Raw genomic sequence first — 113,056 nt, forward strand, 5'->3', positions numbered from 1 at the left:
GGATCCGAAGGGCTGGCTGGTCACTGTGGCCTGGCGCCGGTTCCTCGACGCGACCCGGGCGGACGCGGCCCGTCGCCGGCGTGAGGAGCGCGTCGACGAGGAGCCGGCACCGGGGCCCGCGCCCTCGGTGGACGACACGCTCCAGCTCTACTTCCTGTGCGCCCACCCGTCGCTGTCGCCGTCGTCCGCGGTCGCGCTCACGCTGCGCGCCGTCGGCGGGCTCACCACGCGCCAGATCGCCCAGGCGTATCTGGTGCCCGAGGCCACGATGGCGCAGAGGATCAGCCGGGCCAAGCGGACCGTCTCCGGCGTACCGTTCGAGCGGCCCGGCGATGTCGCCACCGTGCTGCGCGTCCTGTACCTGGTGTTCAACGAGGGGTACTCCGGCGACGTCGACCTCGCCGCCGAGGCCATCCGGCTCACCCGGCAGCTCGCGTCCGTGATCGACCACCCGGAGGTGGCGGGCCTGCTCGCCCTCATGCTGCTGCACCATGCCCGGCGCGCCGCCCGGACCGCGTCCGACGGCAGCCTGGTGCCGCTCGCCGAGCAGGACCGGGGGCGGTGGGACACGGGGGCGATCGCCGAGGGTGTCGCGGTTCTCCAGGCGGCGCTCGCCCGCGACCGGCTGGGCGAGTTCCAGGCGCAGGCCGCCGTCGCGGCGCTGCACGCCGACGCGCGTAGGGCCGAGGAGACCGACTGGGTGCAGATCGTCGAGTGGTACGACGAGCTGGCGCGGCTGACCGACAGCCCGGTCGTCCGGCTCAACCGCGCGGTGGCCGTCGGTGAGGCCGACGGGCCGCGGGCCGGTCTGGCGGCGCTCGCGGAGCTGGACGACTCCCTGCCCCGTCGTACCGCGGTGGCGGCGTACCTGCACGAGCGGGACGGCGACCTGCCGAAGGCGGCGCGGCTGTACGCGGAGGCCGCCCGGAAGGCGTCCAACCTCGCCGAACGTGATCACCTGACGCGCCAGGCCGCCCGGCTCAACGCCCTGAGGGGTGGCTGACAGGCCGCACGCGGAACAGTCCGTGCCGGAGAGCACGCCTCAGTACGCTGGCCTCGTGTTCACCCCCGAGGGACCGACGCTCCGCGAGCTGACCGTGCAGGCGCTCTCCTCCGTGGAGCGCGGCTACGACCTGCTCGCCCCGAAGTTCGATCACACGCCGTTCCGTACGCCCGACCGGATTCTCGACGCGACGGCGGAGGCGTTGCGGGGACACGGCCCGGCTGGGAACCCGGCCGGGCGCCCCTCCGAGCATCCCTCCGGTGCCCCGTTCGAGGCCGGGCTCGACCTCTGCTGCGGCACGGGTGCGGGCATGGGTGTGCTGCGGTCCCTGTGCCGGGAGCGAATCGTGGGGGCCGACTTCAGTGCGGGGATGCTCGCGGCGGCCCGCCGGACCGTGGCCGCGCCTGCGCGTACGGGGCCCGCCGTCGCGTACGTACGCGCCGACGCCCGCGCCCTCCCCTTCACCGCCGCCTTCGACCTCGCCGTCACCTTCGGTGCCCTCGGCCACTTCCTGCCCGCCGAGCGCGCGGCCGTCTTCGCCGGGGTGCACCGGGCGCTGCGGCCGGGCGGCGTCTTCGCCTTCCCGGTCGCCGCGCCGCCGTCACCCCGTTCCGCGCTGTACTGGACGCTGCTCGGATTCGACACGGTGATGCGCGTACGGAACGCGCTGTGGCGTCCGCCGTTCGTCATGTACCACCGGACCTGCGCGCTGCGCGACATACGCGCCGACCTGCGCGCGGCCGGGTTCACCGTGGAGCTCGTACCGGTACGGGGAGCCGCCCGCCGCCGCGACGGCAGTCCCGGCTGGGCCCTCGTGGTGGCCCGGCGGCCCTGATCACGCGGAAGAGACGATCAAGGGCCGTACGGGAGCGGAAAACCGGGCGCGGGCGCCCCGTACCGGTCCAGTACGATATTGACGTTCCGTAGAACAAAACCTCACTCACCGTAGCGACTTGGGAGCAGCCGGCAATGGCTCGACACCTCATCACCAGCGCCCTTCCGTACATCAACGGGATCAAGCACCTGGGCAACATGGTGGGGTCCATGCTCCCGGCCGATGTGTACGGGCGGTATATGCGCCAGCGCGGCCACGAGGTGCTCTACATCTGCGCGACGGACGAGCACGGCACGCCCGCCGAGCTGGCGGCCAAGGACGCCGGCCAGTCCGTCGACGCGTACTGCGGCGAGCAGCACGACGCGCAGAAGGCGATCTACGACGGCTTCCACCTCCGCTTCGACCACTTCGGGCGCAGCTCGTCGCAGCAGAACGTGGAGCTGACCCAGCACTTCGCGCGCAAGCTCCACGAGAACGGCTTCATCGAGGAGCGGGCCATCCGGCAGGTCTACTCGATCGCCGACGAGCGCTTCCTGCCGGACCGCTACATCGTCGGTACGTGCCCGCACTGCGGCTACGACAAGGCGCGCGGCGACCAGTGCGAGAACTGCACCCGCGTGCTGGACCCGACCGACCTGATCGACGCGCGGTCGGCGATCAGCGGCAGCAGCGACCTGGAGGTGCGCGAGACCAAGCACCTCTTCCTGCTCCAGTCCAAGCTCCAGGGCGAGGTCGAGCAGTGGATCGACGACAGCAGCGCGGAGTGGCCGACGCTGGCGTCGTCCATCGCCCGCAAGTGGCTGACCGAAGGGCTCCAGGACCGGGCGATCACCCGTGACCTGGAGTGGGGCGTGCCGGTGCCGGCCGACGTGTGGCCGGAGCTGGCCGCCGAGGGCAAGGTCTTCTACGTCTGGTTCGACGCGCCGATCGAGTACATCGCCTCGACGAAGGAGTGGGCGGACGCCGACCCGGCGAACCGCGACTGGAAGTCGTGGTGGTACGAGGCCGACGACGTGCGCTACACGGAGTTCATGGCCAAGGACAACGTCCCGTTCCACTCGGTGATGTTCCCGGCCACCGAGCTGGGCACGCGGGAGCCGTGGAAGAAGGTCGACTTCCTCAAGGCGTTCAACTGGCTGACGTACTACGGCGGCAAGTTCTCCACCTCGCAGCGGCGCGGCATCTTCACCGATGCGGCGCTGGAGCTGCTGCCCGCCGATTACTGGCGCTACTTCCTGATCGCCAACGCGCCCGAGTCCGACGACACGTCCTTCACCTGGGAGCTGTTCTCCTCCTCGGTCAACAAGGACCTGGCCGACACCCTCGGCAACTTCGTCAACCGGGTGCTGTCCTTCTCCCGCAAGCGCTTCGGCGACGAGGTGCCGGCGGGCGCGGAGGCCGGAGAGGCCGAGGCGAAGCTGGGCGAGCAGATCGCCGAGCTGCTGGCGGAGTACGAGGGCCACATGGAGGCCCTCCAGTTCCGCAAGGCGGCGGCGGCTCTGCGGGCGCTGTGGAGCGCGGGCAACTCCTACCTGGAGGAGAAGGCGCCCTGGCTGGAGATCAAGACCGACCAGGAAGCGGCGGCGCTGACGCTGCGCACGGCGATGAACCTGATCCACCTGTACGCGATCGTCTCGGAGCCGTTCATTCCGGGGGCCGCGAAGGCCATGCGCGGCGCGTTCGCGCTGGAGAACGACACGGCGGCCTGGGTCACGGCGGACGAGGCCCGCGCGCTGGCCTCGGTCCCGGCCGGTACGGCGTTCACCGTGCCGCCGGTGCTCTTCGCGAAGATCACGGAGGATGACCTGGCGGCGTACCGGGAGCGGTTCGGCGGCGGCGAGTAGGGCGCAGACGGCAAGAAGAAGGGCCCAGACCACCACTGGAACCAAAGGTCGGTCCGGGCCCCTTCCTCACGTCTCCCGCTTCGGTTCCTCACCCGGCTCCGCCAGCCAGCACGCCGGCTGACCGGTACGCCGCGAGACCGTGTCGAAGTCACGGTCGTAGTGCAGCAGCGTCATCCCGGAGAGCTCGGCGGTGGCGGCGACGATCAGGTCGACCGGGCCGGCGGAGCGGTGTTCGCCGTGGTCGGTGAGGAGTTGCTGCACCTCACGGGCTCGCTGGAAGACCCGGTCGGGTACAGGAGTCCAGACGAACGTCTGGCGCAGTTCTTCCTGTATGCCATCCCGGTCCAGGCGCGAACTCGCCGAGAACAGAACCTCGATCTCCGTGAGGTCGCACATGGCGATCAACCCGTTGCCCATAGGCTCTGCCCAATGCTCGTCATACGCTTCGCTGCTCAGCAGTCGTACGGCGGCGGAGGTGTCGATCAGATACGGAGAGTTCACCCGCGGTAGTTCCTCTTGTCGAGGAGAAGATCGAAGTCGCCGCGCGCACCCCTCTCCCTGAGCTTTGCGAGCGCTATGGCCCGACTACGCCGCTTGGCCACTTCCATCAGCGCCGTATTGACGGTGTCCTTCTTGGTCTTCGTGCCGAGGAGCTTCGCGGCTTCCGCCAGCGCCTCGTCGTCGACCTCCAGCAGAAGTTTCGACATGCGGACCGACCCCTCTATATAAGCCCAATAAAACGGTATATCGCAGACTGCTCGGCGGTCCAGTGAACCGTCGACACAACGCCCCCGGAACCACCCCTGGCTGCCTTAGTGCACCCAGCCCTTCAGCGGCTCGGTGTCCAGGTCGATGCCCACCGGATCCGGCAGGGTGACCACCTTCCCGAACGGCACCGTCAGGAGCATCTCGTAGCGTCCGCCGTCGGGCTGCGAGTGCACCTTGACCTCGCAGGCGTCCCGGTCGATCAGCAGGTACACCGGGATGCCGGTCTCGGCGTAGGCCTTCGGCTTCTCCTCGCGGTCCCGGCGATCGGTGTCGTGGTCACGGGAAGTGACCTCGACGACCATGAGGACTCCCTTGGGGTCCGCCCACTCGCCCTGGCCGACGAAGGTATCTCTCGGCGCGAGGCAGCCGGCAGGGCGAGCGTTGCCCGTCCGGTACTGCTCGACCCGCAGCCCCTGTCCCACGTGAAGCCAGCTCCTCGAACTGCTCCTGACTCAGCACACTCGCGTACTCCTCGACGACGCCCACGCCGGTCTCCTCCGGGGCCGGCGGTGCGCTGCACCGTACGTCTTACCTGTCCGCTGCGGCCGGAGCCGTTTCGGGTTTCGTCATTTCCGGAGCGTGGCACGCGAAAGAGCCCGCGACCATAGGATCGCGGGCCCTTCACACGTATGAACGAACTACTTCACCTGCGGCTTGCGGATCGACAGGTGCAGCTCCTTCAGCCGCGCCTCCTCGACCTCGGTCGGGGCGCCCATGAGCAGGTCCTGGGCGTTGCCGTTGAGGGGGAAGGCGATGGTCTCGCGGATGTTGGGCTCGTCGGCGAGGAGCATGACGATGCGGTCGACGCCGGGGGCGATGCCGCCGTGGGGCGGGGCGCCGAACTTGAAGGCGCGGAGCATGCCGCCGAACTCGGCCTCGACGGTGTCCTTGTCGTAGCCGGCGATGGCGAACGCCTTGTACATGACGTCCGGCTCGTGGTTGCGGATGGCGCCGGAGGACAGCTCGACGCCGTTGCAGACGATGTCGTACTGCCAGGCCAGGATGTCCAGCGGGTCCTTGGTCTCCAGCGCTTCCAGACCGCCCTGGGGCATGGAGAACGGGTTGTGCGAGAACTCGATCTTGCCGGTGTCCTCGTCCTTCTCGAACATCGGGAAGTCGACGATCCAGCAGAAGCGGAACTCGTCCTCGACGAAGTTGCCGGTGCGCTTGGCGGCCTCGACGCGGACCGCCCCCATGATCTTGGAGACCTCGTCGAACTCGCCCGCGCCGAAGAAGACCGCCGAGCCGGGCTTGAGGTCCAGGGCCTCGACCAGGGTCTTGACGTCGTCCTCGGTGAGGAACTTGGCGATCGGGCCGGTGAGGGCATTCGACTCGCCGACCCGGACCCAGGCCAGGCCCTTCGCGCCCTGCTGGACGGCGAAGTCACCCATCTGGTCGAAGAACTTGCGCGGCTGATCGGCGGTGTCCGGCACGGCCAGGGCGCGGACGTGCTTGTCGGCGAACGCCTTGAAGCCGGAGCCGGCGAAGACCGAGGAGACGTCGACCAGCTCCAGCTCGGCGCGGAGGTCCGGCTTGTCGGAGCCGTACTTGAGCATCGACTCGCGGAAGGGGATCCGCGGGAACGGCGAGGTGACCGTGCGGCCGCCGCCGAACTCGGTGAACAGCTCGGTCATCAGCTGCTCGATCGGGCCGAAGACGTCCTCCTGCTCGACGAAGCTCATCTCGACGTCGAGCTGGTAGAACTCACCCGGCGAGCGGTCCGCGCGGGCGTCCTCGTCGCGGAAGCAGGGCGCGATCTGGAAGTACCGGTCGAAGCCCGCGATCATCAGCAGCTGCTTGAACTGCTGCGGGGCCTGCGGCAGCGCGTAGAACTTGCCGGCGTGCAGGCGGGACGGGACGAGGAAGTCGCGGGCGCCCTCGGGGGAGGTCGCGGACAGGATCGGCGTCGCCATCTCGTTGAAGCCGAGCGCGGTCATCTTGTGCCGGATGGCGGAGATGACGGCGGTGCGCAGCATCAGGTTGCGGTGCATGCGCTCGCGGCGCAGGTCCAGGAAGCGGTATTCGAGGCGCTTCTCCTCGTTGACCCCGTCCTCCGCGTTGATCGTGAAGGGGATCTGCTCGGCGGCGCCCAGCACCTCGACGGCGGTGACCTCGACCTCGATCTCGCCGGTGGGCAGGTCGGGGTTGACGTTGTCCGCGCCGCGGGCGCTGACCTTGCCGTCGATCCGGACGACGGACTCCTTGGTCAGCGAGCCGAGCGCCTCGTTGGCGGGGGTGCCGGGGCGGGCGACGAGCTGGACCAGACCGTAGTGGTCGCGCAGATCGATGAAGAGGATGCCGCCCAGGTCACGTCGGTTGTGCAGCCAGCCGCTGAGGCGGACATCGGTGTCGACGTCCGCGGCTCGGAGCTCGCCACAGTTATGGGACCGGTACCGATGCATCGCTCATCCAAGTCGTCGCAAGTGGAGATGTGACAGTTTCCGCTCCAGGTTACCGGTCACCCCACCGCCCTTGTTTGTCATATGCACGTCAGAATGGCCATGGGATGATGGTCGTGCCCGCCGCGCTGGTCGGGTCCCCTCAAACCCACATAAAGTGATGCAATGCGCACCAAGGACCTCCTGGCCGCCACCGCGACCGGCCTGTGGCGCTGGGACAACGTCTCGGGAGAGGTGACCCTCGACGCCGAGACCGCCCGGCTGCTGGGGCTGCCCGCGGAGCCCGCCGAGCTGTCCGAGGCGGCGGTGCGCTCCCGCCTCCACCCGGCCGACTTCGCCGAGATCACCGGCATCGTCAACCTCGCCGTCACCGAGAGCAGCATCGCCGAGGCCCGGCTGCGCGTCATGGACAGCGCGGGCCGGGTGCTGCGCACCCTGCGCACCCGCTCCCGCGCCTTCCTGCGCAGCGAGACCGACCACACGGACTACGAGCTGGTCGGCACCGTCCAGGAGATCCTGGAGGCGCAGCCCGGCACCGCCTCCCCGCACGCCCCGGTCACCGGCGACTGGCGCCGCTCCCGCGAGGCGTTCCTGCTGGACGCGGGCCGCGCGCTCGCCGAGGCGCACTCCACCGCCGAGGTGCTGCGGGTCGCCGCCGGCCTGTCCATGCCCGGCTTCAGCCCGGACGGCCTGGCGGTCTTCGGCATCGAGGGCGACCGGATCTCCGTCATCGGCCACCACGGGCACAAGCAGGGCGACATCGCGCCCTTCGTCGACATGCCGCTGGACACCGACTATCCGGCCGCCGAAGTGGTACGGACCGGCCGCGCCGTCTACCTGCCCACCCCCGAGGACTACCGCCGCCGCTACCCCGCCACCTGGCCGCTGGCCGAGCCCTTCAACCGCACGTCCTGGGCCTTCCTGCCCCTGGTCAGCGCGGGCCGCACGATCGGCGCCTGGATGGCCGGCTTCGGCACACCGGTCGCCTTCACCCCCGACGAGCGCTCGGTGCTCACCACCGTCGCCCGGATGCTCGCCCAGGCACTGGCCCGCGCCGGTGACCAGGAGTCGCGCCGCGAGCTGACCGACGGCCTGCAGCGCAGCATGAAGCCGACGGTGCATCCGGACATCCCCGGGATGACGGTGGCGGCGCGGTACGTGCCGACCGGCGGCGGCCTGGAGGTCGGCGGCGACTGGTACGACATGATCACGCTGCCGTCCGGCCGGATCGCGCTGGTCATCGGCGACGTACAGGGCCACGACGTACGGGCAGCGGGACTGATGGGACAGCTGCGGATCGCCCTGCGCGCTTACGCCTCCGAGGGCCACCACCCGGACGCGGTGCTCTCCCGCGCCTCCCGCTTCCTGGCCGGCATCAACGACACCGAGTTCGGCGGCGAGGATCCGCGCTTCGCCACCTGCCTCTACATCGAGGTGGACCCGGCGACCGGCCTGCTGGACATCGCGCGGGCCGGCCACCCCGACCCGACCGTCCGGATGGCCGACGGGACCGTACTCGTCCGGCCCACCGCCGGCGGCCTGCCGCTGGGCATCGTGCCGGACACCGATTACCCCACCACCCGGCTCGTCCTGGAGCCCGGCGAGACGATGCTGGTCTGCACGGACGGGCTGATCGAGACCGGCGGGCACGACCTGGAGTCGGGCTGGGCGCGGCTGCGGCACGTCATCGAGACGTACGGGGCCGAGAACGCCGGGGAGGGGGCCGCGGAGGCCCTGGAGACGGCGGCCGCCCCGACGCTGGAGGACGCGGCGGGCCTGGAGAAGCTCGCCGACGCCCTGGTCCAGGCCGTGCACGGCCCGCCCTCGTACCACACCACCGGCCCGTTCCTGGACCGCCGCGAGGACGACATAGCACTGCTGCTGCTGTGCCGCGAGGGCGGCAGCTGCGGGATCGGTACGGGCGGCTCGGCGGCACACCGCCCTGTCCGCCGTACGGTGCTGACCGTCCGGCAGGCCGAGCCCGAGCGGATAGCGGAGGCCCGCAGCCAGGTCCGCGACGTGCTGCACGACTGGGCCGACGAGGACCAGGTCGACTCGGCCGTGCTGATGGTCTCCGAGATGGTCACCAACGTGCTGATGCACACGGACGGCGACGCGCTGCTGGTCGCGGAGATCACCGGTGAGAAGGGCAGCCGCCGTATCCGGGTCGACGTCGCGGACAGCAGCGACGAACTGCCGCACCGCCGCACCCCGGGCGAGCTGGCGTCCTCGGGGCGCGGTCTGGTGCTGATGGAGCTGCTGGCGGGCGCGTGGGGCGTGGATCCGCGCGGCGACGGCAAGTCGACGTGGTTCGAGCTCTACGAGGACGCGGCGGGCGGCGCCGAGCCCTCGCTGTCGGACCTGGCAGCGCCCGCGGTCGAACCGCCGTCCGATCCGCTGCCCGAACCCGCGGCGTAGTGCCGGCGCAGCTCCGAGAGCACGCCGAAGGCCGCCGCGGTCAGCGGCACGGACAGCAGCATCCCCATGACTCCGGCGACGCTGGCGCCCGCGGTGATCGCCAGCATCACGATCGCCGGGTGCATCTGGACCGTACGGCTCTGCACCATCGGCTGGAGGATGTGGCCCTCCAGGAAGAACACCACCAGGACGATGCCCAGCGTCCAGATCGCGATGGCCGGGCCGCGGTCGTCGGCGAAGGCGACCAGCACGGCCACCGAGCCGGACAGGAACGAGCCCAGGTACGGGATGTAGGCGCCGACGAAGACCAGCGCGCCCAGCCCGACCGCGCCGGGCACCTGGAGGATCAGCAGGCCGACGGTGATGCCGACGGCGTCGATCAGCGCGATCAGCGTCGTACCGCGCATGAAGCCCTCGATGGCCTGGAAGCCGCGGCGGGCCATCTTCTCCAGGCCCGGCGCGGAGTCGCCGGGCGCCCAGTCGTGCAGGGCGCGGACGGCCTTGTCGGAGTCGCGCAGGAAGAAGAACGTCAGGAACAGGGCGAGTACGGAGGCGGCGAGGGCGGCCGCGACGACGCCGACGCCCTCCAGGAGGCCGCTGGCCGCGGTGCCGCCGAACTTCCCTATGAAGGGCTTGGCGTTGGAGACGATGTCGTCCAGTGAGGTCCCGGCGGCGCCGAAGTGCCGGGACACCTCCTTGGCGGCGTCCTTGAGCGAGGCGATGATCTGGTCGCCGGTGTCGATCAGCGCGCTGACGACGATGTACCCGGCGCCCCCGACCACCACGACCAGCAGAGCGCAGGTCAGCCCGGCGGCCAGTGAACGGTTCAGCTTCATCGCCACCAGCCGCCGGTAGACCGGCCCGAGCAGCGCACTGCCGAGCAGGGCCAGCAGGACGGGGGTGACGGCGGCGCTCAGGGTCACGCACAGCCAGACGCCGACGGCCGCCACCGCGGCGACGAGCAGGCCCAGGCCGCACCAGGCCGCGGCGCGGCGGGCGGCGGCCGGGAGCAGTGGCTGACGGTCCGGGGATCTCAGATCGTTTCGCACTCTGCCAGTGGATCACGGGGCCGCCCGCGGGTGGCGGCATTCCGCCGCGAGCGGATGCGGCCCTGATGCGGGCCGGGGCGGGTACGGGGCGCGTCCGGCCCGTACCCGCCCTCCCGGCTCAGTGCTCTTCGGCCGGTACCGTCCCCAGCCGGCCGGCCTGGAAGTCCTCGAAGGCCTGGGCCAGTTCGGCGTGGGTGTTCATGACGAACGGGCCGTAGTGCATCATCGGCTCGCGGATCGGCTGCCCGCCGAGCAGCACGACCTCCAGATTGGGGCTGCGGGACTCCTGCGTGGCGTCCGCCCGGAGGGTCAGCGAGTCGCCGCCGGGGCCGAACACGACGGACTGCCCGGTACGGAACGGGCGCCCGAGCGGACCCGCGGTACCGCGTCCGGCCAGCCCGTACGCCAGCGCGTTGAAGTCCTGGCGCCACGGGATGGTCACCTCGGCACCCGGGTTGACCGACACGTGCATCATCGTGATCGGCGTGTGCGTGATCCCCGGCCCCTCGTGACCGTCGATGTCGCCCGCGATCAGCCGCAGCAGCGCGCCGCCGTCCGCCGACGTCAGCAGCTTGACCTGGCCACCGCCGATGTCCTGGTAGCGCGGCGCCATCATCTTGTCCTTCTTGGGCAGGTTCACCCACAGCTGGAGGCCGTGGAAGAGCCCGCCGGTCATGACCAGTTCCTCCGGCGGCGCCTCGATGTGCAGCAGGCCGGAGCCCGCCGTCATCCACTGGGTGTCGCCGTCGTTGATCACACCACCGCCGCCGTGCGAGTCGCGGTGGATGAAGCTGCCGTCGATCAGGTACGTGACGGTCTCGAAGCCGCGGTGCGGGTGCCAGGGGGTGCCCTTGGGCTCGCCCGGCGCGTACTCCACCTCGCCCATCTGATCCATCATGATGAACGGATCCAGGTACGTGTAGTCGATGCCGGCGAAGGCACGGCGTACCGGAAAGCCCTCTCCCTCGAAACCGCCGGGCGCGGTGGACACCGCGAGCACGGCCCGCGGCCGGGCGCCGGCGGGCGCCGCCACCCGCGGCAGGGTCAGCGGATTCTCTACGGTCACTGCGGGCATGACGGCCTCCTCGGTCGTTCGACTTTCAACTTAGTTGAACCCTGAACAACCTGCAAGGCGTCACTCATTCCCAAGGCCGGAGCGACGAGGAAAGCGCTGGTCACGGCGGTGCACGGAAGCGGTGTACAGCGCACCGTTTCCGGCACACGCAGACCTTTCGCGCCGGGCGGGCGGTGCGCGCACTCTGGACGCATGGGCACATCCGCTCAGGACCCAGCGGGCCGTGATCGCGCTGGTCGTCATCGTGGCGTGGCCGTCTCCGTCGGCGGCTCCGACGGGGGCAAGGACGAGAGCGGCGGCTCCGGGACGCCCTCCGCGTCCGCCGGAAAGGGCAGGATCACCAAGGAGATGTACGACCGGGTCCTCACAGGCATGACCGAGCGCGAGGTCACCGCGATCACCGGCCCGTGCGAGTCCTCGGCCGACGGGCTCGGCAACGTCTCGCTCACCATCTCCGACGGGAAGCTGGTGGCAAAGGCGCAGGCCGGACTGGACTGACGGGCGCGGAAGCGGAAAGAGCGCGGCGGCACCGTCGGGCGCCGCCGCCGGGAGACGTCAGCCGTACATCCGCCGCATCGCGAAGTCCACCATCTGCTCCACCGACTTGGCGTCGAAGACCATCCGGTGATCGCCCTCCATGTCCAGGACGAAGCCGTAGCCGGTGGGGAGCAGGTCCAGCACCTCGGCGCCGGTGATCACGAAGTACTTGGACTCCTTGCCCGCGTACCGGCGCAGTTCCTTGAGCGAGGTGAACATCGGGATGACCGGCTGCTGCGTGTTGTGCAGCGCCAGGAACCCGGGGTTGTCGCCGCGGGGGCAGTAGACCTTGGACGTGGAGAAGATGCCCTGGAAGTCCTCCGCGGACATCGAGCCGGTGGTGAAGGCCCGCACCGCGTCGGCGAGGGAGGGCGGGGACGGCTCGGGGTAGAGCGGCTGCTCGCCGTAGCCGCCGGGGGCCGGGTGCTGCGGCGGGGGCGCACCGTACTGCTGCTGCCCGGCGCCCGCGTTCTGGTCGTAGCCGTACATGCGGCACAGCGTACTGAGTCGGCGCGGCGCGTACGCCGCTACGTTGGAGGCGTTCCGAGCCCGCCGACCGACCGAGGCCCTGTACCGATGACCGACCGCGACCGACCGAAGCCGCGCATCACCCGTGGCGGCGTACTGCTCACCGTCACCGCCGTGAGCGCCTGCGGGCTGATGCTCTTCGGCGCCTTCCAGCTCCGCCAGGCGGGGGCCGCCTGGTCCTTGACGTACGAGGCCACCTCCTCCGGCGGGCCGCCGCACGCCACCGAGGTGCGCTACCAGCGCTCGGACGACGGCGATCAGCGCGAGGAGCGGACCGGTGAGCGGCGGCTGCCCTGGCGCAAGACGGTGGTCGTGGACGCCGGCGAGGAGGCGCGGGTGGAGGTGCGGCCGGCCGGGAACGGCACGGCATCCTGCCGGATCCTGCTCGACGGCCGGCGCCAGGTGGCCTCGGGGACGTCGCCGGAACCGGGGAAGCCGGCCGTGTGCCGGGTGACCACCAGTGACGCGTCACAGAAGTGGCCGGAACAGCCGGAATAGCCTGAACAGCCGGAATGGCCGGAATGGTGCCATGGGGGGCGTGAGGAAGCAGGGCAGGGCCACTCGGACCTCCGGAAACGGGCGAAAAAGGGCCTCGTGGCCCTCCGGGGCGTACGCCAGGGGCCCTGGCGCCGCTCAGGGACGCTCGTCACAGATGGGCGGTCAGGGGTTGCTTCTTATTACCGACGGGTAGCATCATCGTAGCTACTTGCTGGTATTGCGTTTGAGGTCCCGCGCTTCCAAGCGCTGGGTCTCCTCCCGAACCCTTACGGAGCCGTACCCATGGGCCACTACAAGTCGAATCTCCGCGACATCGAGTTCAACCTCTTCGAGGTGCTCGGCCGCGACAGCGTGTACGGCACCGGACCGTTCGCGGAGATGGACGTCGACACCGCCAAGAGCGTGCTGAGCGAGATCGCCCGGCTCTCCGAGAACGAGCTGGCGGACTCCTTCGCCGACACCGACCGCAACCCGCCGGTCTTCGACCCGGACACCAACACCGCTCCGGTGCCCGACACCTTCAAGAAGAGCTACCAGGCGTACATGGACGCCGAGTGGTGGCGCCTGGGCATCCCGGAGGAGATCGGCGGCACCACCGCGCCGCGCTCCCTGCTGTGGGCCTTCGCCGAGACCATCCTGGGCGCCAACCCGGCGATCTGGATGTACGCCTCCGGGCCGGCCTTCGCGGGTGTGCTGCACGAGGAGGGCACCGAGGAGCAGCACAAGATCGCCCAGCTGATGGTGGACAAGCAGTGGGGCTCCACCATGGTGCTGACCGAGCCCGACGCGGGCTCGGACGTCGGCGCCGGCCGCACCAAGGCCACCCAGCAGGCGGACGGCACCTGGCACATCGAGGGCGTCAAGCGCTTCATCACCTCCGGTGAGCACGACATGTCCGAGAACATCGTGCACTTCGTGCTGGCCCGCCCCGAGGGCGCCGGCCCGGGCACCAAGGGCCTGTCGCTGTTCATCGTGCCGAAGTACGACTTCGACTGGGAGACCGGCGAGCTGGGCGAGCGCAACGGCGTCTACGCCACCAACGTCGAGCACAAGATGGGCCTGAAGGCCTCCAACACCTGCGAGATGACCTTCGGCGCCAACCACCCGGCCAAGGGCTGGCTGCTGGGCGAGAAGCACGACGGCATCCGCCAGATGTTCAAGATCATCGAGTTCGCGCGGATGATGGTCGGCACGAAGGCCATCGCCACCCTCTCCACCGGCTACCTCAACGCCCTGGAGTACGCCAAGGAGCGCGTGCAGGGACCGGACCTGGCCGCCTTCACCGACAAGACCGCGCCGCGCGTCACCATCACCCACCACCCCGACGTGCGCCGCGCCCTGATGACCCAGAAGGCGTACGCCGAGGGCATGCGCGCCCTGGTGCTCTACACCGCGACCGTCCAGGACGAGATCATCGCCAAGGAGGCCGCGGGCGAGGACGCCTCCGCCGCGACCCGCCTGAACGACCTGCTGCTGCCGATCGTCAAGGGCTACGGCTCGGAGAAGTCCTACGAGCAGCTGGCCCAGTCGCTGCAGACCTTCGGCGGCTCCGGCTACCTCCAGGAGTACCCGGTCGAGCAGTACATCCGCGACGCCAAGATCGACACCCTCTACGAGGGCACCACCGCCATCCAGGGCCAGGACTTCTTCTTCCGGAAGATCGTCCGCGACCAGGGCCAGGCGATGACCGCGCTCTCCGAGGAGATCAAGAAGTTCCTCGCGGAGGCCGTCGGCGGCGAGGCGCTGGAGGCGGCCCGCGGCGAGCTGGCCAAGGCCGCCGCCGACCTGGAGGCGATCGTCGGCGCGATGCTGACCGACCTGGCCGCCACCGAGAAGGACGTGAAGTCCATCTACAAGGTGGGCCTGAACACCACCCGCCTGCTGATGGCCTCCGGTGACGTCGTCATCGGCTACCTGCTCCTGAAGGGCGCGGCGGTCGCGAGCGAGAAGCTGGCGGGCGCCTCCAGCAAGGACAAGCCGTTCTACGAGGGCAAGATCGCGGCGGCGAAGTTCTTCGCGCACAACGTGCTGCCGGGCGTATCCGTGCAGCGTGGCCTGGCCGAGACCGTCGACCAGTCGCTGATGGAGCTGGACGAGGCCGCGTTCTGAGGTGACCCGAGGGGCCCGGCGCGCTCTGCGGGCGTTCTAAGGACGGTTTAAGCCCCGTCCGGAAAAGCACGGCCTCCGGAACGCTCTCACAGCCTTCTCAGACAAGCGCGCCAGACTGGCGTTGCCCGCCTCCCATCCCCCGGGGAGGCGGGCATCGTCGTTCGGGGCCCGCCTCGCCCCTCGGTGAGGGGGCCGGCCCGGCGGGCGCCCGGCCCGGCTCGCCGAGCCGCTACGGCAGCCCGCCCGGGTTGTCCCGGACCAGCCCCACCAGCCCCGGGTAGCGGGCCTCGACCTCATCGCGGCGCAGCGTCGCCGCCCGGCTGTTGCCGCGGTCCACCTGGCGGATCAGCCCCGACTCGCGAAGGACGCGGAAGTGGTGGCTCAGAGTCGACTTGGAGACCGGGAACCCGAAGGACGCACACGTACGCGCGGTGCCGTCGGCCTCCCGGGCCAGGCTCCGCACGACCTCGTACCGCAGCGGGTCGGCCAGCGCGGCCAGCACCGTGCGCAGGGTCATCTCGGCGGGGGCCGGGTGGCCCTCGGCATCGGGCATCGCGGCGGCTCCGGTCGTTCCGTACGGTGCGAGGTTCGCCTTTCACCGTACCCAACTGCCTGCCCACCGGACTGCCCGAAAGGGCAGCACGGGTTCCCATACCGTGATGCATGCCGATTCGCATACCGGGGAAGGGCACCCGCCAGTCCTTATGCTGAAACCATGAGCCATTCCCCTCGCTTCGACCGCGGCCACACCGACGACCTGATGTCCTTCCTCGCCGCCGCCCCCTCGCCGTACCACGCGGTGGCCAACGCGGCCGAGCGGCTGGAGAAGGCGGGCTTCCGGCAGGTCGCCGAGACCGACGCCTGGGACGGGGAGAGCGGCGGCAAGTACGTCCTGCGCGGCGGGGCGATCATCGCCTGGTGCGTACCGGAGGGCGCCACCGCCGCCACTCCGTTCCGCATCGTCGGCGCCCACACCGACTCGCCCAACCTGCGCGTCAAACCGATCCCGGACACCGGCCACCGCGGCTGGCGGCAGGTCGCCGTCGAGGTGTACGGCGGGACGCTGCTCAACACCTGGCTCGACCGCGACCTCGGCCTGAGCGGCCGCGTCACGCTGCGCGACGGCAGCACCCGGCTGGTCAACGTAGACCGCGCGCTGATGCGGGTCCCGCAGCTCGCCGTCCACCTGGACCGCTCGGTCAACGCCGACGGCCTCAAGCTCGACAAACAGCGCCACATGACGCCGATCTGGGGCCTGGGCGAGGTGCGCGAGGGCGACCTGGTCGCCTTCGTGGAGGAGGAGATCGGGGTGCCCGCCGGCGACATACGCGGCTGGGACCTGATGCTCCACAGCATCGAGCCGCCCGCCTACCTCGGCCGCGACCGCGAGCTGGTGGCCGGGCCCCGGATGGACAACCTCCTGTCCGTGCACGCCGGTACGGCCGCGCTGGCCGCGGTCGCCACCTCCGGCGACGAACCGCCGTACATCCCGGTGCTCGCCGCCTTCGACCACGAGGAGAACGGCAGCCAGTCCGACACCGGCGCCGACGGCCCGCTGCTCGGTACGGTGCTGGAACGTTCGGTCTTCGCCCGCGGCGGCTCCTACGAGGACCGAGCCCGCGCCTTCGCCGGCACGGTCTGCCTGTCCTCCGACACCGGCCACGCCCTGCACCCCAACTACACCGAGCGGCACGACCCCGGCCACCACCCGATGCCCAACGGCGGCCCGATCCTGAAGGTCAACGTCAACCAGCGCTACGCCACCGACGGCAGCGGCCGCGCGGTCTTCGCGGACGCCTGCGAGCGGGCCGGCGTGCCGTGGCAGTCCTTCGTCTCGAACAACGCGATGCCCTGCGGCACCACCATCGGGCCCATCACCGCGGCCCGGCACGGCATCGCCACGGTCGACATCGGTGTCGCCATCCTGTCGATGCACTCGGCGCGCGAGCTGTGCGGCAGCGAGGACCCGCACCTGCTGGCAAGCGCCCTGACGGCCTTCCTGGAGAGCTGAGTTGGACTTCTCCCTGCTGGGCCCGATATCCGTCACCACCGGCACCGGTGAGCTGGCACTCGGGCCCGCCAAGCGGCGCAGCGTGCTCGCGCTGCTGCTGTTGCAGCCCAACACCACCGTTCCACTGGAGCAGTTGATCGACTCGCTCTGGGAGGAGGAACCACCCGAACACGCCCGTACGGTCGTCCAGGGCCATGTCTCACGGCTGCGCGCGACACTGGCCGGGGGCGGCGCCGAGGCGTACGGCATCGAACTGGCCACCCACGGCTCGGCGTACCTGCTGCGCCTGCCCGAGGAGCTGATCGACGCCCACCGCTTCGCCGAACTGGTCGCGCTGGCCCGCCCCGAGGCGGCCCCCGGCGACGCGGTGCCGCTGCTGCGCGAAGCGCTCGGCCTGTGGCGCGGCCCCGCGCTCACCGGCACCGTCACCAGCCCGCCGTTCGCCGCTGCCGCGCACGCCCTGGAGGAACAGCGACTGGCCGCCACCGAGGCGCTGGCCCGCGCACACGGCGCGCTCGGCGAGCACGAACAGGCCGCGGCGATCCTCTACACGGCCGCGGTCAACAACCCGCTGCGCGAGGGGATGGTCGCCGAACTGATCCGCGCGTTGTTCCGTACGGGACGGCAGTCGGACGCCATGGAGTGGTTCCACCGGACCCGGCGGCTGCTCGACGAGGAACTGGGCGTCGGCCCGGGAGCGCGGCTCAAGAGCGCGTACGAGGAGATTCTGCGCGCGGAGGAAGCGGAGGCCGGGGGCCGTGTGCGGGGTGACGCCGGGCCCGGCGCCGGCCGGGGTTCCCGAGCGGCCGACGGTGCCCGGGCGGCAGCGTCGGCGGGTGGCGATCGCACACCGGATGATCCTCGCGCGGCGTCCGGTACCGCCGCTGCCGACCCTCGCGTACCCGCCCAAAGAGGGCGCGGGCCCGCGGGCGGTGCACCCGGCCGGACCACCGGACCGCCCGCCGTACCCCGCCTGCTGCCCCGGCCACCCGCCCGCTTCCTGGGGCGCGAGCAGCAACTCGCCGCCCTGACCCACGTGGTGCAGTCCGCCGTACCCGGCGAGAGCCCGCTCGCCGTCGTCACCGGACCGGCCGGCGTCGGCAAGACCGCCTGCGCGGTCCAGTGGTCCCACACGTACGCCGGGGCCTTCCCCGACGGCCAGCTCTTCGCGGACCTGCGCGGCTTCAACGAGGGCGCTGCGGCCGAACCCGTGGAGATCCTGCGGGACTTCCTGCTCGCGCTCGGTGCGCCCCCGGAGCGCATACCGACGTCCGCGCAGTCGGCCTCCGCGCTCTTCAGGTCGCTGGTGGCCGAACGCCGGATGCTGGTCGTCCTCGACAACGCGCAGAGTTCCGCACAGGTACGCCCGCTGCTGCCCGGCGGCGCGCACTGCGCGACGGTCGTCACCAGCCGCAGCCGCCTGGACGGCCTGGTCGCCACCGACGTCGCCCGGCCGGTGCCCGTCCAGGCGCTCGGCGCGGCGGAAGGCAGCGCGCTGCTCGGGGCGATGCTCGGCGCGGAACGGGTCGCCGACGACCCGGACGCCGCCCAGGAACTCGTCGCCCTGTGCGACGGGCTGCCGCTGGCCCTGCGCGCAGCCGCCGCGCAGCTGACCGCCCGCCCCCGCTGGCGGCTGGCCCGGCTGGCCGCCGCCCTGCGCGACGAACGGCGGCGCCTGGCGCTGCTGTCCGCCGAGGACACCGGCGTCGCGGCGGCCCTGCGGATGTCCGTGGCCCGCCTCTCCGCGGACGACGCGCGCCTGCTCAGAGCGCTCGCCGCGAACGCCGACGGCCATCTGAACGCGTCTGTCGCGGCGGCCCTGGCCGGTTCCGACCCGGAGGACATCCAGGAGAGCCTGGACCGGCTCACCGAGATGCACCTGGTCGACGAGGAGTCCACCGACGTCTACACGATCAGCACCCTGACGCAGCTGTTCGCCCGCGATGAGGGGGCGGATGGAGGGGGCGCCGGAGGGAGTACCGGGGGCTGAGGGAGCGCCGGGGACTGAGGGACGGGGCACGGTCTCCAGGCCGGGCACGGGGTAGGGCGGGGTACGGGGGGAAGGCCAGGCACGGGGCAGCGGGCACGGCGGAAGGCGGAATGGGGCGGGGCCCGACGAACCCGGAGATTCCGTCGGCCCCCGGTCCCCTCGTCCGGCTCGATCTGTTCCCTTCCCGGCCGGTTCCCCCTACCGTCTGCGGATGCGCATGATCAAAAGCCGCTCCGCAGCCGCTGCCGCCGCTCTCGCCTGCACGGCGTCCCTCGTCGCCGCCCAGTCCGCCACCGCGCGGACCGCCGCTGCCGGTCCGGCGGCCGCGGTCCGCGCCCCTGCCTGGCAGCAGGTGGGGGACGGCATCACGTCCGGGGTCAGCGGCCTCGCCGTCGTACCGGGCGCCCGGGCGGGCCGTACCGATCTCCTCGTGGCCCGCGACAACAAGGAGCCCGGCGAGAACCGGCTGGCCACCGTACGCCTGCGGCCCGGCGACCGGCCCCAGGTGCAACCGCTGGCCTGGGAGGGCAGCCAGGCACCCGTCGACCTGGAGGCGCTCGACGCGGTCCCGGGCCGGCCCGGTGAGTTCGTCGCCCTGTCCAGCGACGGTACGGGCCACCACCTGCGTCTGAACGCGGACCGGACCGCGGCGCGCACGCTCGGCACCTTCACCGTTCCCGGCGCCTCGCAGGGCGACAATTACGAGGGCTTCGCGCTCACCTACCGGGCGCACCGGCTCGTCGCCGTCTGGGCCGACCGCGGCCAGGACAGCCGCCCCGGCACCCTGCGGGCCGCCCGCCTCGACCTCGCCCGCCACACCTTCTCCGCCCCGGTCGCGGCGGAGTTCCGCGCGCCGTACCCCGCCGAGCACGTACGGCACATCAGCGACCTCAAGATCGGCGCGGGCGGCGCGCTCAAGGTCTCCTCGGCCTCGGACAACGGCGACGACGGCCCCTTCGACTCGGCCCTCTACGACGCGGGTACGGTGTCCGTCGACGGCCGGGGCACGGTACGGCTGTCCGTACGGAAGGCCCCGAAGCCCATCGGCCGCTACACCGGCCACAAGATAGAGGCCCTGGCCTGCCTGCCGCACTCCCGCAACGGCGTGCTCGGCACCGACGACGAGAACGCCGGCGGCGCGCTCCGCACCGTCTCCGGCGACCCGTGCTGAGACGCTGCCCGCCCGTGCCGAGCCGCTGCCCGGCAGCAGCGCGCCGGTTCCGTTAGGGAAGCGTTAGCCAGGCGCCAGGGGCGCACGTCAAGGTGGCAGCACACCATGGACCGAACGCAGCGACCCCGGGAGACCCCATGCCGCGCCACACCGTTACGGAGGCCGCCACCGCCCACCGCGCCCGCCACCGTGCCGACGGCGGGCGCGCCCGTACCCGTACGCTGCGGACCGCTGCCGCCGGCTTCACGGCAGTGGCCGCGCTCGGCCTGCTCACCGCCTGCGGCGGGCAGGAGGCGCTCAAGACCAGCGACGCCAAGCCGTTCCATCCCTTCGGTAAGGACTCCGGCGGCTCGGACGAGCCGCTGGGCCCGGGTATGCCCAGCGGCTCCCGTACCGACCGGGCCGCGAGCAGCGGCTCCCACCCGGCCTGCGGTCCCTCGAAGGTGGTGGTCGCCGCCAAACCGCTCCCCCAGCCGCCCGGCCGCCTCCTCCTCCAGGTCACCAACACCTCCAGCGCCCCCTGCGACCTGTACGGCTTCCCGCGCCTGCGGGGCGGCAGCGACTCCCCCGCCACCGCGCCGAGCGGCAAGCGCGCGCCCCGCACACCGCTCGCCCTCTCTCCGGGCGGCACCGCGTACGCCGCCCTCACGCCGACCTCCGGCGGCCCCGCCCAGGAGGTGCGCACCCTGTCCGTCGGCTTCACGGACCACGCCGGGCACGGCATACCCGGCGGCCCCGCGCACGTACGGCTCCCCGGCGGCGTCCGCGTGGACGGCGGCGCGCAGGTCACCTACTGGCAGTACGACGTGAACCGCGCGATCCGGCCGTAGCGGCGCGGCCGCCCCGTCACGCGATTGGCGCCACCGGCCCCGGGTACCCGGTCAACGACCGGCCCGGAACATCCAATTGCGTACGGAGGCACAACCATGGGCATCGGATGGTGCATCGGTCTGCTCGCGGTGGGAGGCATTCTCACCTTCGCGGTGGACTGGCACATGGCCGGAGTCAACCTCCACCTCGTCGGCCTGATCCTGATGGCGGTCGGCATCATCGGTATCGCGGCGTACGTCAGCATCTTCAAGCGCCGCCGGATGCAGCCGCCGAGTCCCGCGGCCCCGGTGGTCGAGGAGACACACCGGATGCACTACGAGGACTGACCGGCAGGCCCCGGAAGGCAGCGGAGGGAAACCATTCAGCGCTCGCACTGCCCCTCGCGGAGCGTTACGAGACGCCCGGTGCCGGCATGTTCGCGCCGGACGTGGTGGACCCGGCCGTGGACCGGCTCGCGGAACGCGCGGACGGGGGGCCGGGACACCCGGAATTCCCGTCCGCCCGTCAATGAAGGGGCCGCCGAGGATTGACGGCCGAATCCCATTCCACCCGCATGATCATCGCAATTGGCCGACCCTCAGCAGCCTGAACATCAATTTACGCAGAAAAGCGACAACGCCGGGCACTGATGACGGAATGCCCCCGACGGCCCTGGTGTCCCGCTCCCCACTCGCTAGGGTGTCGTTGCCATGTCATCGTCACACGCACCGCCGAACGCGTTCCACCGATCGCAGTGACACCGCTGGGGGACCCCATGACCGTACGCCGATCCCGTCGCTCCGCCGCGTATGCGGCGCTGGCCGTGGCGATGGCCGGGTCGCTTGCTCTGACCGGCTGTTCCGGGAATTCGAAGAGTAAGAAGAGTACGAAGAAGTCGCCGTCGAAGTCGTCGAAGAGCAAGAAGAAAAAGATCATCGGCGGGGGCGCGGCAGCGGGCGCGGGTGCCGGGGCGGCGGCCGGGTCGCGGAGTGCGCGGGCGTGCGGTCCGGGGATGTTCCGTTTCGAGGTGTATTCACACACGCCGAACGATCACGTGGTGATCAAGGCGGTGAACACCAGCAGCACCCGTTCCTGCCTGGTCCACAACCACCCGCTGATCCGCTTCGGCGGCGCCAAGGACCCGCTGCCGCTGCTCAAGGGCAGCACTGCCATGGGCGGGGACGTGGAGACCGTCCGGCCCAAGGGGACGGTCTGGGCGAGCATTCCGACCGCCACCGCCGCCCAGAAAGGCAGCGGCAAGAAGACGTACGCGACGATCGAGTTCAGCGGCAGCGATCTGAACGGCGCCCCGAAGGGGCCGCCGCAGCGCGTCGACTTCCGTAACGCGCCGGTCGCGGTCGGCGCCTCCCAGGTCACGTACTGGCAGAGCACGCTGAACCGGGCGGAGAGCTATACGAAGCCGAAGGGGTGAGGGGTAGCGGTCCGAGCCGGCGGCCCGGACCGCACCGCGTCACTCCGCGCTCGCCTCGTCCATCCCCGCCAGCACCAGCGCCAGCCGGTCCGTGCCGCCCTCGACGACCCGTACCGGCACGCCCCAGTCCTGCTGGTGCACGTGGCAGGCCGGGTACTCGACCGCCGGGTCGTCGTCGCAGGACGCGGCCATCGCGGAGACGTGCAGCACACCCTCCGTCACGCCGTCCGCGAGGACCAGGTCACGGCTGAGGTCGGTGTCCGCGCCGTCACCGGAGGCCAGCAGCTCCGGCGGGGTCGAGCTGACCAGCAGGCGGGTGGACGGGCCGTACCGGAGGTCCAGCTTCTGGCCCGCCGGGGCCTGGAAGATGACGTCCAGCCGGAGCTTGCCGGGGCCGACCTCGGTCGCCGCGCGCTGCGTACGGTGCGCGACCGACTCGACCCGCACGGCCTCCTCGGGCAGTCGCAGCCGCGTCAGCCGGTGCCGCGCCGACTCGACCACGACGATCTCCGGGTCGCCGGAGCCCTCGTCGCCCACGAGCACCGCGTCCGACGGCTCGCGCAGGTCGGTGGCGAGCGTGGTGACCTCTCCGGTCGCCGGGTCGTAGCGGCGCAGCGCGTGGTTGTACGTGTCGGAGACGGCGACCGAGCCGTCGGGCAGCGCGGTGACGCCCAGCGGGTGCTGGAGGAGTGCCTGGGACGCGTCGCCGTCGCGGTGGCCGAAGTCGAAGAGGCCGGTGCCGACCGCCGTGTGCACGACGAGGTCGGTGTCCAGCCAGCGCACGGCGCTGGTCTCGGAGTCCGCGACCCACAGCCGGTCACCGGCCGCCGCCAGCCCGGACGGCTGCGCGAACCACGCCTCGGCGGCCGGGCCGTCCACCAGGCCCTCGTTCGTCGTGCCGGCGACCGCCTCGACGGTCTCCGTGGCCGGGTCGTACGTCCACAGCTGGTGCACGCCCGCCATAGCGATCCACAGCCGGTCCTGCCACCAGGCCACGTCCCACGGCGAGGACAGGTCCACCTCGCGCGCGGGCCCGGAGGTCGCCGAGCCCTGCCACCACTGCCTGCCGGTCCCGGCCACGGTCGCGATCGCACCGGTCTCCGGGTCGAACGTGCGGATGGCGTGGTTGACCGTGTCCGCGACAGCCACCTTGCCGTCCGGCAGCAGCGCCAGGCCCTGCGGCTCGCTGAAGGAGTCCGGGCCGAGGCCGCGCTCACCGCTGCCGATCCGGCGCAGTACGGTCTCGCCGTCCGCGGCCAGCTCCACGAGCTGGTGCCGGGTGGTGTCGGAGACCAGGAACGTGCCGCCGGGCAGGCGCAGCGCCTTGCCGGGGAAGCGCAGGTCGGTGGCGACCGGCTCCGGCGGTACGTACGGCCCGTCGCCGCGCCGCAGCGTCCCCTTCGCCTCGTGCTCCGCCTCCAGCTCCGCGACCAGCGTCTCGATGGCGTGCGCGTGTCCCTCACCGGCGTGCTGGGCGACGACGTACCCCTCGGGGTCGATGACGACGAGCGTCGGCCAGGCCCGGACCGCGTACTGCTTCCAGGTGGCCAGCTCCGGGTCGTCCAGCACCGGGTGCTCGACCTCGTACCGTTCGACGGCGTCCACGACGGCCTGGTGCTCGGCCTCGTGCACGAACTTCGGCGAGTGCACCCCGATGATCACCACGGTGTCCCGGTGCCGCTCCTCCAGCTCCCGCAGCTCGTCCAGGACGTGCAGGCAGTTCACGCAGCAGAAGGTCCAGAAGTCGAGGACGACGATGCGTCCCCGCAGGTCACTAAGGGTGTAGTCCTTACCTCCGGTGTTCAGCCAGCCGCCCTTGCCGATCAGCTCGGGGGCACGGACACGGGCACGGCGCGGGGTGTTCGGGGCGGGGGCGGCGTCGTTCATGGTTCAAGGGTGCCACTGGGGGATGAACGGGCTGTCACGGGAGTACTGCGTGTGAGACGGCCGGCATGACGGCGCGGCTCGCCCCACCTCAGGTCCACCCCGCCTCCAGCTCCGTCCCGTGTTCCGTGCTCATGTGGTGTTTGATCAGGACCCGGGCGTCCGTTTCGGCGCTGCGGTCGTGGGTGGCCGCTGCGCGGCGGCGTGCTGTGTCCAGGCGGGTGCACCGGGTGCAGCCCGGTTCAGGGGTGAACCGCCGTTTCGTCGCCGCGTCTGCCATGGGGTCATGGTCCGCGTGTGGTGGCCCGTGGTGGGGAAGGACCCGCGCACAGGGCGGGCAAGGTCACCTGGCTGCGCGGGCCGGTGGCGGCGTGTCCCGGGCGGTGCGGGCCGTTTGCCGTGGCTCGGCCGGGAACATGGCCGGCATGAAGTTTCTCGTGCACGACCGGATCTTCGGCATCGGTGACGATTACTGGATCGACGACGAGCACGGACGGCATACCTATCTCGTCGACGGCAAGGCGCTGCGGTTGCGGGAGACCTTCGAGCTGAAGGACACCGAGCGGCGGGTGCTGGTGACCATCCGCAAGAAGTGGTTCGCCCTGCGGGACACCATGACCCTCGAACGGGACGACCGGCCGCTGGCCACCGTCCGGCGCAAGCGGCTGTCGCTGCTGCGCAACCACTACCGGGTGGAGCTGGTGGACGGCACGGAGCTGGACGTCAGCGGCAAGATCCTGGACCGCGAGTTCGCCGTCGAGTACGACGGCGAACTGCTGGCGGACATCTCGCGCCGCTGGCTGTCCGTACGGGACACCTACGCGGTGCACGTGGTGCGGGAGGACGCCGACGCGGCGCTACTGATCGCCGTCGCGGTGTGTGTCATCCGGCTGGCGGAGCGGGAACGGGGGGAGGAGTGACGGCCGGGGGCCTCGCCTGCGGTTACGGGGTGCCCAAACCGAGGACGCGGTCGCGCAGGGCCGGGAAGTCGGCGCGGGTCTTGGCCACTTTGGCCGGATCCAGCTCCACGGTCAGTACTTCCTCGTACGGGCCGGCCTCCGCGAGGACCTCGCCCCACGGGTCGACGACGACACTGTGGCCCGCCTGTTCGACGCCGCCGTTGGTGCCGGCGGTGCCGCAGGCCAGTACGTAGCTCTGGTTCTCGACGGCGCGGGCGCGGGCCAGCAGGGACCAGTGCGCGCGGCGGCGGGCGGGCCAGCCGGCGGGGATGACGAGGGTCTGTGCGCCGGCGTCCACCAACTGCCGGAAGAGTTCGGGGAAGCGCAGGTCGTAGCAGGTGGCGAGGCCCAGGATCGTGTCCGGGAGGGGGACGGTGACCGCCGTGTCGCCCGCGCCCATCAGGACCGCCTCGCCCTTGTCGAAGCCGAAGCGGTGGATCTTGCGGTAGGAGGCGGCGAGCCCGCCGTCCGGGGAGAGGACGAGCGAGGTGTTGTAGAGGGTGCCGTCGGGGGCCCGCTCGACGAAGGAGCCGGCGTGCAGCCAGACGCCCGCGTCCCGGGCGGCTTCCGACATCGCCTGGTAGGTGGGGCCTTCGAAGGGTTCGGCCTCGTCGGCGAACGTCTCGAACGCGAAGGCGCCGACCGGCCACAGCTCGGGGAGGACGACGAGATCGCCGGCCGTGCGCTCGCGGACCAGTGAACCGGCCCGCTCGCGGCGCGAATTGGCCGGTTCCGCCGGGTCCACGTGCATCTGGATCAGTGAAGCGCGCACAGTACCACCGCCTAAGCATTCGAGCCGGTACGCCGTCAAAAATCGACCTACGATGGTCACCCGAAAGCGCTGCCCGGGTGCCCGTGCGCAGCGTAACTTAACTGCACAGACAGCAGCCCGCGTACGAACCGTCCGAGGGGTCCCGTGACCGTCCATCCCAGCCTGCAGCCCTCCATCGACGCCTGGACGCACTCCATCGAAGCGATATCCGAGCTGGTCAAGCCACTTGTCGAAGGGGAGTGGAACCGGGCGACGGACCTCCCGGGGTGGTCCGTGCGCGACATCGTCTCGCACATCATCGGCCTGGAGAGCGAGATGCTCGGGGACCCCCGGCCCATCCACTCGCTGCCGCGCGACCTCTACCACGTACGCACGGAATTCGCCCGCCGGATGGAGCTCCAGGTGGACGTCCGGCGGCACCACACCGGTCCGGAGATGACCGCCGAGCTGGAGTACATGGTCATCCGCCGGGCGCGGTCGCTGCGCAACGAGACCCGTGATCCCGAGACGGTGCTGCGTACCCCGCTCGGTGAGGACCGTTCGCTCGCGTACGCCCTGCGGCAGCGAGCGTTCGACGTCTGGGTGCACGAACAGGACCTGCGCCACGCGCTGAACGTGCCCGGCAACCTCGACTCCCCGGGCGCGCAGCTCACCCGCGACCTGCTGCTGCTCGCGCTGCCGAAGGTGGTCGCCAAGGACGCGGGCGCGCCCGCCGACGCGGCCGTGGTCTTCGACGTGAGCGGCGCGCTGGAGTTCATGCGGACGGTCCGGGTGGACGCGCAGGGCAACGGGACGATCGACGCGAGCGTCTCGCTGGGTCCGGCCGTGACGCTCTCCATGGACTGGGAGACGTTCTTCCGGCTGGCCTGCGGCCGGGTGCGGCCCGCCGCCGTCGCCGAGCAGGTGAAGATCGACGGCGACCGGCCGCTGGCCGAGGCGGTGCTGGCGCACTTCGCGATCACGCCGTGACGAGCGGGCCGTAGGGCACGGATACGCGTAGGGCACGAGTACGCCACAGGAGCCGGGACCGCGTTGCCGCCGCCCCCTCACGCCGGTACGTGCACCGCCTCCACCCGGCTGGTCACCAGCCGCTCCCGCTCCCGCCGGTACGCCTGGCCGCGCAGCCGCAGGATCTGGGCGGCGCCCAGCGCCTCCAGGACGAAGACGGAGGCGAACGCGATCCGGTAGTTGTCGCCGGTGGCGTCCAGCAGGACGCCGATGGCCAGCAGGGTCGTCATGGAGGCGGTGAAGCCGCCCATGTTGACGATGCCGGAGGCGGTGCCCTGGCGCTCCGGCGGGTTGGCCGGGCGGGCGAAGTCGAAGCCGATCATCGAGGCGGGCCCGCAGGCGCCGAGCACCGTGCACAGGACGATCAGCAGCCATACGGGCGCGTGGTCGGCCGGCCAGGCCAGTGTGAGGGCCCACAGCAGTGCGGTGGCGGCGACGGTGCCGAGCGCCAGCGGCGTACGGGCGCTGTGGTGGCGGGCGATGACCTGGCCGTAGACCAGGCCGACGACCATGTTGGACAGCACGACGAGGGTGAGCAGTTCGCCCGCTTCGCCGCGCGTCAGGCCCTGCGCCTCGACGAGGAACGGCAGGCCCCACAGCAGCAGGAAGACCATGGCGGGGAACTGGGTGGTGAAGTGCACCCACATGCCCAGCCGGGTGCCGGGCTCGCGCCAGGCGTCGGCTATCTGGCGGCGGACGAAGGCGGCGCCGGTGTGTGTGGCGGGCGCGGGGGCGGGCTCGTAGCCCTTGGGGTGGTCCTTGAGGAAAGCCAGCACCAGGACGAGGACGGTGACGCCGCCGAGCGCGCTGGACGCGAAGGTCGGCGTCCAGCCGAAGGTGTGCAGCAGGCGGGCCAGGACCAGGGTGGAGACGAGGTTGCCCGCCATGCCGATGAGGGCGGCGATCTGGGCTATCAGCGGGCCCCGGCGGGCCGGGAACCAGCGCGCGCCCAGCCGCAGCACGCTGATGAACGTCAGCGCGTCACCGCACCCGAGCATCGCCCGCGAGCCCAGCGCCATGGCGTACGACTGCGACAGCGCGAAGCCGAACTGGCCGACGGTGTACAGCACGACGCCCAGGATCAGCACCTTCTTGGTGCCGAGCCGGTCGACCATCAGGCCGACGGGTATCTGCATGCCCGCGTAGACGAGCAGTTGGAGGATGGAGAAGGTGGAGAGCGCGGAGGCGTTGATGTGGAAACGTTCCGCCGCGTCCAGTCCGGCGACGCCCAGGCTCGTACGGTAGGTGATCGCGACGAAGTAGACGGCGACGCCGATGCCCCAGACGGCCATGGCTCTGCGGCCGCCGGGCGGGTCGCCGGGCAGCAGGGTGCCCTGGCCCGTGGTGGTGCTGCTCATCGGACGTCCCCTTGGGCCAGGTTCCGCACCCAGCTGACGTGGCGGTGCACGGCGTTCACGGCCGCCGCCGCGTCCCCGGCGCGCAGCGCCTGGAGGATCTCCCCGTGCTCCGCGATGTTCTTCGCGATCCGGTCCGGGTTGGCGTGCATCACGGCGACGCCCATCCGCAGCTGCCGGTCCCGCAGCTGCTCGTACAGCCGGTCCAGGATCTGGTTGCCGGCGCTGCGCACGATCGCGGCGTGGAAGCAGCGGTCGGCGACGGAGACGGCGGCGAGGTCGCCGGAGGCGGCCAGCTCGATCATCTTCGCGAGCTGGTCCTCCAGCTCGGCGATGAGTGCGGGTGAGGCAGGCACGGCCTTGCGCGCGGCGTGCTCCTCGACCAGCAGCCGGGTCTCCACCACGTCCGCGATCTCCTGCGCGGAGACCGGCAGGACCATGGCGCCCTTCTTCGGGTAGAGCTTCAGCAGCCCTTCGACCTCCAGGCGCAGCAGCGCTTCCCGTACGGGCGTACGGGAGACGCCGACGGCCTCGGCCAGCTCCCCTTCGGTGAGCAGCATGCCGCCTTCGTAGTGCCGCTCCAGTACGGCCTGCTTGACGTACGCGTAGACGCGCTCGGCGGCGGGCGGGGCTTTGGCGGGGGCGGGAGCGTTCGCGGTGCGTGAGGTGTCCGGGGCAGAGGTGACCGGAGCGGCGGCTGAGGACATGCGCACAGCATAGATACAACACGTATGCGTCCGGGAGGGCGGTCCGGGATGCGGACGGGAGCGGTGGCCGGGCGCAGGGGGCGCTCAGTGCTGGTGGGCCGACACCTCCTCGGCGCGGTCCAGGGCGTACGCCCAGATCAGGTGGCGTACGCGGGGAGCGCTGCCGGGCCGGGTCAGGCTGCGGGCCCGCATCTCCAGCTCCTGGTCCTCCTTGGTACCGCGTTCCAGGTGCTGGCGCAGGTGCTCCCGCTCGGAGACGACGGTGAACGTCTCCAGGAACAGCGTCGGATCGTCCATGTCCTCGTACAGGCCCCACATGGTGGCGCCGGTCCGCCGCCGGGCCTGGCCGACCGGCCGCATGGCCCGGATGAACGCCTCCGCGTCGGGCCGGTCCACCCGCCACTCCACGATGACCAGGACGGGCCCGATGTTGCGGCCCGGCGTCTGCATGCTCTCCGGTTCGGGCCAGTGCTGGACGTGTTCCATGTCGATGTGGCCGGTGGGCATCGGCATCGTCCGCATGCCCACGACCGTCGTCAGCGCCAGCCCGATGCCCGCGATCACGAACGCGCTCTGGACGCCGAACCAGTCGGCCACCAGGCCCCAGCCCACCCCGCCCAGCGCCTGGCCGCCCATGAAGACCAGCTGGTAGTAGGCGAGCGCGCGGGTGCGTGCCCAGACGGGGAGCAGGATCTGCGCGGAGGCGGAGAGGGTGGACAGCACCGCCACCCAGGCCAGGCCGGAGACGATCAGCGCGACCGCGGCAACGACCGACGACGCCACCAGTCCGATCACGGCCATGGTGGCCGCGTACAGGATCATGGCGACGGTGACCAGGCCGTTCGTCGTCGTACGGGGCCGTACCGCGGGCAGCGCCAGCGCGCCGCCCACCGCGCCCACCCCGACGCAGCCCAGCAGCAGCCCGTAGCCGCCCGCGCTCATGCCCAGCGGGCCGCGGGCGATCGCCGGGAGCAGCGCCCACAGCCCGCCCGCGAAGAGCATGAACAGCCCGGAGCGACCGAGTACGGCACCGAACATCGGTGCCCTGCGCACGTAGCGGGCGCCCGCGCGGATCGCGCCGCGTACGTGCTCCGAGCCCAGCGGCCGGTGGGTGGCGGGCCGCCGCCAGGCGTAGAGGACCACCATGACGCCCAGGAAGGACAGGGCGTTGATCCCGAAGGTGGCCGCCGGGCCCGCCGCGGAGATGAGCAGGCCGCCGAGGGCGGGGCCCGCGGCGCGGGCGACGTTGCCGTTGGCGCTGTTGAGGAGGGCCGCCTGGGGGATCTCGTCCCGGCTGACCAGTTCCGGCTGGATGGACTGGAAGGAGGAGATGCAGAACGCCTCGCCCACCCCCATCAGGGCGGTGAGCAGGAGCAGCAGCGTCGGGGTCGCCCGGTCGCCGGCGGTGACGGCGGCCAGCCCGGCCGCGCCGAGGAACATCAGCAGCTGCCCGCCGAGGAGCAGCCGCCGCTGGTCGAGGATGTCGCCGAGCGCCCCGGCGGGCACCACCAGCGCGAAGACCGGCAGGGTGGTGGCCGTCTGGACGAGGGCCACCTCCAGCGGCCCGCCGCCGAGGTCGCCCATCAGCCACTGGGCGCCGACGGTCTGCATCCAGGTGCCCATGTTGGCGGCGAGCTGGGCGATCCACAGCGCCCGGAACATCCGGCGGCGCATCGGGGCCCACGCCGACGGTTCCGGGCGGGCCGCCTCCGGGGGTGCTTCGTCCGGAGGCGGCTCGTCCAGCGTGGGTGGCTGATTCACCGGAAACGCTCTCCTCGCCGTGGGCACCGACCGCTGTGTCTCTGTGTCCGTACCCGCGACGGCCTCCCACCGTCCCTTACGTCCCGAGATTCACCGGTCTGGGAGAGGGGGCGGGGGCGGAGGCGAGGGCGGGGGCTCCGGAGGGAGACTGCGGACAGCCGCTTCCGGCGGGACAGCCGTTTCCGGGGACGGCGCCGCGCCGCCCCGGGTCCGGGCCCCGGCCACCGGACCGGCCCGGCCCCCGGCGACGGCCGAGGCGGGCAGCCGGGTGCCGATGCTGCGGTAGCGCACGGGCAGGTCCGCCATCTGCTCGGGGCTCAGGCAGTTCTTGCCGTCGATGACCAGCCGCGGCTCGTTCAGCAGGGCGGCCAGCGCCCGCCAGTCCGCCTCGATCGCCTGCGGCCACTCGGTCAGCACCACGGCGGCGTGAGCACCCTCGACCGCCTCCGCCAGGCCGGACGCCGGGCGGGCGCCGGGGAAGAGCCCGGCGATGGCGGCGATGTCGGTGCCCGGGTCCCACACCCGTACCCGCGCGCCCTGGCCGAGCAGCGCCGGGACGACCGTACGGCTGGGCGCTGCGCGCAGGTCGTCGCTCCAGGGCTCGTACCGTACGCCGAGCACCGCGATCTCCGCGTCCGCCAGGCCGTCGGCGGGCCCGTCGCCGAGTTCGGTGCGCAGCATCTGGACGGCCAGCCCGAACTGGGCGTCGTTGACGGCGATGGTGGCGCGCAGCAGCGGGGTCGCCAGGCCCGCGGTGCTCGCCCAGTGGGCCAGCGCGTTGGTGTCCTTGGGCAGGCAGGAGTCGCCGTACCCGAGGCCGGGCTGGAGGAAGGCGTGGCCGATCCGGGGGTCGAAGCCGACGCCCTGCATCACGTGGTCGATGTCGATGTCCGGGCCGCAGCACATGCCGGCCACCTCGTTCGCGAAGCTGATCTTCGTGGCGAGGAAGGCGTTGCTCGCGTACTTGATCATCTCCGCGCCGGACGGGGTGGTCTCCACCCACGGCGCGGCGATCCCCTCGTACAGCTCGCGCAGCGCCCGCAGCCCGTCCGCGCCCCAGGTACCGGCCACGATCCGGGCGGGTACGGCCCAGTCGTCCAGCGCACTGCCCTGGTTGAGGAACTCGGGGTTGTACGCGAACCGTTCACGCAGCCCCGGGTACGTCTCGGCCAGCACGGCGCTCGTACCGGGCGGCACGGTCGACTTCAGCACCACACAGGGCGCGGGCAGCAGTTGCAGGACCTCGTCCAGTACGGCCGTGACCTGCGACAGATCGGCTGAGCCGTCGGACGCTGGCGGCGTGCCGACGGTCACGAGAACGATGTCGAACGGTGTCCGCCGGTGGATTTCGGTGACGGAACCGCAGAAGTGCAGCCGCCCGGTGGCCTGCGCGGCCGCCAGTTGCTCCGGCAGACCGGGTTCGAAGACCGGCGCCCGGCCCGCGTCCAGGACGCGCAGCCGGTCCGGGTCCTGTTCGACGCCGGTGACGTGATGCCCTTGATGGGCGAGGGCGACCGCTCCGGTCAAGCCCACATATCCCTGTCCTACGACCGCTACTCGCATCACAAATCAGCCCCTTCGGTCCTGCTGATTTGATTCGCTCCGCCGCGAGAACCACGGGAACGTGCCACGCAACGAGGCAATTGTTCCCAGTGTGCGGGGAGCGGCGCGAAGGCGCAGCCGGAGCCGGCCTCCCGTAACGGGAAAGGCGCTCGGGGGCGGTATTCCGGCCGCCTCCGAGCGCCTTTCCGTCAACGATTACCGGTCAGCAATGACGCGTCACCGTACGTACGCGTTTCCCGCGGTTCAGCGCTTCCAGCTCGTACCGACCGACACCAGACGGTCCTTGCCGCAGTTCCCGCCGAACGACCACGAGCCGCGGCCGACCCAGGCACCGTGCTTCGCGTACGTCTTCCGCTTCGCGTTCCAGCACTCGGTCTCGGCGCGCGCCTTGCCGCTCCACACGATGCAGGACGCGGTCCACTTGTGCTTGTTGCTCTTCCAGTTGCCGCACGCGTAATCGTCGGATTTGGCGCTGGCGGGCGAAGCCGTACCGAGCAGCATGCCGCCGACGAACACCGCGGTGGCCGCGATTCCGGCCACCCGGCCACGCTTTCCCGAAATCCGCATTGCTTGACATCCCCGTTTCCGCCCGGCCTAGCCTGGGCGCATGCAAATGAAGGGGCACGCAACGGAATTGCGTGCCCTTGCGCCCGGCGCGATGTCGCGCGGACGCGGCGCCATTGTTCCACAACGAGCGTCTGGGGCCCCCGGCTCATACCCGTCAGGCTGTGCCGTCCACCGCCGCGCTCTGCCCCGCAAGCCAGGCCCGGTACCAGTCCACGGTCGCGCCGATTCCGCCCCGCAGGGGCGTGGGTGCCATGCCGAAGCGCTGCTCGAACGCGTCCGACGCCATCTCCTGTGCCTCGGTGTGCTGGTAGAAGAGTTCGGCGTACTCCGCCATGAAGGCCTCGTCGAAGCCTCCCCAGGGGCGCGGCTCCGTCAGCACCTCCGTCGCGAACGGGACTCCGGTGCGCTCGCGGATCAGCTCCAGCACCTCGCACACGGTGGGGGCGGGGGCCGTCGGCAGGTGCCAGACCCTCCCGTAGGCATCCGGTTCCTGCCCGAGCCGGGCCAGACCGCGGGCGACGTCCCCGATGTACGTGAAGCTGTGCGGCAGGTCCAGGCTGCCGAGGGCCATGACCGTGCCGCCGGTCAGGGCCGCCGGGAAGGTCGCCGCGCCCAGCGAGGAGTTGAGGACGCGCGGCCCGTAGAAGTCGGCGGCGCGGGCCAGCACGACCGGCAGCCGGCCTTCGTCGTGGGCCGCCAGGTACGCCTCGTCCAGCTGGGCCCGCATCCGTCCCTTGCGGGAGGTGGCCCGCCACGGGGTGTCCTCGGTCAGCGGCTCGCCGCCGGACGGGCCGTACGGGTAGAGGGTGTCCATCACCACCAGCCGGGCGCCGACCGCCGCCACGGCGTCCACGATCACCTTCTGGAGGGCGGGCATCACCTCCACCTGGAGTTCGTAGGCCACGTTGACGCAGTGGTAGACCACCGCGGCCCCGGCCACCGCCTCCCGCGCGGCGGCCGGCGAGCCCAGGTCGGCGGCGACGGCCTGGGCCCCGGGCAGTTCGCCGCGGCCGGAGCGGTCGACGGTCCGTACGCGCAAGCCCTGCCGCAGCAGTTCCTCGGCGAGCGTGGTCCCGGCCGGGCCGGTACCCAGTACGACGTGCAGCGGAGCGGACGACGTGACGGTGGACGCGCCGGGCGACGTGTCGGACATGAGTGACCCCTGACCTCGTAGGACGCGAGACGCCGCCGCGTCGCGACGCCATCCGCTTACGCCACTCACTATAGCTACAACCTCTAACCAAATCTACAGCCGATATTCTGCGCCCACGAGACCACCGCCGCCCGCCACCCCGCCGCAAGCTGGAGCCGCCCCATGCCGCCGACCGCATCCTCCGCGACGCCCGCCCCCCAGACCCCCCGCCAGCGCTACCGGGCCCAGCTCCAGCAGGAGATCAAGCAGGCCGCCCTGGCACAGATCGCGGCCGGCGGCATCGAGGCGCTGAGCATCAACGCCATCGCCAAGACCCTCGGCATGTCGGGCCCCGCCCTCTACAAGTACTTCCGCAACCGCGACGACCTGCTCACCGCGCTCATCAGCGACGGGTACGAGGACGCCGCCGAGGCCATCCGTACGGCCGCGCACCGGGCCGCCGGCGCGTCACCCCGCGACCGGCTGCTGACCCTCGCCCACGCGTACCGGGACTGGGCCCTGGCCCAGCCCCACCGCTACCTGCTCCTCGCGGGCACCCCCGCCGCGGCGTACGAGGCTCCCGCCCACACCGCGGAGAGCGCCCGCAGGGTCCTCGGCCCGTTCCTGACCGTCCTGGGCGAGGGCAGGCCGTGGCCGGCCGCCGAACCGCTCTACGGCGAAGTACGCACCTGGGTCGAAGCCTCCCCCGAGGTCGCCGATTGGGTCGCCGCGTACACCTCTGCCGCCGACCCGGTCCCCGCCCTCGCCGCCACCGTCCTGGCCTGGACCCGCACCCACGGCATCGTCAGCCTCGAAGTGCAGGGAATGTACGACAACATGGGCCACGACCCCGCCACGCTCCTCACCCTCGAAATGAGCACGCTGGCGGACGCGGTGGAACTCGGGGGCACGGCCACACGTCGAACGCATTGATCACGAACGTCCCGGCACGCCGTACACCCGGGCCCACGCGGCGACCGCCCCGGCAGTCTTCGCGCACAGGTCGGGGGCGACAGGCGACCCCACCGCGGACCAGGTCATCGGCGGTATCGACGACTTGGCGCTCATCGCAAGGATCGAGGAGACAGTCGACGAACTGGTGCGGGCAGCGGCAGCTCAGTACCTCGACGGCACGCTCTGTCAAGGCGCTTCCCCGAAAATCGGGGAAGAGGTCATCGCCGGTGGCATGTTCATCCACCAGGTCGTACCGCGACACCCATGCGTGTACATCCTTCAGGCCACCGTGTCTCCCTACTGAAGTCGCCCTGCCGGGCAAGGCCCGTCACGCAGGGAGCGCCGCCGCGCGTATCTGCCCGTCGATCACGGCGGACCGGAAGGCCAGCCACTCGCGGTCGCCGAAGAGCAAGGTGCGCCCCGACGGGTTCCTGGAGTCGCGGACGGTCACGACGGCGGGGACGTTGGTGGCGACCTCGACGCACTCGCCGCCGGCGGGGCTGCTGTGGCTCGACTTGACGAAGCGGAAGCGTGTCATACCGTCTCCCGAGGTGAGACTACGGTTTCACCGCCACGTCATATCTTCCCGTCGACTACAGCGGACCGGAAGGCCAGCCACTCGCGGTCGCCGAAGAGCAAGACAGGCCCCAAGGGCCGCTTGGTATCCCGCACCGCCACGACCGCGGGTACGTTGATCGCCACCTCGACGCATTCCGCGTGCGGCTCCCCGCCACTGTGGCTGGACTTCACGTACGCGAACGGGCCCACGGTCCTACGTCTCCTTGAGAATGCTCTGGATCAACCGCGTTGAGTTGGTTTGTGCCAGCCCCATGTGCGTGATGCGGTCGAAAATCGCCAGGTGCTGTGCAGCGTCAGTCTCGCTCTCCAACCACAGCGACGTCGAGACGGTATCTGCCCGCACCACGTCCAGCGCTCCTGCTTCGGCGAACGAGACCACGCTGAAGGCGCTGGTCATGCCAGGATGAGCGCCCGCCGAGTACGGCAGGACTTGGATCTCCACGTGGGGCAGCCGGGCCATGTCCAGCAGGTGCTCCAGTTGGCCGCGCATGACAGCGCGCCCACCGACCAACTGCCGTAGCACGTTCTCCTGGACGACAGCCCACACGTGCAGAGGCGCATCCCCGCCCAGCCGGGCCTGCCGTGCCATCCTCGCTTCCACGAAAGCCTCGACCTCCGCCAGGCTGCGCCAGGACCCATTTCCCACAACCAGTGCCCGTGCATAGTCCGGTGTCTGGAGCAGGCCCGGAACGGTCGTCAGCTGCCAGGTCCTCATGGAGGTCGCGATGTCCTCCAGCGCGAAGTATTCGGCCTGCGAACGCAAGACCGGGTACTGGTTCCACCAACCCTTCGCTTTGCGGCGCTCTCGGTCCAGACGCGCCAGGCTCAGGAGGGGGCCCACCACTTCACGGTCGTCCCGTCCGTAGAACGCGCACAGCGCGCGAATGTCCGGAGTCTCGACGTCGGGGCACGGGCTCGTGCTCGTCAACGGCCTCGCCGGCCGGTGGGGGACCGAGCCCCGTACGGTCGGCAAGACGGTGTGGGCGGAGGTGGAGTTGCGGGAACGTGCCGCTACGCGGCCATCCGCCCCTGGGCGATCAGGCGGTTGACGACGCGCATGTGCGCGGGAGCGCACCGGGCGGCGGCCTCCTGGCGGTCGAACCAGGCGTACTCGGCGATTTCGCGGCCGGGGGTGGGGTTGATGTCCTGGGGGCCGCCGGTGAAGCACGTCATGTGCAGGCGGCGGCCGGCGTTCACGCCATGAGCCGTGGCATGGACGACGAAGGCTTCCCGCAGATCGCCCGCCGGGACCGTCAGGCCGAGTTCTTCCGCGAGTTCGCGGGAGAGGGCCTCGGCGGCGGTCTCCCCCGGTTCGTACTTGCCACCGGGCAGGTAGAACGTGTCGTTGCCGCGCGTACGGACGCTGAGCAGGCGGCCGTCCCGTACGTGCAGCCAGCCGACGGAGCGCAGCGGGGCGGGGCGGTCGAGGGCGACCAGTGTCTCGCCTGTGGTCTCGTCGGTGCGGCGGGCGCGTTCGGTGAAGCCGAGGTGGGTGTAGAAGGCGCGGGCCGCGGTGTTGCGTTCGAAGGCTTCGAGGGTGAGGGCGCCACGGAGGGACGCGGCGTGTTCGAGGAGTTGGGCGCCGATGCCGCGCCCCTGCGCCTCGGGGGCGACGAAGAGGCCGCCGATCTCGGAGCCGAGCAGCCCGAGGAGGGCGAGGACCGTGCCGTCACGCTCGTCCTCGGCGACCCAGTTGTCGGCCTGGGCCAGGTAGACCTCACGGACCGCGCGGGCGCGTTCTCCTCTGCCTTCGCCCTCGATGAAGGGATGGGCCCGGCGCACGGCACGGGACCACAGGTCCATGACGGCGGGTTCGTCCGCCGGGCGGTAGGGGCGGATGATCGTCGCGCTGCTCATCCGGCCGACGGTAGGCGGGGAGGATGGGACCGGCAACTCTGTTTTTCCGGGGAGCGGGCGGCATCCGGAAGGCCGGGCTCTGCCGAAGGATGTATTCGGCGTCCGACTTAAGACTGACGTGAGTCTGTACCTGGCGCGTACGAAATCAGCGGTTTCCCGTGACGTAATGGAAGGGAGGGGCCGGAGGACAGGCTCCGAACCGTACGCAAGGGGAGACCACCATGCAGTCCAGGACGCATGCCGGCCGGCGTGCTCGCACCACCGTCATGGTCGCGCTGCTCGTGGCCGCGCTGTGGGGCGGTATCGCGCTGACGAAGGGCGCGGCACAGGCCGACCACTCGGCGACGGGCGGGCCCGTGGGGCACCTCAGCCGCGCCGTCGAGATCATCCGGGGCTGAGGGCAGGGACGTAAGGGACGTAAGGCCGTAGGACGCCACGGGGCGGGCCCGGAGGAGAACCGTTTCGGTCACCTCCGGGCCCGCCCTCGTGTGGCGCCGGGACCGGTCAGGCCCAGGTGATCAGCCGCTTGGGGTGTTCCAGGATCGCCGCGGTGTCGGCGAGGACCTTGGAGCCCAGTTCGCCGTCGACCAGGCGGTGGTCGAAGGAGAGCGCCAGGGTGGTGACCTGGCGGGGCTTGACCTTGCCCTTGTGGACCCACGGCTGGAGCTTGACCGCGCCGAAGGCGAGGATCGCCGACTCCCCGGGGTTGAGGATGGGGGTGCCGGTGTCGACGCCGAAGACGCCGACGTTGGTGATGGTGACCGTGCCGCCGGCCATGTCGCCGGGAGCCGTCTTGCCCTCGCGGGCCGTGGCGACCAGCTCGCCGAGCGCGGCGGCCAGCTGCGGCAGGGTCTTGGCGTCCGCGTCCTTGATGTTCGGCACGATGAGGCCGCGGGGGGTGGCCGCCGCGATACCCAGGTTCACGTAGTCCTTGCGGACGATCTCCTGGTTCTCCTCGTCCCAGGCCGCGTTGACCTCGGGGTTGCGCTTGATGGCGACCAGCAGCGCCTTGGCGACGAGCAGGAGCGGGTTGACGCGCAGGCCCGCCATGTCGGGGTCCTGCTTCAGCTCCTGTACGAGCTTCATCGTGCGGGTGACGTCGACGGTGATGAACTCCGTGACGTGCGGCGCGGTGAAGGCGCTGTTGACCATCGCCTGCGCGGTGGCCTTGCGGACGCCCTTGATCGGGATACGGGTCTCCCGGGCGCGGACCGCCTCGGAGCCCGCGGGGGCCGAGACGGTGGCCGGCTGCGGGGCCGGGGCCTCGGCGGCGGGCGTGGGAGCCGCGGCGGCGTGCACGTCCTCGCGGGTGATCACGCCGTCCGGTCCGGTCGGGGTGATCGAGGCCAGGTCGATGCCGAGGTCCTTGGCAAGCTTGCGGACCGGCGGCTTGGCCAGCGGCCGCCCGGCCGCGGGGACGGCAGCCGGGGCGGAGGGAGCGGGGGCGGCCGGGGCCTCGGGGGCCGGGGCGTGGCCGTTCAGCTCCGCCTGAACCGCCGCGGCGGCCGGTTCCTGCGCCGGTACGCCCGGCTGCGGCTTGCGCGCCCGCCGCTTGGTGGACGACGGGGCCGCGCCGTAGCCGACGAGGACGGCCTGCCGGCCCTGCGGCTCGGCGTCCTCCTCCGCCGCCGGAGAGGCGCCGGCGTCGGCGTCGGCGGCCGGGGCCTGGGCGGGGCCCGCGCCCGGGTCGGTGTCCACCGCGATGATCGAGGTGCCCACGTCGACGGTGGCGCCCTCGGCGAAGTGCACCGCGTGCACCACACCCTCGTACGGGCAGGGCAGTTCCACGGCGGCCTTGGCGGTCTCCACCTCGCAGATGACCTGCCCGTCGGTGACGGTGTCACCGGGCTGCACGTACCACTTGAGGATCTCGGCCTCGGTCAGCCCCTCGCCCACGTCGGGCATCTTGAACTCACGGAAGCGCTGCTCGGTTGCAGTCATGGTCACTACTCCTCAAGCCCTTCAGTACGCCAGCGCGCGGTCGACCGCGTCGAGCACCCGGTCGAGACCCGGCAGGTATTCGTCCTCCAGCCTGGACGGCGGGTACGGCGCGTGGAAACCGCCCACCCGCAGCACCGGCGCCTCCAGGTGGTAGAAACACCGCTCCGTGATGCGGGCGGCGATCTCCGAGCCCGAACCGAGAAAGACCGGTGCCTCGTGGACGACGACCAGCCGCCGGGTCTTCTCGACCGAGGCCTGTACCGCGTCGAAGTCCATGGGCGAGATGCTGCGCAGGTCCAGCACCTCGACCGACTTGCCCTCCTCGGCCGCGACCTTGGCGGCGTCCAGGCACACCTTGACCATCGGGCCGTACGCGGCGAGCGTCACGTCCGTACCCGCCTGCGCGACGCGCGCCTTGTGCAGCGGGTCGGGAATCGCCTCGGTGTCCAGGCGGCCCTTGTCGTGGTAGCGGCGCTTGGGCTCGAAGTAGATGACCGGGTCGTCGCTCTCGATGGCCTGGCGCATCATCCAGTACGCGTCCGAGGCGTTCGAGGGCGAGACGCACTTCAGGCCCGCGACATGCGCGAACAGCGCCTCGGGGGACTCGCTGTGGTGCTCGACCGCGCCGATGCCGCCGCCGTAGGGGATGCGGATGACGACCGGCACCTTGACCTTGCCGAGCGCGCGGGCGTGCATCTTGGCGAGCTGGGTGACGATCTGGTCGTAGGCGGGGAAGACGAACCCGTCGAACTGGATCTCCACCACGGGGCGGTAGCCGCGCAGCGCCATGCCGATGGCGGTGCCGACGATGCCGGACTCCGCCAGCGGGGTGTCGATCACCCGCTCCTCGCCGAAGTCCTTCTGCAGGCCGTCGGTGACGCGGAAGACACCGCCGAGCTTGCCCACGTCCTCGCCCATGACCAGGACCTTGGGGTCGGCCTCCATGGAGGCGCGCAGCGATTCGTTGATCGCCTTGGACAGCGTGATCTTCTCGAAGACGGCCATGTCAGTTCTCCTCCGCGTCCGCGAACGACGCCTGGTACGCGGCGAACTGCACGCGCTCCTCGTCGACGAGCGCGTGCCCGTCGGCGTAGACGTTCTCGAAGATCGCCATCATGTCGGGGTCCGGCATCGCCCGCACCACCTCACGTACCCGCCGGCCCAGCGCCTCGCTCTCCTCCTCGACGGAGTCCAGGTACGCCTGGTCGGCGATGCCCTCGGTCTCCAGGTAGGTGCGCAGCCGCAGGATCGGGTCCTTGGCCTCCCACGCCTCGCGCTCCTCGTCCGCGCGGTAGCGCGTCGGGTCGTCGGAGGTGGTGTGGGCCCCCATCCGGTACGTGAACGCCTCGACCAGCGTCGGGCCCTCGCCCGCACGGGCCCGCTCCAGGGCCGCCTTGGTCACCGCCAGGCAGGCCAGTACGTCGTTGCCGTCGACCCGGACACCGGGGAATCCGTAGCCGCGGGCGCGCTGGTAGAGCGGGACGCGGGTCTGGCGCTCGGTCGGCTCGGAGATCGCCCACTGGTTGTTCTGGCAGAAGAACACCACGGGCGCGTTGTAGACCGCGGAGAAGGTGAACGACTCGGCCACATCGCCCTGGCTGGAGGCGCCGTCACCGAAGTACGCGATGACCGCCGAGTCGGCGCCGTCCTTCTGGACGCCCATCGCGTAGCCGGTCGCGTGCAGCGTCTGCGAGCCGATGACGATCGTGTACAGGTGGAAGTTGTTGCTGTTGGGGTCCCAGCCGCCGTTGTTCACGCCGCGGAACATGCCCAGCAGGTTCGTCGGGTCGACGCCCCGGCACCAGGCGACCCCGTGCTCCCGGTAGGTCGGGAAGACGTAATCGTCGTCGCGCAGCGCGCGCCCGGAGCCGATCTGCGCGGCCTCCTGGCCCAGCAGCGAGGCCCACAGGCCCAGCTCGCCCTGGCGCTGGAGGGTGGTCGCCTCGGCGTCGAAGCGCCGCGTGAGGACCATGTCCCGGTAGAGCCCGCGCAGTTCCTCGTCCGAGAGGTCGATCGCGTACTCGGGGTGCTCGACGCGCTTGCCTTCGGGGGTCAGCAGCTGTACGAGCTGGTCCTGCTCCGCCTCGGCCGGGGCCGGGGCGGCCGCCGCCTTCGCCTTGGCGGGTGACGCCTTTTTTGCGGTGGTGCGCTTGCCGCCACCGCGGGTGTTCTTCCGCGCGGCAGTGCTCTCCACGGTCACGTGCTGCTCCTCCGTCTGTCCGGCCCCCGGGGTCCGCCGGTGGCCGTATTGCGGCTCACCCGGTATCCGATACGGCGCACGGGGTGTGTGCGGCACGGCGCGGCCCGGGTGGAACAAGGTGCCCCGGCCACGGCCTGCCGGAAGGGGTGTTGTGCCCTACTTCCGGAGCCTAGGCGAAAGGGGCCCTGACCTGCGACTTTGCTTGGGGTTCCAAGTATTTTGCTTGGATTTCCGAGCATTGCGCCGACCAGTCGGCAATCCCCTGTTCACAGCGTTGCAGTCCGCCGGGACAACGGCACGTTATATCGGTGACCTGGAGCACGGGAAGAGTTCGTGTGTGAGACTGAGCGGGTGCGCGAAGAAGGAAAAATCACGGTATTCCTGCTCGACGACCACGAGGTCGTGCGGCGCGGCGTCCACGAGATGCTCTCCGTGGAGGCGGACATCGAGGTGGTCGGCGAGGCCGGCACCGCCGCAGATGCCCTGGTCAGGATCCCTGCGACGCGTCCGGACGTGGCCGTGCTGGACGTCCGGCTGCCGGACGGCAGCGGTGTGGAGGTCTGCCGGGAGATCCGTTCCCAGGACGAGGACATCAAATGCCTGATGCTCACCTCCTTCTCGGACGACGAAGCCCTGTTCGATGCCATCATGGCGGGCGCCTCGGGGTACGTGCTCAAGGCCATCCGGGGCAACGAGCTGCTGACCGCCGTACGGGACGTGGCGGCCGGCAAGTCGCTGCTGGACCCGGTGGCCACCGCCCGGGTACTGGAGCGGCTGCGGGACGGCAACAACCCGCGCGGCGACGACCGGCTGGCCGGCCTGACCGTCCAGGAGCGCAAGATCCTCGACCTGATCGGCGAAGGGCTGACCAACCGGGCGATCGGCGAGCGGCTGCACCTCGCCGAAAAGACGATCAAGAACTATGTCTCCAGCCTGCTCTCGAAGCTGGGCATGGAGCGCCGGTCGCAGGCGGCCGCGTACGTGGCGCGGATGAAGGCGGAGCGGCAGTAACGCGCCGAGGCGTGCGCGGGCCGGGTGAAAAACTTGAGTGAAAGCCGTGAAGGAATGTTTTCGGTGAAGGTTCAAGAGTAGGAAAAATTCGGCGCCCATCCCCGCTCCGACCTCCTGAAACGCGCCCGAAGCGGGGTATCCCCGCACGATTCAGGACCAACGTCCCGTTTTCACCAGGGCGGGTGCCCCTACTGTCCCGCACACCGGCACGGCAGGGTGTATCCATGCCCACCGACGACCTCCACGCCATCGAGCTGCTGAACCGCCTCCCCTACGGACGGGTGTCGGCCAGTCAGCGGGCGCTGCCCTTCACCGCCGTCACGCGGCACATCGTGTCCGACGGCCGGCTCCTGCTGCGGCTGCACCGCGGGCACGGCTACCACGGCGCCCTGGACGGCAACGTCGTCGCCTACGAGGCCGACAACGTCAACTCCGGCGCCAACGACACCTGGTCCGTGCAGTTCACCGGCACCGCCCGCGCCATCGTGCCGACACCGGCCGAGTACGAACTGTTCGGTCCCACCCCGCGGCTGGCCGACGGAGAGCCCTTCGACCCGGTTTTCCTCCGCATAGAACCGGAGTTTGTCAAGGTCCACTACCTCTGTGATGTCCCTGTGTTCCGTTACGCCCACTCAGCGTGACGCAGTGAATTAACATCTGGCGCGTGCTGCGCTCATCCGATGTCCGGACGGTGACCACGCCCGACGGACACACCCTCGGCTCCCTGCTGCGCCGTTACGGCGCCGGGGAGCCGTTGGCGTGCGAGCCGGTCGCCGAAGGGCTGCTCAACCGCGGCTACCGCCTCGCCACCACCCACGGCCGCTACTTCCTCAAACACCACCTCGACGGCGACCAGGCCGCCATCGCCCGCCAGCACCGCGCCACGCGCCGGCTGGGCGCGCTCGGCCTGCCGGTCGCCCCGCCGCTCGCCGACGCGGACGGCCGCACCGTCACCGTCCTGGGCGGCCGCTGCTACGCGCTGCACCCGTGGGTCGAGGGCCGCCACCGCGACGGTGCCGCCCTCACCCGCCACCAGTCACGCCGCCTGGGCGCCCTGCTGGGGCGTGTGCACACCGCGCTGGAGCAGGTCATAACGCATGACACGGCCGGGCCCCGCACCCCGTACGAGCACACGGGCGCCGACCCCGCGCGGACCTTCGAAATGATCGACGAACTGCTCGCGCTCGCCCGCCGCTCCCGGCCGCGCAGCAGCTTCGACGAACTGGCCGAACACCGGCTGCTGGAACGCCGCACGCTGCTGGAACGGGAGGCCCACCGGCGGCCGGAGGCGGCACAGGTGCCCGCCGCCGGGTGGGTGCACGGCGACTTCCACCCGCTCAACCTGCTCTACCGGGGCGCCGAACCGGCCGCCATCGTCGACTGGGACCGGCTGGGCGTGCAGCCCCGCGCGGAGGAGGCCGTACGGGCCGCCGCGATCTTCTTCGTACAGCCCGCGGGCACCCTGGACCTGCCGAAGGTACGGGCCTACGCGGGCGCCTACCGCCGCGCCTCGGGCGCCGGCACGGCCGAACTGGCCGCCGCCGTGCACCGGGTGTGGTGGGAGCGCCTCAACGACTTCTGGATGCTCGACTGGCGCTACCGGCTGGGCGACCGGCGGGCCGACCCGCAGTTCCCGGCAGCGGCCGCGCTGGCGGTGTGGTGGACGCGGGAGTACACGGCGGTACGGGCGGCGTTCACGGAGTGAGAGCCGCGGGCGCTGATGTCGCGGAGCGGGAGCCGCGGCGCGGGAGTCGCGGACGCTGTTGTCACGGGGTGAAGGCGGGGCGGCACGGCTGCCTCGGCCGTACGGCCCCACGAACGCCGCGACGGGCGGCCGGTGTCCGGCCGCCCGTCGGTCCAGGCGCTGCGAGGTGGTGGGGCGTCAGGTCACGCGCGGTCAGTCGTTCAAGTCGCCCACGCCGGTACCGGCCGGGCCGCTGCCGGCGCTGGTCCCCTCGTTCGTGTTGCCGCTGCTCGTGTTGCCGTTGGTGGTGTTGCCGCCGTTGGAGTCACCGTTGCCGCCGTCGGCACCGCTGCTCGTGTTGCCGTTGGTCGTACCGCCGTTGGACGGCTTGGTGGGCGGCGGCGTCGTCGGGGGCTTGCTGGACGGCGGCGGCGTGGTGGGCGCCTGCGAGGTGCGCGGCGTGCTCGGGTAGCGCGTCGTCGGCGGGTTGTACGTGTTCGAGTGGCCGCCCGAGCTGCCCGGCTGCGTGTACGTGTCGGACGGCTCGTCGGACGGCGACTCGGACGTCCGGTCCGGGGAGCTCTGCGAGGCAGACGGGCTCTTGGTCGGCGGCGGGCTCTTCTTGCCGTCACCGCCCGCGTTCTGCAGCGCGATGGCCACACCGACCGCGATGGCGATCACCGCGAGCGCCGCGATCAGCCAGATCTTGCCGCGGCCGCCCTTGGCGGGCCGGTGCCCGCCCTCATAGCCGCCGTCCCCGTCCCGCAGGCCGGGAGGCAGGATCGGCTGCGCCGTGGTCTGCCCGTGGTCCGGGTGCGGCAGGGCGGTGGTGGCGGCGGCCGAGCCCATGGCCGGGGTGTGCCCGCCCTCGTGCACGGCGACCGGGCCGGTGTTCCACGTACCGGTGTGGCCGCCCTGCTCGTGCAGCATCTGCAAGGCGTACTGGACCAGCCCGCGCATCTCCTCCGCGGTCTGGAAGCGGTCGTCCGGGTCCTTGGCCAGCGAACGCATCACCAGGCCGTCCAGCTCCGGCGGCACCGCCCCGGCGACCTCGGAGGGCGGCACCGGCATGTCCTGGACGTGCTGGTAGACGACCGACAGCGGGGTCTCACCGGTGAACGGGGGGCGCAGGGCCAGCAGTTCGTACAGCAGACAGCCGGTCGCGTACAGGTCGGAGCGGGTGTCGACGGTCTTGCCGAGCGCCTGCTCGGGCGACAGGTACTGCGGCGTGCCCATGACCATGCCGGTCTGCGTCATGGTCGACTGCGCGCCGTGCAGCGCGCGGGCGATGCCGAAGTCCATCACCTTGACCGCGCCGCCGTGCGTGATGATGACGTTCGCGGGCTTGATGTCGCGGTGCACGATGCCGTGCTGGTGGCTGTACGCCAGCGCCTCCAGCACCCCGGAGACGATGATCAGCGCCTGGTCCGGCGGCGGGGCGTCCGCGTTCAGCAGCAGGTCACGGATGGTGCGGCCCTCGACCAGCTCCATGACGATGTACGGCACGGTGTTGCCGCCGACGTAGTCCTCGCCGGAGTCGTACACCGCCACCACCGCGTGGTGGTTCAGCCCCGCGACGGACTGCGCCTCACGGGTGAAACGGGCCTTGGAGACCGGGTCCTCCGCGAGGTCGGCCCGCAGCAGCTTGACCGCGACGGTGCGGCCGAGGCGCACGTCCTCGGCGGCGAACACCTCCGCCATGCCGCCACGTCCGAGCCGGCGCGTGAGCCGGTAGCGTCCGTCACCCACCAAACCGCCATTGCCCCACATCTCCGGCGCATCGGAAAGATTCGCGTCAGAAGAGTGGGAGCCGGTGGCATCAGGATCGGACGGGCCCTGGGGGCTCTGCGTCGGTGCCATCGGTCCTCGCCGTCGTATCGATCCGCATCACAGCGGTAAGGTCTCGGTCTTCGCTAGAGCACGCTACAGGCTCCGCGGCACACGCCGGTCCCGTGATGGACCGGTCATCACACCGTCTACGGCCCCATTGTCGCAAGTTAACCCCGGGTGATCAGCCGCCGAACGGCGCTCCGCAGGTCGCAGGACCGTAATGGGATCTTGCGCATCTGGTCACGGAACGGGCACACAGCTTGACGTGTCCGGGCCCTGGGGCACACTGGGCTGGGATTCGGACGGGACCCAGCACAACCCATACTGATCTCGGCACGTCCGCAGCCGCACGTGCCACGGGCCCGGCACCTGCCGCAGGTGCCGCGGGCCCACGACGTTGAGTAACGTCTGTGCACGTCAACACGGCACACGTCGCCACACGGACGGGTACAGCACCAGCCACGGGGCGCGGCGCGCCGCAACACGTGCGCAGGAACAGCGCGCCAAGGGGGAAGCGGAACGATGAGCCAGGACGGCGCTCAGGACCGGTACGAGGGCCGTTCGGTCGGCGGTGGACGCTACCAGCTCCGCGATCTTCTGGGCGCCGGCGGCATGGCGTCCGTACACCTCGCGTACGACAGCGTCCTGGACCGCGAGGTCGCCATCAAGACCCTGCACACCGAGCTGGGCCGCGAGCAGGCGTTCCGCGAACGCTTCCGCCGCGAGGCCCAGTCCGTGGCCAAACTCACGCACACCAACATCGTCTCGGTGTTCGACTCCGGCGAGGACGAACTCGACGGCGGCATGGTGCCGTACATCGTCATGGAGTACGTGGCGGGCCAGCCGCTCCGCTCCGACCTGGACGGCGACATCGCCCGGCACGGCGCGATGCCCACCGAGAAGGCGCTGAAGATCACCGCCGATGTGCTGGCCGCCCTGGAGGCCAGCCACGAGATGGGCCTGGTCCACCGCGACATCAAGCCCGGCAACGTCATGCTGAACAAGCGCGGCGTCGTCAAGGTCATGGACTTCGGCATCGCCCGCGCCATGCAGTCCGGCGTCACCTCGATGACGCAGACCGGCATGGTCGTCGGCACCCCGCAGTACCTCTCGCCCGAGCAGGCCCTGGGCCGCGGCGTGGACGCCCGCTCCGACCTGTACTCGGTCGGCATCATGCTCTTCGAACTGCTGACCGGCCAGCTGCCCTTCGACGCGGACTCCCCGCTCGCCATCGCGTACGCGCACGTCCAGGAGGAACCGCCGGTCCCCTCCGGCATCAACCGGTCACTGCCGCCCGCCGTTGACGCGCTGATCGCCCGCGCGCTGAAGAAGAACCCCAACGAGCGGTTCCCCACCGCCGAAGCGATGCGCGACGAGTGCCTGCGCGTCGCCGGGTCGGGCCAGTCCGGCGCGACGCCGCTGATCATCAGCGAGGGCCCGCGCGCCCGTACCAGCGGCTCCTCGGTGTCCTCCGCGGTCTTCCCGGCCGCGTCCGCGAACGCCGCGGGGCCGCACACCCCGGCGCCGCCGAGCGTCCGGACGCCGTACCAGCCGACACAGCACGCGCCCCAGGCAGGCCCGCAGATGGGCCCCGGCCCGGCGGCGGCCGGCGGCCCGGGCTTCGGGCCCACGGCGTCGTCCACACCGCCGCCGGTCAACGCCTACCAGCCGCCGGCGCCGCTCCCCAACCAGGGCCCGGCCCCGTTCAACAACAGCTTCCGGACCCCGCCGCCGTACGCGGGCCCGTCGACCCCCGCGCCCACGCCCGCGCCGGTCGGCCCCGGCCCCGGCGGCAACCGCTCCGGCGGCCGCGGCAACACCCCGGTGATCGTCGTCTCCGCCATCGTCGGCGTCGTCGTGATCACCGCGATCGCCATCGGCATCGGCCTGAGCGGCGGCAGCGACAACACGCACACGCGCCGCACCAGCCCGTACACCTACTCGCCGTCGCCCTCGGTCAAGAGCGAGGACCCCACGGCCACGATCGCCACCACCCGCTGCACCGACCCGGCCAAGAGCTACGCCCAGAAGGGCAAGATCTTCCTGCCGTCCTTCTACGGCAAGAACCTCGACTCGGTGAAGAAGTGCATGGACGCGGCCGGCTGGTCGTACGAGATCTCCGAGCGCAACAGCTCCATCTACGGCAAGAACACCGTCGTCAGCCAGTCACCGATCTCCCTGTGGGACCCGAAGGGCGGCGAGAAGATTCACCTGACCGTGTCTACGGGGCGGAGCTCGTAGGACCGGGACACCGGGGCGGCCCCGGGGGAACGACGACGTGACAGGGGAGGGGCCCGGCGCGCAGGTGCGCGGCGGGCCCTCTTCCTGTTCCTGCGGCGCTTCGCGGAGGCGCTGCGCGACCTACAGGTACGGACCGGACTACAGGTACGGACCGGAGCGGGCGCCGCCCTGTCCCGGCGTGGACTGGTCCAGGTCCTCGGCCGGCATCGCACCGGGCGGCAGCGCGCGGCGCATCTGCTCCAACTGCGCACGGGCCGCCATCTGCTGGGCGAACAGCGCGGTCTGGATACCGTGGAACAGCCCTTCCAGCCAGCCGACCAACTGGGCCTGCGCGATCCGCAGTTCCGCGTCCGTGGGCACCGAGTCGTCGGTGAACGGCAGGGACAGCCGCTCCAGCTCCTCGACCAGCTCGGGCGCCAGGCCGTCCTCCAGCTCCTTGACCGAACTGGAGTGGATCTCCTTCAGGCGCACCCGGCTCGCCTCGTCCAGCGGCGCCGCCTTCACCTCTTCGAGAAGCTGCTTGATCATGCTGCCGATGCGCATGACCTTCGCGGGCTGTTCGACCATGTCCGTCACGGGAACCTCGCGGGACTCGTCGTCGCCGTCCCCGCCACCGGAGCCGGCGCTGCCGAGAGCCATTCCGTCCGGGCCGACAACCAGGACGTGCGGGCTCTCCTGCGACCGTTCGTTCATCGGCATATCCATGCCGCCATTCTCTCGTACAGCTGACTAGGAACGGTTGTGCCCTGGGAGAAAGGTGATCCAACCTCCGGGTGCGGACGACCTTCCGGCCGGGTCCGGGGACGCCGGGGCCGGAAGTCCGGTCACGAGCGTCTCAGGCGCAGCGCGACGAAGGCGAGCCCCAGGCCGGTCAGGGCCATGCCCGCGCCCAGCGGGAGGACCCGGTGGACGCCACTGCCCGGTTCCGTCCCGGCGTACGGAGCCGGTGAAGCGGCGGAGGCGGCCCCGGGCACCGCGCCGGGTGCGTAGCGGGACGGACCGTGCGACCGCGCGGCGGACGCCGTCGGCGCGGGGGCCTGGAGGGGCGGCAGGGGCACGTAGGGGCGATGGGCGAGCCGCCCGGCCAGATCGCCCCGGCGGGTGGCCGTGGGGGCGGGAGAGGCCGTTCCAGGGCGTTCAGAGGTGGCTGCGGGGGACGGGGAACGGGCTGCGTGACCGTTCGGGGCGCCCGCGCCGGGCGAGGGGGCGGGTGGGGCGGACGGGTGCGATCCCGGTGGGAGGGCGGGGCGCGTGGCTCCCGGGTCGGCGCCGAGCAAGGGGCCGAGAGGGGCGGGGAGGAGGGGAGTGAAGGGAGTGAGGGGGTTGGGGTGGGTGAGGGTGGTCAGGGGGTCGGCGGGGGGCTGGGTGTGGGGGTGGGGGTGGCTGGGAGTGGGAGTGGGGTTGCGGGTGGGAGCAGGGGCGTTCGAGCCTGATTCGGGGACGGTTCCGGCGCCGGGGCCCATGTCGGTGGCCGCTCCGGGGGCCCGGATACGGCCGGAGGTGTCACGGCCGTCGGGGACGGCCTCCGCCACCATGGCCGCTGCCGAGGCTGCCGGCCCTGTAACGAGGGGAGACAGCAGTGCGCCGGCGAGCAGAAGGCCGGATGCGAGGCGGTGGGGGCGGAAGCGGTGGAGGCGGTGGAGGCGGTGGAGGCTGGGTCGACGCAGGCGGAACGGGCGGGGCCGGCTCGGACGACGGCGCCGGTGGCCCGGTGTGGCGGCCGCCGGCTCCGGGGGCACGTGTTCAGGGATCGTGCGTTCCGGGATCACGAGTTCCGAAGTCACGCCCATGACCTCCCGGGCCTGCGGATCCGTCGCCTGATCTCCTCAGCGTCACACGGTGGGTGATCAGCGGCATCTCGGGCGTACCGGGCGTACGGCCAAGGGGGGACGCGGCGATGCCGGGCAGCGGCACCACCGCGTCGCGCCTTCGGGCGGCCCGGTTCAGACCGTCAGGACGACCTTGCCCACATGACCGCTCGCGTCCACGATCCGGTGCGCCTCGGCGGCCTCCGTGATCGGCAGCGCACGGTCCACGATCGGCCGGACCCGGCCGTTCTCGATCAGCGGCCAGACGTGTTCCCTTACCGCCGCGACGATCGCCGCCTTCTCGGCCAGCGGGCGGCCGCGCAGCGAGGTTGCGGTGACGGCACCGCGCTTGGTGAGCAGCGCGCCAAGGTTCAACTCGCCCTTCGCGCCGCCCTGGAGGCCGATGATCGCGAGACGGCCGTTGGTGGCCAGCGCCTTGATGTTCGGGTCCAGGTACTTGGCGCCCATGATGTCCAGGATGACGTCCGCGCCCTCGCCGTCGGTGGCCCCGCGCACCTCCTCGACGAAGTCCTGGTCCCGGTAATTGACGAGGATGTCGGCGCCCAGTTCGGCGCAGCGGGCCAGCTTGTCGGCGCTGCCCGCGGTCACCGCGACCCGGGCGCCGACGGCCTTGGCGAGCTGGATCGCCATCGTGCCGATGCCGCTGGAGCCGCCGTGCACGAGCAGCGTCTCACCGGGCCGCAGGTGCGCGATCATGAAGACGTTGGACCAGACGGTGCACGTCACCTCGGGCAGCGCCGCGGCGGCCGCCATGTCGAGACCCTTCGGTACGGGCATCAGCTGGCCCGCCGGGACGACGACCTGCTCCGCGTACCCGCCGCCCGCCAGCAGCGCGCACACCTCGTCACCGACCGACCAGCCGCTGACTCCCGGGCCGAGGGCCTTGACGCGGCCGGCGCACTCCAGGCCGGGGTACGGGGGCGCGCCGGGCGGCGGGTCGTAGAAGCCCTGGCGCTGGAGGAGGTCGGCGCGGTTGACGGCCGTGGCCGCCACCTCGACCAGGACCTCCCCCTCGGACGGTTGCGGGTCGGGCACCTCCGCCCATACGAGGGCGTCGGGACCGCCGGGTTCGGGAATGGTGATCGCACGCATGGCCGCGAGGCTACTCCGCCGTCCGGGACGGCGTACGGAGGCGGCGGGGGTGGTGCGGCCAGGGACGGGTGCGGCCAGGGGCGGCGCCGGGCGGGTGCGGGTCCCGTGGGAACCCCTGGCCTTCGCAGCCGTCCGCCGGGGCTCCTAGTCGTCGCGGCGCACGGGGGCCATCGGGGACACCCCCGTACCGGGAATCATCGGCTTCACGCCGGGTTTGGTCGGTCCCTCCGGCTGTTCCGCCTGAGCGGCCCGGACGATGGTGATCACCCGGTCGGCGGCCTGCAACGGGCTGGCCGCCGGGTCGTCGTACCCGAGCAGCCGGTGGCCGCGCAGGACGGAGACGATCAGATCGTCGGTCTCCCGTACCGACTTGCCGACCTCGGCCTTCACCACCGGGCGCTCGATCAGGTCCAGTCCGCTGCCCTGCTGGATCAGGTCCTCCAGGACCGTGCCCGCGCTGGGACTGTGCACCGACAGGCCCAGGAGGCGGCCTGCGGCGCTGGCCGAGGTGATGACCATGTCGGCGCCGGACTGGCGCAGCAGCGGCGCGTTCTCCTCCTCCCGTACGGCCGCGACGATGTTGGCCTTCTTGTTGAGCTGGCGGGCGGTGAGCGAGACGAGGACGGCCGTGTCGTCGCGCTGGGTGGCGATGACCACCTGGCGCGCCCGCTGGATCTCGGCCCGTACGAGGACGTCGCTGCGGGTCGCGTCGCCGACCACACCCGCGAAGCCCTCGGCCACCGCCGAGTCGATGACCTTGGGGCTCGGGTCGACGATGACGATGCGGTCGCGGGTCAGGCCCGTCGCGCGCAGGGTCTGGGCCGCGGACCGGCCCTTGGTGCCGAAGCCGACGATGACGGTGTGGTCGCGCAAGGCGTTTCTCCAGCGGTTCAGTTGCCACTGCTCGCGGGTGCGCTCGGTGAGGACTTCGAGCGTGGTGCCGACCAGGATGATCAGGAAGAGGACCCGGAGGGGCGTGATGAGCAGGATGTTCAGCAGCCGCGCGCCGTCCCCGTACGGGACGATGTCGCCGTAACCCGTGGTGGAGAGCGTGACGGTGGCGTAGTAGACGCAGTCGAGGAAGTCGACGGAGCCGTTGGCGTTGTCGTGGTACTCGTCGCGGTCGATCCAGACGATGGCCACCGTCGCGACGAGCACGAGCAGGGCCATCAGAAGCCGGCGCGCGACCTGGCGCAGCGGCGCGACCGGGGTGCGGCGGGGCAGCACGATGCGGTGGCTGGACTCCTCGGGAATCTCGCGCGCCGCGGCGTCGTGGGTGGGGAGTTTCACGCGGCGCCTCCGCCGGTCGGGCCGGTGGGGCCGGTGGGGCCGGTGGGGCCGGTGGGGCCGGTGGGGCCGAACGCTCCGGAGGTACCGGAAGTGGCGAACGCTCCGGACGCGTCCGAAGCCCACCCCGTCACCGCGTCCGCCGTTCCGTCGGCCGTCCAGGGCAGGTCGAGGAGTTCGACTTCGGCACCGCGTACCGCGCCGCCCGGCGGTACGACGGCCATCGCGTCGGCCGCCGCGATGCCGCGCAGCATGGCGGGCCCGCTGAAGCGCAGCGGTACGACCGCGCCGCCGTCGTTGTCGCCACCACCGTCCGCCTCGTCGGCCGCGCCGTCCCGGAAGGCGACCGGGACCAGCCGCGTGTCGTGCGGGTGGCCGGATACGTCGGCGGTCAGCGGCGCCCGGTAGGAGGGCAGCCGGCGGCGCGCGGCGAGCGTACGCAGTGCCGGTTCCGCCAGGGTGAGCAGACCCGAGACGGCGGCCAGCGGGTTACCGGGCAGTCCGACGAGCAGGCGGGCGGGCGCGCCGGCGCGCGGGGTGTCCGAGGGGCGCTCGGAGCTGGGGGCTGCGTGGTGCGGGAGGCGGGCGAGGAGCATGGGGTGCCCGGGGCGTACCGCGACGCCGTCCACCAGGACCTCCGCCCCCAGCCTGCGCAGCGTGGGACGCACATGGTCGACGGGCCCGGACGCCGTACCCCCGGTGGTGATCACCAGATCGGCGTCCGAGGACGCGAGCGCTTCGTACAACACCTCGGCGTCGTCCCCGAGATGGCGGGGCGGCCCGGCGTCCGCGCCCAGCGCCCGCAGCCACGGCGTGAGCATCGGGCCGAGCGCGTCCCGGATCCGCCCCTCGGCGGGCAGCCCGGCGCTCAGCAACTCGTCTCCCAGCACCAGCACTTCGACGCGCGGCCGGGCGTACGCGGTCAGCGCGTCGTACCCCGCGGCGGCGGCCAGGCCCAGCACGGCCGGGGTCACCAGGGCGCCGGCGGGCAGGAGTTGCTCGCCACGGCGGCACTCCTGTCCGCGCGGCCGGATGTCCTGCCCGGGCGGCACGGGAGCGGGCGCGTACAACTGCGTGTGGCCGTCGGACCGTCCGCGTACCTCGCCGTGTTCGCTGCGCAGTACGGCCGTGGCGCCCGGCGGGATGCGCGCGCCCGTCGCGATCGGCACCGCGTCCCCGTCGGCAACGGCTTCGGACGGCTGGTGACCGGCCAGGATGCCGTGTTCGTGCTCGTCCGGACGGCTCCGGGCGGCGAGGTGCCAGGGGCCGGGACCGGCGACCGCCCAGCCGTCCATCGCCGAGGTGTCGAAGGACGGCAGGTCGGTGAGCGCGGTCAGCGGCCCGGCGAGGGTACGCCCGAGCGCCGCGCTGCCGAGCGGGCAGACGACCGGGGGCAGCGGACCGTACGGTGCGCGGGCGGCCAGCCTGCGCGCCGTACGCCACGGGGTCGGCGCGGGGTGGTCGTGCCGGGTGCGGGGACCGTGGTGGTCGGAGGTGCCGCTGTCGGCGGCCGGTGTGGCCGCGACGGGTGAGGCGGGATGTGCCGGGGGAGGAGTACGGGGCTCGGGAGCGGATGGGAGATCGGACGCGGACGGGGGATCGGACGCGGACGGGGGATCGGACGCGGACGGGGGATCGGTTGGGCTGCCGGGTGCGCGCGGCGGCTCATGCGCCCCCGAGGCCGAGGCGGCGTCCCAGGGGGTGTAAGGGCCCCGGCGCGTGTCGTCGTCCAGGCCCGTACCGGCCGTCGGCGCCTTCCGGCCCCGGTCGGGCTCCCGGGTCGGCTCCTGGTCCTCGAAGATCCACGCATAGCCGTCGTCGAAGACCGGCGCGTAACGGTCACCGGCGGGCGCGGGGGCGCCTCCGGGGGCGGGCATCGGCATACGGCCGCCACCGGGGGCCGGTGCGGGGGCACCATCAGATGCCGTCCCGTCCGTATCCCTGTACTCGTACCCATACTCGTACCCGTCACCGGGCTCCGGCGTCCGGTCGGCACCGCGGTACGGCGGACGGCCGTCGTCGTACCGTTCCCGGTCCCGCCCACCGTCCTCGTACCGGCCCGGCGCACGGTGAGCCTCGGCACCGCGGCCCGACGGCCGGTGGACGTCGCGGCGCGGCATCGGGGCGGAGCCGCCGTTGGCCAGCGCCAGTGCGTCGTCGAACTCCCCGTCCGTCATTCCGCCGGCTTCGCTTTCGGCTTGGCCTCGGGCGCGGCCTCCGGCGTGGCGTCGGCGTTCTCGGCGGACTCGGCGGCCCAGCGGTCGGCCAGCGCGGCCACCTTCGCCGCCAGTGCCGAAACGTCCCGGCCCTGCTGAGCGGCGGCGTAACCGACCAGGAACGTCGTCAGCGGCGCCGCCGGCCGGGCCACACCGTGCGCGGCGTCGCGCGCGAGGTCGAGGAGGGCCGCCGTGTCGACATCAAGTTCGATGCCCAGTTCGGCCTTGGCTGCGGTGATCCATTCGTCCAACACGGTTCCATGCTCCCTGATGCGGGCGCGTGCCGCTTCGATGTCCTCCCAGGTGTCGCAGTCGAAGGACGCGGTGGCCGTCGGATCGGGCACCGGCCGCAGCGACAGATGCTCCGACAGCGCACGCAACGGCTGACCGGCGAGCGCTCCGTGCCCGGCCCGTACGGCGTCCAGCGCGCGGCGCAGCGGCTCCGCCCGGTACGCGGCGACCAGCGGCTGGTCCCGCCCCTCCGCGTCCCGGAGCAGCGCGCCGTCGGCCCCGCCCTCCGCGGCCGCCGCCAGCAGGGCCCGTACGGTCACGCCGGTCAGGAACGGCAGGTCGGCGGAGAGTACGAGCACCACCGGCGCCGTGGTGTGCCGCAGCCCGGCATCCAGCGCGGCGAGCGGCCCGCCTCCGGGCGGGTCCTCGCGGGCGTGCACGACCGGCCGCGCGGTGGGCCGCCGCGGCCCGACGACGACAGCGGTCGCCGCATCCGCACAGGCGTCGAGCACCCGGTCCAGCAACGACCGCCCGCCGACGGACACCGCGGGCTTGTCCACCCCACCGAGCCGCCGGGCAGCGCCTCCGGCGGGGACGATGACGTCGTATGGGTGCTGGTCGTGCGCGGTCGGGTCGTGAGCGGTCCGCTCGTACGCGGTCTGATCGCGAGCGGTCTGGTGATCGGTCACGCCTTGAGTATCGCCGGGGTCGTCCCGATCACCGACCGGGCCCGCTCACAACGTGCGCAACAACACCGCCGGCCGCTCCACACAGTCCGCGACGTACCGCAGGAACCCCCCGGCGGTCCCCCCGTCGCACACCCGGTGGTCGAAGGTGAGCGACAGCTGCACGACCTGGCGTACGGCCAACTCCCCCTCATGCACCCACGGCTTCGCCGTTATCCGGCCCACGCCCAGCATCGCCGCCTCGGGGTGGTTGATGATCGGCGTGGAGCCGTCGACGCCGAAGACTCCGTAGTTGTTGAGGGTGAAGGTGCCGTGGGTCAGGTCGTCGAGACCGAGCGCACCGGTCCGGGCGGCCTCGGTCAGCCGGGCCATCTCGGCGGTCAGCCCCTCGGCGCTACGGCGGTGCGCATCCCGTACGACCGGGACCACCAGCCCGCGATCGGTCTGCGCCGCGAAGCCCAGGTGGACCGCGGGCAGCCGCACGATCTCGTTGGCCTCTACGTCGACGGTCGCGTTGAGCTGCGGATACCGCGCGAGTGCCGCCGTACAGACACGGGCCAGCAGCGCGAGCAGCGACACCTTGGGCCCACCGGCGGCGTTCATCTCGCGGCGCGCGGCGAGCAGTTCCGTGGCGTCGGCGTCCACCCAGCACGTCGCGTCGGGGATCTCCTGGCGGCTGCGCCGGAACTTCTCCGCCGCGGCGCCCCGCATCCCCCGCAGCGGTATGCGCTCGGCCTCCAACGGAAGCCCAGCGGACGCCACCACTCCGCCTTCCGCACCGGCCGTACTCCCCGGCACGGCCACCGTCGCACCCGCACCGCCGGCCTTGGTCCCGGCCCCGGCCCGGGCCCTGGCATCAGCACCAGCACCAGCACCAGCACCAACCTCGGCCGCGGCCCGGGTTTCAGCTCCGCTCCCGGCCTCCGCCTTCACCGGCCGCGCCGCGTCCCGGGCACGCACCGCCCGCTCGACATCCGTACGCAGGATCAGCCCCTCCGGGCCCGACCCCCGTATCTCCCGCAGGTCCAGCCCGTGCTCCCGCGCGAGCCGTCGGACCAGCGGCGATATGACCGGCACCGGCCCGCCCGCCCCGCGACTTCGACCCACGTCCTCCCGTTCCGGGGCCTCAGCCGCTTCCCGCACCGCGCCTGCCACCGGACGGACCCGCCGCCGTCGCCCCGCCGCGGCACTCGTCCCGTACCCGACCAGCACATTCCCCGACCCTTCGGCCGAACCGCCACCGGTCTCCGCGCCCCTCCCGGTCTCCGCACCCCCACCGGACTCGCTTGCCTCACCCGTCTCATCCGTCGCGCCCGTCCCCGCCCCGGGCGCGCCGTCCCCTTGCCTTTCCCTTCCGGCTGCCGCCGCCGACCCGACCGCCACCGTCAGCAGCGGCGACCCCACCGGCAGCTCCGCCCCCTCGTCACCGAACCGCGCGGTGACCACGCCCCCGTACGGACACGGCACGTCCACCAGCGCCTTCGCGGTTTCCACCTCGACCACCGGCTGGTCGACGGTGACGACCTCGCCGACCTCGACCAGCCACCGCACCACCGTCGCCTCGGTCAGGCCCTCACCGAGGTCGGGCAGTGCGAACTCACGGACCACGGCCATCAGTCACCGCTCCCCTCGGTCCAGTCCGACTCCCACTGGAGGCGGCCTACGGTGTCCAGGATCCGGTCGACACCCGGCAGATGGTGGCGCTCCAGCATCGGCGGCGGATACGGGATGTCGAAGCCCGCGACCCGCAGCACCGGCGCCTCCAGGTGGTGGAAACAGCGCTCCGTGACGCGCGCGGCTATCTCCCCGCCGGGGCCGCCGAAGCCGCTGGACTCGTGCACGACGACCGCGCGGCCCGTACGCCGTACCGAGGCGCAGACCGTCTCGTCGTCGAAGGGCAGCAGCGAGCGCAGGTCGAGGACTTCCAGGTCCCAGCCTTCCGCCGTGGCCGCTTCGGCCGCCTCCAGGCAGACCGGCAGCGACGGCCCGTACGTGATCAGCGTGGCGCTGTGGCCGGGCCGCCGGACCGCCGCGCGGCCCAGCTCGGCCACCGGCTCCGGGGCGTCGGGGGACCAGTCGGCGCGCGACCAGTACAGCCGCTTCGGTTCGAGGAAGACCACCGGGTCGTCGGACGCGATGGCCGCCCGCAGCAGCCCGTACGCGTCGGCGACCGTCGCCGGCGTGACGACCTGGAGCCCGGGTGTGGCGAGGTAGTACGCCTCGGAGGAGTCGCTGTGGTGCTCCACGCCGCCGATCCCGCCGCCGTACGGGACGCGGATGGTCAGCGGCAGCGGCATCGCGCCCCGGGTGCGGTTGCGCATCCGGGAGACATGGCTGATGAGCTGTTCGAAGCCGGGGTAGGCGAAGGCGTCGAACTGCATCTCCACGACCGGCCGCAGCCCGTACATGGCCATGCCGACCGCCGTACCGAGGATGCCCGCCTCGGCGAGCGGGGTGTCGCCGCAGCGCTCCTCGCCGAACTCCTCCGCCAGGCCGTCGGTGACCCGGAAGACGCCGCCCAGCTCTCCCACGTCCTCGCCCATCACATGGACGGCCGGGTCCGCGGCCATCGCGTCGCGCAGCGCGCGGTTCAGCGCCTGCGCCATGCTGGCGGGCTTGCGTCCGGCTTCCGCCGCTGTCGCCGTCATGGCCGCTCCTCCCCTGCCGTGCCGTTCGCCGCCGCCCGGCCGGTGCCTTCTTCGGTGTCCGCCGCCTCGGCCTCCAGCTCGGCCCGCAGCTGCGCCGCCTGCTCGCGCAACTGGCCGGTCTGCTCGGCGTAGACGTGCGCGAACAGGTCCATCGGGTCCAGGGCCGGGTCCTGGTTCATACGGTCCCTGAGGCCGGCGGCCAGTTCCTCGGCGCCGTCCCGGGTCCGCCGCACGAAGTCGTCGGAGAGCAGGCCGCGCTCCGTCAACTCGCGCTCCAGCAGGGTTATCGGGTCGTGCTCCCGCCACTCCTCGACCTCGGCGTCGGTGCGGTAGCGGCTGGCGTCGTCGGCGTTGGTGTGTGCCTCGACGCGGTACGTGAGCGCCTCGACGAGCGTCGGTCCCCCGCCCCGGCGCGCCCGCTCCACCGCCTCGCCCAGCACCTCGTGCAGCGCGGGCGCGTCGTTGCCGTCCACCAGGCGGCCCGGCATGCCGTACCCGACCGCCTTGTGGGCGAGGGACGGCGCGGCGGACTGCTTGGCGAGCGGTACGGAGATCGCGAACCCGTTGTTCTGGACGAGGAAGACCACCGGGGCCTGCCACACCGCGGCGAAGTTCAGCGCCTCGTGGAAGTCGCCCTCGCTGGTGCCGCCGTCGCCCACCATGGCGAGCGCCACCACGTCGTCACCCTTCAGGCGCGCGGCGTGCGCGAGGCCCACCGCGTGCGGGAGTTGGGTGGCGAGCGGTGTGCACAGGGGGGCGATGCGGTGCTCGTGCGGGTCGTATCCCGTGTGCCAGTCGCCCCGCAGGAGGGTGAGGGCCTGTACGGGATCGAGGCCGCGGGCCACGGCGGCGAGGGTGTCGCGGTAGCTGGGGAAGAGCCAGTCCTGCTCCTTCAGCACCCGCGCGGCGGCGACCTGGCACGCCTCCTGGCCGGTGGAGGACGGATACACCGCCAGCCTGCCCTGCCGCGTCAGCGCCGTGGCCTGGGCGTTGTACCGGCGGCCGCGCACCAGCTGCTCGTACAGGTCCGTCAGCAGTCCGGCCTCGATCCGGCCGGCGGCGTCCGTGCCCAGCAGGCGGTAGGGCTCCGCGTCGGGCAGGAGGGGCGCGGGGTCCACGCGGGGTCGCCACGCGGGCGGCGGCGCGGGCCAGTGGCTCCCGCTCCTCCTGCTGCCGCGCTGCTCAAGAACCGTCATGACGAGCACCTCCTTGGTCTTCGGAACGAGTGGCGCGGAGCGCCTGGACGGGGTCGGTGGGGGACGACGGGCGGGTAAGGAACGAAGGGGGCGGGCGGGTGGCCCCTACCTACCGATTGTTCGGTCGCCAGCACATTTTGGCTACAGGCGGGCTCAGCCTGTGGACAATCGGTTCTCCACAGCCTGAGATGAGGACAGGGCGTCCATACAGGGGAGGCGAGGCGGTATGCCGGACGAACAGATGGCCAGTAACGGAGGGCATCGCCCCGCGCGCCCCTTGGACACCATCGACCGCGCGATCCTGAACATGCTGCAGAGCGACGGACGGGCCTCGATACGCTCCGTCGCCGAGCGTGTGCACGTCTCGCGCGCCAACGCCTACGCGCGCATCAACCGTTTAATCGACGACGGGGTGATCCGCGGCTTCAGCGCGCGCATCGACCAGGAACGGGCCGGGCAGAGCGCCTCCGCCTACGTCACGCTGAAGATCGTGCAGAACTCCTGGCGCACGGTCCGCGCCCAGCTCACCGCGCTTCCGGGGGCCTCGCACATCGCCCTGGTCAGCGGGGATTTCGACGTCCTGCTACTGGTGCACACCAAGGACAACCAGGAGCTGCGGGAACTGGTCCTCACCCGCATCCAGTCGATCCCGGAGGTGCTCAGCACCCGCACCCTGCTGGTCTTCGAGGAGACCGACCTGGGGGCCGAGCAGGGATAGCGGCCCGCCCGAAGGCCGAGCAGGGACAGCGGTCCGAAGGCCGACCCGTGGCCACGGCTCCGACGGCCGTCCGGCCTCCCTCAGGTCCGCAGCCCCGCGAACGCCGTCCGCACCACGGCGTCGGCGACCTCCTCGCTGCTCGCCGAGCCGCCCCGGCCCGGCCGGTACCACTCCACGATCGAGTTGATCATGCCGAAGAGCAGCCGGGTCGCCAGCCGGACGTCCACGTCCGCGCGCAGGTCGCCGTCGGCCGCGGCCTGCTTGAGCAGCTCGGTGACCTCGCCGTCGAACTCCCGCCGGCGCTCCATGGCCCAGCGCTCCGTGTCCGTGTTGCCGCGCACCCGCAGCAGCAGCGTCACGTACGGCAGCTCCTCCATCAGCACTTCCGTCTCGCGCCTGGCCACGTACTCCAGGCGCTCGATGGCCCGCCCCGTAACCGCCCCCGGCTCCTGAAGGACCCCGAAGAGCCCGTCCAGCGCCCGGCTTATGGCGCGGTGCAGCAGCTCTTCCTTGCTGCGTACGTGGTGGTAGATCGAGGACTTGGAGATGCCGGCCGCCCGGGAGAGGTGCTCCATGGAGGTGCCGTCGTACCCGCGCTCGTTGAACACCTCGACGGCGACCGACAGCAGCGAATCGGGCGTGTAGGTGTCGCGCTTGGCCATGGTCATGATTAGAGCATCCGGCCGTTCAGCTTCAAACTGCGGCGCAGGGCCCAGGACGGTCCGTAACGCCCGTTCGCGTACTGGTGGCGCAGCGTCTCCAGCAGGTTCCACAACCAGTGCCGGCCGACGCGAGCGGCCCACTCCGAGGGCCCGCCGGGGTAGTTCACGCCCAGCCGCATGGCCGTGTCGATGTCCTCGCGGCTCGCGATCCCGCGGGCCTCGGCGTCCACGGCGAAGTCCACGATCATCGCCACCGTACGGGCGACGATCATGCCCGGTACGTCGTCGATGACGCTGACCTTCTTGCCGAGCGTCTGGAAGAGGCCTACCGCTTCCCGTACGTCCTGATCGGACGCCTCCGCGCCCGGTGCGAGGGCTATCCGGGTCGCGGCCCGGTAGTCCAGCGCCAGGTCGAAGCGGATCGCCGGACCGTCCATGTCGCCGGTGGCGGGGTGGCCGTCGGTCAGCGCGAGGCGGGCACCGCCCGGCAGCCGGATGCAGCCCTCGTGCTCCCCCGGTGTGCGGTCCCGGGTGACCTTGATGCCGGCCTCGTCGATCAGATCCTGGAGGACGGCGGCGGGCCCGGCGAGCTGCGTGTGCACCGTCACCGCGGCCGGCGCCGGGCACGGCTCCGCGGTGTGCGGCTGCCGCTCCGGGGCGCCGTCGGCGTAGTCGTACCAGCCCCGCCCCGTCTTGCGGCCCAGCAGGCCGGCCTCCACGAGTCGCCGCTGCGCCAGTGAGGGCGTGAACTTCGGGTCGCGGAAGAAGCCCTCCCACACCGAACGGGTGACGGCTTCGTTCACGTCCTGCCCGATGAGGTCCATCAGCTCGAACGGTCCCATACGGAAGCCGCAGGACTCGCGCAGCACGGCATCGATGGTGGCCGGGTCGGCGGCCCGCTCCTCGTACACGCGCAAGGCCTCCGCGTAGAAGGGGCGGGCGATGCGGTTGACGATGAATCCAGGGGTGTCGGCGCTGCGTACGGGGGTCTTCCCCCAGGCCGCGGCCGTCTCGTACGCGGTGGTGGCTGCCGAGGTGTCGGTCGTGAAGCCGCTGACGACCTCGACCAGGGGCAGGAGCGGCGCCGGGTTGAAGAAGTGCAGGCCGACGAAGCGCCCGGGCCGGCGGAGCGCACCCGCGACGGCGGTGACGGACAGGGACGAGGTATTGGTGGCCAGCAGACAGTGCTCGCCGACCACATCCTCCAGGGCGGTGAACAGCTGCTGCTTGGCGCCCAGTTCCTCCACGACGGCCTCGATGACGAGTGCGACATCGGCAAGTTCGGGGAGCGCGGTGGCGGGCATGAGGCGCGCGCGGGCCGCTTCGCGCTCCGCGGGTGCCAGCTTGCCCTTTTCCACCAGCCGGTCCAGGCGGCGCCCGATCGCCTCGGCAGCCTCGGCGGCCCGGCCCGGCAAGGCGTCGTAGAGCCGGACCGGGTGGCCCGCGACCAGCGCGACCTGCGCGATTCCCTGGCCCATGGTGCCCGTGCCGACGACCGCGACGGTGCGGCCCACTTCGATGGCTGTCATGACGGCTGATCCTCCCCGACGGAGTTGTCCACAGGTTCGCCGGACCCTCTTGCCCCGACCGATCGTTCGGTTACTCTAGCCCTGTCGCCGAAAGGGTGCCCAGCCCGTCCTCGGCCCTGGCGGCGCGGGGAGTGTCTTCCCCGGCGTCGCGCCCGTCCCGCGAGGCGGGCGCCCCTGAAGCGGCAGGCTCCAGCCCCGCCCGACGAGGAGTTGGTCTTCGATGGCCGCCGAACTGACCGCAGCGCAGCTGCTCGAAAAGCACCGCCCGACGCTCGACCAGGCGCTGGAGGCGATCCGTACACGTGCGTACTGGTCCCCGCACCCCGAGCACCCCAAGGCTTACGGGGAGAATGCCGCGGCGGACGGCCAGGCCGCCTTCGACGCCCTGCGCGGCAAGCGTTTCGAGCTGGACCAGCCCGGCACGGACGACTGGACGGGCGCGGAGGTCTCCCCGTACGGAGTCGGGCTGAACATCAGCTACCCGCACCCGGACGCGGACGTGCTGCTGCCCGCGATGCGCGCGGCGATGCCCGCGTGGCGCGACGCCGGCCCGCGGGCCAGGGCCCTGGTGTGCCTGGAGATCCTGTCGCGGATCAGCGCGCGTACCCATGAGTTCGCGCAGGCCGTGATGCACACCAGTGGCCAGGCGTTCATGATGGCGTTCCAGGCGGGCGGGCCGCACGCACAGGACCGCGGCCTGGAGGCGGTCGCGTATGCCTACGCGGAGCAGGTCCGCACCCCGGACGAGGCCGCGTGGTCCAAGCCGCAGGGCAAGCGCGACCCGCTGGAGCTGTCCAAGTCCTTCAAGGCCGTACCCCGCGGCGTCGCCCTCCTGGTCGGCTGCAACACCTTCCCGACGTGGAACGGCTACCCGGGCCTGTTCGCCTCCCTGGCCACCGGCAACGCGGTCCTGGTCAAGCCGCACCCGCGGGCCGTGCTGCCGCTCGCGCTCACCGTCCGGGTGGCGCGCGAGGTGCTGGCCGAGGCCGGGTTCTCACCCGACCTGGTCGCCCTGGCCGTCGACCGGCCCAATGAGGGCTTGGCCAAGACCCTCGCGGTGCGCCCCGAGGTCCGCATCATCGACTACACGGGCTCCACGGAGTTCGGTGACTGGCTGGAGGCCAACGCGCCCCAGGCGCGCGTCTACACGGAGAAGGCCGGCGTCAACACGGTCGTCATCGACTCGACGGACGACTACAAGGGCATGCTCGGCAACCTCGCGTTCTCCCTGTCCCTGTACAGCGGCCAGATGTGCACCACCCCGCAGAACCTCCTCATCCCCCGCGACGGCATCACCACGGACGCCGGCCCCAAGTCGTACGACGACGTGGTCGGCGACCTCGCGACCGCCGTCGACAAGCTGCTGGGCGACGACGCGCGGGCCAACGCCCTGCTGGGCGCGATCGTCAATCCGCAGGTCAAGGAGCGGATCGAGGCGGCCTCCGGGCTGGGCGAGGTGGCCCTGGCCTCCCGCGAGGTGGCCAACCCCGACTTCCCCGACGCCACGGTCCGTACGCCGGTGATGGTCAAGATGGACGGCGCACGCAAGCTCTGGGAAGGCGCGGGCGCCGACGCCGCCTACCTCTCGGAGTGTTTCGGCCCCGTCTCCTTCGCGGTGGCCGTCGACTCCGCGGCGGACGCGGTGGACCTGCTGCGGCACACGACCCGTGTCAAGGGCGCGATGACGGTCGGCGCCTACACGACCTCCGGGGAGGTGGAGAAGCTGGTGGAGGAGGCGTGCCTGGAGGAGTGCGCGCAGCTCTCCCTGAACCTGACCGGCGGGGTGTACGTCAACCAGACCGCCGCCTTCTCCGACTTCCACGGCTCGGGCGGCAACCCGGCGGCGAACGCGGCGCTGTGCGACGGCGCTTTCGTGGCCGACCGCTTCCGGACGGTGGAGGTGCGCAGGCCCGTACAGACGAGCTAGAAGAGTTCCGGCCCGGTCGCTCCGGTCATCCCGGCCCCGGCGGCCGGGGCCGGAGTGCTGCGGGACATCCAGTGGAAGAGGCCCATGGCCACACTCGTGGCCAGGTTGAAGCTGGAGACCCGTGCCTGCATCGGCACCGCGACCAGCGCCGACGCCCGTTCCCGCAGTTCGTCCGAGATGCCCTGCCGCTCCGACCCGAAGGCCAGGATCGCATCGTCGGGGAACGTCACGGACCGGATGTCCGTGCCTTCCGGGTCGAGGGCGTAGACCGGTCCTGGCGGCAGTTCCGGCAGCGTCACGCGCTCCACCGCGCTGGCGAAGTGCAGACCGGCGCTGCCCCGTACGGCGTTGGGGTGCCAGGGGTCGAGCGAGCCGGTGGTGACCACTCCGGTCGCGCCGAAACCGGCCGCCAGGCGGACGACGGCGCCGATGTTGCCCAGGTTGCGCGGGTTCTCCAGCAGGACGACGGGGGAGGGCCGCGGGGTTTCGCGGAGCCTGGCCAGGTTCGCCGCGGCGCCGGGGCGCACGGCGAGGGCCGCGACGCCCGTGGGGTGCACCTTCGGCACGAGCGTGCGCAGAGCCGCCGCGGGCACCTGCTCCGCCAGGGTTCGCAGGTCGCCGGTCAGATCGTCCGCGAGCTCCTCGGCGAGCGCCAGCAGGGCTGTCTTGTCGCTGGTCAGTACGTGCCGCACGTCCCCGCCGAAGCGCAGGGCGTGCTTCAGCGCGTGGAAGCCGTCCAGGAGGACCGAGCCCGGGTCGTCGGCGCTCGCGCGCCAGCGCCGTACCGGATCGTCCGAGGTCCCGTTCTCGATCATTTCCCCACTATCTCAACTACCCGACGGGCCGACACCCGCCGCACGTGTCCACGGCGGCACCCGCGTACCGCCTCGGGCGGCCGTCCGTGGGCCCGCCTCCGGGGTACGCGGCGGTGCAGACTCAGGGCGTACCGACGGCCGTCGGCCGGTCCCGCTTCCCGCCTCCCGTACGGCGCGGAAGCACCCGGTCGCGTACGGAGGTGACCCGGGCGCCCAGCCACACCAGGAAGACCGTCGGCAGGAACACCGCGTCCGCCGTGATCATCGCGAGCGAGAAGAACGGCAGGCCGAGCAGGAACGCGATCGACAGGTGCTCGCAGATCATCGCGACCAGCAGCACGTTCTTCAGACGGCGGTTGAAGAGGGTGAAGGGGAAGGCGACCTGCACGATCACCGTGCCGTAGGTGAGCAGCATGATCATCAGGCCGTTGTCGGCGAGCACCCGGGACAGCTCCGGCCAGGGCGAGAAGTAGTCCAGGTGCATCGGGTAGTACACCGCGGTGCCGTCCTGCCAGCGCGTTCCCTGGATCTTGTACCAGCCGGCGGTGGCGTAGATCAGGCAGACCTCGACGACGATCACCAGCAGGGCGCCGTTGTGCACCAGCTTGGTGATCATGTCGAGGACGATGCGCGGCTCCCCGGGCGCGTACCGCCGCGCCGCCCACCAGGCTCCGTGGGAGAGCCACAGCACCCAGAACGTCAGGCCCCAGCCCACGTTCGGGAAGGGACCGGGGCCGAACCAGGAGAGGCCGGCCAGGCCCAGTGCCTGCGCGACGGCGAGGGACAGCCCCAGGATCGCCCACAGGACGACGCCGGTGACGTCGCGCTCCGGACGGCCGTCGGAGAGGCGCGCGTGCTGCGCGGCGCGGCGGGCGTCCAGCGACCACACCTGCCCACAACGGGTCAGCACCAGGTACATGGCCATCAGGTGGAGGACGTTGTCGCCGCCGTCCCCGATGAAGATGCTGCGGTTCTGGAGCGAGAGCACGCCCACCATGAAGAGCACCGACATGGTGCGGGTGCGCCAGCCGACCAGCAGCAGGGCGCCGGCGACGATGGCGAGCCCGTAGAAGAGCTCGAACCAGCCGCGGCTGTCGGTCCAGGTCAGGACCGAGAAGGCCTCGTTGCCGCCGAGGAGCCGGCGCGCCATGTCACCGCTCCAGGGGCCGTCGGGCCCGTAGAGCTCGTGCCGGTTCGGCCACTCCCGCAGCAGGAAGAAGAGCCAGGTGGCCGCGAACCCGATGCGGATGACGGCGGACTGGTACGGGGCGAAGGCACTGCCCGTGACGCGCCTGAAGGCCTGCCCGAAGGCGCGCTCGATGCGCGTCTCACCGCTGTCGGCGGACGGCGCTGCGGCCGGGCCCGGGGGCGAGGTGACGACCGGCCAGGCGGTGCGGGCGGGAGCGGAGGCCCGTTCCGCCGAACTCTGGGCGGGGACGGTCGGCGCGGGGGAGGCGGCACCTGTCCCGGTGGCCGCCTCCTGGGTGGCGGTGTCGGCCCGGCCGGTCATCTCCGGAGTACCGGCGTCCGCCGCGTCCCCTGCCGCCTGCGAAGGCGTCCTGTGCGCTGTCACTGGATCCTCGCTCCTTCGGGCAGGTCGTCTGCGGTGACCGGCCACCAGGGCAGCTCGCGGTACCTGGGCTTGTCGCTGATCTTCTCCGAGCTCCACGACGGCGGGCTGACAGCCGTCGTCATCGAGCGGACCTGCATCTGCTCGATCGCGCCGCGCGCCGCCCACTGCGTGCTCATGCGCTGCATCACGATCCGCCGTACGTACTGCTCGGCCAGCTCGCCCCGCGTACTGGAGGCGCGGTTCTGCGCGTCGTGGGTGTTCTGGAAGTACTCCCAGGCGCGGCGGAGTTCGTTCTGCTGGGTGTGGCTCGGTACGGGGTTGTGCAGCAGGGCCCGGCCGTCGACGGCGGACAGGTCGGTCCAGCCGGTGGTCAGCCGGTCACCGGCCTCGGTGCGCACCTGGGCACGCACCTGCACCGCGATGTTCTGCTGCAGCGGGTTGGGCGCGAAGAGCTTCCAGTTCTGCTCGTACTCCGGGAACACGTAGTCGTTGATCACTTCGCCGTGCTGCTTGCTCAGCGTGTTCGGCGGTGCCACGTGCAGGAACATCATCGCCAGATGGATCGCGACGGCCAGCGTCACGGCGCCCGCCACGACGGTCACCACGACGCGTGACGGTAGCGAGAGCGCGGCTGGTGGCCGCGATTCGTCCCCGTATTGCTGCATTCCTGCCCCGTTCCCAGTTCCCGGGCGGCTTTTCACCGCTCCGGAACCGTACCTAGGCGGCCCCACGCGGCACATCCTCCCCCGAGTTATCCACAGGCTTGACACCCCGCACGTTCGAGCCACACCATTGAACCGAACGATCGGTCGGTCGGGAGCTAGGGGGATCACATGACGACGATCGCGCCGGGCGAGGAATCCCTCGCGGCCCTGGAGGCAGGCTTCGACGCGGCCGTGGCCGCGGACGAGCGCATCGAGCCGCGCGACTGGATGCCGGACGCCTACCGCTCATCGCTGGTGCGCCAGATGGCGCAGCACGCGCACTCCGAGATCATCGGAATGCAGCCGGAGGCGAACTGGATCGCCCGGGCCCCGTCGTTGCGCCGCAAGGCGATCCTGATGGCGAAGGTGCAGGACGAAGCGGGTCACGGCCTGTATCTCTACAGCGCCGCCGAGACCCTCGGCGCGAGCCGCGACGAGCTGCTCGACAAGCTGCACTCCGGCCGCCAGAAGTATTCGTCCATCTTCAACTACCCCACCCTGACCTGGGCCGACGTCGGCGCCATCGGCTGGCTGGTGGACGGCGCCGCGATCACGAACCAGGTCCCGCTGTGCCGCTGTTCCTACGGTCCGTACGCCCGCGCCATGGTCCGCGTCTGCAAGGAGGAGTCCTTCCACCAGCGCCAGGGATACGAGCTCCTGCTCGCCCTGAGCCGCGGCACCGAAGCCCAGCACGCCATGGCGCAGGACGCGGTGGACCGGTGGTGGTGGCCGTCGCTGATGATGTTCGGCCCGCCCGACGACGAATCGGCGCACTCGGCCCGGTCCATGGCGTGGAAGATCAAGCGGCACTCCAACGACGAGCTGCGCCAGCGCTTCGTGGACATCTGCGTCCCACAGGCCGAATCCCTCGGCCTCACCCTCCCGGACCCCGACCTGGCGTGGAACGAACAGCGCGGCCACTGGGACTTCGGCCCCATCGACTGGGACGAGTTCCGCGAAGTGCTGAAGGGCAACGGACCCTGCAACGAACAACGGATCAGCCAACGGCGCCGCGCCCACGAGGAGGGCGCCTGGGTGCGCGACGCCGCGACGGCGTACGCGGCCAAGCACGGGGAGGGGACCCGATGACCACGACCGGTACGGGAGACGGCGGGAGCCCGGGTAGCCAGGCGGTTCCGGACGGTTCCGGAAGCCCGGCGCCCGCGCTGGGGGCCGGGACGGCGGGGCCGACCGCGGCGGAGCCGACCACGGTGGGGCCGACCACGGTGGGGCCGACCACGGTGGGGCCGACCGCACTCGGCCCGGCAGCCGGCAGCACGACGCGCACCCCGCCCAAGGACAGCGCCTCGGCAGCCGCCACCGCCAGGCCCACCGACTGGCCGCTGTGGGAGGTCTTTGTCCGGAGCCGGCGCGGCCTGTCCCACACCCACGCCGGCAGCCTCCACGCCCCGGACGCCGAGATGGCCCTGCGCAACGCCCGCGATCTCTACACCCGCCGCTCCGAAGGCATCTCGATCTGGGTGGCCCCGTCCGCCGCGATCTCCGCCTCCTCCCCGGACGAGAAGGACTCCTTCTTCGGTCCGGCCGCCGACAAGCCCTACCGCCACCCGACCTTCTACGAGATCCCGGACGGGGTGCAGCACCTGTGAAGCCCGTACCGACCGCCCAGGACCCGGCCACCGGCGACAGCACCGCCGCGGCCGCCGCCCCCGCGGGCTCCCTCGCCCGGGACGTCGCCGCCGCTGCCCCGGCCCTCGCCCTCGGTGACGACGCCCTCGTCCTGTCCCACCGGCTGGGGGAGTGGGCCGGGCACGCCCCCGCCCTCGAGGAAGAGGTGGCCCTGGCGAACATCGCGCTGGATCTCCTCGGCCAGGCCCGCGTCCTGCTCTCCCTCGCCGGGGACGAGGACGAACTGGCCTACCTCCGCGAGGAACGCGCCTTCCTCAACTGCCAGCTCGTCGAGCAGCCCAACGGCGACTTCGCCCACACCATCGCCCGCCAGCTGTACTTCTCCACGTACCAGGAGCTGCTGTACGGCCAACTGGCAACCGGCGGCGGCCCGCTGGCTCCGCTCGCGGCGAAGGCGGTCAAGGAGGTCGCCTACCACCGTGACCACGCCGAGCAGTGGACCCTGCGCCTCGGAGACGGCACCGAGGAGAGCCACGGGCGCATACAACGCGGCCTGGACGCCCTGTGGCGCTTCACCGGCGAGCTCTTCGAGCCCGTACCGGGCCTGGACCTGGACCTGCCCGCCCTGCACGACGCCTGGTCCACGCGCATCGAAAGCATCCTGACGCGCGCCACCCTCGCCGTCCCCCAAGGACCGAGCCGCGGCGCCTGGACCGCGGGAGCCGGACGCCAAGGACTGCACACCGAACCGTTCGGCCGGATGCTCGCCGAGATGCAGCACCTGCACCGCAGCCACCCGGGAGCGACATGGTGACCACCGCACTCGAAGAAAGGCTGCGCGACCTGGCCGGCTCCGTCCCCGACCCGGAGCTGCCGGTCATCACCCTGGCCGAGCTGGGCGTACTGCGCGCACTGCGGCTGACCGGCCCCGGCCAGGTGGAGGTCGAGCTCACCCCGACGTACACAGGCTGCCCCGCCGTCGAGGCCATGTCCGCCGACATAGAGCGCGTCCTGCACGACAACGGCATCCCCGAGGTCGAGGTGCGGACGGTCCTCGACCCGCCCTGGACAACCGACGCCATCACGGCCGAGGGCCGCCGCAAGCTGACCGAGTTCGGCATAGCCCCGCCGCGCCCCGCCGGCCCGGCCGGCGGCCCTGTACCGGTGGCCCTGGCCATCCGCTGCCCGCACTGCGGATCGACCGACACCACCCTGCTCAGCCGCTTCTCCTCCACCGCCTGCAAGGCACTGCGCCGATGCGAGTCCTGCCGTGAACCGTTCGACCACTTCAAGGAGTTGTGATGTTCCACCCGCTCCGGGTCGCGGAGATCGAGCGGCTCACGGACGACGCCGTCGCCGTGACCTTCCAGGTCCCGTCCGAGCTGCGCGAGACCTTCCGGCACGTCCCCGGGCAGCACATCGCGCTCCGCCGCACGGTGGACGGCCGGGAGATCCGCCGTACGTACTCGATCTGCACCCCGGCGTCGGACGAACCCGCCCTGCGGGTGGGGATCCGGCTGGTCGAGGACGGCGAGTTCTCCACGTACGCGCTCAAGGAACTGGCCGTCGGCGACACGGTGGACGTCATGGCGCCGGCCGGGCGCTTCGTACTGGCTCCCCGCCCCGGGCACTTCGTGGGCATCGTCGGCGGCAGCGGCATCACACCGGTGCTGTCCATCGCCACGACGCTCCTGACCCGCCGCCCGGACGCCCGCTTCTGTCTGGTCCGCAGCGACCGTACGGCAGCATCGACGATGTTCCTGGAAGAGGCCGCCGACCTCAAGGACCGCTTCCCGGAGCGCTTCCAGCTCGTCTCCGTCCTCTCCCGCGAGGAACAGCAGTCGGGCCTGCCCTCCGGCCGCCTGGACGAGGCACGGCTGCGGGAGATGCTGCCCGCCCTGCTACCCGTGGCGTCCGTCGACGGCTGGTATCTGTGCGGCCCGCACGGACTCGTCCAGGCCGCGGAACGAGCCCTGCGCGCCCTCGAAGTCCCCCGCAACCGCATCCACGAAGAGATCTTCCACATATCCGAGCCGACCCCGGCGGAGGCCGCCCTCGCAGACGCCGCTCTTACGGGATCCGCTCTCCGGGGATCCGCTGCCGCGGGCACCACGGCCACGAGCGCGGCGGCTGCGGGCGGCTCCGCCTCTCTCCCGGGCGGTTCCGCGTCCCTTCACACCCCCGCGCGCAGCACCGTGACCGCGACCCTGGACGGCCGGGCCGGCAGCTGGCCGGTGCTGGACGGCGAGCCCCTGCTGGAGACCGTGCTGCGCAACCGTGCCGACGCCCCGTATGCCTGCAAGGGCGGCGTCTGCGGCACCTGCCGTGCGTTCCTGGTGACGGGCGAGGTCCGCATGGACCGCAACTACGCGCTGGAGGACGAGGAAGTCGCGTCGGGATACGTGCTGGCCTGCCAGTCGCACCCCGTGACGGAGGAGGTCGAGCTGGACTTCGACCGCTGACCCCATTCCCAAATACTGCAACCTGTTCTAACTTGACGCCTCGTCAGGTAACTGCCGTGCGGGTACGCGGGAGGACAGCCCAGTGGACTTCACCTTCACCGAGGAGCAGCAGGCGGCCGTCGAGGCGGCCGAGGCCGTCTTCGCGAACGTCGTCCCCGACAGCGTGCCGAGCCCCGCGCTCACCGCCGGAGCGGTGGCCGACGACTTCGACCGCCCCCTGTGGCGCAAGCTGGCCGACGCCGACCTGCTGAGCCTGCTGCTCGCCCCCGAGTACGGCGGAGCGGGGCTGGACCCGATCGCGCTCTGCCTGGTGCTGCGCGAGTCCGCCAAGGTGCTGGCCCGCGTACCGCTGCTGGAGAACAGCGCCGCGGCCCTCGCGGTCCAGACGTACGCCACCGATGCGCTGCGCGCCGATGTGCTTCCCCGGACCGGACGCGGCGAACTGGTCTTCACCGTCGCCGCCGCCGGACGCACCGGCCACGACCCCGCCGAACTCGCCGTCGCCGCCCGCCGCGATGACTCCGACTGGGTCCTCGACGGCCTGCACACCGCCGTACCCTGGGCGCAGAGCGCCGACCGCATCCTCGTCCCCGCCCACACCGGCGACGGAACCGCCGTACTCGCCCTCGTACCCCGCATCCAGGACGGCGTCCGCCTTCACGACCAGATCTCCACCAACGGCGAACGCCACGCAGAAGTCCACCTGGAGTCCGTACGGATCCGCACCGAAGAGGTCATCACCGACCCCGGTGCCTGGGAGTGGCTGCGCAACGTCCTCACCACCGGCACGTGCGCACTGGCACTCGGCCTCGGTCAAGCCGTACTGGCCATGACCAGCGCCTACACGGCGAAGCGCGAACAGTTCGGCTTCCCCGTCGCCACCTTCCAGGCCGTCGCCGTCCAAGCCGCCGACCGCTACATCGACCTGCGGGCCATGGAAGCCACCCTCTGGCAGGCCGCATGGCGCATCAGCAGCGAGGCAAACGGTGCGCTGCCACCGGCAGGAGATGTGGCGGTGGCCAAGATCTGGGCCTCGGAGGGCGTACGCCGCGTCGTACAGACCGCACAGCACCTGCACGGCGGCTTCGGCGCGGACACGGACTACGCACTGCACCGCTACCACGCCTGGGCCAAACAGCTCGAACTCTCCCTCGGCCCGGCCGCCGCACACGAAGAGGCCCTGGGCGACCTGCTGGCCGCCCACGCCCTCGGCTGAGCGCCCGGCCGAACACTGCAGGTCAGGCGGCCGCGGTGGCGCAGATAACCGCTGCAGGCCAGGCGATCACCGCGGTTGGACAATCACTGCGGTCAGGCAAACACTGCGCGGTGGCAATCACTGCGCAGTGGCGATCACCGCGGGAGGCGATCACTGCGGGTCGGACGACCGCTGTCAGACGACCGCGCCCGGCTCGCCCTTGCTGTTCTTCACCGGGCGGCCGGCGGCCTCCCAGGCCTGCATGCCACCGGCGACGTTCACCGCGTCGATGCCCTGCTGGATCAGGTACTGGGCGACCTGCGCGGACCGGCCGCCGACCCGGCACAGCACGTAAACCTTGCCGCCGTCGGGCGCCTGCTCCGTCAACTCGCCGTACCGGCCGACGAACTCGCTCATCGGGATGTGCAGCGCGCCCTCGGCGTGCCCCGCCTCCCACTCGTCGTGCTCCCGTACGTCCAGGAGGAAGTCCTCGGACGTCAGTGCGTCGACCTTGACCGTGGGCAGAGAACCAAAGTGCATGGCCCCGACGCTACCCGACCAGCTGCGCCAGGTACGCCTCACGTTCGGCGACATCCGCGAGCAGCTTCTCGGCGATCTCCTCCAGCAGTGCGTCCGGGTCCTCGGGCGCCATCTTGATCATCGCGCCGATCGCGCTCTCCTCCAGCTCGGCGGCGACCGCCGCGAGCATCTCCTTGCGCGCCGCCAGCCACTCCAGCCGCGCGTAGAGCTCCTCACTCTCGCTCGGCCGCTGCTCCTGCGGCGCCGGCCCGGCCTCCCATTCACGGGCCAGCTCGCGCAGCGCAGCCGCGTCCCCGGCTCCGTACGCGGCATTGACCCGCGCGATGAACGCGTCCCTGCGGCCACGTTCCGCCTCGTCGCGCGCCAGGTCGGGATGGGCCTTGCGCACCAGGTCACGGTAGACCCGGCGGGCCTCCTCGCTCGGCCGCACCTTCTGCGGCGGCCGGACCGACTGCTCGTTGAGCATCGCCTCGGCCTCCGGATACAGCCCCTCGGACCCCATCCACCCGTGGAAGAGCTCCTCGACATCGGGCATCGGCAGCACCGCCGCCCGCGCCTCCCGGGCCTTGCGTACGTCCTCGGGGTCACCCGTACGAGCTGCGATGGCCTCGGCGATCTGGGCGTCCAGCTCGTCCAGCCGCGAGTACATGGGCCCAAGGCGCTGATGGTGCAGCCGGGAGAAGTTCTCCACCTCCACCCGAAAGGTCTCCACCGCGATCTCGAACTCGATCAACGCCTGCTCGGCAGCCTCCACCGCCCGCGCCAACCGCCCCGTCGAAACCCCACCCGAACCGTCGTCCCCCGGCGACTGCTCCGAGCCGCCCTGGGGATGGGTCGAGCCAGCCTGGGCCGGGGCGGAGCCACCATGGATGTGGGCCGAGCCCTCGTGGGCGTGGTCCGAGCCACCCTGCACGTGGGCCGCACCACCGTGGGTGTGCTCCGAGCCACCCTGCGCGTGAGCCGAGCCCTGGGCGTACTCGGCGTGGCCGTCCTGAGCCGGGTGTCCCCCCTGAGATGCGTAGGCCGCATGGCCCGCGCCCCCAGGGTCAGCGTGTGCGTCCTGGCCGTCCTGCGCGTTCTCCGCCTGCGAGTTCGTCACCCGGCCACCCTACGGCCCGGCACGGCCCCGCTCAGACTCCCGTCTCCGCGGCTATCCGCCCCTTCCTGATCGCCGCGACCAACTCCGCGTGATCCGCCTCCGTACGATCCGCATAAGCCACCGCGAAATCGGCCAGCGCCTCGTCCAACGCGGCGCCCTTGCCGCAGTACCCCGCCACCACGCGCGGATCAGCACTGTGCGCATGAGCCCGGGCCAGCAACGCGCCCGTCATCCGCGCGTAGTCATCGATCTGATCGCCGACCAGGGCGGCCGGGTCGACGCTGCCTTTACGGTTCCGGAACTGCCGCACCTGGTAGGGCCTCCCCGCCCCCTCCCCCCGCCCCTCAGCCCGTCCCCCGGCCAGCTCCCCTCCCCGGCCCCCAGCCCCTACCGACCGCGCCTCGGACCACACCCCCACCCGCGGCTCACCCCTACCCACCCCCTCCTGCTCACCCGCATCACGCCCGCTCCCCGCCCGCGGCTCGTGCACCGTCGTCCAGCCCAGCAGGCTGTCGCTCACCACTTGCATGTGCCGCTGTCCGAGGACGATGCGTCGGCCCTCGTGTGCGACTGCCGGTGCCGGGAAACCGGCTTTTTCCGCGTACGGCGTCAGCGCCGAGCTCCTCGCCTCCTTCACCTGGAGCACCAGTGGCTCGCCGCGGTGGTCCAGCAGCAGGACGACGTACGAGCGCAGGCCCACGCTCCCCGTGCCCACCACCCGGAACGCCACGTCCTGCACCTCGTACCTGGCCAGCAGCGGGAGCCGGTCCTCCGGCAGCGTGTTCAGGTAATCGGCGAGTGAGGCGACGACTGCAGCAGCTTCTGCGTCCGGTATTCGCCGCAGCACCGGCGGGGCGTCCACGAACCTCCTGCCGCCGCCGGGTATCTCCTCCGTCGACTTCGCCGCGAACCGCGCGCTGGTGTTCTTCCGGGCCTTGGCCACCACCCGTTCCAACGTTCCCAGCAGGTCGCGGGCGTCCGCGTGGGAGACCAGTTCCTCGTCGGCTATCGCGTTCCAGGCGTCGGCGGCCGACATGCCCGCCAGCAACCGCATCGTGCGTCGGTATGCGCCGACCGCGTCCCGTGCCGCCTCCCGGCACTGCTCCTCACTCGCCCCGGCCTCCCGGCCGGCCAGCACCAGTGAGGCCGCGAGCCGCTTCAAGTCCCACTCCCAGGGCCCGTACAGCGTCTCGTCGAAGTCGTTGAGATCCATCACGAGTCTGCCGCGGGCGTCACCGTAGAGGCCGAAGTTGGCCGCGTGCGCGTCACCGCATATCTGCGCGCCGATGCCGGTCATCGGGGTGGTCATCAAGTCGTAGGCCATCAGGCCGGCGGATCCGCGGAGGAACGCGAAGGGGCTGGCGGCCATCCGCCCGACCCGTATGGGCACCAGTTCCGGGAGACGGCCGACGTTGGACTCCTCGACCGTCGTGACCGCGTCCGGACGCCCGGCCTCCGGCGTGAACCGGCCATGCGCGGAGCGCGGTGCCCGCTCCCGGAGCGCCTTGCCGACCGCCTTCGGCGCGGGTCCCCGCGCGTCCGGCTTCGCGAACCCCGCTACGTACGGCAATCGCGTCATCGCCGCCACCTCCCCCTCCGTGCCCATGCCCGCCCCGGGCCCCGTCGTCCGGCCGCGTCGGAACATCCGCGGAAACCGGTGGTCTGCCGCCGGCCGCCGGGACGTTGTCTCCGCCGCGTGTTCACGACGGTACAGACAGGCCCCGCCTCGCGGCAGGGCCTGTGGATAACTCTGCGTGACAGAGTCGGAGAGGGTGAAGGGGGAGGGTGATGAGGTTATTGAGGTTGCTGAGGGGGTGCGGCATCCGGCCGGATGCCTCCTGCTCAGGCTCCGACCGCCTCTTCCATCTCCTCCTCGGCCTCCTCGGCCTGCTCCACGCTCCTGCTGTCGTCGGCCGTCGCCGCGTGGGCGGGTCGGCGCTCCGGCACCGTGGCGGCCACCGCGGCCGCGGCCACGGCCGTCGCGTTCTGTGCCGCGGCCGCCGCTGCGCGCCGCCTGCGTGTCTCGGCCAGGGACGCCACGCCGATCATCACGAATCCCACGACCAGCCACAGCACCAGCGTCCAGACGTGTCCGGCCAGCCCGTTGCCGTCGAAGTAGACGTGGCTGCGGGTGCCCTCGACGAAGCCGGCGCCGTTCCAGAATGCGTGGAGAGAGGCGAAGAAACCGTTCTGCAACTCGGGGCGGAAGACGCCTCCCGCAGAAGTGAAGTTGAGCATCACGAACAGCGCCATGACGCCCAGCGTGGTCCAGCGCTTGAGGAACGTGTGCAGCCCGGTGCCGATCAGCAGAATGCCCGCCGAGTACAGCCACGCCATGCTCCACAGCCCCCACAGCCCGTGGTCGACCAGGTGGAAGACCGGCCCGGCGAAGAGCGTCCCGAGGATGCTGACCACGAAGGAGGTACCGACCGCCAGCGCCGCGCGCAGCCGGATCGGCAGGACGGCTCCGGCGCCGCCGATCACCGCGACCGAGGCGTACGAGCCGATGCTGATGGCGACCATCAGGAAGAAGAGGCCCTGGCCCGTCGGGTCGTCCTCGGCGGGCGGAGCGACATCGGTGACCTTGAGCGGCGCGCCCTGCTGGGCCGCTACGGGCGTGAAGACCTTCTGCACCACGGACGCCGTGGTGTCGGAACCGGCCGTCGCGACCATCAGCTCGGGCGCGGCCTTGGCCCCGCCGCCCTTGACCGCCGAGGCAGCCGCCGGAGCACCGCCGCCGGAAGCGTGCGCGTCGGTCACGTACGCGCCGAAGATCTCCTGGTGCTTCAGCTGGTCCGCGGCCTCGTCCCGGCTGCCGACCGTGCGTACGTCCAGGCCGCCGTGCGCCTTGTCGCTGATCGACTGGGCGAGCACCTGCGTCTGGGGGCCCGAACCGACCACGGCGACGGGCAGGTGGTGCGGCTCCGGGTGCGCGAACGCCCCCAGGTAGGCCAGGCCCATGCCGATGCACATCAGCAACGGGGTGATCAGGTGGGTCAGAACGTGCCGCAGATCGGCTCGGTGATCGGGGCGGTGGTGGTCGGGACGTCGGACCGAACTCATGCGTCGTGCCTTCTCAAGCTAGTCGCTCAGCATCGAGTAGTTGGCTTATACAACTCTCATTCCACGTTGTACTATACAACTACTTCAACGAAAGGCAAGCACTCGTGGCCCGCAGAGACGAATCCGTCGAGACCATCCAGCAGGAGATGACCGCGTTCGCCCGCCGGGCACGCGCCACCGCCGCCCGTATGCACCCCGAGCTCTCGCTCGTCTCCTACACGCTGCTGGCGCACCTCGACGACCAGAAGGGGTGCCGCGCGACCGACCTGGCCGCGCACTACCTCCTGGACAAGTCCACGGTCAGCCGACAGATCTCCGCCCTGGAGAAGCTCGGTTTCGTGGAGCGCCGCGTGGACCCGGACGACCACCGCGTCCAGGTGCTGCACCCCACCACCAAGGGCGCGCAGATGCTGGCCAATGTCACCGCCAGCCGCCGCCAGGCGTTCCACCAGCGGCTCGCCGACTGGGAAGAGGAGGACCTGGAGCGTTTCGCGTCATACCTGCTGCGCTACAACGCCGCGCAGGAACGACACGGCTGAGCCGCCACGACACGACCGAGCCGCGACACGGCCGAGCCACGACACAGCCGGGCTCCACAGCCGGCCCCGCCCCCTGAACACCTGGGTACCGAACCCCGTCCGCTCACTTCCGGAAGCGTTCCGGACACTGCCCGCCCTCGGCGAGGTACATCTCCGACCACCGGGCCAGCTCCTTGAGCGCGGGGTCGAGCGCCCGCCCTGCCTCGGTCAGGCGGTACGAGACGCGCAGCGGCGGACCGCCGTCGACCTCCCGTACGACGAGGCCGGCCGCGGACAGCTCCGTGAGCCGGTCCGAGAGCATGCGCTCACTGATTCCGGGGACCGCCCGCCGCAGCTCGGCGAAGTGCACCGGGCCACCGAGGAGGACGGACACGATCAGGCCGGTCCACCGCTTGCCGAACAGCGCGAAGACCCGCGCCATCCCGGTGTCCACCTGCCTGCACGCCTCGTCCCCACGTTCCACCATGCACCCAGAGTACTGCCTTCCCGTTGGGTGCTGCGAAAAAGTAAGCTGCTGTGCTAAACATAGGTACGTACGGAACTCATCCTCGGGCCGCGCGTCGGCCACGACCGAAGGACCGCATCATGGCCACGCTTCTGCACCTCGACTCCTCCCTCTTCCAGACCGACGGCTCCGCCTCCCGCTCGGTGACCGCCGCCTTCCGCAAGGCCTGGGAGGAGCAGCACCCGGGCAGCACCGTCGTGTACCGCGACCTCGCCGCCGCCCCCCTGCCGCACCTGGATGCCCCGGGCTTCACCGCCGCTTTCAGGGCGCCGGACGCCCTCACCCCTGAGCAGCAGACCGCTTTCGCACGACGCCTCGAACTGGTCGAGGAGCTGGAGAAGGCGGACGCGGTCGTCATCGGCGCCCCCATGTACAACTTCACGATCTCCTCCACGCTGAAGGCATGGCTGGACCACGTGATCATCATGGGCCGGGTCACCGGAGAGGAGTCCTCGCTCAAGGGCAAGCCGGTGACCATCGTTGCCAGCCGCGGCGGCTCGTACGCCCCGGGCACGCCCCGTGAAGGCTTCGACTACGTCCAGAACTACCTGGAGGCCGTGCTCGGCACCATGTTCGGCATGGAGGTCGACTTCATCGTTCCCGAGCTGACCGCGGCCCCCAGCAACCCCGCGATGGCAGACCTCATACCGCTGTACGAGGCCTCCCGCGACAAGGCCCTCCAGGAGGCCGCCGACAAGGCCAAGGCAATCGCCGCACGCCTCGCCGCCTGACGCACAGCACCGGCACCCGCACCCGCACCCGCACCCGCCGGGGCAGCATCGGCTGCGCGCGCAGTACGGCGCGCGCAGCCCGTACCGCCCACGCAGCCGACGCTGTCCGCACGGCGCCGCTGGCCCGGCGGGCCCCGGAAACCCGCCAGTCCGGTGCCGGTCAGCCCCGGACCCCGCATCGCGCGCGAGCAGCGCCGCCTGTACCCGGTTCTCGCAGCCCAGCTTGGACAGGATGCGGCTGACGTACGTCTTCACCGTCGCCTCGCTCATGTGGATCCGCTCGCCCGCGTCGGCGTTGGAGAGCCCTTCGCCGAGCAGGGACAACACCTCCATCTCCCGCTCCGTCAGGACGGACAGCCGCCGTCCGGCCTCCTCCGCACGCCGGGCCGTGCGGGTGGCGCCGGTCTCGCCACCGGGGCCGCCGCTCTGCGCCACCAGCGAATCGGCCACATGCCGGGTGGCCACCGGCGACATGTAGGCGTGGCCGTCGGCCGCGGCGCGTACCGCTCGGATCAGCTCGTCCGGCGCGGAGTCCTTCAGCAGGAAGCCCGCGCTTCCCTCACCCATCGCCCGCAGGACGTTCTCCCGCTCCCCGAACGTCGTCAGGATCAGGGCCCGTACGGATGGTGCCGCACGGCGCAGTTCGGCGAGCGCCGTCAGACCGTCCATAACCGGCATCTGGATGTCCAGGAGCACCACGTCCGCGCCGTGGGCCCGCGCGGCCTCGACCGCCTCCTTGCCGTTGCCGGCCTCCGCCACGACCGCGATGTCCCGGGCGGAGGTGAGGATCATCCGGATACCGGCCCTGATGAGCGGCTCGTCGTCAGCGACGATCACCCTGATCACTCGGACTCCCGCACGGGCTCGGTCGGTTGTTTCCACGGACAGCGCCATCTTCCCCCCATTCACACGCCGGTCCGTCCGGCCGCCCTCAGACCTTCCCCAGGAAGGACCGCTTCTCCATCAGCTTCCCGTCCTTGAAACAGAACCGGTACGCACGCTCCTCTTCCCAGCCCTCGGACGACTCCGTGGACGTGAACGTCTCGCAGCGCGCGCCCGCCGGCTTCGCCGGCCCCTGGTCGTTCAGCCCGCTGTTCAGGAACGACCCGGTCGGCAGCCGCTCCCGTACCTCAGCCTCCGGCGAGCCGATCCTCAACTGCCCGTACGTGCTCGGCGACACCGAGCTCTCCTCTATCGCCTTGAAGATCTCGACCGTCCCCCAGGCGGTCAGCAGCCCCAGGACCACGACCACGCCCGCCGCCAGACCGCACCCGACGGCGAACCCCCTGCGCCTCCCCTCCCCTCGGAACATCGCCGTGTCCGGCGCCGCGTACACCCGCGACCAGTCGATGACCGGCCGGCCGTCCTTGCCGGTGTGCACCACGGGGCGCCCACGGCCGGCGTCCGGGAAACCGCCGCCCGGACCGCCCGGACCAACCGTCCCGACCGGTTCGGCCGCCGGCACCGGCAGCATCGGCTCCGCGGCCGTCGCCGCCACCGTCACCGGTCCGTACGGCAGTACCCCGGCGAGCCGGAATCCGCCGTCCGGCACCGGGCCGCTGTGGACCATGCCGCCGACCAGCCGCGCCCGCTCCCGCAGCCCCGTCAGCCCCTGGCCGCCGCTGACCTCGGGACCACCGGCCGCGTCCGGCGGCACCGGTCCGTTGACGACCTCCACCAGCAGCGAGTCCGGCTCATAGCGCAGGGCCACTGTCACCGGCGCCCCCGACGCGTGCTTGTGCGCGTTGGTCAGGCCCTCCTGCACGATGCGGTATGTGGCCCGGTCGACAGCCGGCGCCAGCGCACGCGGCTCCCCCGACCGGGAGACGGATATTCGGGCCCCCGCACCGCGCGACGCCTCGACCAGCGCGTCCACCTGGGCCACCCCGCGCTGCCCCGCGTCCGCGGCCGTGCCCGCGCCGATCGCCGCCTGCGACGCGACCGCGTCCTCGTGCTCGTCGCGGAGCAGCCCCACGACCTCGCGCAGTTCGCGCATCGCCGCCACCGAGGCTCCGCGCAGCACGCCGACGGCCTCCCGCTGCCGCCCGTTGAGCTCGGAGTCCACCTCCAGCGCGCCCGTGTGCACGGCGATCAGCGTGAGCTGGTGGCCCAGGCTGTCGTGCATGTCCTGCGCGATGCGCTGCCGCTCGCGCAGCTGCGTCTGGCGGGCGATCATCGCGTTCTCCCGCAGCAGCTGTGTGCGTTGGGCGTGCAGGGTCTCCACCAGGGTGCGGTTCTGGGACCAGTAGCGGCTCGCGATACCGGGCATGGCCACTATCGCCAGGAAGGACACCGCCAGGATCATCAGCTTCTCCGGCGACACCACGGGAAGGTCCTGGATCACGGGCACCGCCATACTCAGCACCAGCGCCACCGCGAACACCACCAGCGCCCGCGCGCTCCCCGCGATCCGGCGCCCGGCCGACCAGCCCGCCACGATCAGCAGCACCGATATCCCCACGAACAGCCAGCTCAGCGACGCCGCGAAGATCAGAACCGTGCCGGGCAGGGCACGGCGCAGCGGCGAGAGCACCATCACCGCCACCGTCACCAGCCACGTACTGACGTCGCCGGTGCCGCTGACCTTCTCCATGCCGAGCGAGACCAGCCCCAGCAGCAGCGCCAGCAGCGATTCACCGACGACGCGGTACGGCGGCCACTGCTCCGGACGGGCCAGGCGCCGCCACACCCGCCCGGCCGCGGCCCGGACCGCCGTCGCCCGGGCCGCCACCTGTGCATTCCCCGTGATGTTCACGCTCTGAGCGTAGGAAAGGCCCGCCTGCCCGCACAGTCACCGTTCGTCGTCCCCTGCCGTGACGAAAGTCGCTGCTTCCACAGCAGGCTGCTCCCGATGGCAGCCGACACGTCAGGCCGGTCCGTGCGGCAACACGTCAGGCCGGTCCCGTACGGCAGCACACACGTCAGGCCGATTTCCCACGACAGTCCGCACGACTGCCCTCACATCCGCCACGCAACACCTCACACACCCCCCACCCCCGGCCCCCGCCCCACCCCCACCGCAACCAACGCCCCCACAGCCAGCGCACCCCCGACCCACAGCACGGCGGTGATCCCCCAGCCGTCCACCACCCGGCCCCCGCCGAACGCGCCCAGCGCGATCGCCGCGTTGAACACCGCCACGAACAGTGCGGACGCCGCCTCGCGCGCCTTCGGGGCCACCGCCGTCAGCCACGTCTGCGTACTGACCGACACCCCTCCGTAAGCCAGCCCCCACACCGCCAGCAGCGCCGCCGCTCCCGGCGCGCCCACCCCCAGGACGGGCACCAGCAGTACCGCCCCGGCCAGCACCGCGCTGATCACCACCAACGTGCCACGCGGCGACCGCCCCGCCCCCGCGCCACCCAGGAAGTTCCCCGCGACACCCGCGCCCCCGTACACCAGCAGCAGCGTGCCGACCACCCCGGGGCCGACCCCGGACACCTCCTCCAGGACCGGCCGCACATACGTGTACGCGGCGAAGTGCCCGCCCACCAGGAGCGCCACCACGACCAGCCCGGTACGCACCCGTGCGTCGCGGAACAGCCGCAGCACCCCGCCCAGCCGTACGGCTCCCTCGGCCGGCAGCGGCGGCAGCAGTACGGCCAGCGCCACGGTGACCAGCGCCGCCAACCCGCCCACCACGACGAACGCCGCGCGCCACCCGCCCATCTGCCCGGTCAGCGTGCCCGCCGGCACCCCGAGCACCGACGCCGCGGCCACCCCGCTGAAGATCAACGATGTCGCCGCGGCCACCGACCGCGACGGCACCAGCCGCACCGCGAGCCCCGCCGCCAGCGCCCACACGCCGCCCATGCCCAGCCCGACCAGCACGCGCGCCGCCAGCATCACCCCGAAGCCGGACGACCACGCGGCCAGCAGGTTCGCCGCCGCGAGCATCCCCATCAGTCCGCACAGCACCGTCCGCCGGTCCGCCCGGCCCACCGCCAGGGTCAGCACCGGCGCCCCCAGTGCCGCGACCACACCGGTCACCGTGATCGTCAGCCCGGCCGTCCCGTCCGTGACGCCCAACGCGCCCCCGATGGGCGTCAGCAGCCCCACCGGCAGCATCTCCGACGTCACCACCGTGAACGTGGCCGCCGCCAGCGCTCCCACCGCGGGCCACCCCGCGCCCCTGCCCGGCCGCAACCCGCCGTCGCGGCCCGCCGTTTCCTCGATCGTCGTCATGCACCCCAGCCAACGCGCGGCCGCCGGCGGGAACAACGGCGAACACCTCACGCTTCCATGAGCGTGACTCATCGATCCGGAAGCACCCCGGCCCGGCACCGGGCCTCCGTGCCCGCCACCTCCGGCGGCCTGGAGATCCGTGAACTGGAGTGCTTCCTGGTCCTGGCCGAGGAGCTGCACTTCGGCCGCACCGGCGCGCGCCTGTACGTGTCGCAGAGCCGCGTCAGCCAGCTCGTCCGTGCCCTGGAACACCGCGTCGGCGCCCGCCTCGTCGAACGCACCAGCCGCCGCGTACGCCTCACACCCCTCGGTGCGGACTTCCTCGCCGGCCTCCGCCCCGCCTACGACGCCCTGCGCGGCACGTTCGAGGCCACCGTCGCCGCCGCCCGCGGCATCGAGGGCCGGCTGCGCATCGGCTTCCAGGGCACCGCGGACGACCGCATCATGCAGGCCATCGACACCTTCCACGCCCGCCACCCCGGGTGCGACACACAGATCGTCGAAATACCGCTCCAGGACCCCTTCGGCCCGGTGCAGCGCGGGGAGGTCGACGCCGCCGTCGTCCTGCTGCCCGTCGAAGAGCCCGGTCTCGTACTGGGGCCCGTCTTCTCCAAGCAGCAGCAGACACTCGCCGTCTCCGTACGCCACCCCCTCGCCTCCCGCGCGGCCGTCGATGCCGAGGACCTGGCCGACGAACCCCTCGTCACCGTCGAAGGCCCCGCCCCCGAGTACTGGCGCTACGCCCAGGCCCCCACCAGCACCCCCGGCGGCCGCCCCATCCCGCCCGGCCCCGGCGTCCGCACCCTCCAGGAAGGCCTGACCCTGGCTGCCTCCGGACGCGGCGCGATGCTGCTCTGCCGCCCCACGGCGGACTACCACGGTCGCCGGGACGTCACTTTCGTACCGGTCACCGGTCTGCCGGACTCCGCGCTCGGCCTCGTCTGGCACCAGGACCGCGAGACCGCGCGTATTCGCGCCTTCAGCGCGGCCGTCACCGATGTGACGTAGCCCTCACCGCTTCTTTCGGACGACGGGCCGGAATCCGCCGGGGCCCGCCCGCAGAAGCCGCCGGCACAACGCAAGACCCCCGGTCCGGGAATCCCGGACCGAGGGTCTCATCTGTGCGCGAGGGGGGAGTTGAACCCCCACGCCCTTTCGGGCACTGGAACCTGAATCCAGCGCGTCTGCCTATTCCGCCACCCGCGCATTGGGTGTGTCGTTCGATTCTCTCACGTGATCCGGGCTGTTCGGTCCGGCTCTTGTGCGAGCGCCTTGCGACATGCAGAACACTAGCACGCTGTCAGGGGTGTCTTCACATCCGTTCTCCGGAGCCCGCCCGCGGCCGCCTCCGGGAGCCTTCCCGCCACTCCGCCACGGCCGGCGTCCGGTCCCCCACTGCCCCACCCGAGGGACCTCGCCCGGGGCTCCTCCGACCGGATCGCGCCGCCCCGCGCCTCCCCGCCCACGTCCGCCCCGCCCCGCTGCCCCACCCGGTCGGCGAACCGGGCGGTTGCGGGACACTGTGAGTGGGGCACATCTACGATCGCAGTGCCATCGCAACGCCGGCGCGGTCTCATCGCGAAGCCATCGCGGTGCCAGGGCCCGTCCCGGTGGCCGGTGACACGGCAATTTCGCCACGGCGGCACCGCGGACCCATCGCGGTTACGCCGGAGTGACGCACCAGCAAGCAGCAGTGAGCAACCTTGTGAGGGGCGACACTCGTCCTCACGGCGGGAAAGGGGAACCAGCCGATTTCCCGGCGCGTGGATACGATCAGTAAGCAGTATCAGGACGACCCTGTCGAAGACCGACCTGACGAAGACTGAGGAAGGAGGTGCCCCGTGGGAGTACTGAAGCGCTTCGAGCAGCGTCTCGAAGGTCTCGTCAACGGCACCTTCGCCAAGGTGTTCAAGTCCGAGGTGCAGCCCGTTGAGATCGCCGGCGCGCTCCAGCGCGAGTGCGACAACAACGCCACCATCTGGAACCGCGACCGCACGGTCGTCCCCAACGACTTCATCGTCGAACTGAGCACCCCCGACTACGAGCGGCTCAGCCCGTACAGCGGCCAGCTCGGAGACGAGCTCTCCGGTATGGTCCGCGACTACGCCAAGCAGCAGCGCTACACCTTCATGGGCCCGATCAAGGTGCACCTGGAGAAGGCCGACGACCTCGACACCGGCCTGTACCGCGTCCGCAGCCGCACCCTCGCGTCCAGCACGTCCCAGGAGCACCCGGGAGCCGCCGCCGCGGCCCAGCGCCCCACCGCGCCCCGGAGCAGCCCGTCCGGTCCCGGCGGTCATGTGGGCCCGCCCCCCATGCCCAGCTCGCCGCCCGGTGCCGCACAGCCGGCCCCCCGGTCGGCTCCGCCCGGCGCCGGTCCACAGCCGGGCTCGGCCTCCGACGGTTGGTACCAGAGCCGAGGCGGAGCGGAGCGCGGCTCGCAGACCAGGCGCTGGATCGAGATCAACGGCAACCGCCACCAGATCTCCCGGCCCACGCTCGTCCTCGGCCGCAGCACCGACGCCGACGTACGGATCGACGACCCGGGAGTCTCCCGTCGGCACTGTGAGATCCGGGTCGGAACTCCGGCGACCATCCAGGATCTGGGTTCTACCAACGGCATCGTGGTAGACGGGCAGCACACAACCCGCGCTACGCTCCGCGACGGCTCGCGGATCGTCGTGGGCAGTACCACCATCGTTTACCGGCAAGCCGAAGGGTGAAGCGGGGGCAATGTCAGAGCTGACCCTCACGGTCATGCGGTTGGGTTTCCTCGCCGTACTGTGGCTGTTCGTCATCGTGGCCGTCCAGGTCATCCGCAGCGACCTGTTCGGCACACGGGTCACGCAGCGCGGCGCCGCCCGCCGCGGCGGTCAGGAGGCGCGCCCGCAGCAGCGCCAGCAGGCCGCACCACCGCAGCAGCAGCGCCGCCAGGAAGGCGGCCGCGGCAACAACCGTCAGCGTCGCGGTGCCCCCACAAAGCTGGTGGTCTCCGAGGGCACGTTGACGGGTACGACCGTCGCCCTCCAGGGCCAGACCATCTCGCTGGGACGCGCGCACGACTCCACCATCGTGCTGGACGACGATTACGCCTCCAGCAGGCATGCCAGGATCTACCCGGACCGTGACGGCCAGTGGATCGTCGAGGATCTCGGGTCCACCAACGGCACGTATCTCGACCGGACCCGACTGACGACCCCGACACCGATTCCGCTGGGAGCCCCGATCCGCATCGGCAAGACCGTCATCGAGCTGCGGAAGTAGTGCTACGTCATGAAAGAGCGCGAGCGGAGCGAGCGAGCCGCGGCGGTCCACTCGACGGACCCGAGCGTGCTCCCGACCGGAGGGTGGGCACCGTGCGGATGTACCCCGAGCCGACGGGCGAGGTGCGTATGAGTCTGTCACTGCGCTTCGCCGCCGGATCGCACAAGGGCATGATCCGGGAGGGCAACGAGGACTCCGGTTACGCCGGCCCGCGCCTGCTCGCCATCGCCGACGGCATGGGCGGCCAGGCCGCGGGTGAGGTCGCCTCCTCCGAGGTGATCTCCACCCTCGTCCAGCTCGACGACGACGTCCCCGGCTCCGACATCCTCACCTCGCTCGGTACGGCCGTACAGCGCGCCAACGACCAGCTGCGCGTCATGGTCGAGGAGGACCCGCAGCTGGAGGGCATGGGCACGACCCTGACCGCGCTGCTGTGGACCGGGCAGCGGCTCGGCCTCGTACACGTCGGCGACTCCCGCGCGTACCTGCTGCGCGACGGCGTCCTGACGCAGATCACGCAGGACCACACCTGGGTGCAGCGGCTCGTCGACGAGGGCCGGATCACCGAGGAGGAAGCCACCACCCACCCGCAGCGCTCCCTGCTGATGCGCGCGCTGGGCAGCGGCGACCACGTCGAACCCGACCTGTCCATCCGCGAGGTACGGGCCGGCGACCGCTACCTGATCTGCTCGGACGGCCTGTCCGGCGTGGTCAGCCACCAGACCCTCGAAGACACCCTCGCCAGCTACCACGGCCCGCACGAGACCGTGCAGGAACTGATCCAGCTGGCGCTGCGCGGCGGCGGCCCCGACAACATCACGTGCATCGTCGCCGACGTTCTGGACGTCGACGCCGGTGACACCCTCGCGGGCCACCTCAACGACACCCCGGTCGTCGTCGGCGCCGTCGCCGAGAACCAGAACCAGCTCAGCGACCCCAGCACGATGCAGACGCCGGCCGCCCGCGCCGCCGAACTGGGCCGCCACCGGGACACGCCACAGGGCGCGCCGGGCGGCGCCTTCGGCCCGCCGGGCAGTGGCGACAGCGGCATCGCGGGCCCGCCGCAGGGCTCGTTCGGCGCGTTCACGGACGAGGAGTTCCTCAAGCCGGAGCGCGGCCGCGGCCGGTGGATCAAACGGTCGCTGATCATCGTGCTGGCGCTGGCCGCGGTCGGCGGCGGCCTGTACGCGGGCTACCGCTGGACGCAGACGCAGTACTTCGTCGGCGCCAAGGACAACCACGTCGCGCTGTACCGGGGCATCAGCCAGGACCTCGCCTGGATCAAGCTCAACAACGTCGACGAGGACCACCCGGAGATCGAACTCAAGTACCTCCCCGTCTACCAGCGCAACCAGGTCAAGGAGACCATCGCCGTCGACAGCCGCAACCAGGCGATCGACAAGGTCACCGAGCTGGGCAAGCAGGCCAACGCCTGCCGGTCGAAGGAACAGCGGGAGACCGCGGAGCGCGAGGCGGCCCGCAAGAAGGCCGAGGAGGAGGCCCGCAAGAACAAGGACGGCAAGCCCGGCAAGCCCGCGGGCAAGCCCCAGGCGGCCCCGACACCCACTCCCACCACCAGCCAGACGCCCCCCTCCGAGGAGCAGCAGAAGCTGGAAAAGAATTGCAGCACCCAGCAGTGAGGGCGTAGGGGGCCGGAGATCTGATGAGCAGTACCACCACCACGACCACCGTGGGCACCATCGGTGCCCCGAGCCGCCGCAACACCGAGCTGGCCATGCTCGTCTTCGCGGTGCTCATCCCGGTGTTCGCCTACATCAACGTGGGCCTGGCCAAGGAGGGCACGGTCCCGGCCGGCATCCTGGGCTACGCCCTCGGCCTCGGCCTGCTGGCCGGCGTCACCCACCTCGTCGTCCGCAAGTGGGCCCCGTACGCCGACCCACTGATGCTGCCCATCGCGACCCTGCTGAACGGGCTCGGACTGGTCTTCATCTGGCGCCTGGACCAGGAACCGCAGATCACCACCAAGCAGCTCGGCGGCGCCCTGGCCCCCGGCCAGATGATGTGGTCGACGCTCGGCGTCGCGCTGTTCCTCGGCGTGCTGATCTTCCTCAAGGACCACCGTGTCCTGCAGCGCTACACCTACATCTCGATGGTCGTCGCGCTGATCCTGCTGATCGCTCCGGTCTTCTTCCCGGCCAAGTTCGGTGCCCGCATCTGGATCACCATCCCCGGTGTCGGCTCGCTACAGCCCGGTGAGTTCGCAAAGATCGCCATCGCGGTCTTCTTCGCGGGCTATCTCATGGTCAAACGGGACGCGCTGGCACTGGCCAGCCGCCGCTTCATGGGCCTGTACCTGCCGCGCGGCCGCGACCTCGGGCCGATCCTGGTCATCTGGGCACTGAGCCTGATGATCCTGGTCTTCGAGACCGACCTCGGTACGTCCCTGCTGTTCTTCGGCCTGTTCGTCGTCATGCTGTACGTCGCCACCGAGCGGACCAGCTGGATCGTCTTCGGTCTGCTGCTCAGCGCGGGCGGCGCGGTCGCGGTGGCCACCTTCGAGTCGCACGTACAGACCCGTGTGCACAACTGGCTCAACCCCCTGGACTTGCTGAACGGCGGCGTCACCGAGACCGCCCAGGCCATGTACTCCTTCGGCTCCGGCGGCATCCTCGGCTCGGGCCTCGGCCAGGGCTACTCCCGCCTCATCGGCGGCATCGCGCCCAAGAGCGACTACATCCTCGCCACCGTCGGCGAGGAAGCCGGCCTCGCCGGTCTGATGGCGATCCTGCTGCTGTACGGCCTGCTCATCGAGCGCGGCATCCGTACGGCGCTGGCCGCCCGCGACCCGTTCGGCAAGCTGCTCGCCGTCGGCCTGTCCGGCGCCTTCGCCCTCCAGGTCTTCGTCGTCGCCGGCGGTGTCACCGGCCTGATCCCGCTGACCGGCATGACGATGCCGTTCCTCGCACAGGGCGGCTCCTCCGTCATCGCGAACTGGGCCCTGGTCGCGCTCCTGCTGCGTATCAGCGACACCGCGCGCCGGCCCGCCCCGGCCCCCGCCCCCTCCACCGACGCCGAGATGACCCAGGTGGTCCGACCGTGAACAAGCCTCTGCGCCGCGTAGCCATCTTCTGCGGCCTGCTGGTTCTCTCGCTGCTCATCCGCGTCAACTGGGTGCAGTTCGTACAGGCCGACGAGCTGAAGAACGACACGCACAACCGGCGCGTGGCCATCGAGCGCTACAGCCAGCCGCGCGGCAACATCATCGTCGACGGCAAGGCCATCACCGGCTCGACCACCAACGACAGCGGCGACTTCAAGTACAAGCGGACCTACGAGAACGGCCCGATGTGGGCGCCGGTCACCGGCTACGCGTCCCAGGCCTTCGGCTCCAACCAGCTCGAAAAGCTCAACGACTCCATCCTCTCCGGCACCGACGACAAGCTCTTCTTCAGCCGTACGGTCGACATGTTCACCGGCGAGAAGCAGAAGGGCGGCGACGTCGTCACCACCCTGAACGCCAAGGCGCAGAAGGCCGCCTACGACGGCCTGGGCAAGAGCAAGGGCGCGGTCGCCGCGATCAACCCGGAGACCGGCGCGATCCTGGCCCTGGCCAACACCCCGTCGTACGACCCCTCCACCTTCGCCGGCATGTCCGACAAGGACGCCAAGGCGTACAACTCGCTGCTGAAGAAGAACAACCCGGACGACCCGATGCTCAACCGGGCGCTGCGCCAGACCTACCCGCCGGGCTCCACGTTCAAGGTCGTCACCGCCGCCGCCGCACTGGAGAACGGCCTCTACACCGACATCAACGCCAAGACCGACTCACCGCTGCCCTGGTACCTGCCGGACACCGCACACCAGCCGCTGAACAACGAGGGCAACATCCCCTGCGAGAACGCCAGCCTCAAGGAAGCGCTGCGCTGGTCCTGCAACACCGTCTTCGGCAAGATCAGCGCCGACCTCGGCAACAAGAAGATGAAGGCCGAGGCCGAGAAGTTCGGCTTCAACAACGACGAGGTCGACACCCCGGTACGGGCCGCCGAGAGCGTCTACCCGACCGACAACCGGCCGCAGAACGCGATGGCCGGCATCGGGCAGGCCTCCAACCGCGCCACCCCGCTGCAGATGGCCATGGTCACCTCGGCCATCGCCAACGGCGGCAAGCTGATGAAGCCGTACATGGTCGACAAGCTGGTGGCCCCCAACCTCAACGTCGTGCAGCAGCACACGCCGGAGACGATGAGCCAGCCGCTCAAGCCGGAGAACGCCCAGAAGCTCCAGGAGATGATGGAGGGCGTCGTCAAGAACGGCACCGGCACCAACGGCCAGATCGACGGCGTCACCGTCGGCGGCAAGACCGGCACCGCCCAGCACGGCGAGAACAACAAGGACAACCCGTACGCCTGGTTCATCTCCTACGCCAAGACCTCCAAGGGCACGCCGGTGGCCGTCGCCGTCGTGATCGAGGGCTCGGACACGCTTCGCGGCGACATCGCGGGCGGCAAGCTGGCCGCCCCCATCGCCAAGAAGGTCATGGAGGCGGTACTCGACGGCAAGAAGTGACCCCGGTCACGCCAATACCGGTCGGATATCAGGTGCCGGTCGCGACCGGGCCCCGCACGGCGTGCCGGGTACGGTATGCCCGAACAGCACACCGCCGGACCACACACGGGTGCGGTCGGGACTGACGGAGAGGGCTGGAGAAGCTTATGGAAGAGCCGCGTCGCCTCGGCGGCCGGTACGAGCTGGGCTCGGTGCTCGGCCGCGGTGGCATGGCCGAGGTCTACCTCGCGCACGACACCCGCCTGGGCCGCACCGTCGCTGTGAAGACGCTGCGCGTGGACCTCGCCCGCGACCCGTCCTTCCAGGCCCGGTTCCGCCGTGAGGCCCAGTCGGCCGCCTCGCTGAACCACCCGTCGATCGTCGCGGTCTACGACACCGGCGAGGACTACGTCGACGGTGTCTCCATCCCGTACATCGTCATGGAGTACGTCGACGGCTCCACCCTGCGTGAACTGCTGCACTCCGGCCGCAAGCTGCTGCCCGAGCGGTCGCTGGAGATGACCATCGGCGTCCTCCAGGCGCTGGAGTACTCCCACCGGGCCGGCATCGTCCACCGCGACATCAAGCCGGCCAACGTCATGCTGACCCGCACCGGCCAGGTGAAGGTCATGGACTTCGGCATCGCCCGCGCGATGGGCGACGCCGGCATGACGATGACGCAGACCGCCGCGGTCATCGGCACGGCGCAGTACCTCTCGCCCGAGCAGGCCAAGGGCGAGCAGGTCGACGCCCGCTCCGACCTGTACTCGACCGGCTGTCTGCTCTACGAACTGCTCACCGTGCGGCCGCCCTTCGTCGGCGACTCGCCCGTCGCCGTGGCCTACCAGCACGTACGGGAAGAGCCGCAGCCGCCGAGCAACTTCGACCCCGAGATCACGCCCGAGATGGACGCCATCGTCCTCAAGGCGCTGGTCAAGGACCCGGACTACCGCTACCAGTCGGCGGACGAGATGCGCGCCGACATCGAGGCGGCCCTCGACGGGCAGCCGGTCGCGGCAACCGCCGCCCTCGGCGCGGTCGGCTACGACCAGGACCAGCCGACGACGATGCTGCGCCCGCAGGACCCGGCCGGCCAGACGTCGATGCTGCCGCCGATGAACCCGGACGACGGCGCTTACGGCTACGACGAGCGGCCCGACCGGCGCCGCGGCGGTGGCGGCCAGAAGAAGAAGCACACCTCGACGATCCTGCTGGTCGTCGCGGGCATCCTCGTCCTGGCCGGTGCGATCTTCATCGGCAAGGCGATGTTCAACAGCACCAACACCAGCAGCGACGTCAAGGTGCCGGAGCTGACCGGCAAGACCTTCGAGCAGGCCAAGGCGGCCGGCGTCAACGGTGGCTTCAAGGTCAGCAAGGGCGGCAGCACGGCCTGCGAGAACGTCGAGAAGGACCAGGTCACCAAGCAGGAGCCGGCCGCCGGCGAGACGGTCGCCAAGGACGAGACGGTGACGGTGACGATGTGCACCGGGCCGGAGAAGGTCACCATCCCCGACGTCACGGGCCTGACCTTCGACAGGGCGAAGGACGACCTGAAGAGCAAGGGTTTCGAGGACGTCCAGAAGACCGAGCGGGTCTCCGACCGTACCGAGGGCACGGTCATCGACCAGGACCCCAAGCCGCAGGGCGAGGGGACCAAGAAGACCAAGATCACGCTGGTGGTCGCGAAGAAGTCGCCCACCACGACGGTGCCGGTGGTCACCGGCCAGGACTTCAACGCGGCGCAGAAGCAGCTGACGGACCTCGGCTTCCAGGTCAGCAAGAACGAGCAGGAGACGTCCGACCCGAACCAGGCCGGCAAGGTCATCGCGCAGTCCCCGAACGGCAACTCGCAGGCCAGGAACGGCTCGACGATCACGCTGACCGTCGGCAAGGCAGCCGAGCAGAAGCCGGTGCCCACCGTCGTCGGCCAGAGCGTCAAGGATGCCAAGAAGGCCCTGCAGGACGCCGGCTTCACCAACATCCAGTTCGCGGGCGGCAGCTCGCAGGACGACAAGGCCCGCGTGGTCAGCCAGGACCCGCAGCCCAACACCCCGTCCGACCCCGGGACCACGACGGTGACGCTCACCACGTTGGGCGGCACCCCCAGCGGTGGGGACGACAGCGGTGACGAGGGCGGCATATTCGGCGACCCGAGCGACTGGTGGGGGCGGCACAAGAAGCACTGACGGACAACCGTCGCGGTACTCCCCGTACGGGAAAGCCCCGGCACCCTTCGTGGGGGCCGGGGCTTTGTCGTGGGCGGGGCTGAGGCGGGAGCCGGAGCCTTGCTGAGGGCCGGAGTCTCGCTGTGGGCGGGGGCTTTGTCGTGGGCGGGGGCTCGTGCCGCCCTCGGTCTCAGCGCAGTTCCTTCGGCGGCGTGCGCTCGGCGTCGACCTTCTCGGTGCGCTCCAGCTCGCCCCAGACGATGTAGCGGTACGTGGAGGTGTAGACCGGCGTGCAGGTCGTCAGCGTGATGTAACGGCCCGGCTTGCGCTTGCCGGACTCCTTGGGGACCTCGTCCAGGACGTCGACGTTGTACTTCGAGGTCTCGTCCAAGGTCGCGTAGACCTTGTAGACGTACCAGGTGTCCTTGGACTCGAAGACGATCGCATCGCCGTCCTTGAGCTTGTCGATGTTGTGGAACTTCGCGCCGTGGCCGTCGCGGTGCGCGGCGAGCGAGAAGTTGCCCTTCTTGTCCTGCGGCAGGGCCGACGTGACCGGCTCGGTGTAGTAGCCAGCGACGCCCTCGTTCAGGACATCGGGGTCGATGCCCTTCTTCACGAGCACCTCACCGTTCTTCATCGCCGGAACGTGCAGGAAGCCGATGCCGTCCTTCGTGTCGAGCGCGCCGGGTCTCTTGGGGCCCTGCGCCCAGTTATTGCGTACCGTGTCGCCCTGCTGGTGCGCCGCACGGTCGGCGAGGACGTTCGTCCACCACAGCGAGTAGACGACGAAGAGCGCCAGGATCAACCCCGCCGTGATCAGCAGCTCGCCGATGACGCTGACGACGGCGGCGATCCGCCCGCGCGTGCGGCGCGGCGGCGTGGACGCCGGCTGCTCCGCCGCCGGGCCGGTGTGCTCGTCGTGTCCGGTGGCAGTCACCGCGTGGTACCCCTCTTACAGTCGCTCAGCTGACGAGCGCATCCGGCTTGCCCTTGCTCCGCGGCCGCTCCTCGACCATCTTGCCCCAGACGATCATCCGGTAGGTACTGGTGAATTCCGGGGTGCAGGTCGTCAGCGTGATGTAGCGGCCGGGGCCGGTGAACCCGGAACCCTTCGGCACCGCGCCGATCACCGCGATGTTCCGCGGCGAGGTCTGCGGCAGGATGCTCTCCATCGTGTACGTGTAGTACGTGCTGCGCGTCTCGACGACGATCTTGTCGCCCTTGGTCAGCTTGTTGATGTAGCGGAACGGCTCACCGTGGGTGTTGCGGTGCCCGGCCACCGCGAAGTTGCCCTGCTTGTCCCAGGGCATCGCGGTCTTCACGCTGTTCTTGTCGTAGTGGCCGACCATGCCGCGGTCCAGCACCGCGGGCTTGCTGATGCCCTCGGCGATCGGGACCTTCACGTCCAGCTTGGGGATATACATGATCGCGAAGCCCTGGCCGGGCGAGAAGGCGTCGGGCTTGCGGTCCTCGCCGCCCTCGTCCCACTCGTGCTCCAGGTTGCTGGCGGTGCCGCCCGCCTGCTGGTGCGCCAGCACGTTCGTCCACCACAGCTGGTAGGTGACGAAAAGCAGCATCAGGACGCCGAGGGTGATGAACACCTCGCCCACGGCCCGGCTGACGACGATGCCCGGGCTCTCCTTGCGGGCCCGCTCGGCGCGGCGCGCCTCCAGCCGCGTCATGGGCGCGGAAGACGCCTCAGCGGCCGAGGAGGAGGCGTCGGCAGCGGACGAAGGGGAACCGCGCCGAGCGCGCCTGTTACCGCGTTTGGCGGCCTCCTGGGCGGCTTTACGGCGTGCGGCACGGCCACCGGTCACCGGTGGCGTCGACACCGCCGCATCCGGGGCCGTCGACGGGTGCTCTGTTTCACGTGAAACAGAGCCCGGATCACCGCGGCCGCTGCCGGGCTCCTGGGCCTGACGGAGCGCCATGGTCTCGGCGTCGAGCGCGGGATCCTGGGTGCGCGCCGGACCCGGGGTGGGCGCCGGGCCCGGGGTGGGCGCCGGACCCGGGGTGGGCGCCGGGCCCGGGACGTTCATCGGGTCCGAGGCGGGCACCGGGACCACGGCGTCGGCCGAGGGTGTGGCGCTGACCGGGGGTGTAGCGCTGACCGGGCCTGGTACGTACGGCGGGTCCAGGGCCGGATTCAGGAAGGGGTCTGCCGTGTGGGCGGGAGCAGGTGCCGGGTCCGGCACGTACGCCGACGTCTGAGGCCGGGGCTGTGACTGGGCCTGAGCCGGGCCGGATATCGGACCGTTCGCGGGGCGGTACGGGGCTTGATCCGGAACGGGGGCCTGGTTCTGGTTGGGTGCCTGGTCCCGGGCGGGAGCCTGGTCCCGGGCGGGAGCCTGGTCCCGGGCGGCGGCCTGGCTCCGGGCAGGTGCCCCGCTCGGGGTGGCTGCCTGGTTCCCGGCCGCCCCCTGCTGCGGTGCCGGGGCCGCCGACGGGGCCTGATGCGGGCGGAACCACGGCGAACCGCTCTTCCCCGAAGTGGCCTGCGCCGGCCCCGGCTGCGCGTTCCGCGCGGGGCCGGGCCGCGGCTCCCGCGCCGACGGCCGGCCGGGGAGCGGGTCCGTCAGCGGGTCGTCCAGCTGCCCGACGGCCGCCTCGAACGCCTCGCGGTCGTACGCGCCGTCGGCGTCGCGCGACGGCTCGTAGGACCTCCCCTCGCGCTCGCGGCGGAGGTCAGTCACGCGCCGACCCTGCCGACCACCGGGGCGAGCCCCGCCGAGCGCTCCACCGCACCGGGATCGCCGCACTCCACCAGCCAGTTGGCGAGCATCCGGTGGCCCCACTCGGTCAGCACCGACTCGGGGTGGAACTGGACGCCTTCCACCGGGAGTTCGCGGTGCCGCAGCCCCATCGCCACACCGGTCTCGGCGTCATCGCCCGTCCAGGCGGTGACCACCATCTCATCGGGGACGGTGCCGGGCTGCACGGCCAGGGAGTGGTAGCGGGTCGCGGTGAAGGGGGTGGGCAGCCCCTTGAAGACGCCCGCGCCCTCGTGGGAGACCAGGGAGGTCTTGCCGTGCAGCAGTTCGGGGGCCCGGTCCACGACACCCCCGTACGCCACCGCCATCGACTGCAGCCCGAGGCAGACGCCGAAGACCGGCACGCCGGTGTCGGCGCAGTGCCGGACCATGTCGACGCAGACGCCGGCCTGCTCGGGAGCGCCGGGGCCGGGGGAGAGCAGCACGCCGTCGAAGCCTCCCCCGCTCTCGGCTCCGCTCGAGCGGGAGGTGCCCCCATGGACGTGCCGCAGCTCGACCTCGTCGTTGCGCAGCACCTCGCACTCGGCCCCGAGTTGGTAGAGGTACTGGACGAGGTTGAAGACGAAGCTGTCGTAGTTGTCGACGACGAGGATCCTTGCGGTCATCGGACAGCGCCCATCCCTCGGTCCACCGTGACGTCGTTGAAGGGGAGCAGCGGCTCCGCCCACGGGAAGACGTACTGGAAGAGCACGTAGACGATCGCCAGCACCAGCACGAGCGAGATCAGCGCCCTCACCCATGCGTTGCCCGGCAGATGCCGCCAGATCCAGCCGTACATGCTGTCGCTGTCCCTACTCGCCGATGACGATGACCGTGTCGATCGATGTCGATCGCCACACCAGACTAAAGGTCGAGGGCGGGGGCCGGGGGGTCAGCCGGTCAAAGCCGACGGCCTTCCGCGTTCCACGGGTTGGGTGGAATCCAGGTGTGCCCAGGCGATCAGCCGGTGGCTGTGGCCCCACTCCGGCTCGCAGGTCGTCAGGGTGAGGTATCGACCCGGACCGTTGTATCCCGATTTGTGCGGTACGGGGTCGATGACGCCGATGTCGGTGGGCAGCGTCGTGTAGGGGCGCCGGTCGATCCGGTACGTGTACCAGGTCGCGCCGTCCGTGAGGACCACCGCGTCGCCCGGCCGCAGCTCGGGGAAGTCCTTGAACGGGTCGCCGTAGGTCCGCCGGTGGCCGGCGACCGCGAAGTTGCCCGTCTCACCGAGCCGCGCGGTGCGGTCGTAGTGCCCCAGCCCCTTCTTCAGGACGTCCGTCCCGGTGCCCTCCAGTACGGGCTTGCTCCAGTCGGCGCCGAACCGCGGGATGTACATCACGGCGAAGGACTTGCCGTTGTCGTACCGCGGCTGCCGCGCGGGACCGCCCGGCTGCCCGGCAGCACCGTCCGGGGAGGCGGTGGCGACCGGGCCGGTGGACCACCGGTCCTGGAGCTCGCCGATCTCGCCGTCCATCGCGCTGTCGGCCCGCACCCCCGTCCAGAACAGGACGTACACCACGAAGAGGACGATCAGCGTGCCGACGGTGACACAGACCTCGCTGAACGTCCGCACGACCAGCCGCGCCGCCGTGGCGGGCCGCCGTCCCGCGCCGCCGGGCCGCCCCCGCGTCCCGGACCGTGCCGCCGCTCCGGACCGTGCCGTCATCGCGGACCGCCCCCTCCCCGGCCGCCGGCGCCTACGCGGGCGGCTGGCGGATCACGGCTTCACAGGCTGTGCGTAGTGGAGATCCACTGTGCCGGAGTAGCCGGGCAGAGTCACCGTCTCGTGCTGGTCGACTTTCCAGCCGAGGCCGTACGCGTTGACGTACTGCATGTAGTTCTGGATGGCCGGCGAGGCGGTCAGTGCCCTGTTCAGCTTCTCCCGGTCGCCGACGGCGGTGACCTTGTACGGAGGCGAGTAGACACGGCCCTGGAGGATCAGGGTGTTGCCGACGCAGCGCACCGCGCTGGTGGAGATCAGCCGCTGGTCCATGACCCGGATGCCCTTCGCGCCGCCCTGCCACAGCGCGTTGACCACGGCCTGCAGGTCCTGCTGATGGATCACCAGGTCGTTGGGCTGCGGCTCCGGTACGCCGGGGATCTTCGCGGTGGCGTTCGGTGGGGCGTCGGTGAGGGTGACGGTCATGCCCTGGCCGGTGACCGGCTGGGTGCCCGCGTTCTTCTCCAGCGCCGCCAGCTTGCGGTTCTCCGCCTCCGAGTTGCCGCTGTCCTGGTGCGCGAGCGTGTCGACCTCGTCGCGCAGCGCGGCGTTGCGCTCGTCGTGGGCGCCGTTCTTGTGGCTGCGTTCCTGGATGAGGTCGGACAGGCGCAGCATCGAGTCGTCGGAGCGCAGGTCCGTACCGCGCGCGGTGTCGAAGCTCAGCCAGAAGATCAGACCGGCGAGCGCGAACACCGCCAGGGTCAGCAGACGCACCGGCCGCAGGCGGCGGCGCGGCGGGCGGCCGGGGGAGTCAGCGGAAGTGCTCAACGTACCCTTGCTCCTTACGACGCCGCGGAAGCACTACGCTAACGGACGCCCGGGGAGGGTATCCGCTCCCCGTCGCTTCCCCGCCCGGCCCGCGTCACGCATCATCCGCCCCCAGTGCGGTCACGCAGATCATCGACAGGAGAGTTCCTCGTGCCGAAGTCACGGATCCGCAAGAAGGACGACTTCACGCCGCCACCGGCGAAGCAGACGACCAATCTGCGCATGAGTTCCGGCCGGGGCTGGGTCGCCCCGGTGATGCTGGCGCTCTTCCTGATCGGTCTGGTGTGGATCGTGCTCTTCTACGTGACCGGGGGCGACATGCCCGTCAAGGCGATGGGCAACTGGAACATCGTGTGCGGGTTCGGCTTCATCGCGGTGGGCTTCGGCGTGTCCACCCAGTGGAAGTAGCCCAGACCGATCGGCTCGAGCCGATCAGCTCGAGCCGATCAGCCCGGACCGATCAGCCCAGGCCAAGTGGCCCGGACCGGGTGACCCGGGCCGGCCGCAGCCTCTGGTGACACCGGCCTTCGAGGCCGACCACGCCCCGCAGGGCGGTCACGACGCCGCCCTGCCCGGGCAAGCCCTGCCCAAGGCCATCCACACAGTTATCCACAGCCGGGGAAAACTTCAGAAGATCTGTGGATAACTTCCCGGCCGTTGACGCCGGTGTGACCAGCGACCCGTCATCCGGGCCACTGCCGCGTCCCGTCCTTCCTGGGCAAACGCAGCTCCGCGCGAATCGGAACACCCGTTCCCCACCCGGTGCACAAGATCCGACACACGCTGTGGACAACCTGTGCCCGGAGCGCTCCCTCAGGGCTTCACAGCCCGGCACGGCACCACCGCACACCGTGAGCCCGAGCCTCCCGCCTCCGCTCACCCCACGAGCTGAACGGTCCGCACCCACACCACCGCGACGATCACCAGGAACGCCACCGCGAACGTCGCCCCCTGCACCAGCGCCCGCCGCTCCCGCGGCGCGTGCACCAGCCCGTACGTCACGGCCGCGCCCACGACCAGTCCGCCTACGTGAGCCTGCCACGCAATGTCCGGCCACGCGAACGTGAAGACGAGATTCAGCGCGAGCAGGATCAGCACGGGCCGCATGTCGTAGTTCAGGCGGCGCATCAGTATGGCCGTCGCGCCGAGCAGCCCGAAGATCGCGCCGGACGCCCCCAGCGAAGGCTGGTTCTGCGCGGCGAGGAGGTACGACAGGGCGCTGCCGCCGAGGGCGGAGAGCAGGTAGAGCGCGATGAAGCGGGCCCGGCCGAGGGCCGCCTCCAGCGGCGGGCCGAGCCACCACAGCGACAGCATGTTGAAGATGATGTGCATCGGCTGCTGGTGCAGGAACGCCGCCGTCAGCAGGCGGTAGTACTCGCCCTCGGCGACGCCGATGAACTTCAGGTCCCCGGGGACGAAGGCCCCGCCGATCATCTCCAGGTCCTGGACCAGGCCGTCGCCCATCGACAGCACCGCGATGAACACCGCGACGTTGATACCGAGCAGGATCTTGGTGACCAGGCGGGCGTCCGCGGCCAGCGAGCCGCCCGCGATCGTCCGGGGGGCGGTGGCCTGCGCCGTACGGCCCGTGCCGCTGCCGCCGCGTACGCAGTCCGGGCACTGGAACCCGACCGACGCGCTGACCATGCACTCGGGGCAGATGGGCCGCTCGCAGCGCGTACAGCTGATGCCCGTCGCCCGGTCCGGATGGCGGTAGCAGCCGGGCGCGGCTTCGCCCGCCCGTGCGTCCTGCGGCTCCTGTGGGCTGCCCGGCGCCTGGTCCATGGTCCCCTCGGTCCCTCGTGCCGAATCCGTGCGGACGTCACCGCACGACGAAGTGCGCGCCCCACCCGATCTACGACCGGGCAGGGCGCAATGGTTCCCGCGAGCCGCGCGTCCGCACTCCGGGACCGCTACGGGCCCCCGGGCCGGACAGCCGCGATGGCGCGTCGCCGCGTCATCGCCTCGCCGCCTCGCCGTGTGTCAGCGACTCTCGACGACGACCGACTCGATCACGACGTCGTTGACCGGGCGGTCCGTGCGCGGGTTGGTCTGGGCCGCCGCGATGGCGTCCACGACCTTCTTGCCCGCGTCGGTGGTGACCTCACCGAAGATGGTGTGCTTGCCGGTCAGCCAGGTGGTCGGGGAGACCGTGATGAAGAACTGCGAGCCGTTGGTGCCCGGGCCGGCGTTGGCCATGGCCAGCAGGTACGGCTTGTTGAAGGCCAGGTCGGGGTGGAACTCGTCGGCGAACTCGTAGCCGGGGCCGCCCGTGCCGTTGCCCAGCGGGTCGCCGCCCTGGATCATGAAGCCGCTGATCACCCGGTGGAAGACCGTGCCGTCGTACAGCTTCTCCTTGGACTTCTTGCCGGTCTCCGGGTGCGTCCACTCACGCTCACCCTTGGCGAGCTCGACGAAGTTCTTCACGGTCTTCGGAGCGTGGTTCGGCAGGAGCCGAATCTCGATGTCGCCCTGATTGGTCTTCAGGGTGGCGTAGAGCTGTTCAGCCACGATCTACCTTCCATAAGTCTGCACTGACGGTTCCCGATCCTCGCACGGACGCCCGTAGTGCACCCGGACACCGCCGCGTTCCCGTTCCTCTTTCCGCCACCAGTACCCGCCGAACCGGCGCACGGCCCGGAAAACCGTGGCATTGTCATCGCAAGGCTCCGTATGGCCCTCAATGACCCGGATGCCCGTCCGCGCATGCCGTATGTCGTGCCGACAGGCATGATCTTGACTCGGGTGGACAGGCGACACAGCAGACATTGGGGGACAACCCCCGAGCCCCCCGGACACGCCACCGAGGAGGAGGATCCCGTGACCCGCAAGGACAGCGTGCGCGCGGCGACCAGTTCGGCCAAGGACAGCGTGCGGCACGCGGCGGAGGTGGTGGCTCCGTATGCCGGTACGGCCAAGGACACCGCCGCGCACTACGCGCACGAGGCCCGTACCCGACTGGCACCCAAGGTGGCCGAGGCCGCTCACCAGGCCCGCAGCCAGTACGACGCCCACCTGCAGCCCCGCCTGGAGCACGCCCGCGGCGCCCTGCCGCCGAAGGTGGACGCGGCCGCGAGCCGGGCCGCCAAGCGCACCCGCAAGGCCGCCCGCCAGGCCGCGGACTACACCGCCCCGCGCGTCGAGCACGCCGTGCACAGCGCGCGCGCCGCGGCCGAACCGGTCCGCGAACAGGCCGTCGCACGCGGCACCGCCGCCATCGCCGCCCTCCGCGGCCAGGTGTCGGCCAAGGAGATCGAAAAGCTCGTCAAGAAGCACAACCGTCGCCGCCGCGCCGGCAAGGCCGCCAAGCGCCTCGCGGTCGTAAGCCTCCTCGCCGGCGGTGCCTACGCCGCCTGGAAGTGGTGGGACAAGCAGGCCAACCCGGACTGGCTGGTCGAACCCCCGGCCCCCACCGAGGTCAGCGAGCGCGCCACCCTGACCGCCGTCGACGACACCCCCGAGGCCGCCGCCCTGGACCCCGAGGTCCAGGCCAAACAGGCCGAGGCCGAAGCGGAGGAACGCGGCGGGCCCCAGCCCTGACCCGCCCGCCGACCTCGGCCGCCCAGGCAGCAAAAAGACCCCTCCCACCTGCGGTGACGCGGGCGGGAGGGGTCTTCCTCTGTGGAGCCTAGGGGAGTCGAACCCCTGACATCTGCCATGCAAAGACAGCGCTCTACCAACTGAGCTAAGGCCCCGTCGCGAACCAGGGTACCCGGTGCCCGGGAGGTTTCCCGACCGGGTATCGCCGCGCGCAGGTGCTCTCCGTAGGATGCTTCGCGAGATTCGCGGCAGCGAAGCGCGATCGGGGAGACAGGGGAGACGCCATGGACGCAGCACAGCAAGAAGCCACCGCGCGCGCTCGGGAGCTGCAGCGCAGCTGGTACGGCGAGCCTCTGGGAGCGCTGTTCCGCCGTCTCATCGACGATCTCGGCCTCAACCAGGCCCGGCTCGCGTCCGTCCTGGGACTCTCCGCGCCCATGCTGTCACAGCTCATGAGCGGCCAGCGGGCCAAGATCGGAAACCCGGCCGTCGTCCAGCGGGTCCAGGCGCTCCAGGAGCTGGCCGGGCAGGTGGCGGACGGCAGTGTCAGCGCCGCCGAGGCCACCGACCGGATGGACGAGATCAAGAAGACCGCGGGCGGGTCGGTGCTCAACAACACCGCGCAGACCGCGTCGTCCACGGGGGCGACGACCGTACGGCGCGTGGTGCGCGAGATCCAGTCACTTCTGCGCTCGGTTTCGGCCGCCGGCGACATCATCGACGCCGCCAACACCCTCGCCCCCACCCACCCCGAACTGGCAGAGTTCCTCAGGGTCTACGGAGCAGGACGCACCGCGGACGCGGTCTCCCACTACGAGGCCCACCAGAGTTAGACGGCGAGCAGCCGGGGCGGCGCGCGCGACGGCCCCGGGAAGTCGGGCAGTTCGGTGGTTCGGTAGGCGGACGGGGCGCAATGGGTGAGGTCTTCGCCGGTCGGTACGAGCTGATCGACCCGATCGGGCGGGGCGGCGTGGGAGCCGTCTGGCGCGCCTGGGACCAGCGGCGGCGCCGCTACGTGGCGGCCAAGGTCCTGCAGCAGAGCGACGCGCACACGCTGCTGCGGTTCGTGCGCGAACAGGCCGTACGGATCGACCATCCGCACGTGCTGGCCCCCGCCAGCTGGGCCGCGGACGACGACAAGGTGCTGTTCACCATGGACCTGGTGCACGGCGGGTCGCTGGCGCACCTCGTAGGGGACTACGGGCCGCTGCCGCCGCGCCTGGTGTGCGTACTGCTCGATCAGCTGCTGTCGGGGCTGACGGCCGTCCATGCCGAGGGCATCGTGCACCGCGACATCAAGCCCGCGAACGTCCTGCTGGAGTCGACCGGTACCGGCCGCCCGCACGTGCGGCTGTCCGACTTCGGCATATCGATGCGCAAGGGCGAGCCGCGACTGACCGACGCCAATTACGTGGTGGGTACGCCCGGTTACTTCGCGCCGGAGCAGATGCTCGGCGCCGAGCCCGACTTCCCCGGGGACCTCTTCGCGGTCGGTCTGGTCGCGGTGCATCTGCTCACCGGCGCCAAGCCGGACTCGCAGAGCCTGATCGAGCACTTCGCCGAACACGGTACGCCGGAGGCTCCCGAGGACATCGCGGAGCCGCTGTGGCAGGTGCTGGCGAATCTACTGCGACCCGACCCCGACCTGCGCTTCAAGACGGCCGCAGGCGCCCGCAAAGCGCTGCTCGCAGCCGCCGAGCTGCTGCCGGAAGCGACGATCGAGGACGAGGCCGTCGAGGTCTTCGACCACATCGGGCCGCTGCCGGCCGGCTTCGGGCCGGACGGTCCGCTGCGGCCGAAGCAGCCGGAGCCGGAGGAGCGGTCCCAGCCGAAGGAGCAACCGGAGCCGAGGGAGCAGCCCCAGCCAAAGGAGCGGGAGGCGCGACAGGTGGCCGCCTCATCGACGCCGCCGACCGCGCCGCCCACCCCGCCCCCGGCGAACATGTCCGACACCGGCAGCTTCCCCCTCGCTCCGCCGTCCAGCGGCTTACCCGCTCCGCAGCACCCGGGTCCACACAGCAACGCCTACGAAGGCGCGCACCGGAGCGGCTCGTACGGAACCCCATCCTCGCGCCCCCCGAACCCCTACGCATCACCACAACCCCCCACCACCCCGCCGACCTTGCCCCCGGCCCGCCCCCTCGGCCCCCCTCCCTCCGAGCCCCCGGCCACCCGCCCGTACACGCCCGGTCACCCGCAGCCCCTGCCGCCCGCCGGACGGGTCGCGGTCCGTCGGCACCGGGCCGTGCCGCAGCGGCGGCCCGGGCCGCCTCCGAAGGTCGCGGTGCCGGTGATCGTGGTGGCGCTGCTCTGCATCGCGTTCGGTGTGTGGGCGCTGGCTGTCAGCTGACGAGCCGCGCGCTGCCCGGTTGTGCCGGGGTACGGACGCGAGTCAGCGTTGCCTGCCCGCTGCGCCGCTTCTCCAGCGCGCTGCCAACGTCCACACCCCCAGCGCCAGCAGCAGAACCGTCCCCGTGCTGATGCCTCCGTACCCCACCATGCGCAGAGTGCTACTCGGGTTGACCTGTTGCGGCGTCATGCCCTCGGCTGTCGCAGCCTGTTGCTGCGGCGTGACGGAGAAGTCGGTGGTTTTCTCCCGGTATTCGGGGCCGCGTTGTGGGCGGCCTGTCGGGTCGACGCGCAGGGTGACCGGGGTGCCGTCCTTGAAGTACTTCGCGGCGTCCGGATGCAGTGACACGGCGAGGTAGTACGAGCCCGCGAAGCGCATCGCGCTGACCGGTGCGGTGGCGTTGTAGCGGTTGCCGTAGTCCACCGGTGCCGTGACGACCCTGACGGCGGCCGGTTTCCCGTCGTACGCGACGAAGCGGGTGTCGCTGACCGGGCCGCGTGCCGGGTTGTAGACGCCCAGCCCCAGCGCGCTCGCCACGAGCCGCGCGCCGGCCACCGCGCCCGGCCCGCGTGCCGCCGCGCCGCTGCCCGCCAGCGTCCCGCCCGGGAGTTCCACGCTCACACTGAGCTGCTGTCCCCAGTCCACCGGCACCCGGTAGAACCGGGTCTCCCCCGGCCTGATGCGGTCCTGCCACACCCCTTTGCCGATCGGCCCGGCGTCGTTGAAGCCGGTGCCGCCTTCGGCATCCTTCTTCGTGCCGCCGGTCAGCGGTACGGGCGTTGCGGTGGACCAGGTGCCCGGGGCGGGCTGTGCGGGCGGAGTGCCCGTGAGCCCGGGTTCACGCTGGAAGCGCAGCTCTACGGGCCAGTCGCCCGCTCCCTCCGCCGACGTCTTGCCTGCCCGCTTGACCACGAGGTAGTAGGCGCCTGGCTTTTGGCAGTTGGTACGCGGGCCGTCGATTCGGCGGGTGGCGTACTCGGCGATCGGGTACGCCATGCCGTGGCCCCGGAAGGCCGTACTCCCGCCCGGGGAGCAGGCGTTGCCGTCGGCGTCCCGGAGGCTGACCTTCAGGCTGTCGGTGTGGTCCGCGACGTCGCTGCCGGGCCGGGGCGCGGCCACCGCGGAGAAGTAGGCGCTGGACTTCCCGTCCAGCCGCACCGCGTAGTGCTTCTCGTCGCCGCGGGCGAGGGTGTCGGTGTACGTGCCCGGCCCGATCCGCGGCGCGTCGGACGGACCCTGTGTGCCCCGTACGGGCTGGGCGCCGGCCGCCGTCCTGTAGGCGGGCGGAGTGTTCCGTGAACCGTCCGCGGGCCCCGCCGTCGCGGAACCCGCCAGCGCCGGTACGGACACGAGCACGGGCACCAGGACGGGCACCAGCCTCCCGGCACGCCCGCGCCGCTGCGTACGCCCCCTCACCACGAGCCACCCCTCACCACATTTGCTTTTGCAAGCTACTTATGTGCTATGGCAAACCCGCTGGGACGGCCGTACCGCGCGCCGCCCCACCCCCGGACGCACGAGACCCCGGTCACCGTCACACGGCGACCGGGGTACGTACGTTGACTACGAACTGCTCTGCGTCTCACACACCCGAACCTGCGGGCACGGAGTCGGTCGCCTCCGTCCACAGATCCTGCTCGGCGCGATCCGCCTGGATCTGGCGGTACACGAGGAGCCCGCCGATGGCGGCCAGTGCGACCAGGAGAAGCTTCTTCACCGCGCGACCTCGTCTTTCGTTGACGTAGGGGACCTCTGGGGGCCGATGATACACACCGGCCGATACCGATCGGTGACCTAGGGCCCGCCCAATACGCACCGATGCACCCGGCCGTCACCCCCCGGCCGTACGGACGAAACCTGTCCGTACGGACAAAGGGCCTGGCCGTACGGAAGGACTGGCCCTACGGAAGAACCGGCCGGACAGCCGAAACCGGACAGACGAAAGAGGCCGCACCGTCTCCGGTAGGACCTCTCTCGCGCTGGTGGGGCTAACAGGACTTGAACCTGTGGCCTCTTCCTTATCAGGGAAGCGCTCTAACCGTCTGAGCTATAGCCCCGCGCTGCACCGAAAGATTAGCGCACTTCAGAGGCATTCCCAAAATCGTGCTCCGGGAGCCCCCGGCCCCCGGACGGGACCGCCGCGCGGCCCCTCCCGAGGGCGCCCGCTTCCGTCACTCGTCCTCGGCCAGGGTCAGCTCCACGCCGCCCACGAACCCGGCCGAGATGTTGTAGATGAAGGCCCCGAGCGTGGCCAGCGCCGTGGCGAGCACGACGTCGATCACCGCGATGACTCCGGTGAACAGCAGCACCCGCGGCAGCGACAGGAACGACTGGAGGTCGAAGCCGCCGCCGTCGCCCGACCCCGTCGCCTCGCTGATCGTGCCGCCGACCGTGGTGAAGACGCCCATCGCGTCCATCACCATCCACAGCACCGCGACGGCCACGATGGTGCAGATCCCGAGCGCGATGGACAGCAGAAAGCTGACCTTCATAACCGACCACGGGTCGGCCCGGGCGACACGCAGCCGGGCCTTGCGCGTACGCGGCGTCGTACGGGCGCCCGTACGCGGCCGGCGCACCCCCTGCTGCGCCCCCGCGCCCTGTCCCGCACCCGATCGGTACGCCTGGGGCGGCTGGTACGGCTGCTGGCCGCCCTGGCCCCCGGCCGCCGGCCCCTGCCCCTGGGCGGGGGGCTGCGGCTGGGACGCGGACTGCGGCTGCTTCGGATACGGCTGACGCCTGTCGGTCACGGTTCCCCCCTGGTAGGAGCCCTCGGACGAGGTGCCGCCGGACGTGGCGGAGCCACGGGCGCTGTCCTCCGTCACGGTCGCGGGTCCCGAACGGGAGTTCTTCCTGTCTCCCGGTCCACCCGCCGCAGCGCCCGTGGCTCCACTCACGACCTACTCCTCGCGTTACTCCGCCGGGGACTCGCCGCCCTCGGCCACCGCGGCCTCGGTACCCGCCGCCTCGTCGGCCGCCCCGGGCTCCACGCCCGCGTCGACCTCTTCGGCCTCGCGACCGGCCTCGGCGTTACGTGCGATACCGACCACGGCATCGCGCTTGCCCAGGTTGATCAGTTGGACGCCCATGGTGTCACGGCCCGTCTCCCTGACCTCGCTGACCCGCGTACGGATCACGCCACCGCTGAGCGTGATGGCGAGAATCTCATCCGTCTCCTCGACCACCAGGGCGCCGACCAGCTCGCCCCGGTCCTCCACGATCTTGGCGGCCTTGATGCCGAGGCCGCCGCGGCCCTGGACGCGGTAATCGTCCACCGACGTGCGCTTGGCGTAGCCACCGTCGGTGGCGGTGAAGACGAACGTACCGGCACGGACCACATTCATCGAGAGCAGTTCATCGCCCTCGCGGAAACTCATGCCCTTGACACCCGAGGTGGCGCGTCCCATCGGACGCAGCGCTTCATCCGTGGCGGTGAACCGGATCGACTGCGCCTTCTTGCTGATGAGCAGCAGGTCGTCCTCGGCGGAGACCAACTCGGCGCCGATCAGCTCGTCGTCCGCGCCCTCCTCCGTCTCCCGGAGGTTGATGGCGATGACACCGCCGGAACGCGGCGAGTCGTAGTCCTTGAGCGGCGTCTTCTTCACCAGGCCGCCCTTGGTGGCGAGCACCAGGTAGGGCGTGGCGTCGTAGTCGCGGATCGCCAGGATCTGCGCGATCTGCTCGTCCGGCTGGAAGGCCAGCAGGTTGGCGACGTGCTGGCCGCGCGCGTCCCGGCCGGCGTCCGGCAGCTCGTACGCCTTGGCCCGGTAGACCCGGCCCTTGTTGGTGAAGAACAGCAGCCAGTGGTGGGTGGTGGAGACGAAGAAGTGGTCGACGATGTCGTCTTCCTTCAGCTTCGTACCGCGTACGCCCTTGCCGCCGCGCTTCTGCGACCGGTAATCGTCGGTCTTCGTCCGCTTCACGTAGCCGCCACGGGTGATCGTGACGACGATGTCCTCCTCGGCGATCAGGTCCTCGACGGACATGTCGCCCTCGAAGGGCACCAGCTTCGAGCGCCGGTCGTCGCCGAACTTCTCGACGATCGCCGCCAGCTCCTCGCTGATGATCTGCCGCTGCCTCTCCGGCGAGGCCAGGATCGCGTTGTACTCGTTGATCTTCGCCTGCAGCTCGTCGTGCTCGGCGGTGATCTTCTGGCGCTCCAGGGCGGCCAGCCGGCGCAGCTGCATCTCCAGGATCGCGTTGGCCTGGATCTCGTCGATGGCCAGCAGGCCCATCAGGCCCTCGCGCGCCACCTCGACCGTGTCGCTGCGCCGGATCAGCGCGATGACTTCGTCGATCGCGTCCAGCGCCTTGAGCAGACCGCGCAGGATGTGGGCCCGCTCCTCGGCCTTGCGCAGCCGGAACTTGGTGCGCCGGACGATGACCTCGACCTGGTGGTTGACCCAGTTGCGGATGAACGCGTCCAGCGACAGGGTGCGCGGCACGCCGTCCACCAGAGCGAGCATGTTCGCGCCGAAGTTGGTCTGCAGGTCGGTGTGCTTGTAGAGGTTGTTCAGCACGACCTTGGCGACGGCGTCCCGCTTCAGGACGATGACCAGGCGCTGACCCGTACGCGAGGAGGTCTCGTCGCGGACGTCGGCGACGCCGCCGATCTTGCCGTCCTTGACCAGGTCGGCGATCTTCTGCGCGAGGTTGTCCGGGTTGACCTGGTACGGCAGCTCCGTGACCACCAGGCACTGGCGGTTCTGGATCTCCTCGACCTCGATCACCGCGCGCATCGTGATCGAGCCGCGGCCGGTGCGGTACGCGTCCTCGATGCCCTTGCGGCCCACCACCAGAGCGCCGGTGGGGAAGTCCGGGCCCTTGATGCGCTCGATGAGCGCGTCCAGCAGCTCCTCGTTGGACGCCTCCGGGTTCTCCAGCGCCCACTGGGCACCGGCGGCGACCTCGCGCAGGTTGTGCGGCGGGATGTTGGTCGCCATCCCGACCGCGATACCGGCACTGCCGTTGATCAGCAGGTTCGGGAAGCGCGCCGGCAGAACCGTCGGCTCCTGGTTGCGGCCGTCGTAGTTGTCCTGGAAATCGACGGTCTCCTCGTCGATGTCCCGCAGCATCTCCATGGAGAGCTGCTTCATCTTGCACTCGGTGTACCGCATGGCCGCGGCCGGGTCATTACCCGGCGAGCCGAAGTTGCCGTTGGAGTCCACCAGCGGCATGCGCATCGACCACGGCTGGGCCAGGCGGACCAGCGCGTCGTAGATGGAGGAGTCACCGTGCGGGTGGTACGTACCCATGACGTCGCCGACGACGCGGGCGCACTTGTAGAAGCCCTTCTCGGGGCGGTACCCGCCGTCGTACATCGCGTACAGCACGCGGCGGTGCACCGGCTTGAGGCCGTCCCGCACGTCCGGCAGCGCACGCGAGACGATGACGGACATCGCGTAATCGAGGTAGGAGCGCTGCATCTCCGTCTCGAGCCCGACGGGCTCGACACGCATACCGACGCCTTCGATGGCGGCGGCGGTGCCGTCGACGGTCACGCCGTCCGGGGTCACAGGGGGATTCTCGTCGGCCATTGCTGTTCTAAATCCTTTCGAGCTGCGGCTGCTGCGGTCCCCGCCGGCGGGCGGGGGAGGGCCGACAGGGCTCAGATGTCGAGGAAGCGGACGTCCTTGGCGTTGCGCTGGATGAAGGAGCGCCGGGCCTCGACGTCCTCACCCATCAGCACCGAGAACAGGTCGTCGGCGCGCGCCGCGTCGTCCAGCGAGACCTGGCCGAGCACCCGGCTGTCGACGTCCATCGTCGTCACCCGCAGCTCCTCGGCGTTCATCTCGCCCAGACCCTTGAAGCGCTGGACGGAGTCGTCCTTGATCCGCTTGCCGTTCTGCTTGCCGAGCTCGATCAGGGCGTTGCGCTCCCGGTCCGAGTACGCGTACTCGAAGTCGTCTCGTCCCCACTTGATCTTGTACAGCGGCGGGCGGGACAGGTAGACGTGCCCGGCCTCCACCAGCGGCCGCATGAAGCGGAAGAGGAAGGTGAGCAGCAGGGTGTTGATGTGCTGGCCGTCGACGTCGGCGTCCGCCATCAGGATGATCTTGTGGTAGCGGAGCTTCTCGATGTCGAAGTCCTCGTGGACACCGGTACCGAAGGCCGAGATCAGCGCCTGCACCTCGTTGTTGTGCAGGATCTTGTCGATCCGCGCCTTCTCCACGTTCAGGATCTTGCCGCGGATCGGCAGGATGGCCTGGTACTGCGGGTCACGGCCGGACTTGGCCGAGCCGCCGGCGGAGTCACCCTCGACGATGAAGATCTCGCACTTGGTGGGGTCGTTGGACTGGCAGTCCGACAGCTTGCCGGGCAGCGACGCCGTCTCCAGCAGACCCTTGCGGCGGGTCAGGTCGCGGGCCTTACGGGCCGCCACCCGCGCGGTCGCGGCCTGGATGCCCTTGCGGATGATGTCCGCGGCCTCGTTCGGGTTGCGGTCGAGCCAGTCCGTCAGGTGCTCGTGGACCACCTTCTGAACGAAGGTCTTGGCCTCGGTGTTGCCCAGCTTCGTCTTGGTCTGGCCCTCGAACTGCGGCTCACCGAGCTTGACCGAGATGATCGCCGTCAGCCCCTCGCGGATGTCCTCACCCGTGAGGTTGTCGTCCTTCTCGCGCAGCAGCTTCTTGTCCCGGGCGTAACGGTTGATCAGGCCCGTCATCGCCGAGCGGAAGCCCTCTTCGTGCGTACCACCCTCATGCGTGTGGATGGTGTTGGCGAAGCTGTAGACACCCTCGGTGTACTGGGTGTTCCACTGCATCGCGACCTCGAGGGAGAGCATCCGCTCCTTGTCCTCGGCCTCGATGTCGATCACCGTGGGGTGCACGACCTCGCCCTTGCGCGAGTTCAGGTACTTCACGAAGTCGACGATGCCGCCCTCGTAGTGGTACTTGACCGTGAGCGGCTTGCCGTCCTCGTCCACATGGGCCGCGCGCTCGTCGGTGAGCGTGATCGTCAGGCCCTTGTTGAGGAAGGCCATCTCCTGGAAACGGCGCGAAAGCGTCTCGAAGCTGTACTCGGTCGTCTCGAAGATGTCGCCGTCGGCCCAGAAGGTGACCGTCGTGCCGGTCTCCTCGGTGGCCTCGTTACGGGCCAGCGGCGCCGTCGGCACACCGAGCTTGTAGTCCTGCGTCCAGCGGTAGCCGTCCCGCTTGACCTCGACGGCGACCTTCTGCGACAGCGCGTTGACGACGGAGACACCGACGCCGTGCAGACCACCGGAGACCGCGTAACCGCCGCCGCCGAACTTGCCGCCCGCGTGCAGCACGGTGAGGACGACCTCGACGGCCGGCTTCTTCTCCGACGGCACGATGTCCACGGGGATGCCGCGGCCGTTGTCGACGACGCGTACGCCGCCGTCCGGCAGGATCGTCACGTCGATGGTGTCCGCGTGCCCGGCCAGCGCCTCGTCGACGGAGTTGTCGACGACCTCGTACACGAGGTGGTGCAGACCACGCTCGCCGGTCGAGCCGATGTACATACCAGGGCGCTTACGGACCGCGTCCAGGCCCTCAAGGACGGTGATCGCGCTGGCGTCGTACGACTTCTCTTCCGGAGAGTCGCCACTGGCGCCGGCAGGAACCCCCTCTTCAGTAGAAGCCGTCTTGTTCTCGTTGAGGTCGCCGGAGTCGGCCACGAAGCGCCCTTTCTGGCACAGCACGAGCCGCCTCCTTCGGAAGCAGGGCGGCTGCGTCGTTCGACATGTTCCGCGAGTGGGCGGGATTGCTACCAGTCTACCGGTAGCGCCGACACTAATGGGGGTTTGCGGGCGCCTGAGTCGTCATGTGCCGCCCTGAAGTGCCGTTGGCCGACTCCCCATATCTGCGACGGGGCCCCAGGACGCCCTAGAGGGCGTTCAGCGCTTCGGGCTGTCAACCTCCGGCTACCGTGAGCGGAGTCTCACCCGCACCACGCGTCCACCTCAGCCGTACGTGTCCCCGGGCCCCTTGCTGCCGGGCGCCCGCAGCGGCCCGTACCGCCGCGCCGGACCACCCGGACCCAGCACCTTGATCAGCTTCACCGTGCCCTGGCCCAGATCCTGGTTGAGGCGCGCGACGAGCTGCGGCGCCAGCAGCCGCAGCTGCGTCGCCCACACCGTCGAGTCGCACTGCACCGTCAGCACGCGCGCTTCCTCGTCGTACTTCTGCGGCTCGCAGTGCTGCGCCACCTCCGGACCCACCAGCTGCGGCCAGCGCCCCATGACACCGCCGACCGCCGCCGGGGTCTCCCAGCCGCGCTCGGTGATCAGCCGGTTGATCGCCGCACCCAGCGGCAGCGGATCGCGCCCGTCCGCGCGCGCGCCGGAGCGCAGGCCCCCACGGCGCGCCTGCTTCTTCTGCTGCGCCGCGGCGCCCCGCGCCTTCGCCTGCTCCTTGGCGGCGACCAGCGCCTGCCGGGCCAGATCGATCCCGGACAGCTCCGGGGTCTTGGGCTGGTCCGCACCGGGCGGCCGCTCCGAGGGCTCCTCGGAAGGCTGATCCCGT

General features: G+C 71.3%; 102 protein-coding genes, 3 tRNA genes and 2 pseudogenes (2 of these 107 cut by a window edge). 42 read left to right on the forward strand and 65 right to left on the reverse strand.

The window, feature by feature from the left end; genetic code table 11:
* The 3 genes from ACZ4Z1_RS16010 to metG form a co-directional block, all read left to right on the forward strand.
* On the forward strand, window positions 1-1,003 hold the 3' portion of the coding sequence (locus ACZ4Z1_RS16010; protein ID WP_468487325.1) for an RNA polymerase sigma factor. Its footprint begins 143 nt before the window's first position; the window shows 1,003 of its 1,146 coding nt (coding positions 144-1,146); the start codon falls outside the window, past its left edge; the stop codon is at window positions 1,001-1,003.
* 55 nt (window positions 1,004-1,058) lie between these two features.
* Window positions 1,059-1,838 (forward strand): class I SAM-dependent methyltransferase, encoded by a 780-nt coding sequence (locus ACZ4Z1_RS16015; RefSeq protein WP_468487203.1) that lies wholly within the window; start codon window positions 1,059-1,061, stop codon window positions 1,836-1,838.
* Window positions 1,839-1,972: 134 nt separating this feature from the next.
* A complete protein-coding gene (metG, locus tag ACZ4Z1_RS16020) occupies window positions 1,973-3,682 on the forward strand; it encodes a methionine--tRNA ligase (RefSeq protein WP_468487204.1) in 1,710 nt (569 codons plus the stop codon).
* A gap of 66 nt (window positions 3,683-3,748) precedes the next feature.
* Here metG and ACZ4Z1_RS16025 read toward each other — a convergent pair whose 3' ends face one another.
* The 4 genes and pseudogenes from ACZ4Z1_RS16025 to aspS all read right to left on the reverse strand — a co-directional run bounded on the left by ACZ4Z1_RS16025 (window position 3,749) and on the right by aspS (window position 6,852).
* Window positions 3,749-4,183, reverse strand: coding sequence for a PIN domain-containing protein (locus ACZ4Z1_RS16025; RefSeq protein ID WP_468487205.1), 435 nt, complete (start codon window positions 4,181-4,183; stop codon window positions 3,749-3,751).
* Window positions 4,180-4,389, reverse strand: a complete 210-nt coding sequence (locus ACZ4Z1_RS16030; RefSeq protein WP_468487206.1) for a type II toxin-antitoxin system VapB family antitoxin — start codon at window positions 4,387-4,389, stop codon at window positions 4,180-4,182. The genes ACZ4Z1_RS16025 and ACZ4Z1_RS16030 overlap by 4 nt, the downstream gene beginning before the upstream one ends.
* A gap of 105 nt (window positions 4,390-4,494) precedes the next feature.
* Window positions 4,495-4,881 (reverse strand): annotated as a pseudogene (locus tag ACZ4Z1_RS16035) (Uma2 family endonuclease); the annotation flags it as partial.
* A 207-nt stretch (window positions 4,882-5,088) separates the two neighbouring features.
* Window positions 5,089-6,852, reverse strand: a complete 1,764-nt coding sequence (gene aspS / locus ACZ4Z1_RS16040) for an aspartate--tRNA ligase (protein ID WP_468487207.1) — start codon at window positions 6,850-6,852, stop codon at window positions 5,089-5,091.
* A gap of 162 nt (window positions 6,853-7,014) precedes the next feature.
* Here aspS and ACZ4Z1_RS16045 point away from each other — a divergent pair, with 162 nt between their 5' ends.
* Window positions 7,015-9,267 carry an ATP-binding SpoIIE family protein phosphatase gene (locus ACZ4Z1_RS16045; protein ID WP_468487208.1) on the forward strand — a complete coding sequence of 751 codons (2,253 nt, stop codon included), beginning with the start codon at window positions 7,015-7,017 and terminating at the stop codon, window positions 9,265-9,267.
* Here ACZ4Z1_RS16045 and ACZ4Z1_RS16050 read toward each other — a convergent pair.
* Together ACZ4Z1_RS16050 and ACZ4Z1_RS16055 are read right to left on the reverse strand one after the other, a co-directional pair.
* Window positions 9,168-10,316: an AI-2E family transporter gene (locus tag ACZ4Z1_RS16050; RefSeq protein WP_468487209.1), complete on the reverse strand. Its 1,149-nt coding sequence runs from the start codon at window positions 10,314-10,316 to the stop codon at window positions 9,168-9,170. The genes ACZ4Z1_RS16045 and ACZ4Z1_RS16050 overlap by 100 nt on opposite strands.
* Window positions 10,317-10,434: 118 nt before the next feature.
* Window positions 10,435-11,391, reverse strand: coding sequence for a pirin family protein (locus ACZ4Z1_RS16055; RefSeq protein ID WP_468487210.1), 957 nt, complete (start codon window positions 11,389-11,391; stop codon window positions 10,435-10,437).
* Between the two features lie 249 nt (window positions 11,392-11,640).
* Between ACZ4Z1_RS16055 and ACZ4Z1_RS16060 the strand changes: the two genes are divergently transcribed.
* Window positions 11,641-11,889: a hypothetical protein gene (locus tag ACZ4Z1_RS16060; RefSeq protein WP_468487211.1), complete on the forward strand. Its 249-nt coding sequence runs from the start codon at window positions 11,641-11,643 to the stop codon at window positions 11,887-11,889.
* 57 nt (window positions 11,890-11,946) lie between these two features.
* Here ACZ4Z1_RS16060 and ACZ4Z1_RS16065 read toward each other — a convergent pair whose 3' ends face one another.
* On the reverse strand, window positions 11,947-12,417 hold the full coding sequence (locus ACZ4Z1_RS16065; RefSeq protein WP_003980379.1) for an SseB family protein: 471 nt from the start codon (window positions 12,415-12,417) through the stop codon (window positions 11,947-11,949).
* Window positions 12,418-12,504: 87 nt separating this feature from the next.
* Between ACZ4Z1_RS16065 and ACZ4Z1_RS16070 the strand changes: the two genes are divergently transcribed.
* Window positions 12,505-12,954, forward strand: coding sequence for a hypothetical protein (locus ACZ4Z1_RS16070; RefSeq protein WP_468487212.1), 450 nt, complete (start codon window positions 12,505-12,507; stop codon window positions 12,952-12,954).
* A 282-nt stretch (window positions 12,955-13,236) separates the two neighbouring features.
* Window positions 13,237-15,063 (forward strand): acyl-CoA dehydrogenase, encoded by a 1,827-nt coding sequence (locus ACZ4Z1_RS16075; protein WP_468487213.1) that lies wholly within the window; start codon window positions 13,237-13,239, stop codon window positions 15,061-15,063.
* Between the two features lie 229 nt (window positions 15,064-15,292).
* Here ACZ4Z1_RS16075 and ACZ4Z1_RS16080 read toward each other — a convergent pair whose 3' ends face one another.
* A complete protein-coding gene (locus ACZ4Z1_RS16080; RefSeq protein ID WP_468487214.1) occupies window positions 15,293-15,616 on the reverse strand; it encodes an ArsR/SmtB family transcription factor in 324 nt (107 codons plus the stop codon).
* 162 nt (window positions 15,617-15,778) lie between these two features.
* Here ACZ4Z1_RS16080 and ACZ4Z1_RS16085 point away from each other — a divergent pair, with 162 nt between their 5' ends.
* From ACZ4Z1_RS16085 to ACZ4Z1_RS16110, 6 genes are all read left to right on the forward strand, one after another.
* Window positions 15,779-17,074 (forward strand): M18 family aminopeptidase, encoded by a 1,296-nt coding sequence (locus ACZ4Z1_RS16085; RefSeq protein WP_468487215.1) that lies wholly within the window; start codon window positions 15,779-15,781, stop codon window positions 17,072-17,074.
* A 1-nt stretch (window position 17,075) separates the two neighbouring features.
* Entirely contained in the window at window positions 17,076-19,064 is a 1,989-nt protein-coding gene (locus ACZ4Z1_RS16090; RefSeq protein ID WP_468487216.1) for an AfsR/SARP family transcriptional regulator, read from the forward strand.
* Window positions 19,065-19,275: 211 nt separating this feature from the next.
* On the forward strand, window positions 19,276-20,235 hold the full coding sequence (locus ACZ4Z1_RS16095) for a hypothetical protein (RefSeq protein ID WP_468487217.1): 960 nt from the start codon (window positions 19,276-19,278) through the stop codon (window positions 20,233-20,235).
* A 137-nt stretch (window positions 20,236-20,372) separates the two neighbouring features.
* On the forward strand, window positions 20,373-21,065 hold the full coding sequence (locus ACZ4Z1_RS16100) for a DUF4232 domain-containing protein (RefSeq protein ID WP_468487218.1): 693 nt from the start codon (window positions 20,373-20,375) through the stop codon (window positions 21,063-21,065).
* A 96-nt stretch (window positions 21,066-21,161) separates the two neighbouring features.
* The gene (locus tag ACZ4Z1_RS16105) at window positions 21,162-21,392 is read left to right on the forward strand and encodes a DUF6458 family protein (RefSeq protein ID WP_468487219.1); all 231 of its coding nucleotides are present in this window, start codon (window positions 21,162-21,164) and stop codon (window positions 21,390-21,392) included.
* Between the two features lie 428 nt (window positions 21,393-21,820).
* Window positions 21,821-22,477, forward strand: coding sequence for a DUF4232 domain-containing protein (locus tag ACZ4Z1_RS16110; protein ID WP_468487220.1), 657 nt, complete (start codon window positions 21,821-21,823; stop codon window positions 22,475-22,477).
* Window positions 22,478-22,516: 39 nt separating this feature from the next.
* Here ACZ4Z1_RS16110 and ACZ4Z1_RS16115 read toward each other — a convergent pair whose 3' ends face one another.
* Complete coding sequence (locus ACZ4Z1_RS16115) at window positions 22,517-24,364, reverse strand: NHL domain-containing thioredoxin family protein (RefSeq protein ID WP_468487221.1); 1,848 nt, start codon at window positions 24,362-24,364, stop codon at window positions 22,517-22,519.
* A gap of 88 nt (window positions 24,365-24,452) precedes the next feature.
* Window positions 24,453-24,641, reverse strand: a complete 189-nt coding sequence (locus ACZ4Z1_RS16120; RefSeq protein ID WP_468487222.1) for a hypothetical protein — start codon at window positions 24,639-24,641, stop codon at window positions 24,453-24,455.
* Window positions 24,642-24,786: 145 nt separating this feature from the next.
* Here ACZ4Z1_RS16120 and ACZ4Z1_RS16125 point away from each other — a divergent pair, with 145 nt between their 5' ends.
* The gene (locus ACZ4Z1_RS16125) at window positions 24,787-25,281 is read left to right on the forward strand and encodes an LURP-one-related/scramblase family protein (RefSeq protein ID WP_468487223.1); all 495 of its coding nucleotides are present in this window, start codon (window positions 24,787-24,789) and stop codon (window positions 25,279-25,281) included.
* A gap of 22 nt (window positions 25,282-25,303) precedes the next feature.
* Here the strand turns inward: ACZ4Z1_RS16125 and ACZ4Z1_RS16130 are convergent, their stop codons facing one another.
* On the reverse strand, window positions 25,304-26,092 hold the full coding sequence (locus tag ACZ4Z1_RS16130) for a carbon-nitrogen family hydrolase (RefSeq protein ID WP_468487224.1): 789 nt from the start codon (window positions 26,090-26,092) through the stop codon (window positions 25,304-25,306).
* Between the two features lie 144 nt (window positions 26,093-26,236).
* Between ACZ4Z1_RS16130 and ACZ4Z1_RS16135 the strand changes: the two genes are divergently transcribed.
* Window positions 26,237-27,061, forward strand: coding sequence for a maleylpyruvate isomerase family mycothiol-dependent enzyme (locus tag ACZ4Z1_RS16135; protein WP_468487225.1), 825 nt, complete (start codon window positions 26,237-26,239; stop codon window positions 27,059-27,061).
* 77 nt (window positions 27,062-27,138) lie between these two features.
* Here ACZ4Z1_RS16135 and ACZ4Z1_RS16140 read toward each other — a convergent pair whose 3' ends face one another.
* The 6 genes from ACZ4Z1_RS16140 to ACZ4Z1_RS16165 form a co-directional block, all read right to left on the reverse strand.
* A complete protein-coding gene (locus ACZ4Z1_RS16140; protein WP_468487226.1) occupies window positions 27,139-28,458 on the reverse strand; it encodes an MFS transporter in 1,320 nt (439 codons plus the stop codon).
* Window positions 28,455-29,162, reverse strand: a complete 708-nt coding sequence (locus ACZ4Z1_RS16145) for a GntR family transcriptional regulator (RefSeq protein WP_468487227.1) — start codon at window positions 29,160-29,162, stop codon at window positions 28,455-28,457. Before ACZ4Z1_RS16145 ends, ACZ4Z1_RS16140 begins: the two co-directional genes overlap by 4 nt.
* Before the next feature lie 84 nt (window positions 29,163-29,246).
* Window positions 29,247-30,923 carry an MFS transporter gene (locus ACZ4Z1_RS16150; protein ID WP_468487228.1) on the reverse strand — a complete coding sequence of 559 codons (1,677 nt, stop codon included), beginning with the start codon at window positions 30,921-30,923 and terminating at the stop codon, window positions 29,247-29,249.
* Between the two features lie 90 nt (window positions 30,924-31,013).
* Window positions 31,014-32,486, reverse strand: a complete 1,473-nt coding sequence (locus tag ACZ4Z1_RS16155; RefSeq protein ID WP_468487229.1) for a UDP-glucose dehydrogenase family protein — start codon at window positions 32,484-32,486, stop codon at window positions 31,014-31,016.
* A 243-nt stretch (window positions 32,487-32,729) separates the two neighbouring features.
* The gene (locus ACZ4Z1_RS16160) at window positions 32,730-33,053 is read right to left on the reverse strand and encodes a hypothetical protein (RefSeq protein ID WP_468487230.1); all 324 of its coding nucleotides are present in this window, start codon (window positions 33,051-33,053) and stop codon (window positions 32,730-32,732) included.
* A gap of 154 nt (window positions 33,054-33,207) precedes the next feature.
* The gene (locus tag ACZ4Z1_RS16165; RefSeq protein WP_468487231.1) at window positions 33,208-34,206 is read right to left on the reverse strand and encodes an NAD-dependent epimerase/dehydratase family protein; all 999 of its coding nucleotides are present in this window, start codon (window positions 34,204-34,206) and stop codon (window positions 33,208-33,210) included.
* 162 nt (window positions 34,207-34,368) lie between these two features.
* Here ACZ4Z1_RS16165 and ACZ4Z1_RS16170 point away from each other — a divergent pair, with 162 nt between their 5' ends.
* A complete protein-coding gene (locus tag ACZ4Z1_RS16170; RefSeq protein ID WP_468487232.1) occupies window positions 34,369-35,118 on the forward strand; it encodes a TetR/AcrR family transcriptional regulator in 750 nt (249 codons plus the stop codon).
* Here ACZ4Z1_RS16170 and ACZ4Z1_RS16175 read toward each other — a convergent pair whose 3' ends face one another.
* The 5 genes from ACZ4Z1_RS16175 to ACZ4Z1_RS16195 form a co-directional block, all read right to left on the reverse strand.
* Window positions 35,119-35,253: a hypothetical protein gene (locus tag ACZ4Z1_RS16175; protein WP_468487233.1), complete on the reverse strand. Its 135-nt coding sequence runs from the start codon at window positions 35,251-35,253 to the stop codon at window positions 35,119-35,121.
* Window positions 35,254-35,467: 214 nt separating this feature from the next.
* The gene (locus ACZ4Z1_RS16180) at window positions 35,468-35,677 is read right to left on the reverse strand and encodes a DUF397 domain-containing protein (RefSeq protein ID WP_468487234.1); all 210 of its coding nucleotides are present in this window, start codon (window positions 35,675-35,677) and stop codon (window positions 35,468-35,470) included.
* Window positions 35,678-35,715: 38 nt separating this feature from the next.
* Window positions 35,716-35,907: a DUF397 domain-containing protein gene (locus ACZ4Z1_RS16185; RefSeq protein ID WP_468487235.1), complete on the reverse strand. Its 192-nt coding sequence runs from the start codon at window positions 35,905-35,907 to the stop codon at window positions 35,716-35,718.
* Between the two features lie 4 nt (window positions 35,908-35,911).
* The gene (locus tag ACZ4Z1_RS16190) at window positions 35,912-36,646 is read right to left on the reverse strand and encodes a DUF5753 domain-containing protein (protein ID WP_468487236.1); all 735 of its coding nucleotides are present in this window, start codon (window positions 36,644-36,646) and stop codon (window positions 35,912-35,914) included.
* An 83-nt stretch (window positions 36,647-36,729) separates the two neighbouring features.
* Window positions 36,730-37,575, reverse strand: coding sequence for a GNAT family N-acetyltransferase (locus ACZ4Z1_RS16195; protein ID WP_468487237.1), 846 nt, complete (start codon window positions 37,573-37,575; stop codon window positions 36,730-36,732).
* Window positions 37,576-37,796: 221 nt separating this feature from the next.
* On the opposite strand from ACZ4Z1_RS16195, the gene ACZ4Z1_RS16200 reads away from it, so the two are divergent.
* Window positions 37,797-37,973, forward strand: coding sequence for a hypothetical protein (locus ACZ4Z1_RS16200; RefSeq protein WP_468487238.1), 177 nt, complete (start codon window positions 37,797-37,799; stop codon window positions 37,971-37,973).
* Between the two features lie 106 nt (window positions 37,974-38,079).
* On the opposite strand, the gene ACZ4Z1_RS16205 is transcribed toward ACZ4Z1_RS16200, so the two are convergent.
* The 3 genes from ACZ4Z1_RS16205 to pdhA (ACZ4Z1_RS16215) are packed head-to-tail and all read right to left on the reverse strand — an operon-like array spanning window position 38,080 to window position 41,716.
* Entirely contained in the window at window positions 38,080-39,516 is a 1,437-nt protein-coding gene (locus ACZ4Z1_RS16205; RefSeq protein ID WP_468487239.1) for a dihydrolipoamide acetyltransferase family protein, read from the reverse strand.
* Between the two features lie 21 nt (window positions 39,517-39,537).
* Entirely contained in the window at window positions 39,538-40,521 is a 984-nt protein-coding gene (locus ACZ4Z1_RS16210; RefSeq protein WP_468487240.1) for an alpha-ketoacid dehydrogenase subunit beta, read from the reverse strand.
* Between the two features lies 1 nt (window position 40,522).
* Complete coding sequence (gene pdhA / locus ACZ4Z1_RS16215) at window positions 40,523-41,716, reverse strand: pyruvate dehydrogenase (acetyl-transferring) E1 component subunit alpha (RefSeq protein ID WP_468487241.1); 1,194 nt, start codon at window positions 41,714-41,716, stop codon at window positions 40,523-40,525.
* Between the two features lie 351 nt (window positions 41,717-42,067).
* Between pdhA (ACZ4Z1_RS16215) and ACZ4Z1_RS16220 the strand changes: the two genes are divergently transcribed.
* The 3 genes from ACZ4Z1_RS16220 (at window position 42,068) to ACZ4Z1_RS16230 (ending at window position 44,432) form a co-directional block, all read left to right on the forward strand.
* Window positions 42,068-42,727 carry a response regulator gene (locus tag ACZ4Z1_RS16220; RefSeq protein ID WP_468487242.1) on the forward strand — a complete coding sequence of 220 codons (660 nt, stop codon included), beginning with the start codon at window positions 42,068-42,070 and terminating at the stop codon, window positions 42,725-42,727.
* Window positions 42,728-42,951: 224 nt separating this feature from the next.
* Entirely contained in the window at window positions 42,952-43,368 is a 417-nt protein-coding gene (locus ACZ4Z1_RS16225) for a pyridoxamine 5'-phosphate oxidase family protein (protein WP_468487243.1), read from the forward strand.
* A 23-nt stretch (window positions 43,369-43,391) separates the two neighbouring features.
* Window positions 43,392-44,432: a phosphotransferase gene (locus ACZ4Z1_RS16230; RefSeq protein ID WP_468487244.1), complete on the forward strand. Its 1,041-nt coding sequence runs from the start codon at window positions 43,392-43,394 to the stop codon at window positions 44,430-44,432.
* A gap of 192 nt (window positions 44,433-44,624) precedes the next feature.
* On the opposite strand, the gene ACZ4Z1_RS16235 is transcribed toward ACZ4Z1_RS16230, so the two are convergent.
* Entirely contained in the window at window positions 44,625-46,271 is a 1,647-nt protein-coding gene (locus ACZ4Z1_RS16235; protein WP_468487245.1) for a protein kinase domain-containing protein, read from the reverse strand.
* A gap of 492 nt (window positions 46,272-46,763) precedes the next feature.
* On the opposite strand from ACZ4Z1_RS16235, the gene ACZ4Z1_RS16240 reads away from it, so the two are divergent.
* Window positions 46,764-48,482, forward strand: a complete 1,719-nt coding sequence (locus tag ACZ4Z1_RS16240; RefSeq protein ID WP_468487246.1) for a Stk1 family PASTA domain-containing Ser/Thr kinase — start codon at window positions 46,764-46,766, stop codon at window positions 48,480-48,482.
* Window positions 48,483-48,620: 138 nt separating this feature from the next.
* On the opposite strand, the gene ACZ4Z1_RS16245 is transcribed toward ACZ4Z1_RS16240, so the two are convergent.
* From ACZ4Z1_RS16245 to pdhA (ACZ4Z1_RS16285), 9 genes are all read right to left on the reverse strand, one after another.
* Window positions 48,621-49,187 carry a bacterial proteasome activator family protein gene (locus tag ACZ4Z1_RS16245; protein WP_468487247.1) on the reverse strand — a complete coding sequence of 189 codons (567 nt, stop codon included), beginning with the start codon at window positions 49,185-49,187 and terminating at the stop codon, window positions 48,621-48,623.
* A 119-nt stretch (window positions 49,188-49,306) separates the two neighbouring features.
* The gene (locus tag ACZ4Z1_RS16250) at window positions 49,307-49,540 is read right to left on the reverse strand and encodes a hypothetical protein (RefSeq protein ID WP_468487248.1); all 234 of its coding nucleotides are present in this window, start codon (window positions 49,538-49,540) and stop codon (window positions 49,307-49,309) included.
* Window positions 49,541-50,425: 885 nt separating this feature from the next.
* Window positions 50,426-51,403, reverse strand: coding sequence for an NAD(P)H-quinone oxidoreductase (locus ACZ4Z1_RS16255; RefSeq protein WP_468487249.1), 978 nt, complete (start codon window positions 51,401-51,403; stop codon window positions 50,426-50,428).
* Window positions 51,404-51,547: 144 nt separating this feature from the next.
* A complete protein-coding gene (locus ACZ4Z1_RS16260) occupies window positions 51,548-52,693 on the reverse strand; it encodes a potassium channel family protein (RefSeq protein WP_468487250.1) in 1,146 nt (381 codons plus the stop codon).
* Entirely contained in the window at window positions 52,690-54,867 is a 2,178-nt protein-coding gene (locus tag ACZ4Z1_RS16265; protein ID WP_468487251.1) for a molybdopterin molybdotransferase MoeA, read from the reverse strand. The genes ACZ4Z1_RS16260 and ACZ4Z1_RS16265 overlap by 4 nt, the downstream gene beginning before the upstream one ends.
* The gene (locus ACZ4Z1_RS16270; protein ID WP_468487252.1) at window positions 54,864-55,826 is read right to left on the reverse strand and encodes an NTP transferase domain-containing protein; all 963 of its coding nucleotides are present in this window, start codon (window positions 55,824-55,826) and stop codon (window positions 54,864-54,866) included. Before ACZ4Z1_RS16270 ends, ACZ4Z1_RS16265 begins: the two co-directional genes overlap by 4 nt.
* Before the next feature lie 45 nt (window positions 55,827-55,871).
* Window positions 55,872-57,437, reverse strand: coding sequence for a dihydrolipoamide acetyltransferase family protein (locus tag ACZ4Z1_RS16275; protein WP_468487253.1), 1,566 nt, complete (start codon window positions 57,435-57,437; stop codon window positions 55,872-55,874).
* Entirely contained in the window at window positions 57,437-58,471 is a 1,035-nt protein-coding gene (locus tag ACZ4Z1_RS16280; protein ID WP_468487254.1) for an alpha-ketoacid dehydrogenase subunit beta, read from the reverse strand. The genes ACZ4Z1_RS16275 and ACZ4Z1_RS16280 overlap by 1 nt, the downstream gene beginning before the upstream one ends.
* Complete coding sequence (pdhA, locus tag ACZ4Z1_RS16285; protein WP_468487255.1) at window positions 58,468-59,667, reverse strand: pyruvate dehydrogenase (acetyl-transferring) E1 component subunit alpha; 1,200 nt, start codon at window positions 59,665-59,667, stop codon at window positions 58,468-58,470. The genes ACZ4Z1_RS16280 and pdhA (ACZ4Z1_RS16285) overlap by 4 nt, the downstream gene beginning before the upstream one ends.
* 226 nt (window positions 59,668-59,893) lie before the next feature.
* On the opposite strand from pdhA (ACZ4Z1_RS16285), the gene ACZ4Z1_RS16290 reads away from it, so the two are divergent.
* A complete protein-coding gene (locus ACZ4Z1_RS16290; RefSeq protein ID WP_468487256.1) occupies window positions 59,894-60,385 on the forward strand; it encodes an Lrp/AsnC family transcriptional regulator in 492 nt (163 codons plus the stop codon).
* An 80-nt stretch (window positions 60,386-60,465) separates the two neighbouring features.
* Here the strand turns inward: ACZ4Z1_RS16290 and ACZ4Z1_RS16295 are convergent, their stop codons facing one another.
* Both ACZ4Z1_RS16295 and ACZ4Z1_RS16300 read right to left on the reverse strand, forming a co-directional pair.
* A complete protein-coding gene (locus ACZ4Z1_RS16295) occupies window positions 60,466-61,053 on the reverse strand; it encodes a TetR/AcrR family transcriptional regulator (protein WP_468487257.1) in 588 nt (195 codons plus the stop codon).
* 2 nt (window positions 61,054-61,055) lie between these two features.
* A complete protein-coding gene (locus tag ACZ4Z1_RS16300) occupies window positions 61,056-62,576 on the reverse strand; it encodes a 3-hydroxyacyl-CoA dehydrogenase (protein WP_468487258.1) in 1,521 nt (506 codons plus the stop codon).
* 220 nt (window positions 62,577-62,796) lie between these two features.
* On the opposite strand from ACZ4Z1_RS16300, the gene paaN reads away from it, so the two are divergent.
* Entirely contained in the window at window positions 62,797-64,503 is a 1,707-nt protein-coding gene (paaN, locus tag ACZ4Z1_RS16305; RefSeq protein ID WP_468487259.1) for a phenylacetic acid degradation protein PaaN, read from the forward strand.
* Here the strand turns inward: paaN and ACZ4Z1_RS16310 are convergent.
* From ACZ4Z1_RS16310 to ACZ4Z1_RS16320, 3 genes are all read right to left on the reverse strand, one after another.
* Window positions 64,500-65,318: a TrmH family RNA methyltransferase gene (locus ACZ4Z1_RS16310; protein ID WP_468487260.1), complete on the reverse strand. Its 819-nt coding sequence runs from the start codon at window positions 65,316-65,318 to the stop codon at window positions 64,500-64,502. The genes paaN and ACZ4Z1_RS16310 overlap by 4 nt on opposite strands.
* 121 nt (window positions 65,319-65,439) lie before the next feature.
* A complete protein-coding gene (locus ACZ4Z1_RS16315; protein WP_468487261.1) occupies window positions 65,440-66,891 on the reverse strand; it encodes an HTTM domain-containing protein in 1,452 nt (483 codons plus the stop codon).
* Complete coding sequence (locus ACZ4Z1_RS16320; protein WP_468487262.1) at window positions 66,888-67,556, reverse strand: DUF5819 family protein; 669 nt, start codon at window positions 67,554-67,556, stop codon at window positions 66,888-66,890. Before ACZ4Z1_RS16320 ends, ACZ4Z1_RS16315 begins: the two co-directional genes overlap by 4 nt.
* A gap of 168 nt (window positions 67,557-67,724) precedes the next feature.
* On the opposite strand from ACZ4Z1_RS16320, the gene paaA reads away from it, so the two are divergent.
* The 6 genes from paaA to ACZ4Z1_RS16350 all read left to right on the forward strand — a co-directional run bounded on the left by paaA (window position 67,725) and on the right by ACZ4Z1_RS16350 (window position 72,863).
* Entirely contained in the window at window positions 67,725-68,684 is a 960-nt protein-coding gene (gene paaA, locus ACZ4Z1_RS16325) for a 1,2-phenylacetyl-CoA epoxidase subunit PaaA (RefSeq protein ID WP_468487263.1), read from the forward strand.
* 254 nt (window positions 68,685-68,938) lie between these two features.
* Window positions 68,939-69,205, forward strand: coding sequence for a 1,2-phenylacetyl-CoA epoxidase subunit PaaB (gene paaB / locus ACZ4Z1_RS16330; RefSeq protein ID WP_468487326.1), 267 nt, complete (start codon window positions 68,939-68,941; stop codon window positions 69,203-69,205).
* Window positions 69,202-69,999, forward strand: coding sequence for a 1,2-phenylacetyl-CoA epoxidase subunit PaaC (gene paaC, locus ACZ4Z1_RS16335; RefSeq protein ID WP_468487264.1), 798 nt, complete (start codon window positions 69,202-69,204; stop codon window positions 69,997-69,999). The genes paaB and paaC overlap by 4 nt, the downstream gene beginning before the upstream one ends.
* On the forward strand, window positions 69,993-70,487 hold the full coding sequence (gene paaD, locus ACZ4Z1_RS16340) for a 1,2-phenylacetyl-CoA epoxidase subunit PaaD (protein WP_468487265.1): 495 nt from the start codon (window positions 69,993-69,995) through the stop codon (window positions 70,485-70,487). The genes paaC and paaD overlap by 7 nt, the downstream gene beginning before the upstream one ends.
* Window positions 70,487-71,647, forward strand: coding sequence for a 2Fe-2S iron-sulfur cluster-binding protein (locus tag ACZ4Z1_RS16345; protein WP_468487266.1), 1,161 nt, complete (start codon window positions 70,487-70,489; stop codon window positions 71,645-71,647). The genes paaD and ACZ4Z1_RS16345 overlap by 1 nt, the downstream gene beginning before the upstream one ends.
* Before the next feature lie 82 nt (window positions 71,648-71,729).
* Entirely contained in the window at window positions 71,730-72,863 is a 1,134-nt protein-coding gene (locus tag ACZ4Z1_RS16350) for an acyl-CoA dehydrogenase family protein (protein WP_468487267.1), read from the forward strand.
* 174 nt (window positions 72,864-73,037) lie between these two features.
* Here the strand turns inward: ACZ4Z1_RS16350 and ACZ4Z1_RS16355 are convergent, their stop codons facing one another.
* From ACZ4Z1_RS16355 to ACZ4Z1_RS16370, 4 genes are all read right to left on the reverse strand, one after another.
* Window positions 73,038-73,382, reverse strand: a complete 345-nt coding sequence (locus tag ACZ4Z1_RS16355; RefSeq protein WP_468487268.1) for a rhodanese-like domain-containing protein — start codon at window positions 73,380-73,382, stop codon at window positions 73,038-73,040.
* 10 nt (window positions 73,383-73,392) lie between these two features.
* Window positions 73,393-74,481, reverse strand: a complete 1,089-nt coding sequence (locus tag ACZ4Z1_RS16360) for a J domain-containing protein (protein ID WP_468487269.1) — start codon at window positions 74,479-74,481, stop codon at window positions 73,393-73,395.
* A 31-nt stretch (window positions 74,482-74,512) separates the two neighbouring features.
* The gene (locus ACZ4Z1_RS16365; protein ID WP_468487270.1) at window positions 74,513-76,060 is read right to left on the reverse strand and encodes a DUF2252 domain-containing protein; all 1,548 of its coding nucleotides are present in this window, start codon (window positions 76,058-76,060) and stop codon (window positions 74,513-74,515) included.
* A 263-nt stretch (window positions 76,061-76,323) separates the two neighbouring features.
* Window positions 76,324-77,544 carry an ABC transporter permease gene (locus tag ACZ4Z1_RS16370; protein ID WP_468487271.1) on the reverse strand — a complete coding sequence of 407 codons (1,221 nt, stop codon included), beginning with the start codon at window positions 77,542-77,544 and terminating at the stop codon, window positions 76,324-76,326.
* A 104-nt stretch (window positions 77,545-77,648) separates the two neighbouring features.
* On the opposite strand from ACZ4Z1_RS16370, the gene ACZ4Z1_RS16375 reads away from it, so the two are divergent.
* A complete protein-coding gene (locus tag ACZ4Z1_RS16375; protein ID WP_468487272.1) occupies window positions 77,649-78,083 on the forward strand; it encodes a MarR family winged helix-turn-helix transcriptional regulator in 435 nt (144 codons plus the stop codon).
* Between the two features lie 103 nt (window positions 78,084-78,186).
* Here ACZ4Z1_RS16375 and ACZ4Z1_RS16380 read toward each other — a convergent pair whose 3' ends face one another.
* Window positions 78,187-78,549 (reverse strand): winged helix-turn-helix transcriptional regulator, encoded by a 363-nt coding sequence (locus ACZ4Z1_RS16380; protein ID WP_468487273.1) that lies wholly within the window; start codon window positions 78,547-78,549, stop codon window positions 78,187-78,189.
* Between the two features lie 119 nt (window positions 78,550-78,668).
* Here ACZ4Z1_RS16380 and ACZ4Z1_RS16385 point away from each other — a divergent pair, with 119 nt between their 5' ends.
* A complete protein-coding gene (locus ACZ4Z1_RS16385; RefSeq protein ID WP_468487274.1) occupies window positions 78,669-79,319 on the forward strand; it encodes an FMN-dependent NADH-azoreductase in 651 nt (216 codons plus the stop codon).
* A gap of 165 nt (window positions 79,320-79,484) precedes the next feature.
* Here ACZ4Z1_RS16385 and ACZ4Z1_RS16390 read toward each other — a convergent pair.
* The 3 genes and pseudogenes from ACZ4Z1_RS16390 to ACZ4Z1_RS16400 form a co-directional block, all read right to left on the reverse strand.
* Window positions 79,485-80,165, reverse strand: a pseudogene (locus ACZ4Z1_RS16390) (response regulator transcription factor); the annotation flags it as partial.
* 85 nt (window positions 80,166-80,250) lie between these two features.
* Entirely contained in the window at window positions 80,251-82,074 is a 1,824-nt protein-coding gene (locus ACZ4Z1_RS16395; protein ID WP_468487275.1) for a sensor histidine kinase, read from the reverse strand.
* 224 nt (window positions 82,075-82,298) lie between these two features.
* Window positions 82,299-83,504, reverse strand: coding sequence for an MFS transporter (locus tag ACZ4Z1_RS16400; protein ID WP_468487276.1), 1,206 nt, complete (start codon window positions 83,502-83,504; stop codon window positions 82,299-82,301).
* Window positions 83,505-83,612: 108 nt separating this feature from the next.
* Here ACZ4Z1_RS16400 and ACZ4Z1_RS16405 point away from each other — a divergent pair, with 108 nt between their 5' ends.
* Complete coding sequence (locus ACZ4Z1_RS16405) at window positions 83,613-84,512, forward strand: LysR family transcriptional regulator (RefSeq protein ID WP_468487327.1); 900 nt, start codon at window positions 83,613-83,615, stop codon at window positions 84,510-84,512.
* Between the two features lie 114 nt (window positions 84,513-84,626).
* Here the strand turns inward: ACZ4Z1_RS16405 and ACZ4Z1_RS16410 are convergent.
* Window positions 84,627-84,710 (reverse strand) — tRNA-Leu (locus ACZ4Z1_RS16410).
* Window positions 84,711-85,345: 635 nt separating this feature from the next.
* Between ACZ4Z1_RS16410 and ACZ4Z1_RS16415 the strand changes: the two genes are divergently transcribed.
* The 6 genes from ACZ4Z1_RS16415 (at window position 85,346) to pknB (ending at window position 93,460) form a co-directional block, all read left to right on the forward strand.
* The gene (locus ACZ4Z1_RS16415) at window positions 85,346-86,227 is read left to right on the forward strand and encodes an FhaA domain-containing protein (RefSeq protein WP_468487277.1); all 882 of its coding nucleotides are present in this window, start codon (window positions 85,346-85,348) and stop codon (window positions 86,225-86,227) included.
* A gap of 10 nt (window positions 86,228-86,237) precedes the next feature.
* Complete coding sequence (locus ACZ4Z1_RS16420) at window positions 86,238-86,768, forward strand: FHA domain-containing protein FhaB/FipA (RefSeq protein WP_468487278.1); 531 nt, start codon at window positions 86,238-86,240, stop codon at window positions 86,766-86,768.
* A 128-nt stretch (window positions 86,769-86,896) separates the two neighbouring features.
* Complete coding sequence (locus ACZ4Z1_RS16425; RefSeq protein ID WP_468487279.1) at window positions 86,897-88,408, forward strand: PP2C family protein-serine/threonine phosphatase; 1,512 nt, start codon at window positions 86,897-86,899, stop codon at window positions 88,406-88,408.
* 23 nt (window positions 88,409-88,431) lie between these two features.
* Window positions 88,432-89,829, forward strand: a complete 1,398-nt coding sequence (locus tag ACZ4Z1_RS16430) for an FtsW/RodA/SpoVE family cell cycle protein (RefSeq protein ID WP_468487280.1) — start codon at window positions 88,432-88,434, stop codon at window positions 89,827-89,829.
* On the forward strand, window positions 89,826-91,295 hold the full coding sequence (locus ACZ4Z1_RS16435; RefSeq protein WP_468487281.1) for a peptidoglycan D,D-transpeptidase FtsI family protein: 1,470 nt from the start codon (window positions 89,826-89,828) through the stop codon (window positions 91,293-91,295). The genes ACZ4Z1_RS16430 and ACZ4Z1_RS16435 overlap by 4 nt, the downstream gene beginning before the upstream one ends.
* A 146-nt stretch (window positions 91,296-91,441) precedes the next feature.
* Entirely contained in the window at window positions 91,442-93,460 is a 2,019-nt protein-coding gene (gene pknB / locus ACZ4Z1_RS16440; RefSeq protein WP_468487282.1) for a Stk1 family PASTA domain-containing Ser/Thr kinase, read from the forward strand.
* 169 nt (window positions 93,461-93,629) lie between these two features.
* Here the strand turns inward: pknB and ACZ4Z1_RS16445 are convergent, their stop codons facing one another.
* The 6 genes from ACZ4Z1_RS16445 to ACZ4Z1_RS16470 all read right to left on the reverse strand — a co-directional run bounded on the left by ACZ4Z1_RS16445 (window position 93,630) and on the right by ACZ4Z1_RS16470 (window position 98,680).
* On the reverse strand, window positions 93,630-94,376 hold the full coding sequence (locus tag ACZ4Z1_RS16445; RefSeq protein WP_468487283.1) for a class E sortase: 747 nt from the start codon (window positions 94,374-94,376) through the stop codon (window positions 93,630-93,632).
* A 25-nt stretch (window positions 94,377-94,401) separates the two neighbouring features.
* Complete coding sequence (locus ACZ4Z1_RS16450) at window positions 94,402-96,132, reverse strand: class E sortase (RefSeq protein ID WP_468487284.1); 1,731 nt, start codon at window positions 96,130-96,132, stop codon at window positions 94,402-94,404.
* Window positions 96,129-96,815 carry an aminodeoxychorismate/anthranilate synthase component II gene (locus ACZ4Z1_RS16455; RefSeq protein WP_468487285.1) on the reverse strand — a complete coding sequence of 229 codons (687 nt, stop codon included), beginning with the start codon at window positions 96,813-96,815 and terminating at the stop codon, window positions 96,129-96,131. The genes ACZ4Z1_RS16450 and ACZ4Z1_RS16455 overlap by 4 nt, the downstream gene beginning before the upstream one ends.
* On the reverse strand, window positions 96,812-96,988 hold the full coding sequence (locus tag ACZ4Z1_RS16460) for a hypothetical protein (protein WP_030017044.1): 177 nt from the start codon (window positions 96,986-96,988) through the stop codon (window positions 96,812-96,814). The genes ACZ4Z1_RS16455 and ACZ4Z1_RS16460 overlap by 4 nt, the downstream gene beginning before the upstream one ends.
* Window positions 96,989-97,081: 93 nt before the next feature.
* Window positions 97,082-97,858 carry a class E sortase gene (locus ACZ4Z1_RS16465; RefSeq protein WP_468487286.1) on the reverse strand — a complete coding sequence of 259 codons (777 nt, stop codon included), beginning with the start codon at window positions 97,856-97,858 and terminating at the stop codon, window positions 97,082-97,084.
* Between the two features lie 51 nt (window positions 97,859-97,909).
* Window positions 97,910-98,680, reverse strand: a complete 771-nt coding sequence (locus tag ACZ4Z1_RS16470) for a DUF881 domain-containing protein (RefSeq protein WP_468487287.1) — start codon at window positions 98,678-98,680, stop codon at window positions 97,910-97,912.
* 150 nt (window positions 98,681-98,830) lie between these two features.
* Here ACZ4Z1_RS16470 and crgA point away from each other — a divergent pair, with 150 nt between their 5' ends.
* Window positions 98,831-99,088, forward strand: coding sequence for a cell division protein CrgA (crgA, locus tag ACZ4Z1_RS16475; RefSeq protein ID WP_398346694.1), 258 nt, complete (start codon window positions 98,831-98,833; stop codon window positions 99,086-99,088).
* Window positions 99,089-99,556: 468 nt separating this feature from the next.
* On the opposite strand, the gene ACZ4Z1_RS16480 is transcribed toward crgA, so the two are convergent.
* Window positions 99,557-100,465 (reverse strand): rhomboid family intramembrane serine protease, encoded by a 909-nt coding sequence (locus tag ACZ4Z1_RS16480; protein ID WP_468487288.1) that lies wholly within the window; start codon window positions 100,463-100,465, stop codon window positions 99,557-99,559.
* A gap of 198 nt (window positions 100,466-100,663) precedes the next feature.
* Window positions 100,664-101,191, reverse strand: coding sequence for a peptidylprolyl isomerase (locus ACZ4Z1_RS16485; protein WP_468487289.1), 528 nt, complete (start codon window positions 101,189-101,191; stop codon window positions 100,664-100,666).
* A 309-nt stretch (window positions 101,192-101,500) separates the two neighbouring features.
* Between ACZ4Z1_RS16485 and ACZ4Z1_RS16490 the strand changes: the two genes are divergently transcribed.
* Complete coding sequence (locus ACZ4Z1_RS16490; protein WP_468487290.1) at window positions 101,501-102,220, forward strand: DUF5324 family protein; 720 nt, start codon at window positions 101,501-101,503, stop codon at window positions 102,218-102,220.
* 82 nt (window positions 102,221-102,302) lie between these two features.
* Here ACZ4Z1_RS16490 and ACZ4Z1_RS16495 read toward each other — a convergent pair.
* Window positions 102,303-102,375: transfer RNA gene (locus ACZ4Z1_RS16495), tRNA-Ala, on the reverse strand.
* A gap of 129 nt (window positions 102,376-102,504) precedes the next feature.
* On the opposite strand from ACZ4Z1_RS16495, the gene ACZ4Z1_RS16500 reads away from it, so the two are divergent.
* Together ACZ4Z1_RS16500 and ACZ4Z1_RS16505 are read left to right on the forward strand one after the other, a co-directional pair.
* The gene (locus ACZ4Z1_RS16500; protein ID WP_125046046.1) at window positions 102,505-103,053 is read left to right on the forward strand and encodes a helix-turn-helix domain-containing protein; all 549 of its coding nucleotides are present in this window, start codon (window positions 102,505-102,507) and stop codon (window positions 103,051-103,053) included.
* Between the two features lie 80 nt (window positions 103,054-103,133).
* Window positions 103,134-104,570 carry a serine/threonine-protein kinase gene (locus tag ACZ4Z1_RS16505; protein ID WP_468487291.1) on the forward strand — a complete coding sequence of 479 codons (1,437 nt, stop codon included), beginning with the start codon at window positions 103,134-103,136 and terminating at the stop codon, window positions 104,568-104,570.
* A gap of 42 nt (window positions 104,571-104,612) precedes the next feature.
* Here the strand turns inward: ACZ4Z1_RS16505 and ACZ4Z1_RS16510 are convergent, their stop codons facing one another.
* The 7 genes from ACZ4Z1_RS16510 to ACZ4Z1_RS16540 form a co-directional block, all read right to left on the reverse strand.
* On the reverse strand, window positions 104,613-105,944 hold the full coding sequence (locus tag ACZ4Z1_RS16510; RefSeq protein WP_468487292.1) for a hypothetical protein: 1,332 nt from the start codon (window positions 105,942-105,944) through the stop codon (window positions 104,613-104,615).
* Between the two features lie 208 nt (window positions 105,945-106,152).
* Window positions 106,153-106,287, reverse strand: a complete 135-nt coding sequence (locus ACZ4Z1_RS16515) for a DLW-39 family protein (RefSeq protein ID WP_003958712.1) — start codon at window positions 106,285-106,287, stop codon at window positions 106,153-106,155.
* A gap of 263 nt (window positions 106,288-106,550) precedes the next feature.
* Window positions 106,551-106,627, reverse strand: a tRNA-Ile gene (locus tag ACZ4Z1_RS16520).
* Window positions 106,628-106,741: 114 nt separating this feature from the next.
* Window positions 106,742-107,467: a DUF3566 domain-containing protein gene (locus tag ACZ4Z1_RS16525; protein ID WP_468487293.1), complete on the reverse strand. Its 726-nt coding sequence runs from the start codon at window positions 107,465-107,467 to the stop codon at window positions 106,742-106,744.
* A gap of 15 nt (window positions 107,468-107,482) precedes the next feature.
* Window positions 107,483-110,107, reverse strand: coding sequence for a DNA gyrase subunit A (gyrA, locus tag ACZ4Z1_RS16530; RefSeq protein WP_468487294.1), 2,625 nt, complete (start codon window positions 110,105-110,107; stop codon window positions 107,483-107,485).
* A gap of 71 nt (window positions 110,108-110,178) precedes the next feature.
* Window positions 110,179-112,233: a DNA topoisomerase (ATP-hydrolyzing) subunit B gene (gene gyrB / locus ACZ4Z1_RS16535; protein ID WP_468487295.1), complete on the reverse strand. Its 2,055-nt coding sequence runs from the start codon at window positions 112,231-112,233 to the stop codon at window positions 110,179-110,181.
* Window positions 112,234-112,494: 261 nt separating this feature from the next.
* On the reverse strand, window positions 112,495-113,056 hold the 3' portion of the coding sequence (locus ACZ4Z1_RS16540; RefSeq protein ID WP_468487296.1) for a DciA family protein. It continues 14 nt past the right edge of the window; the window shows 562 of its 576 coding nt (coding positions 15-576); its start codon lies off the right edge, out of view; the stop codon is at window positions 112,495-112,497.

The organism is Streptomyces sp. NPDC030165 (assembly GCF_055573595.1).

Excerpts from the sequence above, each read along its gene's own strand:
- metG (WP_468487204.1), top strand. The coding sequence starts at position 1,973 with ATGGCTCGACACCTCATCACCAGCGCCCTTCCGTACATCAACGGGATC.
- ACZ4Z1_RS16030 (WP_468487206.1), bottom strand. The coding sequence starts at position 4,389 with ATGTCGAAACTTCTGCTGGAGGTCGACGACGAGGCGCTGGCGGAAGCC.
- aspS (WP_468487207.1), bottom strand. The coding sequence starts at position 6,852 with ATGCATCGGTACCGGTCCCATAACTGTGGCGAGCTCCGAGCCGCGGAC.
- ACZ4Z1_RS16045 (WP_468487208.1), top strand. The coding sequence starts at position 7,015 with ATGCGCACCAAGGACCTCCTGGCCGCCACCGCGACCGGCCTGTGGCGC.
- ACZ4Z1_RS16055 (WP_468487210.1), bottom strand. The coding sequence starts at position 11,391 with ATGCCCGCAGTGACCGTAGAGAATCCGCTGACCCTGCCGCGGGTGGCG.
- ACZ4Z1_RS16065 (WP_003980379.1), bottom strand. The coding sequence starts at position 12,417 with ATGTACGGCTACGACCAGAACGCGGGCGCCGGGCAGCAGCAGTACGGT.
- ACZ4Z1_RS16070 (WP_468487212.1), top strand. The coding sequence starts at position 12,505 with ATGACCGACCGCGACCGACCGAAGCCGCGCATCACCCGTGGCGGCGTA.
- ACZ4Z1_RS16075 (WP_468487213.1), top strand. The coding sequence starts at position 13,237 with ATGGGCCACTACAAGTCGAATCTCCGCGACATCGAGTTCAACCTCTTC.
- ACZ4Z1_RS16080 (WP_468487214.1), bottom strand. The coding sequence starts at position 15,616 with ATGCCCGATGCCGAGGGCCACCCGGCCCCCGCCGAGATGACCCTGCGC.
- ACZ4Z1_RS16085 (WP_468487215.1), top strand. The coding sequence starts at position 15,779 with ATGAGCCATTCCCCTCGCTTCGACCGCGGCCACACCGACGACCTGATG.
- ACZ4Z1_RS16095 (WP_468487217.1), top strand. The coding sequence starts at position 19,276 with ATGCGCATGATCAAAAGCCGCTCCGCAGCCGCTGCCGCCGCTCTCGCC.
- ACZ4Z1_RS16100 (WP_468487218.1), top strand. The coding sequence starts at position 20,373 with ATGCCGCGCCACACCGTTACGGAGGCCGCCACCGCCCACCGCGCCCGC.
- ACZ4Z1_RS16105 (WP_468487219.1), top strand. The coding sequence starts at position 21,162 with ATGGGCATCGGATGGTGCATCGGTCTGCTCGCGGTGGGAGGCATTCTC.
- ACZ4Z1_RS16110 (WP_468487220.1), top strand. The coding sequence starts at position 21,821 with ATGACCGTACGCCGATCCCGTCGCTCCGCCGCGTATGCGGCGCTGGCC.
- ACZ4Z1_RS16115 (WP_468487221.1), bottom strand. The coding sequence starts at position 24,364 with ATGAACGACGCCGCCCCCGCCCCGAACACCCCGCGCCGTGCCCGTGTC.
- ACZ4Z1_RS16120 (WP_468487222.1), bottom strand. The coding sequence starts at position 24,641 with ATGGCAGACGCGGCGACGAAACGGCGGTTCACCCCTGAACCGGGCTGC.
- ACZ4Z1_RS16125 (WP_468487223.1), top strand. The coding sequence starts at position 24,787 with ATGAAGTTTCTCGTGCACGACCGGATCTTCGGCATCGGTGACGATTAC.
- ACZ4Z1_RS16140 (WP_468487226.1), bottom strand. The coding sequence starts at position 28,458 with ATGAGCAGCACCACCACGGGCCAGGGCACCCTGCTGCCCGGCGACCCG.
- ACZ4Z1_RS16145 (WP_468487227.1), bottom strand. The coding sequence starts at position 29,162 with ATGTCCTCAGCCGCCGCTCCGGTCACCTCTGCCCCGGACACCTCACGC.
- ACZ4Z1_RS16155 (WP_468487229.1), bottom strand. The coding sequence starts at position 32,486 with ATGCGAGTAGCGGTCGTAGGACAGGGATATGTGGGCTTGACCGGAGCG.
- ACZ4Z1_RS16160 (WP_468487230.1), bottom strand. The coding sequence starts at position 33,053 with ATGCGGATTTCGGGAAAGCGTGGCCGGGTGGCCGGAATCGCGGCCACC.
- ACZ4Z1_RS16165 (WP_468487231.1), bottom strand. The coding sequence starts at position 34,206 with ATGTCCGACACGTCGCCCGGCGCGTCCACCGTCACGTCGTCCGCTCCG.
- ACZ4Z1_RS16170 (WP_468487232.1), top strand. The coding sequence starts at position 34,369 with ATGCCGCCGACCGCATCCTCCGCGACGCCCGCCCCCCAGACCCCCCGC.
- ACZ4Z1_RS16175 (WP_468487233.1), bottom strand. The coding sequence starts at position 35,253 with ATGAGCGCCAAGTCGTCGATACCGCCGATGACCTGGTCCGCGGTGGGG.
- ACZ4Z1_RS16180 (WP_468487234.1), bottom strand. The coding sequence starts at position 35,677 with ATGACACGCTTCCGCTTCGTCAAGTCGAGCCACAGCAGCCCCGCCGGC.
- ACZ4Z1_RS16195 (WP_468487237.1), bottom strand. The coding sequence starts at position 37,575 with ATGAGCAGCGCGACGATCATCCGCCCCTACCGCCCGGCGGACGAACCC.
- ACZ4Z1_RS16200 (WP_468487238.1), top strand. The coding sequence starts at position 37,797 with ATGCAGTCCAGGACGCATGCCGGCCGGCGTGCTCGCACCACCGTCATG.
- ACZ4Z1_RS16205 (WP_468487239.1), bottom strand. The coding sequence starts at position 39,516 with ATGACTGCAACCGAGCAGCGCTTCCGTGAGTTCAAGATGCCCGACGTG.
- ACZ4Z1_RS16210 (WP_468487240.1), bottom strand. The coding sequence starts at position 40,521 with ATGGCCGTCTTCGAGAAGATCACGCTGTCCAAGGCGATCAACGAATCG.
- ACZ4Z1_RS16225 (WP_468487243.1), top strand. The coding sequence starts at position 42,952 with ATGCCCACCGACGACCTCCACGCCATCGAGCTGCTGAACCGCCTCCCC.
- ACZ4Z1_RS16235 (WP_468487245.1), bottom strand. The coding sequence starts at position 46,271 with ATGGCACCGACGCAGAGCCCCCAGGGCCCGTCCGATCCTGATGCCACC.
- ACZ4Z1_RS16240 (WP_468487246.1), top strand. The coding sequence starts at position 46,764 with ATGAGCCAGGACGGCGCTCAGGACCGGTACGAGGGCCGTTCGGTCGGC.
- ACZ4Z1_RS16245 (WP_468487247.1), bottom strand. The coding sequence starts at position 49,187 with ATGGATATGCCGATGAACGAACGGTCGCAGGAGAGCCCGCACGTCCTG.
- ACZ4Z1_RS16255 (WP_468487249.1), bottom strand. The coding sequence starts at position 51,403 with ATGCGTGCGATCACCATTCCCGAACCCGGCGGTCCCGACGCCCTCGTA.
- ACZ4Z1_RS16265 (WP_468487251.1), bottom strand. The coding sequence starts at position 54,867 with ATGACGGACGGGGAGTTCGACGACGCACTGGCGCTGGCCAACGGCGGC.
- ACZ4Z1_RS16275 (WP_468487253.1), bottom strand. The coding sequence starts at position 57,437 with ATGGCCGTGGTCCGTGAGTTCGCACTGCCCGACCTCGGTGAGGGCCTG.
- ACZ4Z1_RS16280 (WP_468487254.1), bottom strand. The coding sequence starts at position 58,471 with ATGACGGCGACAGCGGCGGAAGCCGGACGCAAGCCCGCCAGCATGGCG.
- pdhA (WP_468487255.1), bottom strand. The coding sequence starts at position 59,667 with ATGACGGTTCTTGAGCAGCGCGGCAGCAGGAGGAGCGGGAGCCACTGG.
- ACZ4Z1_RS16290 (WP_468487256.1), top strand. The coding sequence starts at position 59,894 with ATGCCGGACGAACAGATGGCCAGTAACGGAGGGCATCGCCCCGCGCGC.
- ACZ4Z1_RS16295 (WP_468487257.1), bottom strand. The coding sequence starts at position 61,053 with ATGACCATGGCCAAGCGCGACACCTACACGCCCGATTCGCTGCTGTCG.
- ACZ4Z1_RS16300 (WP_468487258.1), bottom strand. The coding sequence starts at position 62,576 with ATGACAGCCATCGAAGTGGGCCGCACCGTCGCGGTCGTCGGCACGGGC.
- paaN (WP_468487259.1), top strand. The coding sequence starts at position 62,797 with ATGGCCGCCGAACTGACCGCAGCGCAGCTGCTCGAAAAGCACCGCCCG.
- ACZ4Z1_RS16310 (WP_468487260.1), bottom strand. The coding sequence starts at position 65,318 with ATGATCGAGAACGGGACCTCGGACGATCCGGTACGGCGCTGGCGCGCG.
- ACZ4Z1_RS16320 (WP_468487262.1), bottom strand. The coding sequence starts at position 67,556 with ATGCAGCAATACGGGGACGAATCGCGGCCACCAGCCGCGCTCTCGCTA.
- paaA (WP_468487263.1), top strand. The coding sequence starts at position 67,725 with ATGACGACGATCGCGCCGGGCGAGGAATCCCTCGCGGCCCTGGAGGCA.
- paaD (WP_468487265.1), top strand. The coding sequence starts at position 69,993 with ATGGTGACCACCGCACTCGAAGAAAGGCTGCGCGACCTGGCCGGCTCC.
- ACZ4Z1_RS16345 (WP_468487266.1), top strand. The coding sequence starts at position 70,487 with ATGTTCCACCCGCTCCGGGTCGCGGAGATCGAGCGGCTCACGGACGAC.
- ACZ4Z1_RS16355 (WP_468487268.1), bottom strand. The coding sequence starts at position 73,382 with ATGCACTTTGGTTCTCTGCCCACGGTCAAGGTCGACGCACTGACGTCC.
- ACZ4Z1_RS16365 (WP_468487270.1), bottom strand. The coding sequence starts at position 76,060 with ATGACGCGATTGCCGTACGTAGCGGGGTTCGCGAAGCCGGACGCGCGG.
- ACZ4Z1_RS16370 (WP_468487271.1), bottom strand. The coding sequence starts at position 77,544 with ATGAGTTCGGTCCGACGTCCCGACCACCACCGCCCCGATCACCGAGCC.
- ACZ4Z1_RS16380 (WP_468487273.1), bottom strand. The coding sequence starts at position 78,549 with ATGGTGGAACGTGGGGACGAGGCGTGCAGGCAGGTGGACACCGGGATG.
- ACZ4Z1_RS16385 (WP_468487274.1), top strand. The coding sequence starts at position 78,669 with ATGGCCACGCTTCTGCACCTCGACTCCTCCCTCTTCCAGACCGACGGC.
- ACZ4Z1_RS16400 (WP_468487276.1), bottom strand. The coding sequence starts at position 83,504 with ATGACGACGATCGAGGAAACGGCGGGCCGCGACGGCGGGTTGCGGCCG.
- ACZ4Z1_RS16420 (WP_468487278.1), top strand. The coding sequence starts at position 86,238 with ATGTCAGAGCTGACCCTCACGGTCATGCGGTTGGGTTTCCTCGCCGTA.
- ACZ4Z1_RS16425 (WP_468487279.1), top strand. The coding sequence starts at position 86,897 with ATGAGTCTGTCACTGCGCTTCGCCGCCGGATCGCACAAGGGCATGATC.
- ACZ4Z1_RS16430 (WP_468487280.1), top strand. The coding sequence starts at position 88,432 with ATGAGCAGTACCACCACCACGACCACCGTGGGCACCATCGGTGCCCCG.
- pknB (WP_468487282.1), top strand. The coding sequence starts at position 91,442 with ATGGAAGAGCCGCGTCGCCTCGGCGGCCGGTACGAGCTGGGCTCGGTG.
- ACZ4Z1_RS16455 (WP_468487285.1), bottom strand. The coding sequence starts at position 96,815 with ATGACCGCAAGGATCCTCGTCGTCGACAACTACGACAGCTTCGTCTTC.
- ACZ4Z1_RS16460 (WP_030017044.1), bottom strand. The coding sequence starts at position 96,988 with ATGTACGGCTGGATCTGGCGGCATCTGCCGGGCAACGCATGGGTGAGG.
- ACZ4Z1_RS16465 (WP_468487286.1), bottom strand. The coding sequence starts at position 97,858 with ATGACGGCACGGTCCGGAGCGGCGGCACGGTCCGGGACGCGGGGGCGG.
- ACZ4Z1_RS16480 (WP_468487288.1), bottom strand. The coding sequence starts at position 100,465 with ATGGACCAGGCGCCGGGCAGCCCACAGGAGCCGCAGGACGCACGGGCG.
- ACZ4Z1_RS16500 (WP_125046046.1), top strand. The coding sequence starts at position 102,505 with ATGGACGCAGCACAGCAAGAAGCCACCGCGCGCGCTCGGGAGCTGCAG.
- ACZ4Z1_RS16505 (WP_468487291.1), top strand. The coding sequence starts at position 103,134 with ATGGGTGAGGTCTTCGCCGGTCGGTACGAGCTGATCGACCCGATCGGG.
- gyrA (WP_468487294.1), bottom strand. The coding sequence starts at position 110,107 with ATGGCCGACGAGAATCCCCCTGTGACCCCGGACGGCGTGACCGTCGAC.